This is a genomic window from Halalkalibacter nanhaiisediminis (assembly GCF_007830185.1).
GTDB classification, from domain to species: domain Bacteria; phylum Bacillota; class Bacilli; order Bacillales; family Bacillaceae_D; genus Halalkalibacter; species Halalkalibacter nanhaiisediminis.
Genome location: NZ_VLKZ01000001.1, coordinates 288,356 through 403,698, shown reverse-complemented (window position 1 = coordinate 403,698; position 115,343 = coordinate 288,356). Strand labels below are relative to the sequence as shown.

General features: G+C 38.2%; 101 protein-coding genes, 8 pseudogenes and 1 riboswitch (2 of these 110 running past the window's edge). Of the genes and pseudogenes, 23 read left to right on the top strand and 86 right to left on the bottom strand.

Going from position 1 to position 115,343, the window contains the following annotated elements:
* A protein-coding gene (locus tag IQ10_RS01750; protein ID WP_144448756.1) for a YigZ family protein crosses the window boundary here: on the top strand, positions 1-213 show its end. The gene continues 423 nt to the left of window position 1, outside the view; 213 of the gene's 636 nt are visible here — the last part of the coding sequence; the start codon falls outside the window, past its left edge; its stop codon occupies positions 211-213.
* Between the two features lie 335 nt (positions 214-548).
* Positions 549-1,502, top strand: coding sequence for an LCP family glycopolymer transferase (locus tag IQ10_RS01745; protein ID WP_242009660.1), 954 nt, complete (start codon positions 549-551; stop codon positions 1,500-1,502).
* Positions 1,503-1,679: 177 nt separating this feature from the next.
* On the opposite strand, the gene IQ10_RS01740 is transcribed toward IQ10_RS01745, so the two are convergent.
* The 5 genes from IQ10_RS01740 to IQ10_RS01720 form a co-directional block, all read right to left on the bottom strand.
* A complete protein-coding gene (locus IQ10_RS01740) occupies positions 1,680-2,738 on the bottom strand; it encodes a glycosyltransferase family 4 protein (protein WP_144448754.1) in 1,059 nt (352 codons plus the stop codon).
* A 677-nt stretch (positions 2,739-3,415) separates the two neighbouring features.
* Positions 3,416-4,474: a polysaccharide pyruvyl transferase CsaB gene (csaB, locus tag IQ10_RS01735; protein ID WP_144448753.1), complete on the bottom strand. Its 1,059-nt coding sequence runs from the start codon at positions 4,472-4,474 to the stop codon at positions 3,416-3,418.
* On the bottom strand, positions 4,471-6,429 hold the full coding sequence (locus IQ10_RS01730; RefSeq protein WP_144448752.1) for a DUF5693 family protein: 1,959 nt from the start codon (positions 6,427-6,429) through the stop codon (positions 4,471-4,473). The genes csaB and IQ10_RS01730 overlap by 4 nt, the downstream gene beginning before the upstream one ends.
* Positions 6,430-6,431: 2 nt before the next feature.
* The gene (locus IQ10_RS01725; RefSeq protein WP_144448751.1) at positions 6,432-8,012 is read right to left on the bottom strand and encodes a putative polysaccharide biosynthesis protein; all 1,581 of its coding nucleotides are present in this window, start codon (positions 8,010-8,012) and stop codon (positions 6,432-6,434) included.
* Entirely contained in the window at positions 8,005-8,745 is a 741-nt protein-coding gene (locus IQ10_RS01720) for a WecB/TagA/CpsF family glycosyltransferase (RefSeq protein ID WP_144448750.1), read from the bottom strand. The genes IQ10_RS01725 and IQ10_RS01720 overlap by 8 nt, the downstream gene beginning before the upstream one ends.
* A gap of 393 nt (positions 8,746-9,138) precedes the next feature.
* Here IQ10_RS01720 and IQ10_RS01715 point away from each other — a divergent pair, with 393 nt between their 5' ends.
* Positions 9,139-10,668 (top strand): S-layer homology domain-containing protein, encoded by a 1,530-nt coding sequence (locus tag IQ10_RS01715; protein WP_144448749.1) that lies wholly within the window; start codon positions 9,139-9,141, stop codon positions 10,666-10,668.
* Between the two features lie 365 nt (positions 10,669-11,033).
* Here IQ10_RS01715 and IQ10_RS01710 read toward each other — a convergent pair whose 3' ends face one another.
* The 3 genes from IQ10_RS01710 to IQ10_RS01700 all read right to left on the bottom strand — a co-directional run bounded on the left by IQ10_RS01710 (position 11,034) and on the right by IQ10_RS01700 (position 17,157).
* Positions 11,034-12,776, bottom strand: coding sequence for an N-acetylmuramoyl-L-alanine amidase (locus tag IQ10_RS01710; protein ID WP_158639961.1), 1,743 nt, complete (start codon positions 12,774-12,776; stop codon positions 11,034-11,036).
* 76 nt (positions 12,777-12,852) lie between these two features.
* On the bottom strand, positions 12,853-14,754 hold the full coding sequence (locus tag IQ10_RS01705) for an S-layer homology domain-containing protein (protein WP_144448747.1): 1,902 nt from the start codon (positions 14,752-14,754) through the stop codon (positions 12,853-12,855).
* A 141-nt stretch (positions 14,755-14,895) separates the two neighbouring features.
* Positions 14,896-17,157 carry a phosphodiester glycosidase family protein gene (locus IQ10_RS01700; protein ID WP_144448746.1) on the bottom strand — a complete coding sequence of 754 codons (2,262 nt, stop codon included), beginning with the start codon at positions 17,155-17,157 and terminating at the stop codon, positions 14,896-14,898.
* A 284-nt stretch (positions 17,158-17,441) separates the two neighbouring features.
* On the opposite strand from IQ10_RS01700, the gene IQ10_RS01695 reads away from it, so the two are divergent.
* Positions 17,442-18,206 (top strand): S-layer homology domain-containing protein, encoded by a 765-nt coding sequence (locus IQ10_RS01695; RefSeq protein WP_144448745.1) that lies wholly within the window; start codon positions 17,442-17,444, stop codon positions 18,204-18,206.
* 204 nt (positions 18,207-18,410) lie between these two features.
* Here the strand turns inward: IQ10_RS01695 and IQ10_RS01690 are convergent, their stop codons facing one another.
* The 8 genes from IQ10_RS01690 to IQ10_RS17910 all read right to left on the bottom strand — a co-directional run bounded on the left by IQ10_RS01690 (position 18,411) and on the right by IQ10_RS17910 (position 28,572).
* Entirely contained in the window at positions 18,411-21,908 is a 3,498-nt protein-coding gene (locus tag IQ10_RS01690; protein ID WP_144448744.1) for a S8 family peptidase, read from the bottom strand.
* 261 nt (positions 21,909-22,169) lie between these two features.
* Positions 22,170-22,754 (bottom strand): TetR/AcrR family transcriptional regulator, encoded by a 585-nt coding sequence (locus tag IQ10_RS01685; protein WP_144448743.1) that lies wholly within the window; start codon positions 22,752-22,754, stop codon positions 22,170-22,172.
* 168 nt (positions 22,755-22,922) lie between these two features.
* Positions 22,923-23,636 (bottom strand): CpsD/CapB family tyrosine-protein kinase, encoded by a 714-nt coding sequence (locus IQ10_RS01680; protein WP_144448742.1) that lies wholly within the window; start codon positions 23,634-23,636, stop codon positions 22,923-22,925.
* Positions 23,614-24,366, bottom strand: a complete 753-nt coding sequence (locus IQ10_RS01675) for a YveK family protein (RefSeq protein WP_144448741.1) — start codon at positions 24,364-24,366, stop codon at positions 23,614-23,616. Before IQ10_RS01675 ends, IQ10_RS01680 begins: the two co-directional genes overlap by 23 nt.
* Positions 24,367-24,542: 176 nt before the next feature.
* The gene (locus IQ10_RS01670; protein WP_144448740.1) at positions 24,543-26,606 is read right to left on the bottom strand and encodes an S-layer homology domain-containing protein; all 2,064 of its coding nucleotides are present in this window, start codon (positions 26,604-26,606) and stop codon (positions 24,543-24,545) included.
* A 185-nt stretch (positions 26,607-26,791) separates the two neighbouring features.
* Positions 26,792-27,664 (bottom strand): hypothetical protein, encoded by an 873-nt coding sequence (locus IQ10_RS01665; protein ID WP_144448739.1) that lies wholly within the window; start codon positions 27,662-27,664, stop codon positions 26,792-26,794.
* A gap of 62 nt (positions 27,665-27,726) precedes the next feature.
* On the bottom strand, positions 27,727-28,260 hold the full coding sequence (locus tag IQ10_RS01660; RefSeq protein ID WP_144448738.1) for a VanZ family protein: 534 nt from the start codon (positions 28,258-28,260) through the stop codon (positions 27,727-27,729).
* Between the two features lie 141 nt (positions 28,261-28,401).
* Positions 28,402-28,572 carry a YwzD family small protein gene (locus IQ10_RS17910; protein ID WP_158639960.1) on the bottom strand — a complete coding sequence of 57 codons (171 nt, stop codon included), beginning with the start codon at positions 28,570-28,572 and terminating at the stop codon, positions 28,402-28,404.
* 198 nt (positions 28,573-28,770) lie between these two features.
* Here IQ10_RS17910 and IQ10_RS01655 point away from each other — a divergent pair, with 198 nt between their 5' ends.
* Positions 28,771-29,589, top strand: coding sequence for a hypothetical protein (locus tag IQ10_RS01655; RefSeq protein ID WP_144448737.1), 819 nt, complete (start codon positions 28,771-28,773; stop codon positions 29,587-29,589).
* Positions 29,590-29,784: 195 nt separating this feature from the next.
* On the top strand, positions 29,785-30,813 hold the full coding sequence (locus IQ10_RS18675) for an S-layer homology domain-containing protein (RefSeq protein ID WP_144448736.1): 1,029 nt from the start codon (positions 29,785-29,787) through the stop codon (positions 30,811-30,813).
* A gap of 331 nt (positions 30,814-31,144) precedes the next feature.
* Here the strand turns inward: IQ10_RS18675 and IQ10_RS01645 are convergent, their stop codons facing one another.
* Positions 31,145-32,383, bottom strand: a complete 1,239-nt coding sequence (locus IQ10_RS01645) for a benzoate/H(+) symporter BenE family transporter (RefSeq protein ID WP_144448735.1) — start codon at positions 32,381-32,383, stop codon at positions 31,145-31,147.
* Positions 32,384-32,648: 265 nt separating this feature from the next.
* On the opposite strand from IQ10_RS01645, the gene IQ10_RS01640 reads away from it, so the two are divergent.
* Complete coding sequence (locus IQ10_RS01640; RefSeq protein ID WP_144448734.1) at positions 32,649-32,879, top strand: DUF5683 domain-containing protein; 231 nt, start codon at positions 32,649-32,651, stop codon at positions 32,877-32,879.
* Positions 32,880-32,935: 56 nt separating this feature from the next.
* Here the strand turns inward: IQ10_RS01640 and IQ10_RS01635 are convergent, their stop codons facing one another.
* From IQ10_RS01635 to IQ10_RS01595, 9 genes are all read right to left on the bottom strand, one after another.
* Complete coding sequence (locus IQ10_RS01635) at positions 32,936-33,496, bottom strand: hypothetical protein (protein ID WP_144448733.1); 561 nt, start codon at positions 33,494-33,496, stop codon at positions 32,936-32,938.
* Between the two features lie 76 nt (positions 33,497-33,572).
* Complete coding sequence (locus tag IQ10_RS01630; RefSeq protein ID WP_144448732.1) at positions 33,573-34,400, bottom strand: glycosyltransferase family 2 protein; 828 nt, start codon at positions 34,398-34,400, stop codon at positions 33,573-33,575.
* Between the two features lie 211 nt (positions 34,401-34,611).
* Positions 34,612-34,866: a hypothetical protein gene (locus IQ10_RS01625; protein WP_144448731.1), complete on the bottom strand. Its 255-nt coding sequence runs from the start codon at positions 34,864-34,866 to the stop codon at positions 34,612-34,614.
* Between the two features lie 218 nt (positions 34,867-35,084).
* Entirely contained in the window at positions 35,085-36,230 is a 1,146-nt protein-coding gene (locus IQ10_RS01620) for an agarase (RefSeq protein ID WP_144448730.1), read from the bottom strand.
* 415 nt (positions 36,231-36,645) lie between these two features.
* Complete coding sequence (locus tag IQ10_RS01615) at positions 36,646-37,311, bottom strand: hypothetical protein (RefSeq protein ID WP_144448729.1); 666 nt, start codon at positions 37,309-37,311, stop codon at positions 36,646-36,648.
* Positions 37,312-37,754: 443 nt separating this feature from the next.
* The gene (gene pcp / locus IQ10_RS01610) at positions 37,755-38,384 is read right to left on the bottom strand and encodes a pyroglutamyl-peptidase I (protein ID WP_144448728.1); all 630 of its coding nucleotides are present in this window, start codon (positions 38,382-38,384) and stop codon (positions 37,755-37,757) included.
* 10 nt (positions 38,385-38,394) lie between these two features.
* Positions 38,395-38,589: a hypothetical protein gene (locus tag IQ10_RS01605; protein ID WP_144448727.1), complete on the bottom strand. Its 195-nt coding sequence runs from the start codon at positions 38,587-38,589 to the stop codon at positions 38,395-38,397.
* The gene (locus tag IQ10_RS01600) at positions 38,582-39,994 is read right to left on the bottom strand and encodes a sodium:solute symporter family protein (protein WP_242009680.1); all 1,413 of its coding nucleotides are present in this window, start codon (positions 39,992-39,994) and stop codon (positions 38,582-38,584) included. The genes IQ10_RS01605 and IQ10_RS01600 overlap by 8 nt, the downstream gene beginning before the upstream one ends.
* A gap of 34 nt (positions 39,995-40,028) precedes the next feature.
* On the bottom strand, positions 40,029-40,790 hold the full coding sequence (locus tag IQ10_RS01595; protein ID WP_144448725.1) for an IclR family transcriptional regulator: 762 nt from the start codon (positions 40,788-40,790) through the stop codon (positions 40,029-40,031).
* 720 nt (positions 40,791-41,510) lie between these two features.
* Between IQ10_RS01595 and IQ10_RS17905 the strand changes: the two genes are divergently transcribed.
* On the top strand, positions 41,511-41,672 hold the full coding sequence (locus IQ10_RS17905) for a hypothetical protein (RefSeq protein ID WP_158639959.1): 162 nt from the start codon (positions 41,511-41,513) through the stop codon (positions 41,670-41,672).
* Between the two features lie 74 nt (positions 41,673-41,746).
* Here the strand turns inward: IQ10_RS17905 and IQ10_RS01585 are convergent, their stop codons facing one another.
* Positions 41,747-41,938, bottom strand: coding sequence for a hypothetical protein (locus IQ10_RS01585; protein WP_144448724.1), 192 nt, complete (start codon positions 41,936-41,938; stop codon positions 41,747-41,749).
* Positions 41,939-42,089: 151 nt separating this feature from the next.
* Between IQ10_RS01585 and IQ10_RS01580 the strand changes: the two genes are divergently transcribed.
* Both IQ10_RS01580 and IQ10_RS18505 read left to right on the top strand, forming a co-directional pair.
* The gene (locus IQ10_RS01580) at positions 42,090-42,629 is read left to right on the top strand and encodes a CBO0543 family protein (protein WP_144448723.1); all 540 of its coding nucleotides are present in this window, start codon (positions 42,090-42,092) and stop codon (positions 42,627-42,629) included.
* 48 nt (positions 42,630-42,677) lie between these two features.
* The gene (locus IQ10_RS18505) at positions 42,678-42,812 is read left to right on the top strand and encodes a hypothetical protein (protein WP_277877923.1); all 135 of its coding nucleotides are present in this window, start codon (positions 42,678-42,680) and stop codon (positions 42,810-42,812) included.
* A gap of 29 nt (positions 42,813-42,841) precedes the next feature.
* On the opposite strand, the gene IQ10_RS01575 is transcribed toward IQ10_RS18505, so the two are convergent.
* Positions 42,842-43,483, bottom strand: coding sequence for an SGNH/GDSL hydrolase family protein (locus tag IQ10_RS01575; protein ID WP_144448722.1), 642 nt, complete (start codon positions 43,481-43,483; stop codon positions 42,842-42,844).
* 35 nt (positions 43,484-43,518) lie between these two features.
* Positions 43,519-44,667 (bottom strand): substrate-binding domain-containing protein, encoded by a 1,149-nt coding sequence (locus tag IQ10_RS01570; protein ID WP_144448721.1) that lies wholly within the window; start codon positions 44,665-44,667, stop codon positions 43,519-43,521.
* Positions 44,668-45,544: 877 nt separating this feature from the next.
* Between IQ10_RS01570 and IQ10_RS01565 the strand changes: the two genes are divergently transcribed.
* Both IQ10_RS01565 and IQ10_RS01560 read left to right on the top strand, forming a co-directional pair.
* Complete coding sequence (locus IQ10_RS01565) at positions 45,545-45,835, top strand: helix-turn-helix domain-containing protein (RefSeq protein ID WP_199757366.1); 291 nt, start codon at positions 45,545-45,547, stop codon at positions 45,833-45,835.
* Between the two features lie 157 nt (positions 45,836-45,992).
* Positions 45,993-46,484, top strand: a complete 492-nt coding sequence (locus IQ10_RS01560; protein WP_144448720.1) for a competence protein ComK — start codon at positions 45,993-45,995, stop codon at positions 46,482-46,484.
* Positions 46,485-46,795: 311 nt separating this feature from the next.
* Here the strand turns inward: IQ10_RS01560 and IQ10_RS01555 are convergent, their stop codons facing one another.
* The 40 genes and pseudogenes from IQ10_RS01555 to IQ10_RS01395 all read right to left on the bottom strand — a co-directional run bounded on the left by IQ10_RS01555 (position 46,796) and on the right by IQ10_RS01395 (position 83,538).
* Complete coding sequence (locus IQ10_RS01555) at positions 46,796-47,041, bottom strand: hypothetical protein (protein WP_144448719.1); 246 nt, start codon at positions 47,039-47,041, stop codon at positions 46,796-46,798.
* An 89-nt stretch (positions 47,042-47,130) separates the two neighbouring features.
* Positions 47,131-47,557, bottom strand: a pseudogene (locus IQ10_RS01550) (ATP-binding protein); the annotation flags it as partial.
* A gap of 222 nt (positions 47,558-47,779) precedes the next feature.
* Positions 47,780-49,141 (bottom strand): hypothetical protein, encoded by a 1,362-nt coding sequence (locus IQ10_RS01545; RefSeq protein WP_144448718.1) that lies wholly within the window; start codon positions 49,139-49,141, stop codon positions 47,780-47,782.
* A gap of 74 nt (positions 49,142-49,215) precedes the next feature.
* Complete coding sequence (locus IQ10_RS01540; protein WP_144448717.1) at positions 49,216-50,271, bottom strand: phospholipase D-like domain-containing protein; 1,056 nt, start codon at positions 50,269-50,271, stop codon at positions 49,216-49,218.
* Between the two features lie 178 nt (positions 50,272-50,449).
* The gene (locus tag IQ10_RS01535; RefSeq protein WP_144448716.1) at positions 50,450-54,814 is read right to left on the bottom strand and encodes a coiled-coil domain-containing protein; all 4,365 of its coding nucleotides are present in this window, start codon (positions 54,812-54,814) and stop codon (positions 50,450-50,452) included.
* The gene (locus tag IQ10_RS01530) at positions 54,801-55,571 is read right to left on the bottom strand and encodes a DUF6063 family protein (RefSeq protein WP_144448715.1); all 771 of its coding nucleotides are present in this window, start codon (positions 55,569-55,571) and stop codon (positions 54,801-54,803) included. Before IQ10_RS01530 ends, IQ10_RS01535 begins: the two co-directional genes overlap by 14 nt.
* 1 nt (position 55,572) lies before the next feature.
* On the bottom strand, positions 55,573-57,132 hold the full coding sequence (locus tag IQ10_RS01525; protein ID WP_144448714.1) for a hypothetical protein: 1,560 nt from the start codon (positions 57,130-57,132) through the stop codon (positions 55,573-55,575).
* A complete protein-coding gene (locus tag IQ10_RS01520) occupies positions 57,119-58,162 on the bottom strand; it encodes a Wadjet anti-phage system protein JetD domain-containing protein (protein ID WP_158639958.1) in 1,044 nt (347 codons plus the stop codon). Before IQ10_RS01520 ends, IQ10_RS01525 begins: the two co-directional genes overlap by 14 nt.
* Before the next feature lie 263 nt (positions 58,163-58,425).
* A complete protein-coding gene (locus IQ10_RS18285) occupies positions 58,426-58,659 on the bottom strand; it encodes an ATP-binding protein (protein ID WP_242009659.1) in 234 nt (77 codons plus the stop codon).
* A 157-nt stretch (positions 58,660-58,816) separates the two neighbouring features.
* Positions 58,817-58,914: pseudogene (locus IQ10_RS18840) on the bottom strand (transposase); the annotation flags it as partial.
* A gap of 44 nt (positions 58,915-58,958) precedes the next feature.
* Positions 58,959-59,192, bottom strand: a complete 234-nt coding sequence (locus tag IQ10_RS18275) for a magnesium chelatase subunit ChlI family protein (RefSeq protein ID WP_242009678.1) — start codon at positions 59,190-59,192, stop codon at positions 58,959-58,961.
* 160 nt (positions 59,193-59,352) lie between these two features.
* Positions 59,353-59,430 (bottom strand): hypothetical protein, encoded by a 78-nt coding sequence (locus tag IQ10_RS18270; RefSeq protein WP_242009677.1) that lies wholly within the window; start codon positions 59,428-59,430, stop codon positions 59,353-59,355.
* 490 nt (positions 59,431-59,920) lie between these two features.
* Positions 59,921-60,862 carry an Abi family protein gene (locus IQ10_RS01505; RefSeq protein ID WP_144448712.1) on the bottom strand — a complete coding sequence of 314 codons (942 nt, stop codon included), beginning with the start codon at positions 60,860-60,862 and terminating at the stop codon, positions 59,921-59,923.
* A 475-nt stretch (positions 60,863-61,337) separates the two neighbouring features.
* Positions 61,338-61,409 (bottom strand): annotated as a pseudogene (locus tag IQ10_RS18265) (hypothetical protein); the annotation flags it as partial.
* Positions 61,410-61,455: 46 nt separating this feature from the next.
* Positions 61,456-61,587: pseudogene (locus IQ10_RS18260) on the bottom strand (transposase); the annotation flags it as partial.
* Complete coding sequence (locus IQ10_RS01495) at positions 61,587-63,119, bottom strand: YifB family Mg chelatase-like AAA ATPase (protein ID WP_144448711.1); 1,533 nt, start codon at positions 63,117-63,119, stop codon at positions 61,587-61,589. The pseudogene IQ10_RS18260 and the gene IQ10_RS01495, both read right to left, overlap by 1 nt.
* 197 nt (positions 63,120-63,316) lie before the next feature.
* On the bottom strand, positions 63,317-63,850 hold the full coding sequence (locus IQ10_RS01490; RefSeq protein ID WP_144448710.1) for an REP-associated tyrosine transposase: 534 nt from the start codon (positions 63,848-63,850) through the stop codon (positions 63,317-63,319).
* Between the two features lie 326 nt (positions 63,851-64,176).
* Positions 64,177-64,344, bottom strand: coding sequence for a hypothetical protein (locus IQ10_RS17900; RefSeq protein ID WP_158639957.1), 168 nt, complete (start codon positions 64,342-64,344; stop codon positions 64,177-64,179).
* A 143-nt stretch (positions 64,345-64,487) separates the two neighbouring features.
* A pseudogene (locus tag IQ10_RS18835) lies at positions 64,488-64,742 on the bottom strand (DUF6431 domain-containing protein); the annotation flags it as partial.
* A gap of 484 nt (positions 64,743-65,226) precedes the next feature.
* Positions 65,227-65,760, bottom strand: coding sequence for an REP-associated tyrosine transposase (locus tag IQ10_RS01480; RefSeq protein ID WP_144448708.1), 534 nt, complete (start codon positions 65,758-65,760; stop codon positions 65,227-65,229).
* Positions 65,761-65,957: 197 nt separating this feature from the next.
* Positions 65,958-66,404: pseudogene (locus tag IQ10_RS01475) on the bottom strand (SDR family NAD(P)-dependent oxidoreductase); the annotation flags it as partial.
* A 60-nt stretch (positions 66,405-66,464) separates the two neighbouring features.
* Positions 66,465-66,866, bottom strand: coding sequence for a glycerol-3-phosphate cytidylyltransferase (gene tagD, locus IQ10_RS01470; RefSeq protein WP_144448706.1), 402 nt, complete (start codon positions 66,864-66,866; stop codon positions 66,465-66,467).
* Between the two features lie 79 nt (positions 66,867-66,945).
* Positions 66,946-67,773 (bottom strand): annotated as a pseudogene (locus IQ10_RS01465) (ISL3 family transposase).
* Positions 67,774-67,813: 40 nt separating this feature from the next.
* The gene (locus IQ10_RS18250; protein WP_242009673.1) at positions 67,814-68,032 is read right to left on the bottom strand and encodes a transposase family protein; all 219 of its coding nucleotides are present in this window, start codon (positions 68,030-68,032) and stop codon (positions 67,814-67,816) included.
* A gap of 256 nt (positions 68,033-68,288) precedes the next feature.
* Positions 68,289-69,803 (bottom strand): murein biosynthesis integral membrane protein MurJ, encoded by a 1,515-nt coding sequence (murJ, locus tag IQ10_RS01460; RefSeq protein ID WP_144448705.1) that lies wholly within the window; start codon positions 69,801-69,803, stop codon positions 68,289-68,291.
* Between the two features lie 118 nt (positions 69,804-69,921).
* On the bottom strand, positions 69,922-71,064 hold the full coding sequence (locus IQ10_RS01455) for a CDP-glycerol glycerophosphotransferase family protein (protein ID WP_144448704.1): 1,143 nt from the start codon (positions 71,062-71,064) through the stop codon (positions 69,922-69,924).
* A 114-nt stretch (positions 71,065-71,178) separates the two neighbouring features.
* Positions 71,179-72,465: an O-antigen polymerase gene (locus tag IQ10_RS01450; protein WP_144448703.1), complete on the bottom strand. Its 1,287-nt coding sequence runs from the start codon at positions 72,463-72,465 to the stop codon at positions 71,179-71,181.
* A complete protein-coding gene (locus IQ10_RS01445) occupies positions 72,462-73,568 on the bottom strand; it encodes a glycosyltransferase (RefSeq protein ID WP_158639956.1) in 1,107 nt (368 codons plus the stop codon). Before IQ10_RS01445 ends, IQ10_RS01450 begins: the two co-directional genes overlap by 4 nt.
* A gap of 68 nt (positions 73,569-73,636) precedes the next feature.
* Entirely contained in the window at positions 73,637-73,858 is a 222-nt protein-coding gene (locus IQ10_RS17895) for a hypothetical protein (protein WP_158639955.1), read from the bottom strand.
* A gap of 4 nt (positions 73,859-73,862) precedes the next feature.
* Positions 73,863-74,099 (bottom strand): hypothetical protein, encoded by a 237-nt coding sequence (locus tag IQ10_RS01440; RefSeq protein WP_242009658.1) that lies wholly within the window; start codon positions 74,097-74,099, stop codon positions 73,863-73,865.
* Positions 74,100-74,168, bottom strand: a pseudogene (locus IQ10_RS18670) (glycosyltransferase); the annotation flags it as partial.
* A complete protein-coding gene (locus tag IQ10_RS01435) occupies positions 74,165-75,331 on the bottom strand; it encodes a nucleotide sugar dehydrogenase (RefSeq protein WP_144448700.1) in 1,167 nt (388 codons plus the stop codon). The gene IQ10_RS01435 and the pseudogene IQ10_RS18670, both read right to left, overlap by 4 nt.
* Positions 75,332-75,355: 24 nt before the next feature.
* The gene (locus IQ10_RS01430; protein WP_144448699.1) at positions 75,356-76,522 is read right to left on the bottom strand and encodes a glycosyltransferase family 2 protein; all 1,167 of its coding nucleotides are present in this window, start codon (positions 76,520-76,522) and stop codon (positions 75,356-75,358) included.
* Positions 76,523-76,543: 21 nt separating this feature from the next.
* Complete coding sequence (locus tag IQ10_RS01425) at positions 76,544-77,167, bottom strand: acetyltransferase (RefSeq protein ID WP_144448698.1); 624 nt, start codon at positions 77,165-77,167, stop codon at positions 76,544-76,546.
* Positions 77,164-77,808 carry a sugar transferase gene (locus IQ10_RS01420; RefSeq protein ID WP_144448697.1) on the bottom strand — a complete coding sequence of 215 codons (645 nt, stop codon included), beginning with the start codon at positions 77,806-77,808 and terminating at the stop codon, positions 77,164-77,166. Before IQ10_RS01420 ends, IQ10_RS01425 begins: the two co-directional genes overlap by 4 nt.
* A complete protein-coding gene (locus IQ10_RS01415) occupies positions 77,808-78,923 on the bottom strand; it encodes a DegT/DnrJ/EryC1/StrS family aminotransferase (RefSeq protein WP_144448932.1) in 1,116 nt (371 codons plus the stop codon). The genes IQ10_RS01420 and IQ10_RS01415 overlap by 1 nt, the downstream gene beginning before the upstream one ends.
* A gap of 186 nt (positions 78,924-79,109) precedes the next feature.
* On the bottom strand, positions 79,110-79,235 hold the full coding sequence (locus IQ10_RS18665; protein ID WP_144448696.1) for a type II secretion system protein: 126 nt from the start codon (positions 79,233-79,235) through the stop codon (positions 79,110-79,112).
* 132 nt (positions 79,236-79,367) lie between these two features.
* On the bottom strand, positions 79,368-80,249 hold the full coding sequence (gene galU / locus IQ10_RS01405) for a UTP--glucose-1-phosphate uridylyltransferase GalU (protein WP_144448695.1): 882 nt from the start codon (positions 80,247-80,249) through the stop codon (positions 79,368-79,370).
* 142 nt (positions 80,250-80,391) lie between these two features.
* Positions 80,392-82,212, bottom strand: coding sequence for a polysaccharide biosynthesis protein (locus IQ10_RS01400; RefSeq protein ID WP_144448694.1), 1,821 nt, complete (start codon positions 82,210-82,212; stop codon positions 80,392-80,394).
* Positions 82,213-82,773: 561 nt separating this feature from the next.
* Entirely contained in the window at positions 82,774-83,538 is a 765-nt protein-coding gene (locus IQ10_RS01395; protein WP_144448693.1) for a tyrosine-protein phosphatase, read from the bottom strand.
* A 333-nt stretch (positions 83,539-83,871) separates the two neighbouring features.
* Here IQ10_RS01395 and IQ10_RS01390 point away from each other — a divergent pair, with 333 nt between their 5' ends.
* A complete protein-coding gene (locus IQ10_RS01390; RefSeq protein WP_144448692.1) occupies positions 83,872-84,402 on the top strand; it encodes a hypothetical protein in 531 nt (176 codons plus the stop codon).
* A gap of 295 nt (positions 84,403-84,697) precedes the next feature.
* Positions 84,698-84,787: riboswitch (cyclic di-GMP riboswitch) on the top strand.
* A 43-nt stretch (positions 84,788-84,830) separates the two neighbouring features.
* On the top strand, positions 84,831-84,959 hold the full coding sequence (locus IQ10_RS18490) for a hypothetical protein (RefSeq protein WP_277877921.1): 129 nt from the start codon (positions 84,831-84,833) through the stop codon (positions 84,957-84,959).
* Between the two features lie 281 nt (positions 84,960-85,240).
* Here IQ10_RS18490 and IQ10_RS01385 read toward each other — a convergent pair whose 3' ends face one another.
* Positions 85,241-86,353, bottom strand: coding sequence for an RNA-guided endonuclease TnpB family protein (locus IQ10_RS01385; protein WP_144448691.1), 1,113 nt, complete (start codon positions 86,351-86,353; stop codon positions 85,241-85,243).
* An 82-nt stretch (positions 86,354-86,435) separates the two neighbouring features.
* Here IQ10_RS01385 and IQ10_RS18115 point away from each other — a divergent pair, with 82 nt between their 5' ends.
* Positions 86,436-86,573, top strand: coding sequence for a ribbon-helix-helix domain-containing protein (locus IQ10_RS18115; RefSeq protein WP_199757365.1), 138 nt, complete (start codon positions 86,436-86,438; stop codon positions 86,571-86,573).
* A 481-nt stretch (positions 86,574-87,054) separates the two neighbouring features.
* On the opposite strand, the gene IQ10_RS01380 is transcribed toward IQ10_RS18115, so the two are convergent.
* Positions 87,055-88,455, bottom strand: coding sequence for a choice-of-anchor L domain-containing protein (locus IQ10_RS01380; RefSeq protein ID WP_242009671.1), 1,401 nt, complete (start codon positions 88,453-88,455; stop codon positions 87,055-87,057).
* Between the two features lie 487 nt (positions 88,456-88,942).
* Positions 88,943-90,025: an S-layer homology domain-containing protein gene (locus tag IQ10_RS01375; protein WP_144448689.1), complete on the bottom strand. Its 1,083-nt coding sequence runs from the start codon at positions 90,023-90,025 to the stop codon at positions 88,943-88,945.
* A 285-nt stretch (positions 90,026-90,310) separates the two neighbouring features.
* On the opposite strand from IQ10_RS01375, the gene IQ10_RS01370 reads away from it, so the two are divergent.
* Entirely contained in the window at positions 90,311-93,043 is a 2,733-nt protein-coding gene (locus IQ10_RS01370; RefSeq protein WP_158639954.1) for a sensor domain-containing protein, read from the top strand.
* Positions 93,044-93,523: 480 nt separating this feature from the next.
* On the opposite strand, the gene IQ10_RS01365 is transcribed toward IQ10_RS01370, so the two are convergent.
* Both IQ10_RS01365 and IQ10_RS01360 read right to left on the bottom strand, forming a co-directional pair.
* Positions 93,524-94,465: an agmatinase family protein gene (locus IQ10_RS01365; protein WP_144448687.1), complete on the bottom strand. Its 942-nt coding sequence runs from the start codon at positions 94,463-94,465 to the stop codon at positions 93,524-93,526.
* Positions 94,466-94,561: 96 nt separating this feature from the next.
* A complete protein-coding gene (locus IQ10_RS01360; RefSeq protein ID WP_144448686.1) occupies positions 94,562-94,756 on the bottom strand; it encodes a PLDc N-terminal domain-containing protein in 195 nt (64 codons plus the stop codon).
* Positions 94,757-95,014: 258 nt separating this feature from the next.
* Here IQ10_RS01360 and IQ10_RS01355 point away from each other — a divergent pair, with 258 nt between their 5' ends.
* Positions 95,015-95,521: a sigma-70 family RNA polymerase sigma factor gene (locus tag IQ10_RS01355; protein ID WP_144448685.1), complete on the top strand. Its 507-nt coding sequence runs from the start codon at positions 95,015-95,017 to the stop codon at positions 95,519-95,521.
* A 143-nt stretch (positions 95,522-95,664) separates the two neighbouring features.
* Here IQ10_RS01355 and IQ10_RS01350 read toward each other — a convergent pair whose 3' ends face one another.
* Positions 95,665-96,996, bottom strand: a complete 1,332-nt coding sequence (locus IQ10_RS01350; RefSeq protein WP_144448684.1) for a hemolysin family protein — start codon at positions 96,994-96,996, stop codon at positions 95,665-95,667.
* A gap of 45 nt (positions 96,997-97,041) precedes the next feature.
* On the bottom strand, positions 97,042-97,425 hold the full coding sequence (locus tag IQ10_RS01345; protein WP_242009657.1) for a MerR family transcriptional regulator: 384 nt from the start codon (positions 97,423-97,425) through the stop codon (positions 97,042-97,044).
* A 256-nt stretch (positions 97,426-97,681) separates the two neighbouring features.
* On the opposite strand from IQ10_RS01345, the gene rodA reads away from it, so the two are divergent.
* The gene (rodA, locus tag IQ10_RS01340) at positions 97,682-98,863 is read left to right on the top strand and encodes a rod shape-determining protein RodA (protein WP_144448682.1); all 1,182 of its coding nucleotides are present in this window, start codon (positions 97,682-97,684) and stop codon (positions 98,861-98,863) included.
* Between the two features lie 85 nt (positions 98,864-98,948).
* Here rodA and IQ10_RS01335 read toward each other — a convergent pair whose 3' ends face one another.
* Positions 98,949-99,188, bottom strand: coding sequence for a protein YuzH (locus IQ10_RS01335; protein WP_144448681.1), 240 nt, complete (start codon positions 99,186-99,188; stop codon positions 98,949-98,951).
* A gap of 481 nt (positions 99,189-99,669) precedes the next feature.
* Here IQ10_RS01335 and IQ10_RS01330 point away from each other — a divergent pair, with 481 nt between their 5' ends.
* On the top strand, positions 99,670-101,382 hold the full coding sequence (locus tag IQ10_RS01330; RefSeq protein WP_144448680.1) for a methyl-accepting chemotaxis protein: 1,713 nt from the start codon (positions 99,670-99,672) through the stop codon (positions 101,380-101,382).
* Positions 101,383-101,509: 127 nt separating this feature from the next.
* On the opposite strand, the gene IQ10_RS01325 is transcribed toward IQ10_RS01330, so the two are convergent.
* On the bottom strand, positions 101,510-101,872 hold the full coding sequence (locus IQ10_RS01325) for a group I truncated hemoglobin (protein ID WP_144448679.1): 363 nt from the start codon (positions 101,870-101,872) through the stop codon (positions 101,510-101,512).
* A 533-nt stretch (positions 101,873-102,405) separates the two neighbouring features.
* Here IQ10_RS01325 and IQ10_RS01320 point away from each other — a divergent pair.
* Positions 102,406-103,944, top strand: a complete 1,539-nt coding sequence (locus tag IQ10_RS01320) for an ATP-binding protein (RefSeq protein ID WP_144448678.1) — start codon at positions 102,406-102,408, stop codon at positions 103,942-103,944.
* Between the two features lie 46 nt (positions 103,945-103,990).
* Here the strand turns inward: IQ10_RS01320 and IQ10_RS01315 are convergent, their stop codons facing one another.
* Complete coding sequence (locus IQ10_RS01315; protein ID WP_144448677.1) at positions 103,991-104,563, bottom strand: phosphatase PAP2 family protein; 573 nt, start codon at positions 104,561-104,563, stop codon at positions 103,991-103,993.
* A 101-nt stretch (positions 104,564-104,664) separates the two neighbouring features.
* Complete coding sequence (locus tag IQ10_RS01310; protein ID WP_158639953.1) at positions 104,665-106,314, bottom strand: PAS domain S-box protein; 1,650 nt, start codon at positions 106,312-106,314, stop codon at positions 104,665-104,667.
* 353 nt (positions 106,315-106,667) lie between these two features.
* On the opposite strand from IQ10_RS01310, the gene IQ10_RS01305 reads away from it, so the two are divergent.
* Complete coding sequence (locus IQ10_RS01305; protein ID WP_144448675.1) at positions 106,668-106,973, top strand: PadR family transcriptional regulator; 306 nt, start codon at positions 106,668-106,670, stop codon at positions 106,971-106,973.
* Between the two features lie 18 nt (positions 106,974-106,991).
* Positions 106,992-108,176 (top strand): chromate transporter, encoded by a 1,185-nt coding sequence (locus IQ10_RS01300; RefSeq protein ID WP_144448674.1) that lies wholly within the window; start codon positions 106,992-106,994, stop codon positions 108,174-108,176.
* A gap of 274 nt (positions 108,177-108,450) precedes the next feature.
* Here IQ10_RS01300 and IQ10_RS01295 read toward each other — a convergent pair whose 3' ends face one another.
* The 6 genes from IQ10_RS01295 to IQ10_RS01270 all read right to left on the bottom strand — a co-directional run bounded on the left by IQ10_RS01295 (position 108,451) and on the right by IQ10_RS01270 (position 114,383).
* Entirely contained in the window at positions 108,451-109,434 is a 984-nt protein-coding gene (locus IQ10_RS01295; RefSeq protein WP_144448673.1) for a nuclease-related domain-containing protein, read from the bottom strand.
* A 648-nt stretch (positions 109,435-110,082) separates the two neighbouring features.
* Positions 110,083-110,343 (bottom strand): hypothetical protein, encoded by a 261-nt coding sequence (locus IQ10_RS01290; protein ID WP_144448672.1) that lies wholly within the window; start codon positions 110,341-110,343, stop codon positions 110,083-110,085.
* Between the two features lie 37 nt (positions 110,344-110,380).
* Entirely contained in the window at positions 110,381-111,289 is a 909-nt protein-coding gene (locus tag IQ10_RS01285; protein WP_144448671.1) for a TIGR01777 family oxidoreductase, read from the bottom strand.
* Positions 111,290-111,425: 136 nt separating this feature from the next.
* The gene (locus tag IQ10_RS01280; RefSeq protein WP_158639952.1) at positions 111,426-112,262 is read right to left on the bottom strand and encodes an STAS domain-containing protein; all 837 of its coding nucleotides are present in this window, start codon (positions 112,260-112,262) and stop codon (positions 111,426-111,428) included.
* Between the two features lie 404 nt (positions 112,263-112,666).
* The gene (locus IQ10_RS01275) at positions 112,667-113,233 is read right to left on the bottom strand and encodes an NUDIX domain-containing protein (protein WP_144448669.1); all 567 of its coding nucleotides are present in this window, start codon (positions 113,231-113,233) and stop codon (positions 112,667-112,669) included.
* A 97-nt stretch (positions 113,234-113,330) separates the two neighbouring features.
* The gene (locus IQ10_RS01270; RefSeq protein ID WP_144448668.1) at positions 113,331-114,383 is read right to left on the bottom strand and encodes an FUSC family protein; all 1,053 of its coding nucleotides are present in this window, start codon (positions 114,381-114,383) and stop codon (positions 113,331-113,333) included.
* Between the two features lie 510 nt (positions 114,384-114,893).
* Here IQ10_RS01270 and IQ10_RS01265 point away from each other — a divergent pair.
* A protein-coding gene (locus IQ10_RS01265; RefSeq protein WP_144448667.1) for an S-layer homology domain-containing protein crosses the window boundary here: on the top strand, positions 114,894-115,343 show its start. The gene runs 861 nt beyond the window's last position; only the first 450 of its 1,311 coding nucleotides appear in the window; its start codon is at positions 114,894-114,896; the stop codon falls past the right edge of the window.

Genomic DNA, 115,343 nt, shown 5'->3' with positions numbered 1-115,343 from the left:
GAGATCGACTACCAATGGCTCGGAAAAGTGGAGCACGCTCTTAGAGAATCACCGTATCAAGTAAAAGGCATTGAATACCTTGAATTAGTTGACGTCCAAACTTACGTGGAAGCAGACCAACTCGACACATTCACTGATTGGATGACAAATCTTACGAACGGACAAGCCAAGATTGAAAAAGGTGAGGAAGTATACCTTGAGATGTTAGTCTAGCCAAAGCGGGGTAAGATCCCGCTTTTTTCTGTGTAAAAGTTGGTTCGTTTCTAGTTAGATAGAAAAAATCATGCTTTTTTATTCTAGGTTGAGAGTAGAAAATCATGAAAATTTTATTTCTCATTACGCTCTCTCTGTTCAAAAATCCGACATCTTTCACCATTCTACTAAATCTCCCTCAATCTTCTTCTTTACGAACCTATTCTTTTTCGCTATTATTGGGTGGATGCTTCTATATATCTTTGAAAGTTATACTTTATGAATAAAAGCGAGGTATTGCGATGGCGCAATCAAGGTTAAAAAGTCGAAAACGACGATCAAGAGGAATATTGAAGATGTTTATGATAATGGGAATATTTTCCTTTATTATATTTGGTGGTACCGTTATTTATTTTTTCTCCTCAATCTCTAATGTGACGACAAATGCCCAGCAAGAGCTTGAACGTGGCGAAATGTCAGAGAGACGAGATCAACCTGTCAGTCCAAGCAAGGATAATATTTCGATTTTATTCCTCGGGGTTGATGATCGTGAGGGTGACCTTTCTGGAAGAACAGATGCGATGATTCTGGCGACATTTAATAAAGAACTCGGGACAGTAAAGCTACTCAACATTCCACGAGATTCACTCGTTGATATACCAGGAAGAAGAAATCAAGATAAAATTAATCACGCTCATGCATTTGGAGGCGTTGATTTAGCTGTAGAAACAGTTGAAGAGCTTTTTGATATCCCTGTTGATTACTATTCAAAATTAAACTTCTATGCGTTTGTGGAAATTGTCGATGCACTTGGTGGTATCGACGTCAATGTACCTTTTACTTTTACTGAAATGGATAGTAGCGACCAACATGACGCGATTACGTTACAAGAAGGCTTACAAACATTAAATGGTGAAGAAGCACTTGCCTTTGCTCGAATGAGAAAATCAGATCCACGAGGCGACTTAGGCCGCGGAGAACGTCAACAAGAAATTATCAAAGCTGTCATTACAAAAGGCGCTTCTCTTTCTTCCATTACAAGTTATGGCGACGTCTTGAAAAGCATTGAAGATCATCTTTCCATGAATTTAACATTTGGAAACCTATTAGCATTACATTCGTACTCAAGTGCTTTAAATGATATTGAATCATTAACTTTAGAAGGAAGCGATACACGAATTAACGGAACGTATTACTATCAGCTTGACCCAGAATCCGTTCGTGAATTATCGGTTACCTTCCAAGTACACCTTGGCTTAATTAAACCTGAGGCATCACAAGATAGCGAAATCGAAAGCGAAATCAATTAATCCAAAAGCCGATTCCACTTACAGAGGAATCGGCTTTTTTCGTTTAGAATAATCGATCAAGAAATGATTCATACTAACGAAATCCTTTTAAAGTTGCTGACAACCTGACAAAAGCAAGACAAACAAAAAAGTGACTAGCCTCTTACTTTTAAGGCTAGTCACTTACTCATTTTTTCGTTATAGAGGCCGTCTTACATTGGCAAGGCGACGGAAAAAGTTCATCATTGGTCGATACTCAGCGCTAATAAGTCCTACACGCTCAACAAGCAATTCAATTGCAATGAGGATAAAAAAGATAATTGCAAGCGAAATCCATAGTGTCGACATTGTTAGCATAACGGCTGCTAGACCAAAGAATGCTGTCATCGCGTAAATGGCAAGAACCGTTTGCTTATGCGAAAGACCTAAACGTAGTAGACAATGATGCAAGTGTGATTTGTCAGGTGCAGATAAAGGTTTCTTTTGCACCAAACGACGAACAATCGCAAATAGCGTATCTGAGATTGGAATCGCTAAAATAATAATTGGAATTAATAACGAAAAAGCAGTAACATTCTTAAATCCAAGTAATGAAATAACTGAGATCATAAATCCGAGGAACAACGCCCCCGTATCACCCATAAATATTTTCGCAGGATTAAAGTTATGAACAAGAAATCCAAGCGTACTACCTAATAGAATCATCCCAAATGAAGCAACAAAGATATTTCCGTCCATAATCGCAAGTCCTGAAATCGTCAGTAAAACAATCGACGAAACACCTGCAGCAAGACCGTCAAGACCGTCAATTAAATTAATCGCGTTCGTTACTCCAATAATCCATAAAAGTGTTAACGGAATACTTAACCAGCCAAGGTAAAACTGATCCTCGAACAACGGCAAATTAATAAGCTCAACGCGAACGCCACCATAGATAACTACAGCAGCTGCTGCTAGTTGACCAAATAGCTTCCACTTTGCTGAAAGCTCAATCATATCATCAAGAAAACCAGTTACGATGATAATAAAGCTACCGATTAAAATCGGAACTGTATATCCACTATCAGGTTGTAAAATAATAAATCCGACTAAAAATCCAATATAAATAGCTAACCCACCAAGCCTTGCCATAACCTTTTGATGGACTTTACGATGATTGGGCTTGTCTGTGGCACCAATTTTAATTGCAAAACGCTTCACTAATGGAGTAATCAAAACTGTAACAATGAAGCAAATAACTAAAGCCAAAGCGAGCATGATGACCCTCCTTAATTCATACCTTTTCCACAAATACTTCTTTTTATTTACTATCTTTTTCGAGCAAATTCGGAATATTCTTTCAAATAATTAAGATTCAATAATCTTTTAATCTACTACATTTACGGATTATAGCACATTGTTTAAAACACGAACAGCCATTTTTAAACAAACCCTACCCATTCCGCAATTTCACATAAGTTAGAAAAACCCATGTCAACGCGAGGGTTTGAGCATTGAAACAGATGAAACTATCTATCTGATGTGATTCTCTTTGTTTTTACCCGAACAAACTCGTTTATAATCAGTTCCTTGAAATTTTACAAACATACTCATAATGAATCATAAACTTTTTCTTTGCGCTTAAAATAATACTTGTCTTGATGTTAACTGAACATGTCGAATATTGGTGATAATTGTTGATAGACTGATAAATGCTTAACCTAGACCGAAAGACCTTTGAGTTAGACCGAAAAATGCTTAACCTAGACCGAAAAACCTTTGAGTTAGACCGAAAAATGCTTAACCTAGACCAGAAAACCTTTGAGTTAGACCGAAAAATGCTTAACCTAGACCGAAAATCCCACTAAAGCTCATATCTTATCAAAAAAACACTTACTATCTTCACAATAAAAAAGAGTTTGCCGAGTGACATTACTCGTGCAAACTCTCTAATATTATAAATGTTTTAACACATCAACAGCTGTTTGCTTGGCTTTTTGCTTTGCTTCCTTTGTATAAATAAGCATCTGCTCAACTGCCTCTTCTTTGTTCGCTAGTTGCTCTTTCGTCATTTGAACAAGCTTATTTTCATCCCATTCAACATTCACATGACCCGCGACAGGCTGCTTGCAAAGCTTCGCAAACGAATCGATCTTTGGGTCATAGGATAGTGCCACAAACGGTGTATCACCAACAGCAGCAAAAATGAGCGCGTGTAGCCTCATCCCGATTAGTAGCTCACTTTCAGCAATCCATTTTACCTTCTGCATAATCGATCCGTCATGAGGAGCAATAATAGCCTTCTCCTTCATGAGATCTGCCGTTTCAGCTGATGACTTTGCATCATGCTCACCGTGCATCGGAATAAAGACAATTGCATAGCCATCTCTCGCAATTTCATCTAAGCTGCTAGCCAGTTTCTTTTTATAATCAATTTCACTTGGCCAATCGCGAACGGAGACGGCTACATAAGGAGAGGATACAATACGCTCGCCTTTATCATCTGCTCGTAGAACAAAGCCAAGGACAGGATCTGGAACAAGCTCAGCCGTCTTTTTAATCCCAATCTGCTCTAGCAGCTCCTTTGACTCTTGATCGCGAACAGTAAGTAATTTACTTCCTTCAAGAGTGCGTCTCACGATCTGCTGATTTCGGCTCCCGCTTAAAGGACCGATCCCTTGGGCATAAACAAAATAAGGCTTACGAAACAGCTTTGCAATCCACATAATGCCTGAATAATAGATCACACTTCGATTTCCCGTCTTGTCCTGCAAAAGACTGCCCCCGCCACTTATCACACCATCAGCTGAGCGAATGACACGTGCTACCTCTTTAAGCTTCCAACGATTCACAGCTTCTACACCATACTCTTTTGCTGTCTTTTCTGGATCATTCGATAAAACAGTGATATGCACAGCTGAATTGGCTTCTCTCAATGCTGAAATGATCGAATAAAGGATCGCTTCATCTCCAACATTATTAAAACCGTAGTAGCCTGATAAGACGAGTCTCATTGCATCCACCTCTTTCGCACTTCAGGAAAGATGTAGCGTTCAAGTAGACGATACACCCCAATCACCATAAGTCCGATGATAAATCCAAGAATAATCGCATAAACGGTTCGTAGGATTGAAATCAGTAAAGCCGTATGCAAATGAGTAAACGTCCCAACCATTGAAGCAAAACCGAGCATACCCAATGTAATAAAAATAGGTGCCGCCTTATGTTTAACCATTCTTAGATATAGACCTAACATAAACAATGGGAAGCCGATGAGAAACTCCGATGTTCTTGGACGAGCATATAGTATTGACTCTAACCAAGCACGGAACTCAAGCTCATAAGGTAGAGCTAGGCCTGCATTGCCTGATCTCCAGACGTAAAATGCGAGCACCCCTGCCAACAGCACCATAATCGCTAAATGCCAATAACGAACTGGCTCGACCATCAGCTTCTTTAAGAACGAAGCAAACAAGATGAAACCAACAATGAGCACTGGTAACGCCGCAAGAATTTTAACCCCTCTAAATTGATCGACCTTTACTAAGAATGTTGGACCATACATTATCGCAATGACTAGCCATGCAGCTATTAAGCCAATCGCAATAGAAATCAAATATTGTAATATTAACTGCTTCCATCCTTTGATTTCGCCAACAGATAAGCCTGCATAAACCGCACCACTAATGGCCGTTAAAAGGGCTAATCCACTCCACGCCAGACTCACATTCATTAGCGCTAAAGCAACAAGACCAAGTCCGCCTAATCCAGCAATCACTCCAATATAGCGATGAAGCTTAAGGCCTGTCAAACTTAGAAATGCAGTAGCTCCGAGAAGAACTAAAATCGTTACAATAAATGGTTGTGAAAAAGATCGAAACGGTTCAGCCTGAGTGTTATACTCTTTACCTAGCTTCGTTGTTAGTGAATCGATCATGTTAAGCGTATATTGATAACCTTGCAGGGCCTCACCTGGATGATGGTACGCTTGTGGGCCTGATGGGTGATTCACAACTGGGTTCACATACATCATACGAATGTTTCGTTCCTTGTAGCCACGAAGCCCTTTTTCAACCTCAGCCTCATACTCTTTTTCATTTCCTTTGCCAAGCGTCATACTAAACAGACGAATGACATCTTCCTCTAAATCACCAACTCTAAGAAGTGAATTCATTCCACGCTGGTCATTGAAATCAATTGACACAACCGAAAAGCCGAGCTCGTTTATCTTTTGCGCAAATGTCTTTAATTGCTCAGGCTCTCCTGCACCAATCACATCTGTACCCGTAAACGATAACGTATGCGCATCGAAATCATGCGCTAACACGTCTAGCATGTCATAGACATAATGATCTTCATTTTGAATGTTCGAGAAGCGATTTGGTAGACGAGGAATCACATTCAAATCTGCATCACGAATAAGCTGAAGGGCGTCATGATCAAAGCCAATTGGCATTGTATTTAGATTCACTTCGTATGGAAGAAACAGGTATGTGTCATCTCCATAAGCATGAAACGAGACCTTTAATCTTTTTGGGAGAATCTCTTCTTCCTCCATGATCATATAATGGTTGTTATATGCCTCTTCAACAGTGGTAATATACTCACTACCAGGTTCTAAAATTTTAATAAATTGTCCATTAATCTCTGGAAGCTCACCTTCCGCCTCAGGATGCTCATGTTCAATTTCATTTTTTTTAATCCGGTCAAATATCCCATCCGTCACTAAATCAGATACCGTAATCGGTACAATACTTATCGACGTTAAGCCATGCTCCTTAAGTTCTTCTAAGGCATGTTCTGCAGTAAAGCTTCCATTTAACATTTCTGGCCACTGCACAAATTGTTCATATGGCAACACTACTTCATAAGATGGGTTTTCCTGTTCAACTTGAACGCGCTCGATTAATGAAGGTATCGATGCAAGAAGTGCAATAATAACAACGGCCCAAAGCCCTTTTTTAAACAACGTTATGACATCCTTTCAGGTTTGTTTACAGGTTTTATAAATTTAGACACGAACGGAAGTGATTGTAGCATGTCACGATCAATTCCTTTTAATAATATAATCAACCCACCATAAATAATGGCTCCAACACCAATTAAGAAAGTGAGGTAAATACTTGTTAATCCTCTAGACCAACCCTCAGTACCAAAAAGCCATTGAATAAGCACAAGTACGCTACCCATCACAAGGCTCGATCCAGCAAAAACAAAATGAGCACGCTTCACCCATCCGAATGGGATCGTTTGGTTCAAAACGACCATATTAGCGATCGTAATCAAAATATACGTAATAAGTGTTGAAACCGCTGCGCCCATAATGCCGTATTGACCAACAAGAATAATATTTAAAACAACTTTCACAATTGAGAATACAAGAACAACGATAGCTGCTGCCCGCTCACGATTGGCTCCTTGCAAGACCCCTGTCGTCAGTACGGAAAACGACGTGAAGAGAGCACTTAATGATAAAATAAAAATAACATCACTACCTAAAGTATCTCCAAACAAAACGTAATTAACTGGTAGCGTAACAACTGCCAACCCAATAGCAACTGGCCATGACGTAATATGGGTAAATGTCGTTGCCTTATCAATAATCGTGGCTGCCTGCTCAGGTTTGCGTTCAGCAAGCGCCTTTGTAATCGCTGGGATAAGCGGAAGAATGAGCGCACTCGCAAAGACAACCGCAATTTGAACAAGCGCTTGTCCACGTCCGTAAATACCATATAACGCCGTGAGCTCTTGTTCTGTATTGCCAATAGCTGCAAGCTGACGCGGAACCGTGAGTGAATCCACAACGTTTAATAGCGCCATCGTAAGCGCACCAAAACAGATCGGTAAGGAGACAATCAGGATTCTCTTTGTCCAAACTTTAAATTGCTGAAGATTGTAACGCGGTCGTTGGGCTAGAAGCTTACGTTTAGCAAAAATGATTCGTAAGTAAATTAATGAGATGATAACCCCTACAACAGAGCCAATCATCACCCCACCAGCTACGATATCAGTAGAATAAGCTTGATTTGTTAAATAAACCGCCGCAGCCAAAATAATAATCACTCGCACAAATTGTTCAAGCACTTGTGAAATAGCGGTTGGAATCATATCGTCAAATCCTTGGAAAAAACCTCGAAATACAGCCATATAAGGGGCAAATATAAGTGTAAACGAAACGACTATAACAGAATAAGTGACGAGTGATCCCCCAAGCTGTCCAGCAACCTTTTCAGCAAAAACAAACATAAGAATGAAACTCAAAAGCCCCGTAAAGATCCCAAGAATCGTCGAGGTTCGGTAAATAAAATAAATATCATCCGTCCGACCCTCTGCTCTTGCTGTTGAGATTAACTTGGAGATCGCAAGAGGAATCCCCGCAACGGTGATAATCAAAATCGTCATATATACAGGGTATACGACACTAAATATCCCGAGCACTTCATCCCCTGCAATATTTTGTAGTGGAATACGGAACGCACTGCCCAACAGCTTTGATAAAAAAGTAGCGATTGTTAGCCAGATTGCTCCCTTTAAAAAGGTTGACTTACTCATGACGTTGCTTCCGTTTCTCCCGCAGCACTCGTCCAGCAAAAATCGGCAGGGCCAGCATTCTCCGCCAACGCGACGGCTGCTTTAGTAAGCGGTAGAACCATTCAAGATGGATCTTTTGCCAAAATATTGGCGCACGCTTCACTTCACCTGCAAGAACATCGAAGCTACCACCAATCCCCATGAAAAGCCCCTTTGAAAACTTGTCATAGCGCTCAGCAATCCACTTTTCTTGTCGTGGAAACCCTAACGCTAAAAAGACCATATCTGGCTGAAGTGAGTGGATCTCATCTTCTATTTCAGTCGAATCCCAATCAAAAAAACCATGATGGGAACCAGCAATCCTCACGTTTGGAAACTGCTTATTGATTTCAGCTATCGTTTTTTCAAGAACTTCATTTTTTGCGCCAAGTAAGTAGATGCTGTACTTACGTTCATTTGCAATATCAAGCAGCGCCATAAACATGTCAAAGCCTGTCACGCGTTCAGGAAGAGGTTGTCCAAGCATTCCAGCCGCTTTGACGACACCAATCCCATCAGCTGTTACGTACGTCGCTTTTTCAAGATACGAACGATACGCCACGTCATCCTGGGCATGCAAGACAATTTCTGGGTTTGCTGTTACAACAAATGTCTTGTCTCCTCGCTCAAGATGAGCCTTTAATCGTTCAATCATACCAGCCATTGTTGTATGTAAAAAGTCAACACCAAGCACTGAAACTTTGCGGTCTGACATCGTTCATCACCAACTCATTTCATATATTTCATACCATAGCCGATCATATCAAAAATCGACAACGATGGGAATTGATTTTTAAGATATCAACACAATCGCCTCATTTTTCCAATTGCACTTCACTATCCCTTAAAAATTTCATAATCCGATGCTTAGAACTTAGATTAGAAAAGCCTTATTCTTTTTTTTACAACAAGGAACGAATGAAGTTTGACAGAGGATTCGTTCAGAACATTTTCACCAAAGCTACTCCTTTTTACGCATTGACTTCACGTAAAAGAAGTATGATAGACTGATAGATAGATGATTTCATAAAATGTTAATTTTTTGTAATCCTACTACCCTTTCATTCGCCTAATAGAAAGAGAGAAAAATAATAAGGAGGAGACTCAATTGTACCAAACGTTCAAATTTAGAATGATCCCTATCCTCATGATGAGTTTACTAATATTTGTCACCCTAGGAACCCAGACAAGTTATGCAGCCGAAAATGTAGCTGAGAAATGTGGGTATGAACCCCGACCAGGTGTGAATCCTTCCTATCAAATGACGAACTGCTTATTAACGGAAATGGCCCTTACCTACGATATTCCACCTGAGGTTGTCAAAGGTGTTGCTCATATGGAAAATTCAAGTTGGGCTCAATTCAATGCAAATGGTGAGGCTATTGAATCCTTTGATGGTGGGATTGGTTTAATGCAAGTAACCTTGTATCAACATTATGATATCAATCGCCTAAAAAATGATCTCGTCTACAATATCCAAGCAGGAGTCGAAATTCTTAATAGCATGTTTACTAGAGGGGACCTGCCAAAAATCAATGATCATGAACGAAACATCATCGAGCATTGGTACTTTGCAATGATGGCTTATAACGGAACGATGCCGATAAATAGCCCCGTCATCCAAAGCTCAGGCGAACGTAACTCAGAGGCGTATCAAGAAAGAGTATTTGATCTGATCAACGAGTATCATCTGCTATCGTTAGCGAGAATCCCGTTTGAGCCGAGCGATTTTCAATATGACCCTGAAGCTCGCGAACCAATTCAATTTGTGACAAAGCATGTTGAAACAAACCAGGCACTCACAAAGAGTAGCTATTATTTCGAACCAAACGAATATGTACAATCAACGACAACCCGTTTACAGCTACGCGAAAACCCTACTAGTTCAAGCAAAAGCTTAAGCACAATAAATGAAGGTGAAGTCATTACGATTACTGGCGATTTTACTTATGATTCGAATCCACAAAGTAGAAACCATTTTGTTTGGTACCCTGCAACAAAATGGGACGGAACGAGTGGTTATGTCGCGTCAAGCTACCTAGAAGCTAGTGATTATGTAGAATCACCAGAAAAACCAGTTATTGTCGAACCATTCCCTGATGTGCCCTTAAGCCATTGGGGGGCAGAAGCGATTTATTTTTTAACCGAGCAAGGGATTATTAAAGGGTATCCAAACGGTTACTACGGTGTCAGTGATTCGATTACACGAGCACAAGCAGCTACACTACTAGTTCGATCAGAAAATCTATCAATGGACAATCGTCCAAACCCGAACTTTCAAGATGTACCAACGAATCACCCTTATTACGATGCGATTGCAGCAGCTGTAGATGAAGGGATTTTTTCAGGAGTAACAGCAACCCAGTTTCAGCCAAATGAACAGTTAACACGAGCGCAAATGGCTGTCTTATTAAATAGACTATATACATTTGAAGAACCTACGATCGATCACCCATTCACCGATGTGCCAGCAGGAGCATGGTATGAGGACGATGTTCATACTCTATATAGTAATCGCATCGTTGCAGGTAAGACCCAAACGACATATGCACCTAATTCAGACGTGACCAGAGCTGAATTTGCTGTATTTATGCATCGTGTCATGACAGGAAATAATGAAATTGTGACTCCAGCTTAGCTGGGGTCACTTTCTTTGATCATAGCTAAGCCGATAAGCAGGCGAATTCGACTAATAAACTCCTCTTTTCGGAAAAATAAATACCTACATTTGGCTAATATCCTTTCCACTATCCTATTGAACTTAACCTCCCAATTTTGCCCTTATTAGCTCGACCTTCACTTCATCCCTTTGCTAAAACTTATGTCCTCCTTGCAACAGCCAAGTGTCCTCTCCCCGCACAAATCTTTCATGAGTCGATGCTCTCAACTTGGATAAAAAAACATCATTCTTTTCTTTTCCTGTCCAACTAAGAACGAACCAACTCTCAAAAAAAAAACTGCCCCCATCACTTAGCGCGATTGAGGCAGCTTCATTTCTATCTTTTACTTATAATAATCGACTAATCCATCATAGATTGCTTGAGCGGAGTTCTTGCGGAATGAATCTTTTTTCATTAATTCTGCATCAGATGGATTTGAAATAAATGCTAGCTCGAGTAAAACACTTGGCATTTTTGATTGGCGGATAACTTGGAAGTTCCCTTCTTTCACACCACGGTCGCGAGTGCCAAGCTTCGCAATCATTTGCTTATGAATGGCATTCGCAAGGCGTTCGCTTTCTTTTGACGAATATGTGGCATTCCAGAATGTTTCCGTTCCATTTGCTGAAGTAGACTGTGCAGCATTCGCATGAACACTAATAAAAATATCAGCACTCACGTCATTTGCTACCTTTACTCGATCAGTAAGGGTTGGGTAAACATCATTATCGCGCGTCATAATCACATGCGCGCCCGCTTCACGTAATAGCTTTTCCGCGCGTAAGCTGACATCTAACACGATATCCTTCTCATTTAATCCATTTCCTACTGCCCCTGGATCGGTTCCACCATGACCTGGATCAATCACAATTTTCTTACCTGATAATGGCTTGCCTGTCGCTTTAGGGCTCACATTCACAATTAATTCGCCAACTGTATGGCTAACGGATACTTGATAATCACTAGCAACAGTAAATGTCATCGTTTGTCCTGTTTTATTTTCTGAATACGAGATATTTGATAATCCCGTCACTGAACGAGCAAGTCGCTCAAAGTCTTTTGCATCTGTTTGAATCGTTATTTGATTACCAGATTGCGTATGAGTCGTAGAGACGGTCCCGCCAAGTTTTGGCCAGGTAATAGAAGTCGTATTTCCTGCATTTGCTATTGCTGGCTGACCAAGCATTTTTAATTGCTTGTTGTCGGAATACAAATCTAGATAATAGGAATGCACATAGGCATCTTTCCCATTGTATTTAATCTTTGCCCAGCGATCAGAAAACCCTAGCACTTGTACCCGCTCTCCTTTTGCTAATCGTCCTAAAGAAGAATGATCTGTGCTTGGTCCTGTGCGTACATTTAATGTTTCCGCACGGTTTACCTGACCAAGATACGCCCCCTTCACATTACTATCAGGCTGTGGGATAACAGGTGCAGGTGCTGAGGCTCTACGATTAATCCGAACTTCCTTTTTCGCTTCGATCCAGGAAACATCTGCCCCAAATGTTTCAGCAAAAAAGCGCAATGGAATCACTGTACTTGCACCTGCAATACGCGGAGCAGGCCTAACATTTTCGAAACGATCATTCACAGCTGTTCGTTCTTGATTAAGAGTAAATAAAATTTCTGTCCCGCCATCCTTGGCCCATACTTGACGAGTTTGCTCTCTCCACCGAACGTCAATTCCGAGCGCCTCACCTATCGCCCGAAACGGAACCAACAACTGGTTATTTTCCAACGGTAAATTGGAAATCGGCAGCGTGAGCTTTTCATTATTCACATAAATCGCTATTTCATTTGAAGAGGATGAGGAAGATCCTACCCTCACATAATTTTTATGTACATATGCTTTTTTTCCTTGATACAAAATTTCATGCCATTCTCCCGTTGTCCTTACAATCGAGATAACATCCCCTAACCGGAGGAAACCTAATCTCTCACTTGTGGCAGATGCATCAGCCCGGACATTTAATGTTTGGGATGTCACAGTTCCTTGCTGTGCGGCTGCTTCTACACTCGTTCCAGAGAAAAGGACACAGACCAATACAAAAGCCATCAATGACAATAATCGACTTCTTTTACCCATCGCTATTTCCTCTCCTTTCATGTGAAAAGAAGGACGGCAAACACAATCAATTTGTTCACCTATCCTTCTCTTTTTATTAAGGCTTCATTAACGGAACACGTTCAACATAGTTTCCATGGACATAGCCAAACTCTTGATTTTTATCGTCTGAGAAGACTTTATACCAAGTTCCATCGTTTTGCTTCGATTCTTCAAGTAATGCAACGTAGTAATTAGCATTAGGATAACGATACTGGGCAGCTAATTGCGTATTTGGTTGATAACGGACGTTTAATGCTTCTGTCGTTCGGGCAATAGTATAGTAACCATAATCTTTCTTACCAAGGAACGTATCAGCTCTATACATATGACTAGCTATTTTTTGTCCCCATAAAGGATCAGAGGCATAGTTTACGTTCATTCCATGACTCTTGTTACCAAGTACAGCACCACGGTAGTTGACGCCTTCTGGTGTTAAATACCGCTCATTCATGGCTTGGGCCACAAACATAATCGATTCTTCAAAACTAGCAAATGGTTTGGCATTGCCTAATGGATCACGATCATAAGCTTGATAGCCAAATAGATTTTTACGTTGATTGGCAATTTCACTTAAACCATAGCTACTTTCATGAATCGCTTTAGCAAATAAGTAAAGAGCGTTAATGCCATATTCTTCTTCTGCACGCTTAAAGACATGTCCTAAATTACGTAATGGACTTTCATTCGCGACAACTTTTCCGTTAATAGTCGAAGTGACCGAACGGATATAGCTATTTAATTCTTCTGCTGTGTAATTCGATTTCGTACGTAGTGGCAAGTAGGTAAAGTACTGATAACCCTCTCCTACCTTTTGGCCCGATGCACTGTAGAAATCACGTCCGTTAAGACTATAGTAGCGCTCACTTTCCTTCATAAAGGATGGAGCATCACCGAACGGATACATGCCATATGAATTCGTCAACGGATTGTACACGTAATGTCTAAGAACACCATTTACAGGCTGGTAATACGATCTCCCTTGTTCAAGGGCGGTCGGAATCAGCTTCGCATCCTTTTGACTAACAAATCCAGTACCATCGGCATAGCGAACTTCAATCCAATTCTCATCAGCATTCAGATACCTTAATTCAGCCCCTGCCATCACGTAGGTTAACTGCGTTTGCTTGTTAGAAGCGAATATTCTTGTCGTTGATTGACCTGTTGATGGAGTCGCAACGACTGCTCCACTGTTCATTTTCAATACATCTTCACCTTGGATAATCACTTCTGCACCTGATTGATTGGCGTCACGAAAGCTCATATACGGTTGTGGCTGCAAACGAATTTGTCCACTTGCATCAATTGTGCCCACATGATAAAGATCCGTTCTACCCGCACCTGATTCAGCCGCTTTCAACATGCGAATAATAAAGGCTGCACCATGAGCTCGTGTTGCATCATCCTTCGGTCCAAAGCGAAACGTTTGGTTTCCGTTTGGCATCCCACCAATAATCCCAAGGTAGACATTGTTTGCAACAGCATTACGGAAAGATGGATGAATCCGCTCTGTATCTGTAAAAGTCAGGATGATAGGTGTACGATTGACACCCTTATAAGCAAGGGCACGATCAATCATGACCGCCATTTGCTCACGAGAAATATACTCTGATGGTTTGAAAACATTCCCAGGATAACCACCAACAATACCAGCTGCTGATGCTCTTCCAATCCCTGTAGCCAATGGGTGCGTGACTGGAACATCATTAAATGATGCTTCTCCTGGAGGCAATTCTAGTGCGCGTGATAGAAATGTCGCAAATTGAGCTCGTGTTACCTTATCATTAGGACCATAACGTCCTGGACCATATCCACCAAGAATGCCTCGCTTAACAGCCTCACGCATTTCTCCCTCAAGTGAATGTCCTGTTAAATCATCTGTATTCGCAGCTGCTTTGTTCGATTGAAGCGGAAAAAGGACCGCACTCGCCACAAGAAGCAGAATAAGAAGATGTTTCAAGAAAAAAAGCCCCTTTCTTAAGCCTCAAATCCCGTCTACTCTTTCCTACTTGTGAGATCTGAGGCTTTCTTCATTTTACGTTCTTCTCATTTCTTTCATCCTATCTTTCTGTTAACCAGATTAATAGAAGAAAAGAACAAGTTAATTCATCTTACTAACACGATCTAAGAATACAGAGAATTCCGCTCTAGTCGTTGGTAGTGATGGACCATATCCTCCGCTTGGTTGACCTGCTGCAATATTTCTTGCTTTCATAGCATCAATTGCTCCAAAAGCCCAGTGCGAACGATCAACATCAGGAAACGGCTGGGATGACGAGCTACGAATGTCATAAGCACGCTGCAGAATAACAGCCATTTCAGCACGTGTTAATGTGTCCTTCGGGTTGAAGCTTCTTGCTGTCTTCCCGCTCATAATACCTGCTTGGTCGACGGCCGCAATCGCATCATAGTAGAAGGAACTACTAGCAACGTCGTTAAACGATGGCTTATGAGTACCTGCAAAAAGATTCAATGCTCGTGCAATCATCACAGCTGTTTGTTCACGTGTAATCGATTCCCCTGGACGGAATGTACCATCACTAAATCCACTGATCACATTACGATTATTTAATTCAAGGATCGATTGACGAGCCCAATAGGTAGGTGTCACATCTTTAAATCTCTCTACTTGATAAGAAGATTGGTAGATTGCTTCGAGCTGATCGAAGTATACTGCGCCTTTTCCTTGCTTAGCCGTATTCGCTTGAGCGATATATACTTGCTCTAGCTTGATTGGTTGCGTGACATTCCCTGGCACGTCAGCCCTTACATAACGCCAGCCTGACCAGTTGAACTGATTTTCCGCTGTGAAGTTAATCGTATGTCTTTGACCAGCACCATCGATGATCGTTCCACGAAGCCAGTGTTCAGCCCCGTCACCAAATGCCCACATACCAAGCTCTACAGGTCTTCCTTTAAGCGAAATAGCCGTTTTCGCCTTCACATAAGCCGCAGAAATGCCACTTTCACCTTTTGTATAATCATAATTTAATTTCAGCGCACGTGCGCCAACGCGTACTGGCTCATATTGATTTGTTGCAGCAATCGACGCTTCAGCACGAGCACTACTTGCTTGCCAAGCAGAAATTTGATCAAGCGTATCAATCGTTAGCTTCGGCTCTGTTACTTGCTTCGGCCCTTCTGTGGAAATGACCTGCAATGTATTTGGTACAGAACGCTCGCGATTATCAGATGGACGGTTGACAACAGTTGCCTGCTCAAAAGATGGCAATCTCGCTACCATTGTCGTGGAACCTCCACCATCTAAATTAATCGCTTGATAAGCGCCGATTGAACGCATATACTCCGCTAACTCACGCATTGTCGCTCCTTGACTGTAACCGGATTGTCTGCCATCAATTGTGACAAGAAATAATCTCGTACCATCGCTTGAAATCCCTACCGCAGAACGAGGATGTCTAGATGTCGCAAACGATCCCGTTTCATTCATTGAAATAGAAACTTGACCATTGCGTAGCAAGGTCGGTCCCGTTGCCATCATAAATTCAGCATCTTTCCATGTGTCATTGATCGTCGCTTCCACCACAATCTCATCACCCACAGCAACTCCTGCTAACGACTCAGCTAATGCACCACCGTTAGCTGAAATAACAAAGCCATCCGCTGGAATGGTCGCATTCGCTCCTTCGCCTAATCGACGAATTTCCGATACTGTTCCAACAATACGATCGCTAAAAGAAAATTTCTTTGCACTCTTGTTCGTATTTGTCACGACAATTTCAGTTGCATAAGGACTTGCTCCAGTTGTAGTCGATAAATGTCCTCCTGTATAGAGAACAGCCTCACCACTTCTTCTTTCACTATTTACTGCTGTTAGCGGAATCGACCTTCCCTTATGTTGAAAACTCATCGACGGTTCATAATCAGCAATTGTTAGTGCACCATTTCGGTTCACCCCAAATGCAAACGGAGCATTTACTGGACCATCATCATTTGATAGGATCCCGTAGTTAATAATTTCATTGTTTTTCACAAGCATATTAACGGGTATTCCGTTAGCCAAATTATAAAAAGAAGCATTTACTGCCCCAACGACATAATGACCTTCTGATGTGTTCGCAATTGCATGCTGTGATGTCGGCAGAACACGACCAAGAGGTGAAAGTTGATAGAGTTCGAGATCGACAGCTGGATTACGATAAACAACATCTAGTACTTGGACAGCTCTTGGCGTAATTCCGTTTATGTAATGCTCACGAATCAAGGAAACACCACTTGCTAATTCTTCTTTTGTTGACGACTGTTTTGTTCCAAATCCACTATAGGCATCCACATGGAGAGGTGTTGCCACTAAGACAATCCCCATCGTACAAGCTACTAATTTCCTTTTTATACTATTCAAACGATTCACTCCAAACTAAGTCTTAGTACCATTGACTTCCTCTGTAATTGAAGGTTTCCCACATTCTTGAGAAACTCCTACATATACGACTACAATCTTACAAGATTTCCTAACTAATGAAAAGGTAGATTGTCAAACTTTGAGAGCTTTCAAGAGAATTGATACTTTTTACTCAGTAATGCAAAAAATTTTATGCTAATTAGAAAATACTATTCATATTTAGTAAAATCTAGTATATTAAGAGTTAGTGAATACTGTTAAAATTTACATATCAGGAGGTTCTTATGAAGTTCCAAAAACGAATTCCATACGCTGTTCTATCAACTACTTTTGCCAGTCTCTTACTCGTATCCGCTGTATCCGCTGAAGAGACAATTGACGCTCAACCGATTTCAGAAGAGTTCTCTGAAAAAGAAGTAACGGAGGAAGTACCGATCGGAGAGGAAACTGACGAAGAGGTCGAGGAAGTCATTGACGAAGAAGCTGAGGATGAGATCGTAGAGGAAGAAGAGGTAGTACCGAGCTTTGCTGATGTTCCTAAAGATCATTTTGCCTTTGCCGCAATTGAATATCTGTACCTTCAAGGTTTAATTAATGGAAAAAGTGAAGGACAATTTGCACCAACTGATTCGATTTCACGTGCAGAAGCCGCTACAATGGTTGCAAATGCCTTACAATTAACGGCATCAACGAACTACCAACTGAAAGCTTCCGACGTCAAAAGAACACACTGGGCTTTTGATTCATTACGCGCTCTTGAAGAACAAGGTATTTTAACAGGCTATAATGGAGACATTCGTCCAAATGACACAATGTCCCGCGCTGAGGTAAGTGCCATTTTGGACAGAGCATTCAACTACGCTAGTCCAACTCGCTTTTTTTCATTTAGCGATCTTAATCGTTCACACTGGGCTTATGAGTCAGTAAACGTGCTTGCAGCGAATGGGATTACATCACAAGCAGGTGGAGCATATCGTCCTCTGGCTAATACATCACGTGCAGAGTTTGCTGCTTTCCTAGCACGCTCACTTGATGATCGTTTTAAATAAAAGCAGAAAAGCTGTTGAGAGGATTCTCTCAAGAGCTTTTTCCTTGCTATCTCATGTCTCACCTGGACCTTCTTACACCTGATGGGTCATTTTATCAACGAAATTTTGGATTTATCAACGAATTTCCAGCTTCAATAAAAACATCCATACCCCACCCCACAAAAAAGCGATGACCCTCTGGCCACCGCTCTTTCTCTCATCGCATTATCGCTTCACTACTTTTACACGATAGGCATGCAAGCTAGAATTTCCATTTGCATCTTGAACACCAATTGTGTATTTTCCTACTTTCAAATTAAGAGACATCATCTCACTATCACCTTGACCATAATGATCAACCTTTGTTACTACATTCCCTTTTTCATTGTAGACAGTAAGAACCCCGTCTACATCCTCTGGTAATGTAAGCGTGATATCATACGTTCCAGCCTCTTGGACATTTAAGCTATGCTTTGTCTCCGTTTTCCCTGCTTCTGCAGCTACTGGTAAGAAGCCAGCTGTCTCCCATTTTCCACTTCCTCGCCCGTAAAACGGGCTATCCTCAGCACGACTACTATCAATACTAGAAACCGTTAATTGATAAGGAGCCAACGTCGTTTGCACACCATTGTAGAAGGAGTCATTTGTGATAATCACAAAATAACCAGCATCCTTTTTTGCTTGGAACGATCCTTTTATTTCCGTATCTGTAATGTACATCGGTAAAAAGGCTGTTACATTTTCTTTTTCACGATCTGATAATTCACCATCGCCATTTGTATCTTCTACAACAATGGCAAACGGAAGAATTTGTTTAAATAATTCATCAGGCAGCCCTTGCTTTTGAGCAGCTGTTGCTTTTAAGCTTGCAAAATGTAGACCAACTAATTCGTCCTGCTCCGCTTCATAATAGAACATAGCTGGACTTCCTGTCATAGCCATATTTCCATTAATCGTATAATTAGGCACAGGCTTCGCGTATTCATAATCATTGTTCTTCCAATAAGAATCCTGAACATTCTCTTTTACTAATTCTAATTCAAGCTCATATTGATCAAGAGACGCTTGCCCATAACCAAATTGATTGGTCATAATGAAGATATATGTTTCGCCTTCTTCAAGACCGACATGAACATTAGTCGGAGGCTCTTTCACTGATGAGTCAAAGATACCAAGCATATTACTATACGCAATATGAGTTAATTGCGTCTTCTCTTCCTCTTCATCAACACGAAGTACTTCGACAACTGGTTGAAGCGTTTCTGTCTTATTCCAGCTTAATTCATAAAGCCCATTTGCTTCAGGCGTAAAGGTAAACACGTCTTGATCATAACCTGTTTGGAAATAACCATTCGCCGCTTCTTCTAACGAAATCGGAAGAGCTGCATTTATAATTTCTTCAATATAGCTCTCATCTGGGAACCATATGAACCCTCCAAGTAACCAATCAAGGATCATTTCTTTTTGTTGCTCTTTCGATTGATGATATTGCTCAATGAACTCTTCCTCAACAATCACTTCTTCCGTCCAAGTCATCCCACCCATCATTGGAAATCCATCTTCATCTGGCGGTAACACCTCACCCTTCACTTCAATCGTATAAGGAAGGTGCGACGAATATTGTGGCTCTTGTAATGTCTCTTCCATTCCCATGAACATCATAAAAAATGGATCATTAAAGTATAGTGGAAGACTCGTTACTTCGATGACATATTCCATTTCAGGGAAAGTCTCAAATGTAAGGGTCTTATCCTCGCCCACTCCATACATTTGATCCGTATACATTGGGTAAGGCCCCATACCTTCGTCGAGCATTTCTTCATCGAACGGACTATCGTCTCCGTAATACATATCGAATTCTTCGGCCATATAAACACGAATTCCTACTTCAACACCAGGTACACCTGATACATCAACTTGGACCATTTCTCCTTCTTCAGACGTAAATCGGAAGAAATCACGATCTCCATCTTCACCAGCTAAATAAAGCGGACCATCCCCTTCGCTTGCAGAAGAGTACGGAAGGGATTTCAGCTCCAATGGATCTGTTGCAGACAACCCATCTTCCTTATATTCAGTTGCTTTTTCAGCCGTGAATTCAAATTGGTGCGTACCATCTTGACTGTACTTCCCATTTGCATCCTTCACTGTTACCGTTAGCGTTCCTGCACGCTCTGCTTCATACAATCTTGCTTCTGTTCCACCCGCTACGGTTTCATCTACTTCAATCGGATCAGCATCACCTCTAGCTGAGCTTTCTTGAATAGTAAAAGCGAGATCATAGAGGTCTGTTCCTTCTAACACAAATTGAACCAGATCACCTTCTTCGACTGCCATCTGGTATCGATACTCTTTTTTAGGCGCATCAAAGTGACCATTTAACACAACTTTATTCTCATCCTGTAACGTCACTTGAGCCTCTTGCATCGCTGGCTCTGTAGGAATCGATGTCACATCAAATTGAAGAGCAGCCACTGGATCGATCATTCCATAGCCATATGTTAAATCATAGCCAGCCTCACCAATATCCTGTGCCGTTTGTTCAAGAATATATTTCACTTGATAAGGCGTTAAGTCTGGATGCTTGGATAAAAGAAGGGATGCCACCCCTGCCACGATTGGACTCGACATCGACGTACCTGACAGCTTATCAAATGTAGAGTGCTTATCTACATCAAAAGCAGGACCATATACATCTTCACCAGGCGCAACAACATCAATGACAGCACCGTAATTAGTGAAAAATGCACGTTCATTGGCATCATTTGTAGCCCCTACACTAATCACACCTGGGAAGCCTGCTGGGTATGGCTTCATTTGATCCGTGTTCTCGTTTCCAGCCGCTGCGACAACCACAATCCCTGCGTCAATCGCTTTTTCAACAGCATCCTTTAACACAGGTGACGGATAATAAGTTCCTAAACTTAGGTTAATCACATCAACCTCTTGTTCAACAGCATAAAGAATCCCTTCAGCGATGTCATAATCAAAGCCATAATAGCGATTAAATACATCAATTGAAAGTATTTTCGCATCAGGGTTCACGCCATAGCCGCCAATTCCATTTCCTGCTTCAGCCGCAATAATACCTGATACGTGAGTTCCATGAAGATCAGCAAGTGGACGTTTCATTGGATCATGCGAATTATATTCACCAATTAACTGGTTTTTTAACTCAGGATGATTACGGTCTAACCCCGTATCAACAACCCCAACAACGACTTCATGATCACCAGCAAGCTTCCATGCTTCCTCGATGTTCAATGTATCTAAATGATACATATCGGCGCTTTTCGGATCCCTTTGACTAAATAATTCGACAGGGACACTCGGCTGAACGGAGCGAACCTGACTCATAGACGCATAACGCTTAATCACATCTTCCATCTTCGCGTTGCCTTGAATCTTGACAACATCATATCCAAGCGAAGAAATACGCTTTTGTAAAGTCGTTCCTGCCTGACTATGAGCCTGAGTCGATAGTGGAGAGGAATAGCGAACAACAAGTGTATCCTCACTCAGCTTTCGTTCCTCCATTTGCGCTTGAACGCCTTCCCCTTCAGGCTTGAGCTCAAGTCGTTCAAGGATGCGGTTTAATCCCTCTTGTCTTTGCTCTTGAAAGCTCGTACTAGCAGTGCTAGCATATCCAGTCTGAGCAAAAGTAGTACCCACAAGCAGCGCAGACATGGCGAGAGCTGAAATCATTCGTATGTACTTTTTCATCAAGTGAACCCCCTTAATAACCTTCCTACATTTCTAATAATTGCTAATAATTTCATTGTAATAGAAATAGGAATGTTTTGGTAGAATTATTTTTTCATAGAAGGTTTAAGTCCGCACACACCCTTTTCAAGCAAAAACGTTCATGAGCCTATACTCTCAACCTAGGAATAGCCTTATTCTTTTCCTGTCCAACTAGGTACTAATCAACTTTTAGACAGAAAATAGAAGCAAGACACATCCGCCCTGCTTCTACTTGTTTTTTTATATTCTATTAACATTATTTCGAACTCCGCCAAAGAAGATATCAATTTGTGCTTCTGTTAATTTCTCTAGTGTTTCTCCGTCTTTTAATGGATAAAAGTAGACAACCCTTAAACTATGAAGCATCGTACTCGCGGCTATTCGCGGATGGACATGACGTAGCTCTCCTGATTCAATTCCATCATGAACAATCTCCTCTAGTTGATTAATCATAGCTTGTTCCTGCTCAATCAGCCAGACTTGAAGCTCCTCTGATATTTTCCCGAAATCATTCATCATTAAATCGCGAAAACGCGTCTCCGTCCGAAAAATCTGGTGGTGACGCTCGTACATGCGAACCATCTTCTCATAGACCGTCCCCTCCCCAGAAATCGCATTACTCAGCTCCGTAAAAAAATAACGAAAGCCTTTTTGCATCACATCATAAAACAACGCTTCCTTACTTGGAAAATACTCATACGTTGTCCCTTTGCCAACCCCAGCCGTTTTAGCAATCTCCTTCATCGTCGCGCGATCATACCCCTCTTTTAAAAAAATATCCATCGCCGCATTCAGAATACGCTCACGCTTCCCATCCTTACTCACTTATCATCAACCGCCTTTTCCGTCTCACTTATATTACTTGAGCATGACATAATTTGAGGAAGAGGACAAGCACAAAGTTACTGGTGTAGAGGCTTTATCCTTAACCTTCATCAATACAAAAAAGCCCTTGTAGCTGCATTACTAGTGCAACCGCAAGGGCTCGTTACTTTATTCTTTCTCATTGGAAGTACCATAATAATAATAGTACTGACTTTCATGCTTTGGTTTTCCATTTAATACAGCGCCAAGCAGCTTTGCTCGTGCTTGCAAAAGTTGGTCCTTTGCCTTGATCGCACCTTGACGATCGGTTTTACCACTACTGACAACGAGAATCGAGCCATCACAAAGATTAGCAAGAACCTGCGCATCAGCCACAGCTAAAAATGGTGGTGTATCAAATAAGACATAATCATAATCGGTCATCAACTCTTCAATTAGCTGACTCATCCGACGTGAACCAAGTAATTCAGATGGATTAGGTGGAATCGGCCCGCATGTGAGCACCGACAAATTGGGTACTTTAGTCGAAGAAATCGCAGCCTCTCTCTCCACCTGTCCAGTCAAAACATTCGTCAGTCCAACAAGGTTCTCGACCTGAAACGTATAATGAACCGTTGGCTTTCTCATATCCCCATCAACAAGAAGAACACGTTTCCCCTGCTGCGCGATTACAACCGCTAAATTAGCTGCTGTTGTCGACTTGCCCTCACCAGGTCCAGCAGAGGTAACCAAAATTGTCTGCAAACCCGTTTCCGTTGTCGATAATTGTATATTCGTTCGTAATGTCCGATATTGCTCAGCAATAGGTGATTTTGGAGCAAAATGACTAACTATTTTCCTTATTTCACTCTGACGTTGATTAGCTCGCTGATTTTTCGTCATTGCCTTCACGTCCTAACCGTTTGGACCGCGAATTGGCCGGTCCATCATTCTCATCCATCTGAGCAACGGCCCCAATCACTGGAAGCCCTAAGTACTGCTCAATATCTTCTTCTGTTCTCAATGTTTGATCAAGGTATTCAAGTAAGAATGCTAGCCCTACCGCCGTCATTAATCCTACAACAAAGGCAATCGCCATATTTAGTCCAGGATTCGGGCTAACAGGTGCTGGATTTTCTAATAGCTCTGCTTCTGCTAATACGACAACATTATCAACTCGAAGCAAATTGGAAATTTCACGTTGAAATACCGCTGCAGTTGTATTCGCTATATCAACTGCCAGCTGTGGACTCGGATCTTGTACCTGAATCGTCACAACTTGAGATTGACCCTCTTGCGTAACATTCAATTGTCCATTTAACTGACGATGCGAAGCAGGTAAATTAAGCTCATTAATAACTTCATCCAAAATATAAGGACTCTTCAAAATGACATTGTACGTTTCGATGTATTTAGAATCCACATCAAAACCGACAGCCTGCAAAGCTGAACTCGCTGCCCCAGAAGCTTGCTGACTTACAAGAATTTGAGTGGAAGCCTGATAAATCGGCGTTAGCATCAAATAACTAACAGCTCCACTCGCCCCAACCGCGAGCAACGTAATAAGGACAATCATAACGATTCTCTTTTTTAACGTGTCGACAATTTCGCGAAGACTTATAGTTTCTTCCATTCTGTTTAATCCTCCAAGATGGTCCATTTCATTATTTCACAGAAAGTATATCACATTTTTTGACAAAGTGTGTCGATTTTTCTAAAACAGCTTTAATATGTATCACTTTTACGCCAATAGCAACTTTCCAAGACTAATGAAGAAGCAAGCCCTCAAGCTGAGGACTTGCTCTACTATTATAGTAAGCTACCCTTCTTTAATAAACGCTCGATCATCGCAGCAACCTGTCCACGTTGTGTAGCGCCTCTTGCTTCGAATGTACCGTTCGCATGTCCTTCAATAATACCCGCTTGTACAGCACGCTTAACATCTGCTTCAGCCCAAGGTGCAATACTTGCTACATCCGTGAATGAACCAACAGATTTACCAGCATCTAAAGCATCATCACTTACATTTAAGAAGCTTAGGGCACGAGAAACAACTGCTGCTGCTTCTTGACGAGTGATTGGATCATTTGCTCCAAAAGTACCGTTTGCTCGACCTTCAAGTAAGCCTGCCTCTACAGCTGGAATTAGACTTTTAACATACCATTCATTTCCCTTAACATCAGAGAAACGTCCATTATAGTTACCTGCTTCAGGAAGAGCTAAACTACGTGTTAACATCGCTGCAAATTCTGCACGAGTTGTCACACGTTTAGGCTTCACTTCACCATCAGCAAAACCAACGATAACATCACGAATTGTTAGGCGATCAATTGATTTCTTTGCCCAGTGAGTGTTCGTTAAATCACTGAATGTTACTGGCTGACGCTCAACTACAACATACTTACTGAATGCTAGTGACGCAAAACGAACACGTTCTGTACCTACTTGAGTCGGTACCGCTACTGGCTCAGCATCAACATTATAAGCAACCGCATTGTCTACGTTGACAAGACCACTTACTGGAATTTCACGGAAAATATAGCTATCGAAGTTCGTGATTGCAACCTCACGATCACCTGAACGAACTGTCATTGAAAAATCGATAACGGCAGATCTTGCTTGTAAATTCCTCGCATCAGCTGCAAGACGTTCAGTAACTACTGCTGCTACGGCTGCAGATGCTTGACTAATAGAAATAGATACCTCAAAGTCTGCATCACCTGATAGGCCAAGAGCTGCACGTAACTTCTCCTCAGCTAACTCACTTACAGGAATACTTACACTTCCATCCGCTGAATCGATATCAACAACAAGATTCGTATTTGTTGCACCAAGTAATGCTTCTACTGCTGCTTTTGGAAGACGTAGTTCAGCAACCTCACCTTCAGCACGCTCTAATGTGAATCCAATACGATCCGCATTTGGATTAGCAGCTACAACACTAGCTAAGCTCCCACCATTAACAATTGTGACTGCTTTCGTTTGACCAGTAGTAGTTTGTTCACGCTCAACTGTTGTCGTATTCGTTGCATCAATTAATTGACCCGGACGTTCTGGAACCGTTGGTGTTTCTGGAGTTGGTGTTGGAGCTGGTGCAGCACCACCGCCGCCACCACCGCCTGGGACTGCAGGAGGAATAACACCCTCGCCTGGATCAGCAAGATATGCCTTTGTTACAGCATTTACAAAAGCAGCTCTTAATTCAGTTCTTTGTGTATCTGTTAGACCAACTTGGCTATCTAATCGAGACTTCATATCAAACAAATCACTAAATGTTAGACCAGTGCTTGCTTTAATCTCGTTTTGAAGTGTTAAATATTTAGCATCCTTTGCTACAACCTCTTGGATGTTATTTTTCATAAATGTTGAATAATTAAAATTAGCTTTACTAAAATCGGAAATCAAATCACTTATATTTTTCCCTTTAAGATGCGCTTCAAAAGCTACGAAGAAATCAAGAAAATCATCAACAGTAACTTTTCCACCGAATATTGCTTGAAAATCAGCACTATGTTCCGTTCTGAAATTATTCACTACTGTCTTCAATTCATTTTTATTAGTAGTGTAAACAATTTCAGCAACCTTTTTTGCTATCTCGGGGTTAATTTTTGCTTCTAATTCACTACCTAAAACAACCGACCAATTTACACCAGCTAGTTTGCTCTTTAATGAATTAATTGTGCTCGTATGCTCAGAGTCCATTTCATCATAGACAGCTACTATACTATCTACAAAAGTATCAACAGTTGCCACAGACGCCGCCTGCACAACAGTATTTCCACCAATCGGCACCAAAGTCGCAGCTGGAGTCACAACAAGAGCTGTTGCGAGCAATAGACTCATTGCTTTTTTACTAAACGGATATTTCCTCATCAAATATTTCCTCCTTGTTATAAAAACTGGTAATTAAATACGATGATGTATATAGATATTATGTATCATCTTCCATACTAATAGACTTTCTTAGTAGTTTCAACAAATTTTTACAGGTATTCTACAATCTTTTTATTTTTCTAGCAATATAATAAAAAAACCAAACCTTTGAAATCAGGCTTGGTTTAAAATCCTTCGACCAATTCTCTTAGCTCACGTTCTCTAGATGCTTTCTTTGATTCATAGGATTGTTTAAAGTTTGCTGCAGCTTGTCTACTATGACCATTTGCAACAAGCTCATCTTGCATTTTGCCATATTTGCTGTAAAAAGCTGAGTCTGCCGATGACTGTAGAGCACTTGCTTGAGATCGATATTTTCCTGCATCAAAATGACCTCGTTCGCTTGTTATATAGTCTTCAAAGGCTCTTTGAGCAAGTGCTTCTAGCTTTCCATTTTGCTCCCACTCAAGCTGCTGAAATTGCGGGAAGTAACGATTTTTGATTGATGTGACTGATTCAGTTTTGCCTGATGAGTTCTGCTCACTTGTACCTGAACCACCCTGGCTACTATTACTTGGTGACGCGCTCTGTGTTCCGCTACTTATTTCCCTACCATTTGACTGTGTGCTACCTTGACTCGAAGTACTTTGGCCTTGATTCGCCATAGCACTCGAACTACTTCCAGCACCTTTTTCTGCTTGAAGACCGTCTCCACCTTGCCCAGATGATCCACTTGTTAGCTGTGCATCTAAATCTTTACTTGCAGCAAACACCGTTCCATTGCTTTGACCATCTGTAGACAAATTTCCCTGCACAAGCGGGTCTCCACTTTCATCTACAGTAATAGGATTTCCATTCTCATCTATCGTTACAACATTTCCATCCTCATCTACCGTTATAACATTTCCATTTTCGTCAACTGTAACAGTTTCTTCTTCATGGACCTCGCTCAAATCATCACCACTTGTCTTCTCTACCCGTTCCTTAAACAGCATATTTCCAACGATGAGCAGAATCGCAACAAGTCCAATACTTGAGATCAGCCAAACTTTCTTCATATTGATACTCTCCTTTTCTTCCTCTTTCTTTCATCCTACCCTAAATATAGACAATTTTCCAACTACTTTCGATGTTTTATTTTATAAAAAATCACATAAACGCCCATTCCAATAAGTCCACCGACTGTATCAAGAACAACATCCTCAAAAAGCCCCGTACGTCCTGGATGAAGAAAATGTCGATACTCATCAATCGCAGCGACTGTCATAACAATAAATAACGTGATTGCAGCTCTTATGACCATCTTCATCGACCAAGCAGTTAAAAGACGTATGCATAAAAAGCCAAGCGTTGCAAACACCGCCACATGTGCTCCCTTGCGAATAAAAAACTCCAAGAACGCTGCTGGACCACGATACGCCACACTAATCTCACTTGACGCGTAGGTGAAATTCACCCATCCTAACCACCGTTCAACCCACGATAAGTCAAACCCTCTAAGCATCGGCCGTAAATCCTGCTCAGTATACGGCTGTGCCGACATATACGCCATCATTCCCGCCCAAGCGAGCAGTAGCAACAGCGTCACGATCAATTTTCTTCGTTTCTTCCTTTGCAAAAAATCACCTATCTCTAGATCAACTTCATCATTCATTTTTCTATTATCCTATTGCATCATAAATTGTACCATATTTCATTCCTAAAAAAACCATTTCTGTTCATTTTACGTACAAAGGGTAGTCATGATCAAAAGAGATTCTCTTTTGATCATGACTACCCTTTTGGATCTTTTACTTCAAACCTTTTCAGTCGTCGCATTAGTCATTACATATGGCTGCAAGTTTTTAGCAATCTCTAAAACAAGCTCTTTTGCATCAACTGTCGCCGATTCATTCATCCCTTTTTCATAGACGCCTTGCAAGATTTCTAACAGCTCCTGCTCTGTAAAATTTCCAACTTTTTTCATCGTAATATCCCCCTATTTTCTCTCTAAAAACGCCCTCATTTTGTCTTAGTTTTATTCCTCTCATTCCATACCCATCTACTAACAGTTACAAACCACTAACATATGTCTTCTCCACATTTTTTTCATTCCCCTCACCTATTTTTCGTGAACTGATCTATTTGTAAAGTGACGGGACGTAAAATAAGGAGGTAAAAACCTATGAAATCAGGACATATTGAACAATTCGCTCACTTAAGTAACTTCTCATCTGTAAAAGAATTCAACCAATCCATTGCCATCGCCTTAGACTTACACGGGTATCGCTTTACTAAAGGAGAACGAATGGCCTTTGAAAAGCTTGTTCAGTATAGTGTTAAGAAACTCGGTGTGTGCAATGCTCGTATTTGTAAGCTCGTCCAAGCAACTCAACAACAATCAGGTGGCATTTCCCGCTCGACATTCGAACGCATGATTAGAAAAGCAAAAAAGCTAGGTATTCTGACCATTCACCGCACACTTAGAGAAACAGGCGGCTACTCACACAACGTCTATGTCTTTAACCGTTTTGACAAACCGAACAGCGAACAATTGACTAAACGCCCATCAGCTAAAAATCCAGACGAGACAAGCCCTAAGCACGATAAAAAGAACACCGAAGCTACTTTGTTTAAAACTACTCAAAATCAAAACCACCGTATAAAAACGTTAGACTCCCTTGACGCAACATTCACTCCAGGCTATGTTCCACAACCATTTGTCAAAGCTGTTAAACCCTTTTTCAACTGCGCACAAGAAATAAGCCATCTTTGGGGCCGAGCAGCAATCGCTTATCACGCTAAAAAATTCGATTCGCCAATCGAGTCATTTTTACCGACGATCATTCAGGCATTCAAGGAAACCATCTACCGTTATAAACAAAAACAGATCCAAAAGAGCTTCACCCAATACTTCTACGGCACCGTCGCCAAGATGCTCTCCTTAATCAAGCAGGAAAGCCTCGCAAAGGAACAACCCTTCATGCAATGGCTGATGAACTAAGATCGACCAGAAGTGACAAACCTTTTTAAATATACTATACACCACTGGATATATGCACCATATATCTAATTCTTTTTCCTTATTATATGAACATTTACAGGTTTGTTATTTTCCCTCTCTCATAATCAGTAAATTAGAACCACCATTGGCAATGATATAATAGATGACAACTAGATTAAGAGGAGGGAAAACAAGATGAGATTACTCAGCTTCATGCTTAGTTTCATAATCGCTCTGACAGTTACCGTCACACCAGCAAATGCCAGCAGCCAATTTCCTGATGTAACAGGTAATCATTGGGCAATAGAGGAAATAAACTTTTTATCTAATCAAGAGATTATTAAAGGATTTGAGGACAACACATTTAGACCAAGTCAGACAGTCACTCGCGCAGATGCCGCGATTATGATTGCTAGGACACTAGAATTAGATCCAACTGAGGCAACCACTGCCACCTTTCAAGATGTGAGCGAAGATTTTTATGCTTATGGTGCCATCAATGCAGTTGCAGCACAAGGCATTATCGAAGGCTTTGGTGGCAATTATTCGCCACGAAGCCCGTTAACTCGCGGACAAATGGCAGCGATTCTTGAGAGGGCATTTGATCTTTCTGGTACGTCAGATCATGAGTTCAGAGATATTCAGCCAAATCACCTATTTTATGCAGACATTCAAGCTTTAGTCGCTAACAAGATTACAGCTGGCTACCCTGATGGTACGTTTAAAGCTGGCAATGCGATGAAAAGAGCCGAATTCTCTGCTTTTTTAGCAAGAGCATTAGATGAGAGATTTCGAGAATCTGTTCAAATCAAGCCTGTCACCCCTGAACTTGAGGAGATCACTCAATTTGAACAACAAGTTCTCGATTTAACAAACGCCGAAAGAGAAAAACGCGGATTGAGTTCGCTCCAATTAGATGAAGAAACGCAAAAAGTCGCTCGCTCGAAATCCGAAGACATGCGCGACCAACACTATTTCGCTCACACATCTCCAACATATGGTTCGCCGTTCGAGATGATGAGCGAGTTCGGGATCACCTATCGTACTGCTGGTGAAAATATCGCAGCTGGTCAAACATCTGCAAGTGAGGTCGTAGAAGACTGGATGAATAGCGAAGGACACAGAAAAAATATCCTTAATCCCGACTATACGCATTTAGGTGTAGGCTACGCAAAGGGCGGCAGCATGCAGCATTACTGGACACAAATGTTTATTGGGCGATAATTATTAGAAATAGTCACCTGACTTGGTTGGGCAGGGGGCTATTTTTTTTGAGTGAGATTCTGGCTGCTGACTAACTAGCTATCAAACTCATATCGAAAAATGTCATAATATGTTGTTAGACCGATAAATCCTCACATTAGACCGAATAATACCTGAGTTAGACCGATAAAACACCACATTCGACCGATAAATACCTCCATTAGACCGAAATAACTAATCCAACAACACCACATGACTGTATCTACCTAAAATAACGAGAAAAAAGCTGTTGAAAACCCTTTTTCAACAGCCTCCCTTGACTCCTTATCATGTTTTTTACCAAAACAGCACCCTAAGCCGTTCGTTTCTTCTCTTGCTCATTCACTTTCACCTGCTGATTCTCAATATACTTGGCAATGAACGTACCAATTAACACAGCCCAGACTGGTGCACTAATATTAAAAACAGTCGTTCCAGATACTGCAATGATAAATGTAAAAGCCACACTCAACTTCATTGCCGGATTTGAAAAGCTAACCTGCAAGCTATTGCCGAACACTCCAAGCAGTGCAAATCCGAGAAGCATTGCCACAAACGCCTCTGGCAAGCCTTGAATAAACGGCACAACCTTCCATGAAAAAATACCAAAGAACAGAATAATGACCCCTGATACAACAGCACCCATATACCTTTTTTCCCTTGGACCTGACACTTCATCTGAACAAATCGCCGTCATCATGCCTGCAATATTAGCTGATTGCCCTCCAAAGAAGCTTGCCATAACCGAAAAGATCCCACTACTAGAAATGATTCGATTGATTGGAGGACGATAATGATTTTGTTCCAATGCCCCAATCCCAACAGCCGCGTCATTACTTAAAATGAGCAGCACCAAAGGAATGGAAACGGAAACAAAGCTAATTAAATTAAATTCGGGCATTTGCATCTGCGGAAGAACAAAAGACGTTGCCAGCCCACTAGAATTCAGCGGCTCTATGATAAGCAAGACAACAAACCCAGTTATAATCGCCGCAACCATCGGCGGAATTCGAGTTTTCCATTTACTAAAAACAAAAAAAACAATTAGTGCTACACCACCAACCAAGATCATTTGATTAATCGACACAATAAAATTAACCATATATTTCATGATCATGCCTGCTAGCATCGCGGCAATAATTTCTCTCGGAACATAATGAATTAATTTTGAAAAAGCCCCTAAATAACCAACAAGAAAGATCAACAATCCTGACACAATATAGGCACCGATTAGCTGATGAAACGTAAATTGAGTGGTGACTGTCGCTAAAAATGCAACCCCAGTAATCGAATGGCACGCAACAATCGGCATTCTGTAATAGAGAGGCAAAAGAATACTTAAAATCCCCCCAAACACATGAACAGCAAACACCCACATAATCGTCTGCGTCATCGTGAAATCACCATTCGCTGCCGCAGCTAAAATAAGAACTGGTGCGCCCACCATTGCAAGTAATCCTGAAACAAATCCTGCTGCTATATTTTTTGAATTCAAATCTCGAATAGGATTGGTATTTCCCCTCCTACCTAGAAGCGCTCCTAACTTAGCCATTTCGATTCCCCTCTTTAGTTGTAAAATTTTAGCTGATCTCATTATACAGCTTTTCGAAAATTTCGGAAGGGGAAATATTGATCTCCTAAAAACTCACGGCAAAAAAAGAGCTTAACAGTTTAAATGATAGGCTCTTTTTTCTACTTTATGATGTCTTCATCTTTAGACACCCCCCTCCGTTTCAATATAATTTTCAACGGGAATAATATATAATAGTAAAATCCTTTTTTAAAAAGTTGAATATCCTATATCAAGGGGGAAGTGTATGAAAAGCGCAGGACTCGCAGCCGTTCTTTCATTTTTCATTACTGGCTTAGGTCAGATTTACAACGGTCAATTCTTAAAAGGAATCATGTTTATCATTGCTTATGCTATTTCGTGGTTACTTATTTATGTACTTATCGGCTTTATCACGACGCCAATTATCTGGCTATGGGGCATGATTGATGCCTACCGTTCAGCCGAACGCATCAATCGGCGACATGCCAGGTACTGAAGCAATCGATCACAAAACAGCCCTTCTCTGAGCTTCCATTCTCATAGAAGGGTTTATTAATTTGCGATGGACTCCATTTGAATATTTTGACCAAGCAGCAACAACGCTTGGATAAACGTATGGGTTGTTACCTCAAGAATCAGCTCATGCTCAAATTCAAAATCAAATGCATCCTCGCGCCAGTAACCATTCTCAACCAATTCGAGCTGAAGCTGTTCATATTCACGCCAAAACGTTTCAGACCATTCTGTTTGCGCTTCAAAAAACGCCTGCTGATAGGCATCGACCAATTCCTGATGGCTTTGTTCACCAGTAAGAACGACCTCAACATATTCCTGTTCAGCCTCTAGCATAAGCTGAGAGATCGTTGCCTCGTATGCTGTATTAGCCTCCTGAAAACTTGTCGCAAACTCCGCTTTTATCTCTCCCATTGGTCTCTCTGATTGATTTGGCTCATCTACTGCTTGCGGCAGATATTCCTCTTTAGCATTTCTTTCATTCTCAAGCTCAATATTCACTTGTTTCGCTGTTTCATTGATTTGATTTTGCCAATGCCATTGCCCAATTCCGATGACAGCAATAACTAAAATGATACTAATGACAACTGCTCTTTTCATGTATATGGCTCCTACATTAAGTCAAAAATTCATTCATCCCCCTTTATCATAACACAAGACAAAACCCAATTCTTTCTTATATGATGCTGTCACACACTCCTTGCTCCAACCGTGAAACAACAGCCTCTCCGTCCCACACTCGCAATGATTCTGCCTTTCGACTCACCAACTCAGGTTCTTCTAGCAACATGAGAAAATTCCTCGACGGCAGCGGACCTAAATGATGTTTTGTACAAAAGTGCCGAAAACGGGCTTTTCTCTCTTTTGAAGCCACATTTTTAGATAAGTTATCTCCCATATTCGAAAAAGCATAGAGCACACTCGCTACTGGCACACGCCTCACCAACCCCACTTCACTGACCCGCAAGAAAAAATCCCAATCCCAGTAGTTATACACTTCAGCATCAAAATAGCCGATTTTTTGATGAATGTCCTTTCGATACAAACTACCAGATGATAAATAAGTCGAAAAGGTTCTCATTCCTGCTAGATCATTATCGTACGCAAATAAAAGTCGCTGAGTAGGAATGCGACTTTTATCCTCGGTTACATAATCAAAAATCTCTGCATCTGTATAAACGAGATCCACATCTTCAAGCTCACCCACCATGCGCTCAAGATGACAAGGTGTAATCATATCGTCGTCATCAAGCAGCATAATGTATTCTCCCTTAGCCACTTGGACCCCTCTATTTCGTGCCTTTACTGGATGATTTTCTTCAAATGGAAGAATCGTTATACCCAACTCAGGATACAGCTCAACGACATAATCAATATCCTCATCACCATTGTTGATGATAACGACTTCTAAGTCTTTACATGTTTGACGATGGATAGATTCTAAAGCTTCACACAAATAAATTGGACGATGATAAGTCGGAATAATAACAGAAACTAAAGGCATACACTAACCCCCAATATTTTACATTACACCTATAGTACTATATTCCAACTGAGAAAAATGTCACAATCTATCAGACGAAAAAAGCATCTTTTTCACTCATTTGATCGATAACACACAAAAACCCTCAGAATAAAAGACGACTCATCAGTCCATTATTCTGGGGGTATTGTCTGCTTTAGCTAGTAAAAACACCTTCATCAACCAGTACATATTATGAACACTTTGGCATTTGCTGCTCACACATATCCATCATTTCTTCAAGCAAATCTTGTCCTGCAAGCGGTGTCCAAGGAATCTCGATCCCCTTACCAGGAGCTAATGCCTTACCATGATATTCTTCCTTCTCATTAGCTGCAATATAGATATCCCAGCTCCACTTATTTTTATACTCTCTTTCACCGATATAATCAATTTCTGCTAAATAATGATTCTTCACTGTCAACCCTTTAGTATGCTCTCTTCTCATATGATCCACTCCTATCTCATTTGTATTGTTTGGTCAGCTCTTCCTGTTAGTTATTATAATAGTCTGAAAAAGGTGATTTGAAAAGCAATTTGTAAGATAATCGAACAGAGAAAAGTGAAATGCTCTTATTTGATGTTAGAAAGTGATGAGTCGATCTTTACAATTAACAAAATAATAACTAGTCCCCTAAAAAAGAGGGACTAGTTATTATTGTTAAACTAAATGGTTTCATAGATTTTTTTGTTAAATTCTTTAACAGGATCGATAAAATCGCTATATGGGTTATCATATGGATCTTTAATTCCCCAACCTCTAGCCTTATTCTCGACGTGAGCGCACCAATGCCAACCAATAAACCATGGTTCATTTAAAAGTTCATTAATGGAAGCAATGTAATCCTCAGCACGATCAGTCTGAGTTTTTAAATCACTTACTCGGTTAGGATTCATCTTTGTTTGGCACCAGTTACCGATATCAGCATTGATTACTGGCTTATCGACAATTTTCTGCCATTTCGCAAAGTCGTTGCGCATTTGCTCATATCCTTCTTTGTTGTTGCTTGTAAAGTATTGAATAGACAGCACATCTACGAAAGGCTTCATTGCTTCAAGAACTGGTTCTGGAATGCCTTTGTTTCCGTTATATCGGTCCCCTAAAATAAGGTGGTTTGGATCATATTGACGAATATGTTTTGTCATCGTCTCGTAATATTTAGTTGCTACATCAAATAGCTTTTTATTATGCTCTTCCTCGCTAAGTCCTTCAAAGCCTTTGAAAAATCTTCCGCTAGCATGAGGAATCCAACCAGGAATATCTACTAAGAAGTAACCAATCAGGTTTTTACTGTCTGCATGATCTGCACAAATGCTACGAGCAAGATAGCCGCAATACTTATCAAATTCATCCGAATAAACATCTGGATAAGCTGGCTGTCCATTCCAGTCTTCAATTTCTGAAACTCGAATTTGTAAAACATATGGCATATCAGCCACTTTATAATCAGCCGCAGCCCAACCAGTGGAATGTCCTAGATTGATAGGGTCCCCGTACCAATCAAGTGCTTTACCCCAGTCTCCACTAATATAATCTCCTGTCCAACCAATCGTATTAAATCCCCAATCTTTAAGATCCTTAGATAAACCTTTCAGCCAGTTTTCCCTAGATCCATACTTTTCTTTCCAAATATCAAAATTATGCTCATACTTCAAATTCGTTTCATCTGTGTGATTCACACCAATTGTGACGAAGGCATTTCCGTCAGGATCAACCATCCACCAACGATCATCCGCTTTTTCTACTCTAAAGAAGCCAGTTGCCTTAAACTTTCTGTTCTGATCTCCACCGTAAGAACTGATGTTTGACATTCTTTTCACTCCTTATCTTTTTAATGTAATCGATTACATTTTCGTTAAAAAAGAGATTGTTAGAACTCTATTTCCCTTTCATTTGAACAAGTTTTATCGATGACAATTAGTCATATAGTGTGTAAAGCGAAAGTGTAAGCCCTTTCACTTAATATTTTAAATGATATGATCAATTAAATCAATGTTGATACTCGTTAGACTGAATTATCTTCTAATTAGACCGAATTATCTTCTAATTAGACCGAATTAAGGCCGAGTTAGACCGAATTATCTGCTACTCGACTGAATTATGCTCTAGCTTCGGATAATAAATGTTAATAAATACTCATGTTTGACACACACGCTCTCAAATACAAAAAATCAACCACCAGCAATAACTGGTGGCTCTTCTCTCCTTCATTCAATTAATCTCACATCATGCTCTTTTTGCAAAATCATAAAATACTCCTGTTGCTTTAGCACAAGCTAACTCGAGTTCTTTTTTCTTCGCATCTATTTCTTTACAGGACTCATCCGATAAATTCAAATAGGTACTGACTTCCTTTCCTTCTTTCAAAACATCTCTTAACACCACTTCTTTTATCCATTCATTAAAGCCATATTCAATGATATCGATAATTTGCCACAAATCATATTTATACATAGGCTCCCACTCGCTTTGAGCATTTTTTTGTTCTATAGAGGGTTGCACACGATACTTATTATTCACTTGGAAAAATGGGATATCTAATGCTTTGTCCTCCCATACTGTTATATGATAAAAGTCTTCTCTTTGACTATCTTTGTATTCTATGGCCAAGCTCTCTTTCTCCAATTCAACTGTCATCCCGTCTAAATTCCCGTTTTGTTTGTTATTCGCATACACTTGTAAAACTCGAATAATAGGATCATCTACGAAGCATCCAAAATGACGAAACCACACCGTTGCCCTAGATTGATCTTCTAAATAGACAATGACACCACTATCCATTGGCTTTAATTCAATCAATCCATTTTTTATTGAGTTCGTAACTACGACTCTATCTCCCACTTGCATACTTCTATTTTTTGATTTGACTGCCCATTGTTGTGTTGGCATCATTATTCCTACCTCTCATGCTCATATACAAACACTTTTAAACTAGACCTTTTATACTGTATACAGTCAAAAAATAAAACTTTTTTAGTTTATCAAGTTTTATTCATAAAAAGGTTTAACTTCATATTTTTTACAAAAATAAGTGTTTTGCGAAAAAACTAGCTTTGTTCATTTATTAGTGGTAGCCAAAGATTCACATCCTAATAATTGAGATATCATTCTAAAAAACGGAATCACAGTATCTTATTATAAGAGATCATTTTTGAAATTTCAAACTCTTTCAAATAAATTTTTTTAAAAATAATGTTATAAAATCTCACATTCCTGAAACCTTACGTTGAGCTAGTTCAGGTGATAATTCCTCCCATTCCACTAAAACACTTAACACTCGCTCCCAAACGCACAAAAAAGCCACCAGTAACAACGACTGGCGACTCTCTCATTCCTTATGCAGAAAATTCATCAATACATGTTTTCACAGTAATTTCAAGCGCCTTCACCATAAGGTCAAGCGGCATCGTAGGCATAGTCGGTTTTTCCACTGCCATTTCCACTGATGCTGGAAAATGAACAAACCCTGCTTTTATGTCTAAATCATTTTTCTTAATGTGATTTAACACTCCGTAAAGTGTGTTATTACAAATATAGGTCCCTGCTGTATTCGAAATGAAGGAAGGAATATTCTCTTTTACTAGATTGTTGACAATTTGCCTATTTGGAAGGGTTGAAAATAATCCGTCCTCCCCTGCTGGGTCGATAAGTTCATCCATTGGTTTCTTCCCTCTGTTGTCTGCGATCGGTTCTTCGGCCATTGTATCTTTTACATTGATTCCAATTCTTTCTGGAGTAATAGCCGTTCTTCCACCGTAAAGGCCACAAGAAATAACAACATCAGGTTTCACCTCATCAATATAATTCGTCATTTTTTCTAAACACTCGTCGTAATGAACTGGAAGCAACACAGTCTTTATCTCTGCTCCATCAAACTGAATGCCTGATACTCTCTCAACAATGGCTTGCGTTGGGTTTACCTTCATCTCACCAAAAGGTTCAAAACCTGAAATTAATATTTTCATTAGTAGCACCTCATTTTCTCGTTTTTAAAATAACTAATGGTAGAACAACAACCATCCCAAAACAACCGATGATGGCATACATAAGCAATAAGTAGATAATACTACCAGGAATTTCCCACACAATAGTAGGAAATAAGGTTGCTACTAAATAAAATAGACAATAAATCACGACTGCCAAAATGGTTCCTTTGACTACTTTAGGCACTGTACTTCCCTCCCTGCTGTAAATCTGTGTGTGCATCTTTTGAAATGTAGGAAACGACGATAATAACAGCTGTTGAGATGACAAGCGAAGCAAGGTTTGCCAAAGGGCCTAAATTAAGCACGAGCATCGTTCCACCTATCCCGATGCTAAGTACCATAGACCAAAACGCACCACTCGAGCTTGTCCCCTTCCAAACAAGACCTAAGTATAAAGGTAAAATCAAAGCGATATTAACAGCACTATTAATGACAAGCAGTCCTAAAATACTTGTAAAACCTAATGCACCAGCAATACTAATAACTCCCAAAACAATTTGTAACGCAAAGCCAATATATAAATTTTGTTTCTTTGTTAAAGGCTTCTTCACAATTTTTTTAATGATGTCAAACTGGACGATCGATGCGATGTTATTTACCGTTGCATCACCAGATGAGAAGACGAGTGCCAATCCACCTAATAAAAATAAAATAGCAGCCCAGTTAGGGAACAATTCCATGACAAAACGAGTTGAAGCAGAAGCTGGAGCAATATCAGGCATGAGCATAAATGCAGCCATTCCCATGATCCCAGCCCCTACAGCAAATGGAGCCCAAATTGGACCAAACCACCAGATTGCTTTTGATGCTGACTTACTATCTTTTGCCGAAAAGATTCTCTGCCAAATAACTGGAGAAGCAATGGTTAATGCAGTTAAGACAAGAAAGAAGTCGACCATTTGAAGTGGTCCCCAAGCAAAGAAATTCAAATTTTCAGAAGGAATCCCATCAACAAATTGTGTAAAGCCCACATTTTGTATCGTTAAAATTAATGCAACAATAACAGAAAGCCCAGCAAGCACAAGTTGATATACATGAGTCCAAACAACCGCTTCAAATCCACCTAACGCAGTATATAAAACAAGAACGGCTCCACCTATAATTGTAGCAGTACTAATATCAATATTTAATAATGAGGACAACACAATTCCAACTGCCATGACGACGGAGATCAAATACAAAATGTTCGATACTAACACGATAATTAATGAAGCAAGTCGTGATTTTTCATCGTAACGCTTTCCCACATATTCAACGATCGTGACGCCATTCGGCATGGCTTCTCGTATTTTTGCGACAATATTAACTGGCCAAACAAAGAAAAGAATTGGTAAAGCGACCCCTAATGCGTACCAAATCGGTCCAGATATCCCATTACGAAACCCACTTTCTGCTGCTGCCAGCAACGTATAGTTACTTGCCCATGAAGCTACTAGAGTGGCTAAAAGAGGCCACGTTCCAAATGAACGATCACCAATGTATTGACTTTCCAGAGAGACATCTGTTCGTTTATTGCTTTTAATGAAATTGAACAGGCCCCATCCAATTAAGATCACAAAATAAATTCCAACAACAATTGCCACATCCACTCTCAAAAGCCATTCCTCCTAAGTTAAAAACTATTTATCTAAAGCCCATTTGGGACGAAATCGAATTGGCACACTCTTTTGCTTGACGAACAAATTGCTCAATATTTTCTTGATTAAATCTTTGGATCGGACCTGCGATACTTAACCCAGCAATAACAGTCCCAGAATGACCCCTTATTGGCACAGCCACTGCTGCAGAATCCGTTTCAAGCTCACCGTAGCTAACCGTAAATCCACTTAATCGGCACTCCTCAATTGCTTTGTATAATTCTTCTTTGTCTTGAATCGTGCCATTTCCAATTTTTTTAAGATCAAGATTGGAAAAATACTCTTCAATCTCCTGATCAGACAGATTGGAAAGCAAAACCCTCGGGCACGCCCCCGCATATAACGGAGCACTCCTCCCTACCTTTGTGTAAACTCTAACAGGGTGCGAGGTATCAACTTTTTCAATATAAATGGCTTCATCTTTCTCTCTTATCACTAGATTTACTGCCTCATTCACACTATTTCTTAGCTCTTCCATATATGGAAGAGCTACCTTCCTAATTTCCAAATGACTAGAAACGAGATTTCCTAATTCTAATAAAGTTAGCCCTAATTCAAATCGAGGCTTAGCAGCGTCACTATCACGCTTTAAAAAGCCTTGATGCTCTAGCGTCAACACAATTCTATGTAAGGTACTTTTAGGTAACTGGGACAGCTCCTCTAATTCCTTTAAAGAAAGCTGAGGTTTCATTTTGAAATACTGTAAGATTTCTAAGCTTTTTAAAACAGTCTTATTTAAATAATTCATTTCCAAAGCTCCCTTTTCGCTTATTCAAAAGAACTAATCCCTATATTTGAGACAATATTCTGAAAAACGGGATTTATAGTAGCTTTATTATAAGAGAGTTATTTATAAAGTTCAAACTATTTTAAATAAAGCCACTATAAAATATTGTCAGAAAATCTTACAACTCTGTTACTTCGGTTGATTCTTATACCAATTCTACGCATGAGTGACAATTGTGTTGAGATCAGAAAATGTCGGATCCCAGCCTAACTCTTTACGTGCCTTTTCTGAAGAAGCAATACGAAAACTGAATGCTTACGTGCAGCTGGACATAACTGATCGACTTCATGCCTTGGAACCGTAATGTAAACAGAGGTGTGGTGACGGGCTACTAATCAACTTATAAAGCGTTAGACCGAATTATGCTCGAGTTAGACCGAATAAGACTGAGTTAGACCGAATTATTCCCTAATTAGACCGAATAAACAGCCTATTGGACCAGATTATGTTGGTGTTTGGCTAATAACGTGTCTCTTTCCGCTAATAAACCACCTCACTCAGCCAAAAAACACGCAATTCTCGCTCCAAAACCAAAAAACAAGCCACCAGCTACAATAACTGGTGGCCAATTCCTACTTACTCTTCTTCATCTTGTGATTGTGACGAGGTATTTCTCTCACTTTCATGTCCATTAATCCATTCAATAAATTAGTAATAATATCTGACATAGAAAGTAGAAGAATGAAAGAAGCAATGTCAATCAAAGAATCAACTTGTCGAAGATCATCTAATATTAAGTTAGACCGAATTAAGTCTGAGTTAGACCGAATAAAGCGTGGATTAGACCGAATTATCTCCAAGTTAGACCGAAATAAGCCTGAATTAGACCGAATTACCACCTAATTAGACCGAATAATGCTAGCGTTCGGATAAAAAACGGCCTAATTCCGCTAATAAACCGCTCACTCAGGAGGTATTCACCCTACTCTGTCAATTTTCCGATTAATCCGCCATATTAAATACTCCGTTTGCAGCTGTGACCATAAAAAACCAGTTACCATTAAAGCTATATATAACGTGCGATTTCGTTTATTTTCACTTTTTTTCATCCATGTAATTGTAAATAATGCAGCAATAGCATGGGTTACGATTGTCGATAAGAGGTTCAACATGACATCACCTATTCCGTATTTTTTTGTAGTGTGTACATGTAAACGGTCATTTTATTCCTATTTTTGTTTTCACCAGTTATCTCTCAAGAAGTGCATATTTCACGGGAAAGGAAAGAAAATAAGAAAAATAAGTCAAAGAGGTCTTCGTATGCACATCGCACTCATTTTGTTTCTTATTTATTTAAATATTAAATCGCAAACGTGGAAGGAAATACGAAAGCATGCGTGGGGGATTGTATACGTTGTTTTTATCAATTCTCTCTACTACTATCTTTTTAAGGAGAAAAAACTCTGGGATCTAAAAGATAAACGCATGAAACGAAACACATTAAGAGCGCTGCATTTATTCATCATCATGCCATTATTAATTTTGGTCTTTTTATCAAATATGCCACAATCACTATTTAAAAAAGCATTTCATTTAATGAAGTGGATTTTCATCTCTCTCACTTTTGAATTCGTTGGTTTGAAAAAGGCCCACGCCATTTCCTTTTATCATGGCTGGAATCTCAAGTGGTCCTCGATCATTTATGTCTTAATGTATACATTTAGCTATTTAGTCACAAGAATGCCTATTTTCACATCGGTCTTGTCTCTTGGATTTATTGTTTTTTTGCTTATTACATTTAAGATTCCTATACGAAAGGAATTATTATATGGACCATTCGTACGTCGACCAACTAAATAAAAGCATCTTAACATTCACATAGGAGGAATGGACACGAGGAGGGGTTTAATGCAATTAACTCTTAAACAATTAAAAGCTTTCAACAACATGCCAAAGAGAACAGAAGGCTTTGAAGAACTTTCTCAATTACACCAAAAGAAAGTTCTAGCCTTTGTTCTCTGCAACCAATCATTTCTTAATTAAGGAATGGAAAAAGAGTTATCCCTTTAGATTCACCCAAGAATCTCCTTCACTTTTTCCGCTATTGCCACACCTAGCTTCTGATGTCCGTCTGCGTCTAAATGAATTTGATCTAAAGGAGTTGCTTGTGCGAACTCGGCAGCATCCATAAATTCGCAGCCGTATTTTTCTGCCACACGTTTAAACTGTTTGGCAAATTCCTTTGAAGTAGTCAGGCTCTTTTCAAAGTTAAACATGTCAGCGAATTCAGCCTCTTTAATTCCTTCTCCTACTTGAATAGGAGAAATGAGTAAAATTTTTGGTGTACCACCATTGTAGCCAGAACCGCTTTTTAATACGATATCAGCTAGTACCCCAGCACCTTCAGCAATATCATAAGCAGAATAGCCAAATATACTCTTAAGATCGTTCGTCCCTAACATAATAATGACAAGATCAAGCGGGCGATGCGTTTCTAAGCACGGGGCGAGATAGTCTCTTCCATTTCTTTTTTCCATGAACGGATCATCCCACAATGTTGTTCTTCCATTAAGACCTTCTTCGATAATATAATAGTCATCCCCTACTATCTTCTTCAGCACACCTGTCCATCTTACATCTGCCGCAAATCGATCCGTTGTTTCCGCGTTATAGCCCCATGTATTGGAATCTCCATAACAAAGTACATTTTTCATCGTCAAATTCCTCCCCACTTTATTCCTAAAATCGTTTATTGTTTAGCTGCTTCTTGCAGTTCAACTGGAGGTTCTGTTTGATAAACCGTTTCCCAAGCTTCCAGAACATTTTCCTGTGTAACACTCATCGCAGGAACAGCCACATATGGTGGAGCTTCTTTTCCTAATAATGAATACCCACCTAATATCGCTTCGGCCACTCCCTGATCATATGGCAATTGAGCACCTAACCCTTTCGTCATTCCACCTTGGGCAATACTAATCGCAGCATTTATCCCTAAATCAATAGTCGAAATTGCTAAATCTTCTCTACCTGCTGTTCGTGCTGCAGACATGACCCCATCTCCAAGTAGGTCCCATACAGAAAACATTCCATCTAAATCAGGATGTCTTGTCAAAAGAGCTGAAGCTACTGCATCTGCCTCATTTGGATCTGCAACTCCCGCACTCGCCACAATCTCGATATCTGGATACTGTTCTTTGATCGTCTTTTCAAATGCTTCCTTTCTTTGATTCGTTACAAAGAAGTCGATATCAAGAAATAAGACCCCAATTTTCCCTTTTTCCCCTAGTGACTTAGCTAAAAGATGTGCCGCTTCGACACCATTACCATAGTTATCAGCAGACACCACACTAACATAATCTTCTCCAGCGACAAAATCTTGTGGAGGATTGTCCATAAAGACTAATTTCACTCCCGCATCAAGTGCTTGCTTATAGGACGGAGCCATTGAGACAGGATCAACTGGAAAACTAACAAGGATATCTGGATTTCTAGCTAGGATCGTTTCAATGTCCGCTACCTGCTTTTCAGGTCTAAATTGCGCATCCGTTACAGAGATCACTTCTATACCCATCTTTTCAAACGTTTCCGTGATCCCCTTCACCTGAGCATTAGACCAGTCATTCCCTGCATAATGGAGAGAAATGGCCGCTGTGAAATTTCCTTCTTTAATCTTTGCTACTTCTTCTGCTGTCAGTTGTAACGTCTTAGCTGAAATGGCACTTTCCCCGTAAGGCCCAGTACTAATCACTTCATTATCTGGAATGTCTTGATTGATCGTAATAGCCTCAGAGTTATTTGTTTTTGGTTCAGAGGAAGCCTGTGACGCTTCTTCAGTGCCACATGCCGATAAGACGAGAATTAAAATAAAAACGAATAATCCAGCATACATTTTTTTCATGTCATTTCCCCCTAGGATCGTAACCTGTTATGTAATTCTTTTTGTTAATGTGTTTTTCTTAATCTCACCGCAATGTCAAAAACCCTCCAAATTTGAAAACCCTTATTTTATTGGAAAGCTCCCTCCTTCATTCGTTCGTAATCTATCAAACAATTTGATACTCCATAAATGTAAACGTTTACATTTTGACGATGTGAAATGAACCTGAGATTTGGAATGACAGAATCTACATTTACGATGTATCAATGAAAACAATCATTTTGATACTCGAATTCCCCCAGCCATCTCATAATAAATGATATCACCTTGTAATCGTTTACATTAAATAAGGAAAGTTCTATTTATTGTTTATATAGTTACTATTGATTATAGTCAAAATTCCAAAAAGTTCAAATGTTTTTCACGATAATATTATTTGAGGAGTAACAGATGTATTTTAAAGTAAACAATGGACCTTTGATCGTTTTAGGCAAACGATCAAAGGTTTGTATGTAATGGCTTAGTATAATGAATCAATCTAAATCTCCAATCCACCGTCACCTCTCAAATCACAATTTAACTAAATAACTGATGCACTTCCAATCTAGTATAGATCCCAAAATTCCCTATTAGACTATTCTTCTACTCATTAACCACTTGTTCCTGCTATTTCGCCATACTCACAGATTCAAGCAAGACAGATGATAAAAGGCCTTAGATCAACTCACTAGCAAACGATCTCAGAGCTAAACATTGAAATCCCGCCCTAATATAAGCAGCCATTCTCTTGCTCAAAATTTTTTTTGTAAATTTACTAATATAATCCTTTTTGATGCTTATCATCCGTCGATCACTTCCTTCTAATGACTAGATAATAGTTTAAGAAGGAGGTGGAATTTTGGAGAAAGAATACAAAGAGGAAGAAAAAAAGCTAGAAAAGCTATTAAATAAAAACACTGGTAGTCACATTAGAGCTTTACGCCAAAACCTAGACATGACAATTGAGGAATTGGCTCATGAAATTAAGATGGACCGTTCACATCTTGGAAGGATTGAACGAGGTGAAGTGACGATGTCATACATTATCTTATTAAAGATTAGCTATGGTCTCGGAGTAAAAGATCCTAGAGTCCTTTATTTAGAAGCAAAAGACGAAATTTATCGCTTCCTTAGAGAAAAAGAGCAATAAGAATGGGTTTTCCCCTAAGTCTTATCCTACTAAATACATATGCAAATAAACAATTTGATAGGAAGAGCAGCAGCCTCCTTCACCCCTAGCCCCTTAAGTCTTAAACATTTTGTAAACGCTCTAAAAAAAGAAAATAACCCCAAAAGGAGTCTCCGTCATGACAAAAACGATCCTACATACCTACGAAATTAACAAAGATACGATTTCTCTATCCCCTGCCAATCATATGGACTACGACACAATCGTTCAAGAACGAAACCAAAAATACTACGTGAAAAAGACACCGATCCAACTCATTGAACAAGCCTGTCTGGAAGGCGGAGCTACTTACGACGGAAGGCGGGTAGCCGTTACCTATCAAACGGGTGCACAGAGCAAAGTACCCATTCCCATTCATCCACTCGAGCAAATCTTCGCCTTCCCTACCCACTCACCCAAACTACAGGAATGCAGCTGGATTTTCTACCACCACATCAAGGCCATCAAACCCAACCCAAAAGCACCCAACCAAACCATTATCACCTTTAGAAACTACAAAGAAATCACCGTAGATGTCTCTTATAATGCCCTGGAAAGACAAATACACCGCACCGCTTATTGCATCGTGAGGTTTACGAATCGATATGATGAGCCACCTATGTTTGGGTAAGAGGATGCTTTTAACGAACTGACGCAATTGTTCTATCATCAAACGAATAGGTTGTCTTATTTCCTTATTCAGTTGCGTATTCAACACAACTCCCAAAAGAAGTCACGACCATTCTATTAGAAAACAAGCAGCTTACTCTTGAATAAGTAAGCGCCTTCAACAAAATTCCAAAGAGAACAAAAGGGTAGAAAGAACTTTATGAAAGACAACAAAAGAACGTTCTATCCTTTGTTCTCTGCAACTAAGCCTTCATCATCATGGAATGTATTGCTTCATTATTAAATATCAGACTTGCGCCATTTACTCAGTGATCACTCGAACGTTCCATTTAGCCAACCTAAAACGCCGTATTTATCTAATGCGACGATATATACATCCTCTAAAACCCTGTCATCATATCCATAATAATCTATAGTCAAATAACTTTGTACAAACCCAATTTCTACTTGAGACATACTATTTGCTATAAGCGCACACAATTCTTCAAAGGACTTTACCTCTATTGCTGTTCTCAAGCTTTCTTCTACAGATCCTCTTTGCCAACCGAATTGAACCATCCTTAATCCTCCTAATGAATATATGTTCACACTATGCTCCATACACTATATCATATATGGTTATGATATCTTCATCAACGAATCAGTATAAAAGGAACCTTGGCGTTCGAAATGTGTTCTTGGTAACGTTCATATTGCCTTTCCCGAGCTTTTTCTACTCACTCTGAAGCGAAACTCTGCGGATGGTTGTCGTGTATGCGAAGGCTCCTCCAAATTGACCGACTCTAAAGAAAGCAGGATATCAATTCGATCATAGACAGGGCCTGAAATTCTGCTTTGATACGATTGGATTTGTTTTGGCGTACAAGTACAATAAAGATTGTTCGAACCAAGAAAACCACACGGACAAGGATTCATGGCTGCCATGAGGATAAAAGAGGCAGGATACGTAACCGTTGATTGGGCACGGCTGATGGTAACCTTCCCCGCTTCAAGTGGCTGCCTTAACATATCTAATGTTTTTCTCGGGAATTCTGCCATTTCGTCTAGGAATATAATCCCAAGAGTCGAGATAGAAAAAAATCTATATACGTTATTTTATCTATTTAAAAACACTAGATATTGTATCTACTTCGTATTTTTTATCTTTATATAATGATGTTTTTGTAATTTTGAATACTATGTAGGATAGATAGCAAAAAAGCCCTCCACCGGTTAAAGTGATGAGCTCAATAAGGAGTTTCTGGTCTAAACTGTAAAGCGTTAACACCATTACTTTATAAAAAAATTCATTTCCGCTTATCTTGATGCTAAATTGTAATTTAAAATTACCTTTTCAGAAACCTTTTTGATTAAGTTGATGTACTGCTTTAGCTCAACATTCGTATTATTGAAAGTAGTTTTGAAAGGATACGTTCTATTAGAATGCGTACATTGGCATCTGAAATCATATAATATAGAGGATAAGTTTTGTAGATCCTTTAAGTCTTTATCTTGATTAATCTTTTTAAGTTCGTTTTTTAAGATCTCAATAATATCTCTATTTGCTAAAATAAAAGCTTGGTCATGGACTTCTCCCTTAAAATATCTCTCTAGAACTAACTTCAATTTTTCTCTATCGTTTTTTCCTTTATTATATTTTTCTACTGTCTCAATAATCTCTGTAATATCTTTATCCTTATGTGATGAGAACCAACTAGAGTTCATTATTTGCTTTACATCTTGTACAGTTTCATGCAAGTACACTTCATCAAATATACATTCTAACACCTGATAGTAGGCCAAATATTTAAATTCACTATCTGACATTTCTAGAGCCCTATGATAATAATCAATTAAATCCGAATCATATTCCTTTTTAAAATAGGGTGCTTTTATTTCATTTAATTCTTCTGTGATATGCTCATAATCGCCCTCATCCTCATCATCTTCTGGTAGCTCCTCAAATGTAATTTCCGCTGAAAATTTATAGGATAAATCAAACAATATGCATCTTGCATAATAAAATTGTTTTTCTTCGATATTCTCATTTTCAATGGGAATATTTGATACTTTATTGATATTATAGATTTTTAAAGTTGTAAAATTGTCCTCAACTTCAAGATGCCTGTAAGATTGTTCATTTTCTATTACTGTTGAGAATTCTTTAGAAATAGGGCCAATTTCATAATAAATTCTGTCTTGTGAGCGATTTTCATCTTCGACAGTAAAAGAAATATGAGATAAACCGTCACCCCATACCATTTGAGTGTGATTAATTAATACCTCAAAATAATCTTCTCTATAACAAGCCTTAACAGGAATATATTTCAACGTAAAAAAATTTTTCACTATCTCATAAACTACTGGAAAATCATGTTTTTCAAGTGTTACATTATATTCATTTTGCCATTCTTCGTGAAAAATAGTTAGCTCTTCATTTTTAAACCATATCTCTACATTGTCTTCTTCTACAATGGCCTCAATTTCATATAAATTATTTATGTATTCACTAAGAAGCATAATAGTTTGGTCTAAATCATCTTCGTCAAGAACAAACCGAAAACTAACTCTCCAACTTTCCTTTGTCAAACTAACATTATTATAATAGTTATCATAATCAAATGTTATAGTAATCTGACTATCAATATTACCTACTAACTGTTTTATTTTTTCTTCCATTATTATACTCCTAGCGCGAAATGTATTTTATATAATTTGAGTAGTCCCTCTCTTTCTTTTTCATAAATATAGGGTTACTCCAAAGAAATAGAAATTATTTTTTCATTTTTGTTAAAATGGTTTTTTGTATTTGTAACTCTTAGTTCATCTTGTTCCAACTTTACTTTGGTACCTATTCTAAACTCACCGGGGTAGTATCCTAAAAACTTGGCTAGCTCGATATCATCTCCTCGAAATATCTCTTCCCCTTCATAACCTTTTATAAGACAATACACTGTTTTATAGGATTGACACGACTCTGATAAGACATCCTTTATTAATTCTTCCATTACTGGGAGAACAGGAAAAGCAGTTAAAGCCTTTTCTTGCTTTATTTTTGTAAAACAGGTTGGACAAAAATACCTTTCTTCCCCGTCCCCAAAATGATCCGCAAATCCTACCGAGTACATCTGTTCTCTGCTAAATGTAGAATTACACTTATTGCATACTATATTAGGATAAAGATGACCTCTGTTGCAAATAAATGTATACCTTTCTAATCCTTCCATATTGTAATCAAAAGCATTAAACTCGACTAGGAAATGCTTGACTACATCATTTATTTCTTCAGTACAATCTTTACAAAATAACTTACCCGCTTTGTATGAAATCTTTTTATTAAGTTCCGAACTTAAGTAGGCTCCAGTGTTCCACATATGATAAAACTCTTCTTCATATGATTTGACTAATTCATCTGAACCTTTTATACAAGTCATGTTTTCCCAGTTCCGCTCTTTAGCTGCATTAGTAAAATTATACGAACCAACCCAAATACAGTTATCCAATATTACAAATTTATGATGCATCGTACTATAGTATCCCTCGTCTGAACCTAGCACTTTTGTTATTTTATCAAAAAGCCCCTTAAAATGTGATTCATAGTTTTCAAGATTGTTCTTCACATGAGCTAAATTCAATATAACCCTTTTATCTGATACTTTACTTTCGATAATTTGTGAAATAATTTCTTCGTCATCTATATATGCCATAGAAAGATAGATCTTATCATTTGCTGCCTTTATACCTTCAAATAACGCTTCCCTAATCTCACATGTATTTCCTGGTCTTGAAAAGAAAGGCCTGATCTCCATTAGGCTAGACTTTCCCCTTTCATGAATTATTAGTTACCTTACACAAGGATAGTTTTTTACATAATTTTACTATACTACTAATTTAATAACATTGTATACATTAATAAAAACAAGAACCACCGAGAAGCTATTTCAACAATCGGTGGGTTGTTTTCTAACTAATCCTTTTCTTACGCTATTAAAAATTAAGTTTAAGTTGTTGAGAATAAAACAAACTATCCATCTCTAATTGTTCTTTCGTTTCAGTCTCAGAGTGTAAGAACAACCTCCCACGCTGTTCGACGTATTGATTACTAATCACTGTATCAAACTCCATCTGAATCCTTTTATCTTCAATTCCTGTTAAACAAAATAATTGTGTGTTGGTTTTCCTTGCTAACACAACCATCGGTTTTACAACATGATCGGCACTCGCTTCACCAAATGGATTATCAGCAATCAGGAATTTCCACGTTTCACCTTGAGAGAATCTCTTCTTTCGAATGAAGGTATTTAAGGTAATGAACATTGCCATTCGAGAAGCGTGTTTTTCTCCGTTACTCCAGCCAGACACCTCATCCCAAAGGAAATACTCTTTCATTTCAGCAAGTTGGGCATTTCTTGGCTTTAATGCTTTTAGTACACAGCGATCAATATCGGCATAACAATTTAAGATATTTATATCATTAACCTTTTCTTGGAAGAGTTGATCCAGTACTTCTTGGGAAGCTCCCTTTTCTTGATACTCTGTCAACTCAGTTAAAACCTCATCAACAAACATCCGTAATTTATGTTTGCAATCTAAAATATCATGCTTCGGCCACCGAATTGTAAAGAGGGAAATATTTAATCCTTTTTCTTCTATTTGAGAATACTTAGGTAGCTCACAAGTATTTTTATATAACAGTTCGCCTCTTTCAAACATCATCTCTATTAATTCATCTCTGCCTTCTTCTGATTGAGCTCGTTGGAGTTCAAGGCTCTCCTTAAACTTATCCATAGCTTTTAATACAGAATAGAAGTTTCCAATCATAACTTCATAATTCCCTTTCGAAGACTCTAGAACATTGGTGAAATCCCTACTCATTCCTAATAAATGTGGGTTACCAGTTTGCTCAATCTCAAGATACATAGCCTGGATGTTTTCTCTTATTAACCTATCCTGTTCACGTAGGTTTTCTCTCTTTTCATCAAACGTCTTTCTCATACGATGAAAGTCTTTCATTGGATTATCCTTTATCCATTGGCCTTCTGCTAATAGCTTATTATCTTCAGGGACTGTGACCAAAAACTCTTGGTAAGTTTTTAATTCTGTCAAAGTATTTTCATATTTGAAGGAAAGTTGTTGAGCGTTTTTTTCTTCCTCTTGTTTAGCCACTTCTTTACTTTCAATAGCTTTATTCTCTTGAACCAACAACTGATACTCACTTTGATGGTCCGTAGTGTACTCATAAGGGTTATTTTCATAGACTTCAATTATTCTTTCTTCTTCAGTACTATATCGTTCTTTCTTTTTTATCAATGCCTCGTTTAGTTGTTCATAGCTAGATTGTATATCTGAATATATCTGTCTTTTCTCTTTAAGTTCTTCTTTAAATTGTTCTAAAAGTGCTGGCTGAAAAGTGACATTTCCTTTTTTAAAGAACTCTAGGGAGTAAGACAACTCTTCGATTAAATTTATTGCTTTTTCCTTTAAATCTTCATATTCACTTTTACTATTGCGAAATACGTCCAGTTGTTGCTTTTCAGAGGAATATTTCATATTTAACTCTTTCAAAAGATATTTCTCTTTTTCATACTCCTCAAAGCTTAACTCCTCTGGTTCTATATTGGCTTCAAAATCATATTCTTTAAAGTCACGTTTGAATTCCTGAATTCTAGATTCAATATTCCTAAGAGCCGAACTTTCTTTCTCTTTTTCTCTTTCATAATCATCAATTACTGTCTGATGATCATTCTCAATATCTTTTAATTTCTCTAATGCATTATTAATCTTTACAAATTCTTCTCTCTTCTTAACTATATTAACGTAGCGCTTAATAAAATCTTCGACACGGTAGAGGATTTTTCCGGTATCAGAAATACTTCCTTGTAGGGTTTCACATTCTATTTTCTTCTTCTCTTTTTCTTCTTCTGTATGATCCCTGGTTTCTAACAACTTCTGTATTTCTTCTTGAAGATTACTTATGTTTTTATTAAGAGTATCAATTTTTGAACTGTACATTTGTCGTGAATCATAGGAGTATTCAGACCAGAATTGTTTTATTTGATTTTCAAAGCCTTGTAGTTCTTGCTCTTTTACCTGTAGTTCTTTTCGTTGTTCTTGGTAGGAAACACATTCTTCTTCTATCTGTACTGCCCATCTTTCCCAATCTTCTTTTGTAAAGCGGACATTAAATTGATGGAATACATACATGTTTTGTAGTAAAGCGATAAAATTCCCTTTTATTAATCCGTCCTCTAATCCCTGTTTGCTTATGAAAATAAGTGGAACCGTCAATTCTTCCTTAAAGGTGGATAGCGCCCTTGCTGCTTCTTTAACTTCGCTTTCTTCAATTAAAAGTGAGAACGGCAACAATGGATTTTTTTCTACAATCTCTTCTTTCCTCTCCTGTGGAAGGGTAGAATGTAAAAGCCATTCTATCCCAGATAAAACGTATAACTCTTTTGATACTAAAAACTGTTTAATTGACTGAATTTCAGAATGGATGTGAAAACCTACTTGCACAATACTCTTTTTAATTTGCTCCACTTGCTCTATCTTTACAGACAGCCTAATAATTTCCTTATTTAATTCTTCTTTGTTCCGGTGCAGTTTATTACGTATATGTTCTTGTTGTTCGAATAAGTTTTCTCTAGCATATATAGACAAAAGCCTATTAAGATTATTTTTTAATTCGTGTTCAACATTACTAAACTTCTCGAATGATTGCTCTGCCTCTTCTTTATTTCTTTGTGTATCAATTTTTTCATGTTTTTTTTCATTTACCTCTATATTCAGTGATGAGTATTTATCTTCAAGTTCTTTCACAACTGATTTTCTTTCTAATAAGGTTGCGTTAAGGTTTGTTATTCGTTCTTGGACAGCTTTATACGAATCCTCAATTGTTTCTTTCTTAAATTCGCCTATAGCTTGAGTAACTTCAACACTCTCTTTCTCATACTGATTTATAAATTCCTCTAATTGACCCTTTTTCACTTCTGCTTCTGTGATTAAGTCCTTCACTTTCTTAAGTAACTGACTTTCTTCTTTGGCATTCTTTTTTAAATTTTTTATCTTTTCAATAACTATCAGTTCTTTTTGTTTTTGTTGCTCAAGTAGAAACTTATAGCCCCCAGATACACGTTTACGTGATTGTTCTAGTTCTTGCAGCTGTTCCCCCACTTCCAATCCAGCTGCATGGAGCTTTCCATCTAGCTCTAACACTTTTCTATGATAATCCTTATAGTCTTCAAAATGACTAGCCGCCTTTTGTTCTTTTACATTTATTTCTAATTTTTGAATAATACTGTGTGACTCATCTCTTTCTAAACTCACTTGGTTAAAGAGCCGAGTTGCTTCGTTTAGTTGAAGTTTTGCGAGGTGAACTTTATAAGATTCTATCTTCCATTGCAAGTTTTTCTTTAGTTCTTCAATCTCAGATAGTTCTTGTCTTATTTTTAATATCAAATCTTGGTTTTGTTCTTTTTCATTTTGGACTGTATGAAACAACTTGCTTAAGTACACTTGAGTGGATTCAAGCTCATTTTTTATATTTATATAATTTTGAGTAGCGTCAATAATTCCGTCTGCATTTTTCGTTACAACTTCGAAATCAGTTAGGTTCTTTTCTAATAATGGCAATTCGAGCAACCTATCTTTGTAAACTCTAAATGCATTAATAATAGCGTTCTTTTCCTCTTCATTAGGAAATAGGTTATCTAAGAATGCAGGAATTAAAAGTCGCTCTATTAACGTTTGTGTCTTATCAGCTTTATCAAAAAACGCTGTAACACCCGCTTCAGCCCCATTTACTTTAGAGATATTTCGCCACTCAGATGCTAAAATTCCATATTGCTCAAGAGCGTCTTGATATGTATGATTACTTGCAAACACTTGGGTATTTACGTCTTCCTTTAAGAAAGTGTGTAGTGTTGAGTACGGTGCAATTTTTCCATTATCAACAAATGGAAGTGTTTCAAGAGTTAATGTTTCCGTTGTATCTCGCTCAACTATGTAATTAAAATAATCATATGTTGTATTCGATTTCCCTTGTTTTACTCCGTAATTATGAAAACTAAAACCTGTAATAAACATCGGTTGACTATTATTGTCAGGAATCCATTCAACTGCAACATTAATCGTATTTCCTTTTGGGACTATACTTTTTAACTTTCTTCCTTGGATGTCGTGATTAGGAAGAATAACTTGGTGAAGAAGTTGAATCACACTCGTCTTTCCACCACCGTTTTCCAATAAGAAAAGAGTGCTTAGACCATTGGGCTCCCATATCTTATCTCCAATAATTTTCTTTCCCCCATCTAATTTAACATTCGACACACGGAATCGATTAATCCTTGGCATTCAATTCACCCCTAGCCTTTGCCGTTACTAAACCTTCAACCGAATTTAGTAGCTCCTTTATACGATTTATTCTTTCTTCATGATGGTAATAATGAGCTGCGATATTTTTCGTTTTTTCTGTTAATACAATTTCTTCATTGTTGTGGATAATTAATAATTTTTCATTTTCCCAAAAGCCCAGTACCTTTAACAGAAAACCATAATCTCGTTTTGTGGCAAGTCGAAAATTAGTTAAGTCCTCAGTCATTGCACGTAGTCCACCCCAAACTTCAATCATCCCCTCCAAATCCATATCATAATTTATTGCCAAATCGGCTAGCTCTTCCTCATCTATTTCTTTAAACTGCATTACATACTCTTCAACATTTCTTAAAATTTCTTCTACTTTGACATAAGTTCTAGGTTCATTTGTATATTGAAACTGATCGCCATAAAATTCACTTAGGACATTTATCCATACAAATTGAGCCATATACAGTTCTTTATTCGTGCTTAATTTCATTGCATCTCGAAGTTCTTCGTTTGTATAAGTGATCACTTCGTTATCAAATTCAGGAACTAAATATATAGTTTCATCTATATGAAAAATTCTCACTTTAGCATCAGGTTGAATAACATTTTGAATTACTTCTCTGACCTTTGGTGAAAAATACGAACGATAAATTTCCGGGTATCTTTTCTTATCGATCTTTTTGTATTTAATCAGCGCTTGATATAGAATAAACGCTTCACTAAATACTCCTTCTTCATAGTTCATATTAGTTAATCTTCCTTTCTATGATGTAATCCGTAACGATTACACCTTTATCAAATTCGACTACACGTTCAGTCGAGATCACTTCAAACCCTTCTAATTCTTCTAACTCTGGGTGCTGACGCCCAAGAGTAGCCATCATTCTATTTTCGTCTGGTTCAAAAGGAAGTTCTTCAGGTGGAATCGGATCAAATGCTTTATAAGGACTTCGATGTATCTTTATGCTAATATTTAAAAAATGCTTTAATAGAACTTCTTGAAGATGGGTATAACGTTCAGGCTGTTCTGCCTTTAGTTCTTTTATAGTGTCTGATAGGAAATACCGACTTTTCTCTTTTAATGGCGACAAAATAATACTTAATGCTTCCATTTCCTTTTTGTAGACATCCTCTTTTTCTTGCTCCAACATCTCTCGATGGTTAGCAAGAGTTGAGTCATCTAATGTATCTTCTACTTGATCCTCTTCGTGACGTTTCTTCTTCACATATTGTGAATCATATGCAGAAAAAGGATTATAAAATTTATTAACTTTTATTGGTGTAACTGCCTTTAAGATATCTCTTGCCTTAGATTGGTTAATTTTTTTCTCAACCCATGATTCAAGAATTTCTTGTTTAAAATGTAAGTGTTTAGAAAATGCATTTTCAATTAACAATTGCAATGAACTAGTTAGCGTTTTTAGTAATTCAAATTTTCTAATGAACAAGAGTTCGTGTTTAGCAATACATGAGGTTAATTCTTTCTCAATTTGTAAGACTTGATCATATGCTTTTCTTTCCTTTCGACTAAGTTGTCCTGCAATATAATTAGCTTTTACTTCATCAACATTTAATCGCAAATCATTTAACTGGCCCTTTTCCTGTTTGGTTTGTTCATAAGAATCCTTGTACTTCTTCTCCAGTTCATTTCTTTTAAACATCGTTAGAGCGTTGGAGCGAATATCATTTTCATATTTAACAATAGTGTTTATTTGTGTTTGAATTTGAAGCTTTAACTCCTCAACAGCCGCTAAGGCTTGCGTGAACATTCCTTTATCAAGTTGTTGCTTGAAATAAAGCATTGTAATACTGATTTGCATTTCTGCAAACATTTCTTTTGTCTTGAACAGTAACTCTATTCCTTCTTGAGTCAACTTAAGGTACAGATTTTTTTCTTTCAAGTTTTTATATGAAAAATCATCATATGTTATTAAATCAAATGAGTGAACTTTTTCTTCACCAGTTGCAAGATCTATATAATGATTGATAAACTTTCTACCACTATTTCTGAGTTTGTCATCAATGAGATAACTTCTAAACTCGTTAACTTCAGAAGAATTCATTTGTATATCATAACGTTCTTTTAGCAATTTTTGTAAAAAGAGATTAATATGCTCAGGAGATATTTTACTTTGACCTGTTAGCATTCTTTCCAACATCATTAGTAGTACCGCAATTCCAATTTCCATAAGGTTTAGATGGGTATATTTCGGGTCTTTACTTTGGGATAATTGAAAGATTGGTTGAAAAAGAATAATATTTTTATAGCGTTCTGAAAAGCCCTCAAACAGCTTAGAGAGTTCCATCCGATAACCCCCTTAACATCTTTAAGTGAACACCTTCTTGTGGAACGCACCCTTTATTATCAAAGAATAATCTTATTTTTTCTGACCAAGTTGACGGAAAATAACTAAAAAAATCATTGTAAGCTTCTTCGCTACACCGATGATTTTCCCATTTTCGCAGCTGGTTCCTTCTTTCCCACAACGCTTCATAAAACAAAGTAAATGGCTGGATATCTCTAGTTGTTTTAGCCTTGGTTCGATAATAAATGCTGATACCTTCTGGATCTAAATCTCCATAGTAATAAATTCGGACGTTGTGATTAATATCGAGTTCCTCTATATAATCAATACTCTTAGTAATTTTTCCGCCTTCACCATAGATTAAAAAAGATATATTCTTATTGCCCCATGTTGTAATACCTTCTAGCATTAAGCGTTTCATGCTAAAAAACGTATCTTTATTTTCAATAATTAATATATTTTCTATCTGCATATTTGGTTTTTGATAGTAAAAAAATGGCTCGTAGGTTTCAAAGGATAAGAGATCTTCAGAGGTAACAGCTATATCCTTCAGAAGTTTTTTTCCCTCGTTTGAGGCTAAGAACTTTTCATCACCAAATAAATCATATGAGCGCTCGTTTATACTGATCCAATCCGTACTTTTATTCTTTTGATTGAGAAAGGTGCTGATCTCTTTTATATAAGGAAGATCATTTTTTAATTTCTTAGGATTCTTTAAATAAATGCTAGTCTTAATACTAGGATGGAACTCGGTGAACAAAGTTGTGACTAATTTTTCGTCTACTTCTTCTTGTTTCTCTATACGTTGATATTTATTAAACAAGTCACTATTAGAAGGGTACTTTTTCGAATTCATAATCCTTTTTATCGTCCCTTCGGACTCCAACTCTAGGATGGCTTGACCGAAATTTCGGTAAAAGAAGATACCTCTATTTTCCCCGAGTAACTTTTTCATTTCTTTTTCCAAATCTACTGTGCTAAATCTTTTTGTTTTCTTTGATTGTAGTACATCTAAAATTTGCTCTTTCAACTTATACACCATCCAACATAGATTTGTAACACTATTACTAATTATAGCATTTTATGTATTTTAAGTGGATAATAATCCTTTTTATTACTAATTTCGCACTAAAATTCTTCTATTTAACTCCAATAAAAAACCACCAAGCAGTAATATGGAAAACTCCATACGCTAACTCGGTGGGATTCTATTTATTTTCCTCATTTATAAAAACTTCGAATAAGTCTCTTTAAGACGATAGCTTTCTTCGTTTACCTTATGAGTCACTCGATCTAACAAGGCGCAGTCAACTGCTCATCATGAAATACTTCTACCCATCGGCCTAATTCACGATTGCTTGTGATGATCATACTTCCTCTCTCATAACAGGCAGAGAAAAATTGAAATAATAGTTCAGCTGCTCTTTGATGATAGGGGATATATCCAAGTTCATCCACTATCATGATATCGGCGCCTAACCATTGCTTTTCTAGCTGAAGAAGTTTTTTCTCATCTTGTGCCTCCATTAATTCATTAGACAGGCGGGCAGCTGTATATTACTTAACTTTCTAGCCTTGATTAATCGCCTTTTCACCTAATGCAATAGAAAGATGCAATTTTCCCGTCTCTGAATTCCCTTAAGCAATAGGAAGCCAGTTCAAACGGAACCTTCTCATGGAGTTAATGGGAAATATGGAAGAAGCATAAAAATCGGCTTGTGTACGAAAAAGCGGATCGCATCGATTGCCTCGGCAAACAACATGATAAAAACGTTGAGGAATCTAGGCTCTTTTTTTGTACGGCATTATCTTTCCCCCACCTTCATCTATTTCTTAAGGTGATTTACACGCCTTAATGTAATAGCTTTCCAAATGGATTCATCCGTGATTTCTTCACTACCTGCTAAATCAGCTATTGTTCTTGCCAAGCGAATAATTTTAATTTGAACACGCTTGCTCCATTGGTGTTTGGACGACAATTGTCTGATCATATTATACTGATTTTCTTTTAGTGGACTCGTTGCCGATAATTGATCAAAAGGAACCTTGGCGTTCGAAATGTGTTCTTGGTAACGTTCATATTGCCTTTCCCAAGCATTTTCTACTCTGGCGAAACTCTGTGGATGATTGTCGTGTATGCGAAGGCTCCTCCAAATTGACCGACTCTAAAGAAAGCAGGATATCAATTCGGTCATAGACAGGGCCTGAAATTCTGCTTTGTTAAGATTGGATTTGCTTTGGCGTACAAGTATAATAACAATTGTTCGAACCAAGAAAACCACACGGACAAGGATTCATGGCTGCTACGAGCATAAAAGAGGCAGGATACGTAACGGCTGATGGTAACCTTTCCCGCTTCAAGTCGCTGCCTTACATATCTAATGTTCCCCTCGGAAATTCTGCCATTTCACCCAGGAATAAAACCCCATGATTCGATAAAGATAAAAACTATATCAGAATTATCACCAGTCTAAAAACACTAAATTGTATCTAAGTCATCTTTTTTATCTTTATATAATGATGTTTTTGCAAAAATAGATACTATGCGGTTTAGATGGTATTAAAATGAGCTAATAAAAAAGCCCACCACCTAATTAAGTGTAAGTGATGAGCTAAAAACGAGTTTCTTTTATAATATAAGACAACGATGATTTCGTACCTCTTTAAATCATAATAAAAAGCACCCGCCAAAATGACAGGTGCTAGCACGATAAACTTAAGCGAAGTATGACCCCGCTATTGCAAACCGGGCGAACCGATTTTTTCCTTAGATAAAATAATACACTAATTAACTTACGAAGTCAATCAGTTTTTTAAAGTATTTATACACTGCAATTAAGGAATCTTGATTATTATATGCATCTTCTAACCGTTTTGTACGTTCCAATAATTCCCTCAATTCCCTATATCGTGCATTTTTTATACCTTCACTATTAATATAAGTATAATGAACATAAATAAGTGCAGTCAAGTCATGTACCTTTCGATTAGATAGCCTTTTTTTCCTCGCTTGAGGTGACAATCCTGCAATCTTCTTAGTAAAACTGGTAATCGGTTTTATAACCTTTTGAGGATCAATCTGCCCATTTTTAGTTATGTCCATCAAAATAGGACTGTTGTGAGCAGCTGTGTTACGTATGTTTTTCACATACCTTAATACTTGCTGAATTTCTTTGTATGCAGGTGGCTTGTTTTTTCGACGATAATAAAACTCCACAAACTTCACAAAGCCCCCGAAGGTCATAACTTCAAATAGGACCCAAATAGGAGGGTTTTCATGGTGTTTTACATATAACCCATAATTGTAGTGACTCTCTTTACTCAAGGCATTCATGTAGTAATCTATAGATTTTTCATCATGATCTAAAAAATCAGTAACAATACTATAGCCATCTTCAGTTGAATCATTAGTTATATCCATTAAAATTTTCGTTTTAATCACATGTTCTATGTCTAGACTCATATGTAAAACTAAATAACGAAGCCTCATATCAATAGTGGCAAGGTCTTGCAAGAATTTAAAATCTAAATTGACATACTTATCATTTTTATTTTTTTCAAAGTTCTTTCTATAAGCTGTAATTTTGTAAAAGTAATTTGATGTTTGGAGAATGTTTTTGGCTTCGTCTTTCGTTATTAATTCAAATTTAACATTCTTTTGATCTAGGTGTTCAATCATCTCATCGAAGCTTAATTTCTTTTTTAAAACTTTCTGTGTGCTTTGTTCCATCCAGCTCACCTCCCCCTTTAAATATGAGGTATTTTATAACTATCATATCTTAAGGAGTTGGAATTGGAAAGGCTTGTATTATTTGCTTTATAATAATAAATAATATGCATTCATCTAGATTTTTATTCTTTGATATGACTGTTCAACAAATTATTGGAAAGCTAAATGAAATTCTGATTCTAAACCTTCAATTGCTTTTTTACTAAAGTTAATCATATGTTCAAAAAAATCATTATAAGAACGTACATCTTCTAAATGATGAATTTTTATCAACAAATGAATAACACTATCAATATGGTCCTTGAATTTAATGCCGTCAGGTGGCTCGTACAAGAGTTTGGAAGTATATAATGCTATATTACTCAATTCTTTACAACTGGAATTAAATCTTTCTTTGTACTTATGATTAACTTGTTTAAAGTATCATTCAGAAAGTAAGTCTGTATACTCTCTTAATGGAAAACCCTCATGTATATTACTTAACTTTATAGCCTTGATTAATCGCCTCTTCACCTAATGCAATAGAAAGATGCGATTTTCCCGTCCCTGAATTCCCTTAAGCAATAGGAAGCCAGTTCAAACGGAACCTTCTAATGGAGTCGATGGAGAATATGGAAGAAGGCATAGAAATCGGCTTGTGTACGAAAAAGCGGATGGCGTCGATTGCCTCGGCAAACAACATGATAAAAACGTTGAGGAATCCAGACTCTTTTTTTGTACGGCATTATCTTTCTCCCACCTTCATCTGTTCCTTAAGGTGATTTACACGCCTTAATGTAATAGCTTTCCAAATGGATTCATCCGTGATTTCTTCACTACCTGCTAAATCAGCTATTGTTCTTGCCAAGCGAATAATTTTAATTTGAACACGATTGCTCCATTGATGTTTGGACGACACTTGTCTGATCATATTGTGCTGATTTTCTTTTAGTGGACTCGTTGCCGATAATTGGTCAAAAGGAACCTTGGCGTTCGAAATTTGTTCTTGGTAACGTTCATATTGCCTTTCCCGAGCATTTTCTACCCTGAAGCGAAACTCTGCGGATGATTGTCGTGTATGCGAAGGCTCCTCCAAATTGACCGACTCTAAAGAAAGCAGGATATCAACTCGGTCATAGACAGGGCCTGAAATTCTGCTTTGATACGATTGGATTTGTTTTGGCGTACAAGTACAATAACGATTGTTCGAACCAAGAAAACCACACGGACAAGGATTCATGGCTGCCATGAGGATAAAAGAGGCAGGATACGTAACCGTTGATTGGGCACGGCTGATGGTAACCTTCCCCGCTTCAAGTGGCTGCCTTAACATATCTAATGTTTTTCTCGGGAATTCTGCCATTTCGTCCAGGAATAACACACCTCGATGAGCCAACGATATTTCTCCTGGCTTTGGATTCGAGCCTCCTCCGATAATAGCAACAGAGGAAGCGGAATGATGAGGGTTTCGAAAGGGGGTGATCTGTGGAGAAAGGAGATTTTCTTGGGCCAGCTGATATAAGCTGAGCACTTCCAGTTGAGCTTCTTTGGTCAAACGAGGAAAAATAGAAGGAAATGCTTCAGCCAACATGCTTTTGCCGCAACCAGGAGGACCGCTCATTAATACATTGTGTTCACCGGCAGCAGCAATTTCTAATGCTTCTTTTGCTCGCTCATGGCCAATCACATGGCAAAAATCCTTTTCATGTTTATAAGTTTGGGTGTCGATAGGTTCTGCTTTTGGGGGCATATGAAGTGGGAGCAATACTTGTCCAGCCAGATGCTGCAGGACATCATTGATATGCTGAACGACAATGTATTCTAAACCTTCTAGCATATCTAATGGGAGCAGTGGATCATAGGGCAGATACACTCTTTTGAATCCAAGCGTCTTGGCTGCGATCAGGGCAGGAAGCATGCCTTCTACTTTCACGACTGTTCCATCGAGTGACAGTGCTCCAATAAACACCGCATCTTCCGGAATCTTTTCTTTCAACTCACCCGCTTCTTTTAGTACCCCGATGGCCATAGCCAGGTCAAAAAACGGACCATTTTTCTTTTGTTCTGACGGCGACAAGTTCACGACGACCTTTTTGTCTGTTACATCACATTTTAGTGTCCGTATCGCAGACAATACTCTTTCCTTTGACTCTTTCAGGGAAGCATCTGGTAGCCCTACAATCACCATTGATTCCGTTCCCGATGAGATCTGGACTTCTACCTGTACTCGGTATCCTTCGAGCCCTTTTAGACCAATACTTGAAATTTTTACGGTCATAGAAAAAACCTCCTGGCTTGAACTATTCATTTTTGAAAAGAAAAAATAAGATGGGTTTTGAAATGTTTTTGTGTGGATAAACAGAAGAGTTAAATGAGATAGGATTGGGGTATGACTATGTTGTATATTCCACATCTATGATAAAAGTCCTGCACGCAGACCCTCACTTAGAAACTGACAATAACGTTACCCCCTTATCATTTTTGCTCAACGTATTTTTGATAGTGGTATTTTTGTGGAGAAGGAAAATAAGCTAATATTCTCTCTGTCACAACATGAGGATTACTATTCGGAGAGATGTAAGCAGAATAACTACTCCAACGATAGCTCCCTGGCCGAGCAACCATTCTAGCTTCTACGGGATTAAGATGAATATATTTGCTAACTTCTAAAAAATAAGGATCATTATCAATTAATTCAGCATGATAACGCCCTTGAAACAAATGACCACTAATTCGATGGCGCTTATTGAAATATATTGCATACAGAGAATGGAGTTTTTTGATAATATCTTTGGTAGGAGTATCAATCGTTTCTAGGAGAAGATGAATATGATTTGTCATTAAACAGTAGGCATGAAGGTGAAAAGGATACTGAAGGCGGGTTTCCTCCAGTAGGGATAAGTACATCAACCGATCATCTTGATCGTAAAAAATAGAAGCACGTCGATTTCCACGACTTGTAATATGAAACGCAGCCCCTGGAAACCAAACTCGAGGCTTACGGGCCAAACGCACCACACCTTTCTATTCCAATATTCCACATACATAATTCTACATCATTCATCCTATTCCTGCTTAACGTTTAAAAATTAATCAAGATTATACAAATACAGGTATAAGTATATGGACCGCAGAAGGTACTGCCTATATTAATCACTTTAACATATTAACGTAGTGGGGGTCAGACCCCTGAATCATAATTTTACCATTAAATTAGTAGATTTACATTTAGGGATTTTGTCATCGAAATAAAAAAAGAGCCCACCACCAATTAAGGTAATGGGCAAGAGTAGTAAAATATAAGATTAATAGATTGCTAGATTATCAAACAACATTTATTCCTCTGTTTCTTTCACATAATACAAATACTCACTAAAATTCTCTCTTTTTCTCAAGAAGCGCTCAAACGTACCTTCTTCCAACAGCGGCTTAACCACTCGATCAACAAGTTTTGTTTTCCCTATTTGTACTCTTTCCTGCATAAATGCTAACATCTCTTTCACCGTTCTTGGCTCCTGGCAGTACACAAGGAGAGCTGCCACTTCTGGCCCTCTTAGAAATGTTTCATGTTTTTCTCTTAACTTCGCCCACCGCTGTGCTTCGCATTGTTCCTGAAAAGTAGAGTACACCTCGTCAGTCGTCCATTATAGGAAGCCAGTTCAAACGGAACCTTCTCATGGAGTTGATGGGAAATATGGAAGAAGGCATAGAAATCGGCTTGTGTACGAAAAAGCGGATCGCGTCGATTGCCTCGGTCCGGCAATTCATGGTGGATGGTACCACAATTGGTACACTTCAACCTCCGAATGTTGTATGTCTTACTTTGTCCCGTATGATCCTTGGCTTTTCGATTCTTAGTTCCTCTAACCAGCATGTCTTTCCCGCAACATGGAGAAGGGATCCTCTCTGCACCCCTAACTAAAAACTCCAGTAAGTATGTTTTCAATCAGCTGATAATCTGATACAATAACCATATACTTTTTTGGTGAGACGTCTCCCGTATAACTGTTGGCGCAGTTATACGTTATGGGAGATGTCTTTTTCCTTTCCCCAGAATTATAAATGTCGAAATGTTTCGAATTATATAAGGACATTATAATCGACTAATTCTGGATAGGCAATACCGTCAACTTTCGGTAATTTAAAGGTGTCAAAAACAACCAATACTTGAAATTTTTACCGTCATAGAAAGAACCTCCTGGCTTGAACTATTCATTTTTGAAAAGAAAAAATAAGATGGGTTTAGAAATGTTTTTGTGTGGATAAACAGAAGAGTTAAATGAGATAGGATTGGGGAGTATTATGTTGTATATTCCACATCTATGATAAAAGTCCTGCTGCGCAGACTCTTACTTATAGAAACTGACAATAACGTTACCCCCTTATCATTTTTGCTCAACGTATTTTTGATAGTGGTGTTTTTGTGGAGAAGGAAAATAAGCTAATATTCTCTCTGTCACAACATGAGGATTATTATTCTGTAAGATGTAAGCATTATAACTACTCCAACGATAGCTCCCTGGCCGAGCAACCATTCTAGCTTCTACGGGATTAAGATGAATATATTTGCTAACTTCTAAAAAATAAGGATTATTATCAATTAATTCAGCATGATAACGCCCTTGAAACAAATGACCACTAATTCGATGGCGCCTATTAAAATAGATTGCATACAGAGAATGGAGTTTTTTGATAATATCTTTGGTAGGAGTATCAATTGTTTCTAGGAGAAGATGAATATGATTTGTCATTAAACAGTAGGCATGTAGGTGAAAAGGATACTGAAGGCGGGTTTCCTCCAGTAGTGATAAGTACATCAACCGATCATCTTGATCATAAAAAATAGAAGCACGTCGATTTCCACGACTTGTAATATGAAACGAAGCCCCTGGAAACCAAACTCGAGGCTTACGAGCCAAACGCACCACACCTTTCTATTCCAATATTCCACATAACATAATTCTACATCATTCATCCTATTCCTGCTTAACGTTTTAAAAATTTATCAAGATTACACCGATACTGGAATAGGTATATGTATATAGACCACAGAAGGTACTGCCATATTAATCACTTTAACATATTAACGTAGTGGGGGTCAGACCCCTGAATTTCCTCCGTATGGGTTAGTTGTTGGTAAGAGATCCATAGTCTCTATGAATGGAACCTTGTTGTCTCCATATACTGTTGCCGATGAACTAAACACAAATTTATTTACATTATATTTTTCACAAGCCTTTGTTAGAACCATTGTACTAACAATGTTATTGTAGTAATAATCCAGTGGTTTTTCTACTGACTCGCCAACCGCTTTAAGACCAGCAAAATGTATAACTCCATCAATCCTATAATTCCTGTAAATAATATCAATAGTTTCTTCATCCGTTACATCAATCTCGTAAAAAGTAACTTCTTTATCAGCTATATCCATGATCTTCATAACAGTCTCACTCTTACTATTAGAAAGATTATCAGCAATAATAACTGAATGTCCTGCTTCCAAAAGAGCAATACAGGTATGTGAACCTATATATCCAGCACCACCAGTTACTAGTATGTTCATTTAACAAACCACCCAATTTCCTGTAAATTTCCCATGGTAATTCCCGCAATTAAACCACAATTAAATTTTAATTGCACTTAATCTCAATTCATTTTTAATTTTTGTAGTTGATATTTCTGGAGTTCTATTTAAATATACCACTTCACAATAATCATTTAAGGAATCAAATTCACCTTTCCAATCGTCACCTATTACAAAGGTATCTACCCTATATTCTTGAATGTCATCAACTTTTTGTTCCCAACTATTTTCAGGTATAACCAAATCCACGTAACGAATTGCTTCTACAAGTTTTTTTCTTTCCTCATAAGAAAAGTAACACTTTTTTCCCTTTACCTCATTGAATTCATTTGTTGACACTGCAACAATTAGATAATCGCCTTGTTCTTTAGCTCTTTTTAATAAATTTATATGACCATAATGAAGTAAATCAAATGTTCCATAAGTTATAACTTTTTTCACGAGATTTCAACCCCCAATATCCTTTTTAATAAACTAATCCAAGATTAATTTATGGCTCTATACCAAAACATATTCTTGACTAAGAGCCATACTGAATCCATTCTTCATTGCATTCTAATAAAATATGTTGTTTATAGCACTCCCAGTTACGCGTGAAATAGTGACGACGTTGAAGCGCCTTGATTTTATTGTTTTTCCCTTCAACGGCCGCATTCGTAAAGCGTAATTGATGGTAATTACAGATTTCCTCTTGCCAATTAAGCATTGTTTTTAAACAGAATTCTACAATTGGATGCCCAATTGCTTTCCCTTGTGCCAACCATCTTTTGTAGCTTTTTTGGGCAATGGCATAGGATAGACTACAGTCATACCAAGCAATGAAGGCTTCTTTCCATTCATACACTTGGCGAAGTAATTTCGCATAACCAAGCAGTCATTTTAAAATCACCATTTCGTCTCTTGTGAGCTGGTCATGACGTTTACCAAGAATACGGAAGTGTTGTTTTAAATCGGCTTTCGCAAAGGGAGAAAGGCTCTTTTGAACCTGTTTTCGCATAGTTTGTAAGGTATCCGTTACGTAACGATTGACGTGAAAACGATCGGCAATTCGAATGGCATTTGGGTACGTTTCTTTGGCGAATGTATGATAACCTTGTGCTAAATCCATGACGACAGCGACGGGGTTAAGTGTCTGCCAAATCGGCTGTGCTTGATAATAGTCCTGTAGTTCTGCAATTGTACGACCTGGGATGACATCTAAAAACGTGCCACCACGTAAGTCGTGTAAGCCTGTGTTATAGCGATGTCCTTTACGAATCGCAAAGTCATCGATGCCAAGTACAAGCCCCGTACTCACTTTTGCCTGTTGTTCACACTGACTTTGAACGCGAACCGATTCCGTGGCCATCCATTGACGCACAATACGGTGAACGGTTGTTGGCGGTGTTTCACAAAGGCGTGCTGCATGCGTAATCGTCGCCCCTACCGCTTGTTTCGGTAATTGCCTTTGTATAGCGCTTTTTGGGTGAAACACAGTCGTAGTGCCACACAAAATGGGCGTGACAATCCTTGCATGTTAAACGAATAGCGGGCAGCAGTAAATACACCCGTTTCCCAAACGCAGGGAGGTGACGTACTTTTCGTTGATAAGCCGTGCCACGACGAATCGTTTGCGCCGATGCACAAACAGGACAGGGTTATATAGAATCAATCGGTGTCACCTCAATGAGCACTTGATCCTTTTCTTTTTTAAAAGAACAGACATTTAACTCTGGTAAATCGAGTAAAACCTTGATAGAATGGGAATGCATCTGTATACCTCGCTCTGTTGTTTGGTCGTACTCTCAACATTAGCGGATACAGATGTTTTTTTGTACTCTTTTTTAAGCAAGAACAGATTTTGGCGTAGAGCCCTTTTTCTATTTATTTTTTAAATTTTCTTCTAAATGCATATAAAATATTTCTTACATCTTCAATATTCATAAAATATATAATAATTAAATAAACCAATACACAACATCCTATTGATATAAAAATTGCTAAAATATCAATGAACACACTATTCATCGCTTGGTAAAAAAGGATTAATACCCCTCCCATTACAAGGGATGCACTAAGTATTTTGCTAAATGTAACTACTATATTTTTAATTCCAAAATCACCTATTCTTTTCCTCAAACTAATAAATAATAATATAGTACAAAACACTGCTGATATGCTTGTCGCAAGAGCTAGCCCCCCTATCCCTAAGTATTTTGATAGAGTTAAACTTAATATTATATTTAATATTACTGCAACAGCGGCATTTACCATGGGCGTCCTAGTATCTTGAAACGAATAAAAAACTCTTGATATAACTTCACGTAGTGCAATTCCTATCATACCTATTGAATAGAAAAACAAAGCATTGGACGTCAGTAAAATTGCCTCATGGTTAAATGCACCTCTTCCAAATAATAATCCTACTATCTGTTCTGCAAAAACCATAGTTATTACTGTAGCTGGAACTACAAGCAAGTTAATACCAGCAATAGATTCATTTACAGTTTTCTTTATACCTTCTATATTTTTCTTTACTGCCATTTTTGAAATTATAGGGTACATTACCGTCGTTATAGATAATACAAATATCCCCTGCACAAAGGCGTTTATTCGATCAGCATAACTAAGGGCTGATATTCCTCCTACTGTTATTTGTGAGGCAATAGTTCTATCAACTAATATGTTAATTTGATTTACAGAAACACCAATAATAATCGGCAATGCAATAATTGCCATATTTCTTATATGCTTGTCTTTGATATCCAATACTAATTTGTACTTATACCCTAATCTATAACTGGATGGAATGAGTAAAATCCATTGAGAAGCCAATGCAATAACAGTTCCTATAGAAAGGATTATTATATTTGTCGTAGGACTTAAAAAGATAGCAAATATTATAATTATGTTTAATGGAAGACCTATTAGTGCTGGAATAAAAAAGTTACCTTTAACTTCTAGAAAAGCCTTAAATATAAAAACAAATCCAGTAAAATATATACCTACTAAACTTATTTTTGTAAACTGAATAGCTAATGCGAGAGTATCCCCTTCAAAGCCTAGTGCAAATACCTTAACAATTTGTTCAGTAAATACTAGCCCAAGAATGATGATTAATGTGCATATTATAAATAGAATATTAATAAGGTTATTTGTAAATCGGTTTCCCGCTTCAGTTCCAGAGGTACTTTCTATCTTATTAAACATTGGTATATATCCCGTTTTTATACCAACTCCAATTATTGAAAACAGTACTGTTGGAATAGTTAGTGATATTAAATATGCATCACTAATATTAGATGCTCCATAAAAGTAAGAAAGTGTAATATCCCTTGCAAAACCAAATAATTTAGATAGTATAGTAATTAACATTATTATAATGACTGTTCTTTTCATACGATTCTCCAAAGCCCTGTTTATGTTTCCTAATAAAACCAATAAACATAGGCAAACATTTTAGAATTCTAAACCCCAAAAGAAAAGTAATCTGTTTTTGCAACAAATTTCATTTAATTTATTTATTCATTATGTTATTAATCAAATTTATAACTCTATCAGTTGAATTACCATCCTGGTATTCGTGTACTATATCTCGAATAATTTTCCTTTCACCTTTATAATACTCTTTATTATTCAAACTTTGTTTTATCTCGTCTTGAAGGGTACTTTGATCTAAACATTTCGGGCCTGGCGTCCAAAAATCATAAGGATCTAATAAAAAACCACGATTTTCTCTATATTCTATTAAGTCTTTAGGAGTAAAAATGATAGGCCTATCTAATAATAAATAATCAAAATATATCGATGAATAATCCGTTATTAATAAATCTACAGCATTTAAAATTTTATAAAAATCCATTTTTTGCTGCTCTAAATCCTCTTCTTTTATTAGTATTATGTTTTTACTACTGTATTTTTTATATTTCTCACTAAAAAGTGTCTCTTCATTAGGATGCAATTTGAGTAATAAAACTAGACTATTCCTTTCTAAAAAACTATTAAACTTTTGAAAATCAAAAGATGTAAAACCAAACATATTATTCTCACGTTCATTTTGGCCTTTTGACTCTGAACTACTTACATCCCGATATGTTGGCATAAAAAGTAATACATTTCCTTCAGGTCTTACTTTAATAAGTTTCTCCAAATTTCCTTTTCCCTCTTGATTAAATAAATAGTCATTTCTAGGGTACCCAGCTATACAATATTTTTCTACAGTTAAACCTATACAAGAGTTCATTATCGTATTATAGAAGTTTGAAGTTGACAAAAAATAATCATCCTTGATTTCTTCACTATTGTCTGTTTTCATTTTATTCATATATCCCATTGATTTAATAGGAATACCATGCCAAAGGTTTAATAATTGATTATCACTTCTTAATTTGTAAAAGCCATGTGTTGAAATCACAAGTTGACTTTTTAATGCATATTTATATTTATGGTATTTGTCTTTTAAAATGGCCATCTTACTATTTCTTTTTTTATCAACTCTTAATACTTTGATTTTATAATTTTTTAAATTTGAATTTTCTAAACGCTCAATTAATGGTGAAACATTTGAACCTGAATAACCTCTAAAGAAAATTGTAATTAACTTCTTATCTTTTTTGATTACTCTAGAAAAAATATTTATTATTTTTATTATTATTCTCATTCAAACTAAACCCTTTCTTTTTTGAAGGAATTTAACAGCAACAATTTTATTCGATTCGTGGCATTCTTAACCTTTTGAGTTCTAACCTAGAACTGTAGTAGTATACACTCAAAATTATCGTAATCTTACCTTTGACATTATATAAAATGACCCTATGATTATAGTTCCTACAAACCCAATAAAAAGACCATTATAAACAGAACCTCTTGCAATAATAATATAAACTGTACAAAGTAAAACCATTAATGTAATTTTTATTACTACGTTTCTTCTATTTATTAATTTGTCTAATATATAGGTAAAAACAGCCCAAAAGGCACCAAATAAAATTCCAAACCACCAAAAGTTTGCAAATACATCTCCATACAATGTTGGGTGCATTGAGAAATTAGGATTTATATGATCACTGATATAAGCACTTCCCATTGATACAGCAAAGTCAGGTGGTTTAATACCACCAGTTATTCCGGTTGGTATAGGCATCAATAGTAGTCTAATATAAGTATGTCCCTGATTAAAATTCTCGAAGTAATTGTTAAAGTAAATAAAATGGTAAAAAGCGTTTCGCAAACCTAATTCACCATCACCAGTCAAAATCATTGTAAGAATTTGATTATTTACCTCTGTAAAATTGAAATCACTAATAAAGTTATAAACACCACCATAAATTCTCAATAACCTCAATGAATAAACTGTATAAATTGTTATACATGCTAAAGAACCGTATAAAACTACCTGTTTAAATGATATGCTTCTTTTCTTATTGAAAACTAAAGGAATTAATACGGCCATAATAGCAGGAAGAATAATAATTCTATTTCCTGTAAGTAAGGAATAAAATACTATCATACCGATTGATATATAGAATAAAAGGTGTTTGTTGTAATACCTAAACACTAGTGCAACTCCTGCAGAAGCAAATAGTAAAAAGTTAGCATATCTTAATGGACTCCTAAATCCCAATTCTCCATTTAAGGTATATAAATTACCCCACGAACTATTCATTAAGCTACCTAAATGTCTGATAATGAAGCCTAATAATATTATTAAAGATAAAGTAAGTAATATAAATAAAAAAGAAGTTAAAACTTTATCTTTCATTGAAGGTTTATCTAGATTACTATTTTTAATTACAAAGGGTTTATAATTAGGAAAAACTTTTATAATAATCAATTTAGTAATAAAGTATACTAAGTTAAAACAAATGACAAAAAATGAGGCTTTTATCATAACCTCACTACCATAAGGTGTTATACCAAGTAAAACTGAAAGAAAGTGCGGTATTCCAAACATCACTAATAGTGCTGCCCACAAAAAAACGGATGTATACTTTCTTTTGTACTCATATATACATATTAAAAGTATTGTTAGAAGTTGGATAATAGATAAAAAAACACTCATGCTTTTTGACTACCTCTTAACTTATAAAATAATTTAACTTCTTCTTCTATTGTATTTTTCGAAAAATACTTTTCGTTTTTATTTTGATTAGGTTTGTTTAGTTTCTTATATATTGGCTCTATATCTATTTCTTCTTTTTGGTTATCTATAAACCCTACATTTTCGAATTCGGAAAAAATCTCTTCACAGACATCAATTCTAGAAGTAATTACAGGGATTCCGAACGTTGCCATTTCACAAGCCATTACTCCTTGTGCATCTGCCCTTGTAGGTATAAGCGCACAACGAGACTCATTAAGCATTTCAATAACTTCCTTATGCGTTAAATTCTTATCTATCCATATTAAATTATCTGGCTTTTTATTATACTCATAAAATTTCCCTTTACCTACAACACAAAATGTATATTCAGGGTTATTTTTAGCAACCCGCGTAACTATATCTATTGAATATTTTGAGCCATCTAACATATTTCTTATGGTTATAAAGTCATATTTTTTTTCTTTAGTTGTATCATAAGTAACTTTTTCAAAATTTTCACCTACGCTATTATATATGATACTTTTTTTAGGATTTATTAAGTTTCGGTCAACTTTTACAAACTTAATAAACATGTTAAACATCCAGTGACTTACAAAAACAAAATGTGATTTATATGCCATCTTACTAAAATAGCTCCTCCAAATTCTCAGTTTGAATAGATCATATAACTCCCTACTAACAACTGATACTATTGGAGACTTTTTTACAAAACTATATGGTTTAGGATAAATTTCTGAACAACGTAATACTTCATGACCATGGAAAAAGAAAACAACATTATTGAAATTCTCACCATATTTTTTTAAAAACCTATAATGATTTCTAAGATTAGGTGCATGGGATATTAATAAGTCAAAACTAACATTTTTTAGTTGTTTTTCATATGTTTTTAATGTGTATACTTTTACTCCTTCTAAAGTATAATCACTCTTTGCGTTAAATGAAACCACTGAGACATCTATCCCTTTTTGAAGGTACCACCTGTTCCTTGTGTGAATATAGTGTAATGATACTATCCCATCGGGTCTAGAATAGTCTGTTGCCAAAACCAATATTTTCAAAATGATCCCGTCCTTTAGATATCGTTCAAGTATTAAATTATTAAACTTATTATTTGAAAAATAGTGTCCTAAAAATAATGTTTCTTTAGAGCATTTATTCCATAAAAGAAAAAGTAATAGAGACATTTTGCTAAGGATAACTGCTCAATATTTCTGCAATTATTCCAATGAGTTTTTGCAGCTTTAAATTTATTATTAGAAATTGATCCTTCTACTTTTCTATAAAATGCTAAGTTTTCATTTAATCCATAAGCAAAATTCCCTTCTCTAAGAAGCTTTGCCCATGTCATTGAATCATGATCTTTTTTTTACATTTACTAACCTTACTTCTCCAACTATATCGGTGTTTATCATAACAGTTAGTGTACCAATAATAGTATTTTTCATAAATTGACTATAATTTAGTTTTTGCGGTACTTGTATGACCTTGTTTTCAGTTCCCTTTAATATTTCATATGCTGTAAATGAAAAACCAATTTTATCTTGAACCATAAATTCCAATTGCTTTTCTAGTTTATGAGGCTTCCACATATCATCTGCATCCAGAAATGCGACATATTTTCCTTGTGCTTTTTCAAGTGCTTTGTTTCTTATTCTCAATCTCTACTAAACAAATCTCTAGTATATACCTTATCCTCTACATCACGTAAATCATCAGATAATCGATTTGCAACAATTACATGCGAAACTCTCTTAAACTCTTCAAAGTCATTGATTACTTTTGAATTAAAGAACGTTTCTTCATGGAGTGCTGGTTCATATACAACAATTTCAATACCCTTAGCTTTAATCCGTTTCATTACACCTTGAATTGCAGATTGTCTAAAGTTATCTGAATCCATTTTCATGGTAAGCCTATATATACCAACAATTTTAGGATTCTTCTTAATAATCATATCTGCAATATGGTCTTTTCTTGTTCTGTTGGCATCAACAATGGCTGTCATTATGTTATTTGGAACATCTTCATAATTGGCTAATAGCTGCTTTGTATCCTTAGGTAGGCAGTAACCACCATAACCAAAAGATGGGTTATTATAATGATTACCAATACGTGGATCCAATCCAACTCCATCAATTATTTGCTTACTGTCTAATCCTCTAACCTCAGCATAAGAATCGAGCTCATTAAAAAACGCGACTCTCATCGCAAGGTATGTGTTAGCAAAGAGTTTAATAGCTTCAGCTTCTGTTGAATTAGTAAATAATACAGGAATATCCTCCTTAATCGCTCCTTGAACTAACAAATTAGCAAAAACTTGTGCTCTATCAGATTGTTCACCAACGATTACACGTGAAGGGTATAAATTATCATGCAAAGCCTTACCTTCACGTAAAAATTCAGGTGAGAAAATAATATTATCTGTTTCAAATTTCTCTTTTATTTTTTCTGTATAACCAACTGGAACTGTTGATTTGATTACCATTACAGCATCAGGATTAATAGATAATACATTTGCGATAACCGCTTCAACAGTTCTAGTATTAAAGTAGTTTTTCTCTGGATCATAATTTGTTGGCGTAGAAATGATTACATAATCTGCATCCTTATAAGCTTTATAATTATCTGTAGTAGCAGTCAGATTTAGTTCTTTAGTTGATAAATATTCTTCAATCTCATTATCAATAATCGGAGATCTTTTATCATTGATCATATCTACCTTTTCTTGGATTATATCAAAAGCTATTACATCATTATGTTGAGCTAATAAAATAGCGTTGGATAAGCCAACATAACCTGTTCCAGCAATGGTTATTTTCATAATTTATTTCTCCTTAATTTTATCTTACCTTGTACTCTCAGCTTTCTCCCAAAACGGCTTTGCCTTCCCAGTCAATATATTATAGACTCCTGCCCATTGCGCAAGTATTGTTACGCAGTAGTAATAAACTAAAGTCAAATACTTATTATTAGATTTAGTAATTACTCTCGCCAATGCCAAAAGGTAAAACAATACCTGTCCTAGAAATGTTATTTTATAAAACAATGACTCTGGTAGTAGTAAGCCATTAGATATAAATACTAATAGATGAGAAATCCATAATAAATATCTACATGTTCTATGTCCAAAATAAAAATATGAAAACCATTTATATTTAAATACGTTCAGAATTCTTACATCAGGTAATATATGCTTAAGGATAATTCGGTTCATCCTTACTTTGCGACCGAATTCATCTTCTATAACTTCTCCAGCTTTCTCGTAAGCTATAGCATCATGGTTTGCAATGGCCCTTTTACCCTGTAAAGCATATAAAGGTGGCATTGCACTATCGTGGCATTGAATGGGATCAAAGTCATAATAGTCCTTTGTTCTACAAGCATATAATGCACCATTACCTGCAGTTATCGTCTGTATTCTACCTTCGATCTCACGAGTAGCTAGATCACTGTCCCAGTAGCTCGATTCAGCATTACTCACATCGCTAGATTCCTGATTGACAATTGATAGTCTTCCTGATACATAAGCAATATCTTCTGAAGTAAAAGCTGCCATGAGTTCTTTTACAGAGTCTCTATCCATAATAGAATTGGCATCAGTCATGACTAAATACTCTGTAGTTACAGTTTTTTGCGCTTCATTTTGAGCATTTGTTTTTCCTTTCCTTGCCTTAACCTCATAGAGTCTTATATTTATATTTTGATGTTCTTTTATGAACTGTTTTGTTATTTCATTTGTGTTATCAGTACTATTATCAGATGCAATTAAGAATTCTATTTTTTCCTTAGGATAGTTTAACTCTATAATATTGTTTAGTTTTTCTAAAATTACTTTCTCTTCATTGTGTGCAACCACCATTACCGTTACTGTAGGTTGATGAGAATAATCCTTTTTGAGAGTTCTATTTTTAAATAGCTTTCCAATAAACTTCAAAGATACTGGATACCCGACCATTGCCCACACAATAATAAATCCACTTATATAAAATAATATTTTATATAATAAATCCATGTGATTTCTCCCTTACTATATTTAGTAGTCTAACTTTTTTGCAGGTGCCCCAACATAAACTCCGGGTTCTGATATGTCCTTAACCACAACAGAACCAGCACCTACCTTGCATCCGTTAGTGATGTTTATATTATTACTTACTACACTGCCGATACCTAACCAAGTTCCTTTTCCAACTTTGACCGTGCCTGCTAAATGTGATCCTGGTGATATATGCACAAAATCCTCGATGAAATTATCATGGTCTATTGTAGAACCTGTATTAACGATGCAGCCCTTTCCTATTATGGTACAGCAGTTAATAATTGCTCCCGCCATAACAGCTGTGCCGATTCCTATATCTACTTGTGATCCTATAACTGCGTTTGGGTGAATTAAAACTGGAATACTAGCCTCAAATGTTTCAAGCATCTCGTGAATCTTTTGTCTCGTAGTATTACTTCCAATACCTACAAATATTTCGTACTCATCTAAATGAGTAAAAACATCATCTGAAGTCCCAATGACTTCTAAATCCATTGATGATTTGATGCTTTTGTCGTCATCTAAAAAAGCAATACTGTGCCATTTATTCATTTTTATTGCAATATCCGCAACTACTTTTCCGTGGCCGCTAGCACCAATTATTAAAAGTTTGTTATTCATATTTCCATTCTTTCCTTCTTGGTTCCCTTAAAAGGCTCAATTGTTGCAGCAGTTTCTGAATTTATACCCTCTCTAGCGAAAACCTTTTTTACGGTCAAAAATATTATCTTCCAATCCTCAATGAAACTTACATTATCCACATACTCAACATCAAGATTAAATTTATCTTCCCAGCTGATTGCATTTCTACCACTAACCTGTGCTAACCCCGATAACCCTGGCCTCACTTCATGACGGCGCTTTTGATGTTCATTATAAAGAGGCAGGTACTGTACTAATAATGGTCTAGGGCCAATAATAGACATATCCCCCCTCAAAATATTAAAAAGTTCCGGAAGTTCATCAAGAGATGTAGAACGTAGCAACCTACCAAACTTCGTTAACCTAACACTATCAGGTAATAACTCCCCTTTATCATCTTTCTCATCAGTCATAGTCCTAAACTTATACATCATAAAAATCTCTTCATTAAGCCCAGGTCTCTTTTGCTTGAAAAGAACAGGGCTACCTAATTTCGTTCTCACAAGAATTGCAACTACTAGAAGTACCGGACTAAGAACAATAATGGCGATTAATGATAGCATGAAATCCATCGGTCTTTTTACAAATCTTCTATAAATACCACCTTTGGAATTATTCATTACCTAAACCACAACCCCTTAATAGTCTCTACAACTCTTTCTAAGTCCTCATCCGTCATCTTCGTATCAGACGGCAAACATACACCATTCTCAAACAATTTCTCCGATACACTTTCACCAATAAAGTCGTATTTCTCAAAGAAAGGTTGCAAATGCATCGGTTTCCAAACGGGTCTTGACTCAATATTCTCAGCTTCCAATGCATCGAATATATCTAAAGGTCTAACTTTACCGGACAAAGTTATCGAGCTTAACCAATAGTTCGGTTCATTCCATTCATTACTAGGCATAAATTCAATACCTTCTAGCCCACCAAGTTCCCTCTTATAAAACTCAAAAATGTAGTTCTTTTTGTCAACTCTTTGATCTAACACTTTAAGCTGTCCTCTACCAATCCCAGCAACAACATTACTCATCCGGTAATTAAACCCTAATTCACTATGTTGATAATGCCTTGCTTGATCTCTAGATTGAGTTGCCCAAAATCTAGCCTTTGCTATGCGCTCTTCATTATTTGAAACAAGCATCCCACCACCAGAAGTAGTGATAATCTTATTTCCATTAAAAGAGAAGATACCATAGTCACCGAAAGTTCCAGTATGCTTACCTTTATAGTAAGTACCCAGTGACTCAGCAGCATCTTCTATAACCGCTACATTATGCTTCTTACAAATCTCCATGATCTTATCCATATCAGCGGATAAACCATATAGATGAACAACAATGACTGCCTTTACTTCTGGATACTTCTCAAAGGCCTCTTCCAAAGCTTTTGGACTCATATTCCATGTTTCATAATCACTATCGATAAAAACAGGGATCGCATTTTGATAGATAATTGGATTAGCAGTTGCTGAGAAAGTAAGCGTTGGACAGAATACAATATCCCCTTCACCGACTCCTGCAGCTCTTAATGCTAAGTGAATAGCTGCCGTTCCTGAAGAAAGTGCTGCTGCTGCTTTAGATCCAACTTTTTCTGCTAGTTCTCTTTCAAATCCATTTACGTTCTCCCCAAGAGGAGCGATCCAGTTTGTATCAAATGCTTCCTTTACATATTCCATTTCATAACCTTCATCACTCATATGCGGTGAAGAGAGGAATATTCTTTCTTTCACTTTTGTCGACTCCATCATCTAGACTTCCTTCCATTATTAGTCGTTAGTTGGTTAGTGCTTAGTTGGTTAGGAATTATAAATCATTTTCTGACCACCTAACTACTAGCCAACTAAATACTCTTTATCCTTTTCCTATTCCCTCTCGTAATATCTATTCAATCTACCAATCAAATACGAAATAGATTTTCACTTCATAACCACCCAAAACCGAGTTTCTAGTATTCCTAAAATAGTAAGAACTGCAATCACTTCGATTAAGGTGATACCTCTATTATGTAATTTTCTAAAGCAAGTTAGCTTGTATTTGCACATTAAAAATTACCGCCTTATAGATGGGAGGAAGCTGCTATTAGTTGGTTAGGGGGATAGTTGGGTAGTTGGGTAGCTACTAGGTGGGTAGGACGATCTTAAACCTATCCAACTAACTAACCAACCAACTACCCCCTACTTTACCTTCTCCCTATTCATAACTTCCTCAAGATAACGAAGTACATCTGCTCTCAACTCATTATTTTGTAGGGCAAAGTCTATTGTTGTTTTTACATATCCTAGTTTCTCTCCAACATCGTATCTGTCCCCTTTATAATCGTAGGCGAATACGCGTTGGATTTCGTTTAGTTTTGAAATAGCGTCGGTGAGTTGAATTTCTCCACCAGCTCCTACTTCTTGTTGTTCGAGGAACATAAAGATTTCTGGCGTTAAAATGTAACGTCCCATAATAGCAAGATTAGACGGGGCTGTGCCTTGTGGTGGTTTTTCAACGAATTGATTGACACTGTATCGTCTTCCTACTTTCGTGATTGGATCGACAATTCCGTATCGATGTGTTTCTTCGTCTGGTACGGAAGTGACACCGATCACCGATGATAACGTTTCGTCGTACTGCTCGATCAGTTGCTTTAAACAAGGCTTCTCCGCTTTGACGATATCATCGCCTAGTAATACAGCAAACGGTTCATCTCCAATAAATTTACGTGCACACCATACGGCATGTCCTAATCCTTTAGGTTCCTTTTGACGGATGTAATGAATATCGACCATGTTAGAAGCATATTGAACTTTCTCCAATAAATCGATTTTCCCTTTTTCGAGTAAGTTGTGCTCTAATTCAAAGGCATGGTCAAAGTGATCTTCAATCGCACGTTTTCCTTTACCTGTCACAATGATAATATCTTCAATTCCAGATTGGACCGCTTCTTCGACAATATATTGAATCGTTGGTTTGTCCACGATCGGCAGCATTTCTTTTGGCATGGCTTTCGTTGCTGGAAGAAATCTTGTTCCAAGGCCCGCTGCTGGAATAATGGCTTTTCTTACCTTTTTCATGCGCTTAGTCTCCTTTTTTCTAGTTGGTTAGGTGGGTAGAGGTTGACTTTCCTATCCAACTAACCCCTAATGACCAAATAAGAAAAGCCATTCCCTGCTTTTATCACAAAGGAAATGGCTCTGTTTTTTACTACTTTGACTACTACTCCACCCGACCAAGCACCACCAATTCCCTCACTCGGAAATTAGCAATATCTAATAGGTGCTTCCGTAATTCTTCTTTTGATTGATCTTGAAATCTTTCAACTAAATCATACGTCACATTGATGTTTACTTCTGGTGTCTTGCCGCGATAAATCTTCGGATAGACTTGTTCATCATGGACTTCGTTTTTGCCAAGCAGTTCTTCAAACATCTTTTCCCCTGGGCGGATTCCGCTAAACTCGATTGGAATTTCGTCTTCTGTATAGCCTGATAGTTTAATTAGGTTACGTGCCAAGTCGACGATCTTCACTGGCTCGCCCATATCAAGGACAAATACTTCACCACCATCAGCAAGCGCCCCAGCTTGAAGGACGAGTCTTGATGCTTCAGGAATGGTCATAAAATAGCGAACCATATCAGGGTGCGTCACCGTTACGGGTCCACCGTTCTTAATTTGTTGCTTAAATAATGGGATCACACTTCCGCGACTGCCAAGCACATTTCCAAAGCGAACCGCTACGAATCGGGTGTCGCTAATCATGTCCATATGCTGGACGACCATTTCAGCAATTCGCTTTGTTGCGCCCATGACACTTGTTGGATTAACAGCCTTATCCGTCGATACCATCACAAATGTGTTTACCTTGGCTCTACTAGCTGCTTCGGCAACATTTTTTGTTCCGATGACGTTGTTCTTAACGGCTTCTTCTGGGTTCCGTTCCATTAGTGGGACATGCTTATGAGCCGCTGCATGGAAGACAACGTGCGGCTGTCTCGCTGCCATAATGGAGAACATTTTTTCTCGGTCTTGTACGTCGGCGATTTCTGTGACGATGTTCAAGTCAGGCAATTTTCGGCTTAGTTCCATCTCGATTGAATAGATGCTATTTTCACCGTGACCGAGTAACACAAGCTGTTTCGGTGTAAAGCGTGCAAGCTGGCGACAGATTTCCGATCCAATCGAACCTCCTGCACCTGTGACGAGAACGGTTTTATCGGTAATGTATTCAGCAATGCCATTTATATCAAGCTGAATCGGCTCGCGTCCTAGCAAATCCTCTACTTCCACGTCACGGAATTGATGGACCTCAACGTTTCCAAGCATAAGGTCCTCCATCCGTGGGAGAATCTGCGTCTTTGCTTTTGTTTTCGAGCATTCTTGAAAGATTTGATTCAAGCCCTCTTTATTTAATGAAGGAATGGCAATGATAATCTGTTCAATATTGTTGCTCTGAACAATGTCTGCCATTTCATTTGTACCACCTAGAACAGGAACATCCATAATTTCAAGGCGATGCTTTCTAACATCATCGTCAACAAAGGCAACTGGCTCAAGCTCAGCATCGGAATTATTTTTCAAATCACGTACGACCATAATCCCAGCTGCACCCGCACCAACCATGAGTGTTCTTTTACGGTCTTCACGTGGCTTTATATACTGACTTCGATACATTCGCCAAGCAAAACGAGAACCACCAATGAAAAGAATATGCATCATCCATGTAATCGCTAAGGTGCGGGAATAGGTGTCTTGAATCACGATCATTTGAACAATCGCTGTCAGGATGACTGAAAACGTCACGGCTTTCACAATCGATGATAGTTCACTTATACTCGCATATTGCCAAACACGCTTGTAGAGCTTGTACTTATGGGCAAAGACATGGTGACCAATCAGAAGAGTCACCGCACTGACGAATAAGGCAGAAGAAAAAACATTTCCTGTTGGTAATAGAATAAAGTTACTTATGTATATGGAGAATATCACAATCATTGAATCAACAAAAACAAGAACAGCTAATCTTTTATTATAGGTCATGGTGGTGCCTCCCTTCTGTTGTTAGTTGCTAGTTACTAGGTGCTTCAAAACATTAAAATGTAGTGCAATCTGTCACTTTAACGACCATTCCCTACCTACCATTAGGAAGAAATGCTGGTTAAAGCCTTACCTTGTAAGTATCAGATTATCCTTTATCTACTACTATTCTTGGGGATCTCTCCCCTGAGGCATTTAACCTCCCCTCACATCATCCCACTGGCAACACAGCGCCTAAGGTGGAATGATTTCATTCCACCCACAGGATTATCGAGTGCCTCCAACAATACCGGGTAGGAGACATAACCGTAAATAATGAGAAAAACTTGAGTAGACACATCTATTCAATATAATAAACAGATGCACATGACCTCTCCTCATCTCAACATATTTAGTCGATAACAAACTTTTCTCATTTCAAAAAAACTAGCTATCTAGCTAGTAATTATCCTGTTTTTCTGTGTAAAAGTTGGTTACTAGTTACTAGTCGCTAGTTGTTAGTTGGTTAGAAAAAGGATAAAGCTTTTGCATCCTCGGGTGAGAGCTTGGGCTCATAAAGTTTTCTTAAAAGATTCCGAGAAATTTCTTTTTCTTAATTCTGCTTGGAGGCTCTGCATATACCGTGTCTCCATATAAAAGAGTCTCGGCATTTTCTTGAATATAGTAGACCGTATCCATACCAAACGTCTTTTCCATTGTTTGATAAGCGGCTTGTAAGTCATTTGGTCGTGATGTTGTGTTATGTGTGTCGGATGCTAGAAAGTGTACGAGCTGATGATCGATGAGTTGCTCAGATAGTTTCTTGATGTTCTTACCGAAGCGGCCTGTCAGGCTTGATGCAGTCAGCTGTGCTAGAGCTCCTTGTTCAACTAGTTCATAGAGCTTATTTGTGTTGGCAGCTATTTCACGATTGCGTTCAGGGTGAGCAATAATGGGCTTCACTCCCGCTAGCTGCAAATCATAAAAGATTTTCGCTGTATAGGCAGGAACATGGTCTGACGGCAGTTCGACAAGTACATATCGTGAATGATTAATTGTGAGAATGTCGCCTTTTTTGTAGTCATCAACGATTTCGCCGTAAAGACGTACTTCTTGTCCTGCCACGATATTTAGATCAATGCTATGTTCGTTTAGCACTTGATTTAGTTCTTTTATGTATTGTTCGATGTCTTCTTTTACGTTCGTGAAGCTACCGTTCATATGATGTGGAGTGGCTGCCATGGCGTAAATACCTTGGGCTTGGGCTTGCTTGGCCATTTCAATTGCTTGCTGGATCGAATTCGCTCCATCATCTAGCGATGGGAGGATATGGCTGTGAATATCAATCATCGCTATCACTCTTTCTTTCTTTATTTAGCATCATTTGAATTATTCAGTTAAAATTATAGGTCTTTTGATATAATATCTTCTAATAATCTACCATGTTTTCAGATGGAATTCGAGCATTTTTAAGTTAATATTTCATTTATTTCTCAATTTTTCTATCCATTCTCCATAATGATAGTCATTTCTACACTATTCGACATTTTAGGTTAGTTGGTTAGGGGGTAGGTAGTTGCTAACTACCAACTACTAACTAGGTGGTAAGAGATTAAGGACTTTGCCTATGACTTTTCATTTGATTGATCTCTGTGTATATTTATGATGGAAGGAGTTGTCAATATGAGGAAAAATAAGAAGTTACTTATTCCTTTTTCGATTGGTGGCTTGATGATCATTGCTATCTTTGTATTTGGAAGCATGAGTGTTGAGGAAAATATTCAACTTACTTCTGATAAGGAAGAAACGAATCAACTAGAAACGCATGAAGATACTTCTGTAGTAGTTAATGAAGAAGCTGATACATCTGAGAATAAACATCGTGATCAGGAAGAAATCGTTCAAGGTCAAGAAGCGGGTACGCACCCACAACAAGAGACGACTCCAAAGACAGAAACAACTCATGAAATGGAAGAAGATCTGGTACATGATGCCAAACAATCGCAGGAGCAACCTTCTGGGCTACACTTTTCTTCAAGAGAAGAGGCAATACAATTTGGGTTGAGTCGATTCACTGAAGAAGAGATTGCAATGTATCATCGCGTTGCAGCAAATGGCCTGACACCTGAACAAAAAGCTACAGCCATTCAAATCGCTTATTCGAGATTTACTGCTGAAGAAATAGCCGCACTAGAAGCAGCATTAGGACGATAGCTAGTGCTAATTGGTATAAAGATACTGTTACCGCCCCATAATGACAGGTAAGGGAGTGGTGATAGTGAATCATCAAGGTAACTTTATGTTAGGACTAGTATGGGGCACGATACTAAGTATTCCACTATGGTTATCGATAGTTGGTTGGATCAAATTTTTTCTGATAGTGGTGTTGAATGTAGGGCTCTAGGTGTGAAGCTTGGGGTCTTTTTCGTTTGGATGTAGGCCTTAAGACTTAAATTCTTCATCATTTTAAACACTTTTTTATTTATGACCGATACATAAGATGTAAATCATACGATAAGGGCAAAATTTGCGAAAGTTGATGACGCAAAGCTATAGGGGCTAAAGTGACGACCTGTCATCATGCCAGCCAGCTACCGCATATGGGCCTCCGTGTGATGATAATCAATGTTGGAGGAGATTTCATGTTTTTAACACCTGAAGAAGTACATAAGAAAAAGCAGCGCAAGAAGTTTATGATGACATTTATTCTTTTTCCGCTCATTGCAGTAGCAGTCGGAGCCATTGTCGCTTTTTTAGGAAACACGCTTTAATGTGATGTTCTTCTTAAAATGGTGACGTGAGAGCCTTTTTGTTTTCGTTGTTGCCTCCTTATTTTTATTTCAAATGCAGGGAAAATAGCCAAGCAATTTGAGTGCTAGGATTTGGACGGGGTGCAACAATATTTCGTTATGGGTAGTGATGTTTAGTTGGTGTGAACTACCCACCACTTAAATCCTTCGGATTTTGAAGTGGGGGCTTCTTGGGTAGTCGCCACTTTTACTAGCTGATGAAATCGACCAAGCTAACCCTCTTGTTCCAAGAGTTTATTTTGTTAGGCAATCGCTAATAAGCGTATGCCTTCTTTCTTAATGTTGATTGCAGAGTTATAATCTCTATCAAGTTTTAGACCACAAGAGCATTGGTAAGTACGTTCTGATAATTTGATATCTTTTACTGAACCACATTTCGAACACGTTTTCGTAGAGGGAAACCATTTATCTATTTTGACAAGTTGCTTCCCTTGTTCGTTTAGTTTGTACTGTAAAAAAGAAGTAAACATTCCCCAACCATTATCAGCTACACTTTTCCCGAATTTGAGTGCTTGTGACATTCCTTTCATATCTAAGTCCTCAATGATAACGGCATCATAATAAGTAACGAATTCTTTTGATTTGTGATGCAAGAAGTTTTTGCGTTGATTCGCGACTTTCTCTTGGATTTTAGCGACTCGAATGCGTTGTTTATTCCAATTCGAAGAACCTTTCTTTTTACGAGAAAGTTTACGCTGTTCTTGTGCTAACTTATTGAGCATCTGTCGATAAAACTTCGGATAATTGGCTTTCTTACCCTCACTATCGACAAATAGCCCATTCATCGCAAAGTCCAACCCAACCACTTTTTCTATTTCCTTTTTGACTATTTGCTTCTCGTACTCTGTAAGAATGGAAATGTAGTATTTTCCCGATGCAGTCATGGATATTGTACAAGACTTGATTGTATGTTCAGCAGGAATCGTTCTGTGTTGTTTGACTTTTACCTTTTTCAATTTAGGTAATTTGATATGACCATCTAGTAATTCAATGTTTCTGTTCACGACATTCGTTGTATAGCTCTGTTTGTGTCGTCTACTCTTGAATGTTGGAAACTTGGCATTGCCTTTAAAAAAAGCTTTGTACGCTTTATCTAAATTTAGTTGTGCATTTGCCAAAGCCAAAGAGTCTACTTCCTTTAACCACGAGAACTCTTTTTTATAGTTGGCAGGAGTTGGATATTTCATCTTCTTTCGTGCTTCTTTATCAGCTTTAAAAGTTTCATAGGTTTCTTTCCGCTCTCCTAGCATTTTGTTATAGACAAAGCGAACACACCCAAAGGTTTTACGTATGATCAATGCTTGTTCTTCTGTTGGATACAGTCGAAACTTATATGCTTTATTTTGTTTAGCCATATCAAATCACCTCCTATTTGCGATCATTATAGGTTGATTATATCGTAAAAATACCGTACAATCAAGTGTGAGGTGAATAGCGATGTCAGATAAAGAACGTGTAGAAATCCGTATGCCTAAACCTATTTTAGAAAAAGTTGACGAATACCAAAAAGAAAACAGCATATCTACAAGAACAGCGACTATTCTTGAATTGTTGCGAAGAGGATTAGAAAAATAGCTTTGGCTTACGCCAACCGACATTCATCTCCCCCTTAGCGTTGGGCTTTGCCCGTTACACGCTTGAAGAGGGAGACTTCTTTCGGAAGTTCGTTAAAGGTGGTTTTAAAATTGGGGCTCTAAGTATTATGCTTAGGGTCTTTTCTTTTTTTCCTTTCGGTAGCGTAATTTGTCGGAGAGAACTTGGCTCTCGGCGACAAGGTTCACCTTACTTCTTCTTTTGAATACCGTACAATTGGTTGTAAGTTGAGATTTATCTGGGAGGGATTAAGGTTGCCTTTGATTCAGCTTCAATCAATTTGGACGCCTTTGAGTTTAATAGGGATTAAAGTGTATAAGGATGAGGACAAGCATTACTACATGGGCTTTGGGAGAAAGAGACCGAAGCGAATACGATAAAGCCGCGCCTTAAAAGGAACGGCTCTCTCTATCTAATCCAACTCGATCAGGATGAACCACATATGAATTCAACTAGAAGCGTTTTACTTAACAGGAAGTAATATTCCGCTACCGCCTTCAGGAACTGAAGCTGGAAGAACTTCAATCTCAGCCTCGGCTATTTTTCCATTGTATCTTACTGTAATGACAGCTATTCCCTCCTGATGCGCTGTAATCTCGCCTTCCTCATTAACTGTGACGATCGCTTCCTTAGAGCTAGTATATGTAGCCTTGCTTGTCACATTTTCGGTATGGTTATCAAGGTAATACGCTCCCACCGTGATCCTTGTGGCTTCTCCTTCTCTTATCTTATAAAAATCTCGATTTAGTGAAATCTTTCCTAATGGACGCCAAGGATTCACTTTGCCCTGACCTTGATTACTGCGAACTTGTACGCTAACTTCTACCGTTTGTCCTCGATACGTTGCGCTAATTACAGCCGTTCCACTTGCAACACCTGTCAGGATGCCCGTTTCACTAACAGTAACAATTTCCTCATTGGAGCTTTGATAAATGGCCTCACTAGTAACATCCTTTGTCATTCCATTCGAATATTTTCCTGTCACAACAAGCTGTTCGGTCTCTCCAATTCGAAGCTTGGAAGCAGATGAATTCAATGTAAGTGCTTCGAGCACAGGTCGTTCGTCAGTCATACTTCCACTTTTGATTAAAATATTAGAATCCAAAATAGAATCTTTATAGTCTGCAATCGCAAGCTTGATATGATTCCATTGACCTACATTAACAGAAGACTCTGCTGTTAAGACGACAGTCATTCCATTCATTGATGTGTTATAGATAGGATTATCCTCTGGATTATCAAGATAGTATTCCGAGTTACTTACATGATTGATATTGGTAATGGTCACAGGGATTTCTTTACCTGGCAGCCAGGCAATGTTTTGACCATTTACAAAGAAACCAAATACATCACTAAAACTAAGGCTATCCGGGTATTCTTCTGATGTGAGGACATATTGAATCGATATTGTGTCACTTTGTGGCAAAAAGTCGAATTCCAAAATCGTTGCGTCATAAGTCGTACTTCCATTCACTAAGGCGGAAAGATCCGCATCTCCAGGCTTCCCTAATTCCGTTGACTTCGGTTCATTTAAACGATTTGGACCGATAATATCTTTTGCCTGTCCAGTACTAAGAACAATTCCACTGTCGACCCCAAACGTCTCCAAGCCTTCATTAAATGTCCCAACAGCTAGTTCAGAGCCTGTAAATGTTACGTTTCTTACATCGAGACTATTTTCACCGATGATTTTCGCAACGAGTTCCTCCGCAGTAAGTCCTTCATTTAAATTTGTCACAACTACATCAGGACCTAATGCAGCCGCTTTTTCTGTATAAGTCATTTGAACCAAAAGCAGGCAGGTTATCAAGAAAAACTGCCATGTATATTGAGACCCTTTCCTTTTATTCTTATTTGTCATCACGCGTAACAATGAACTTCCCCCTTTTTAACCTTACTTAGCAATAAGACTAAGTGCCCATTTCTATATATACTGAATTATGGATCAAACTGTTAATCTTGTAAAGGGAAGGTTTAAATAATGATTAGTTGTAAATAAACTAGTTCTAATTATCTGGTTTTCACTATGTATATATGATGTAATGTTCAGGCCATAATCACCGAGTAAACTAGTTGAAAAATACCAACTGCTGTCGTTTGACCGATATATTACCTACTTAAACCGAATTAGCATCTCCTTAGACTGAAAAAGCTCTGACTTAGACCGAATTAGCATCTAGTTCGGCTAATAAACCAATAAGATACGATCAAACTGACTCATACACCCTCTCAATAAGAGCAACTTCAAGCTCATAGTTGCCGTTTTGGCCAAGGAAAGAGCTTTCCAAACAAAAAACCGCCCTTCATAAAAAAAGGAACGGTTCTCTCTTATTCACTCTATACTTCTATAATTACTCTCCCGCTAGTAGCTGTTCCATTTCTTCTTCATCTAAGTCTAGTGCTACATCAGTATGATAAATCTTCCATTTACCATCTATCTTTTTCATATAGTAAGTGGCATCATATGGCATTGTTGTTTTAAATGATGTTGTGTCGTCTTCAAAGCTGATATTGATATCAGCCGTTAGTGAGACTTGGGCATAGCGGTTGCTTCTTTTTTCTACTTTGATGACAGGTTCATTCAAAAAGGATATTGTTTGAGACACGCCGCCTTCATTAGACCATGTGACTAATTCATCTGAGCTTACTTTTTGATAACCTGTAAAATAAGTTTCATTATGTGCGAGAAGGCCATCGATATCGTTTGCTTCAAATAATGGGAAGCTTGCTGTTTCGCTTTGTGCTGCAATTGTTTTTAGCTCGTCTTCATTTGGTAGAGTGCTTTGTTCTTTTTGCAGGGCACGGTGTAGCATCACTCCCGCTTCGGCCCGTGTTGCTTTTTTGTTTAGGCCAAATTGTGTGTCATTGATGCCTTTTACGATTTCGGTTCCACTTGCCTTAGCAATGTCATCCTTCGCCCAATATTCAGCTGGAACATCTGAGAATGCCTTGGCACTACTGCTGTTAAAATCAATTGTACCTTCAAATGCACGGACGATTATCGCTGCCATTTGTTCGCGAAGGACAGGCTCATTTGGAGCGAACTTTCCTGTGTCCACACCAAAAATAATGCCATGATCACTCGCAATGGCAATTTCGTTTTTTAAACTATGATTTGCTGGTATGTCGGTAAAGGTTTCGCCTTCTCCAGTTGGTTTTAATTCAAGAGCACGGACAATAATCGCTGCAAATTCAGCTCTTGTCATGCTGTTATTTGGTTTGAAAACATACTCATCTTCTCCGATAGGAAACCCTTTGAAAATATCAGCGTTCACAAGATCATCTAGCTCTTCTGATGCCCAATGCTCCCAAATATCAGTGAGCATATAACTATCGCTTGTACGTTCACTTTCTGCAGCAGAGGCTGTTTGGAAAGAGGCAAACGACGACATGATGACTGCACCTGATAATAGAATGGATGCAAGCTTTTTCACGAAACTACCCTTCTTTCAGATAAAATATTACGACATGATTATGTAAGTATTTGTCGCTATTAATCATAATATTGCACGGGAAATGATTTTGCATTAGGGGATTAATGGGTATTAACATGCTTTGTTTTCATGTTAAAAAAATATTTTGATATAGTTAATTAATTTTGTTGCAATTTGTCGAATTTCCCCTTATGATGTTTTCAATAATAGAAAGATATCTTTTTTTATCTCATCAATTGGTAATTTATGTATATGAAAAAAGAAGGATATATGGGGATATTTGACATGTCACAGTCGTTAAGGAACATTATTGGCGCGGTATTAGAGTCGATTCCAGACGTTGCGATTCTTTTTGAAGTAAAGGATGGGCAATTTACCTTTTTAAAAGCAAACAAAGCAGCACGTATTGCTGGTTTTAGAGGAGAGCGAAAATGTGTTCTGAATTTTAAAAATGTTCTGAATCAAGTATACCTTTCAGGCTCTTCTATTAGCTATGAAGGGAATACTATTTTCACCCCTATTTTTGATGACGAGGGTACATGCACTCATATCATCGGAATGGCCAGAGACAGGCCCGAACAAAAAGAGGAATTAATTCGTACAAATACATTTCTAGAATCTCTTTTATCTAGCACAACAGACGGTATACTCGTGACTGATGTGGACCAAAAAATCATTCGTATCAATCAAGGCTTTACATCGTTATTCGGCTGGGACGAAAAAGACCTGATTGGCGAGCCAGGTGGTCATATCGATTTTATTCCTGAAGGCTATGAAGAAGAGAATAAAGATTTATATATGGAATTACTCCGAGGCAGAAATAGACCATTTTACCGGACGATACGGAAGAAAAAAGACGGCCGTTTACTTCATGTGAATGCCTCTTACTCTGCTATTTTAGGAACAGATGGTGAGATTACTGGCTTGATTGCGACATACCGGGATATTTCAGAACAAATCGAAAAAGAGCAACAATTAGAGATAAGCAGACAACGCTATGAATCTCTCTTTAAGCATCATCCAGATGTTGTGTTTCAATTCGATTTGCAAGGTCTCTTTGAAAATGCGAATCATGCACTAGAAGAAATAACCGGTTACGCATTAAATGAATTGATTGGTCGCTCTTTTATACCTTTAATAACTCCCGAATCGTTGGATCTCGCACGGGAAAATTTCCAAGCGGTTGTTCACGGGGAAACAAGAAATTACGAATGTTCTATTTTTAATAAACAGGGGGAGTGTGTCGACCTCGACATAACAAGTATCCCTATAATTGTAAACGAAAGCATCACGGGTGTATTTGGAATTGCTAGGAATACCAGCGAGAAGAAAATCCAAGAAAGACGGATTGAAGAGAGTGAAGAAAGATATCGCTTAATCGCAGAAAACATGACTGATCTAGTTGCGCTCATTGATGCCAACTCTACCGTTTTATATGCGTCTCCTTCTTATCAAACAGTGGTCGGTATTCAAATCAAAGAGGGCGATTCACTCCTTTCTGAACGGATTCATGAAGGTGATTTTCAAAGAGTGACCGATTGTATCAAAAATGTGCTTGAGACTCATCAAGATGAAGCACTGGAGTATCGTTTTATGCACGGTGACGGTCATTTTATTTGGCTAGATAAAAAGCTGACAGCGGTGTTCGATAATAATGGCGAATTCCAGCATGTTCTTTGCGTCTCACGAGAGGTAACAGAACGTAAACAGCAAGAGAAAGAGCTTGAGAAAATGGCGTTTTATGATTTCCTTACAGGAGCATCGAATCGCCGTTTATTTATGGATCGTCTCACTGAAACGATGGAGGAAGCAAAACGTAATCAGAAAGCATTTGCCGTGATGTGCTTTGATTTTGATCGCTTTAAATGGGTTAATGATACGCTAGGGCATGATGTAGGCGATGAATTATTGATTCAGTTCGCCAAGCGGCTTAGAACCTGTATTCGCAAAGGCGATACGCTGGCACGACTGGGTGGGGATGAGTTTGCCGTTTTGTTACCAGGGGTATCTTCAAAAGGCGAGATTGAGGAGATGGCTAAGCGATTTTTAACAACGCTACAGGATACTTGGCACATTAAAGGGCATGAGTTTATGACGACTTCATCAATCGGCATTGGTACGTATCCGCAATGCGGCAGTGATGTGTTGGCGTTAATGAAGCATGTCGATCAAGCTTTATACAAAGCGAAGCAATTTGGAAGAAATAATTATCAATTCTGTAGTCATAACGTCAAATTAGATAAAGCGGAGGCCTTTGTATCATTTGAAGATAATGTTCAACGGGCGATTCGCAATAATGAATTTTATTTGGTTTATCAGCCGAAATTTAATCTTTCGACAAAGCGGGTTGAAGCGGCTGAAGCGTTAATTCGGTGGGCGCACCCTACGAAGGGCTTGGTTGTTCCAAATGACTTTATTGCTCGCGCTGAGGAAAACGACCTGATTATTCCGATTACACAATGGGTCCTTGAACAAGTAGGCAAGCAAATAAAGGAATGGCAGGTAGCTGGATTTAAGGACATTCCCATTTCGGTTAATATTTCGCCAAATCATTTTGAAAAAGGCACCTTGGTTGAAGATGTGCTTACGATGATTGAAAAGACTGGCATCAATCCAAAGTCTCTCATTATCGAAATGACAGAACGGACAATGGTTCATGATGTCGAGAAGACAATTGAAACGATTAAACAGCTAAAAGAGATCGGCCTGAAGATGGCGATCGATGATTTTGGTACAGGTTACTCCTCCCTGTCCTATTTAATGAAATTACAAGTTGATATACTGAAGCTTGATAAATCATTTGTCCAAGAATTAACCGATCAAAAAAATGCCTCACTTGTCCATTCAATTGTGTCTCTCGCTCATCATTTGAATTTATGTGTCGTCGCAGAAGGCATTGAAACAGAGGATCAATACAACATCCTAAAACAATACGGCTGTGATAGCGGACAAGGCTACTTTTTTAGTAAGCCTTTGATGAGTGACCAGCTTGAGCGAGTGTTTTTAAGTAAAATATAGAATGGTGAAAATAACGGAGCTGTTTAAAAGGGATTTTTCAGCCGTTTTTTTGGTGTTGGGAGTAGGGTTAAGGTGGAATTTGGGACTTTTTCGGTCGAAATAAGTGGTTTTTCGGTCGAAACTGATCATAATTCGGTCTAAGCAGGACATTATTCGGTCTAATTAAACGTTTTTCGGTCTAAGTAGGTGACTTTTCGGTCCAAGCTTGGGTTAGCTTAAAACCTCTAGCGCACTGCACCACCCCTCCTCTAATCCTAGGTCTTTAAGCTGTGATTTCGTCCTTTATTAGCATATTTATGAGCTTTTTTCCTCTTATCAAATTTAGACGAATAATTTGTTTTGAATGTGGGTAGAGTAGTATAAGTCTACGGTAAGACTTAGGTTGATAAGGACAATGCTCGTTTCAGGGTCGAACATTGTCCTTAGTGGGTTTTATAGCGTCAAAGTAAACACCGCACCTCTAAACGGGTGCGGTGTTGTTTATTTTTTCTGATGCTGCACAACGCCAGCAAGTGCATACAGGGCAAGTGTGGAGGCGAAGTGGGATGATACATCGGTTGGATCTTGCTGCGGATAGACCTCGACGAAATCCATACCGACAATGCCGCGCTTTGTAAATTCATACACGAGTGTTAGAAGCTCATAGGAAGTTAAGCCATTCGCATCGACTGGTCCTCCAGGATTGAAAGCGAAATCGAGTACGTCACTACAAATGCTCAGATAGACAACCTCAGCGCCTTCGCTTGCTTGCTCATAAATAGATGCTGCGAGGGCGCGCAGGTCTTTTGTTTCGCGGATATCATTGATTGTTAAGGTTTTCGCTCCTGCATCGCGGGCAAAACGGCCGCTTTCTGGCTTATTACGTGGGCCGTGAATACCTGCATGAATCAAACTCTCATTGCGCACGCCGTCTAGCTCATAAATCCGTGCAAATGGCGTTGAGCGTGCATATTTATCACCTTCATGATGGGGCATATTATCGTAATGCGCATCGAGATGAATAATGCCGACCTTGCCTTCTGTTCGCTCTGTCAGCGCCTTAACAATTGGGTACGTAATGCCATGGTCTCCGCCGAGCGCAATTGGGAATTTACCTGTATCCCAAATCTTACCCGAGAAATCCTCAATTCGGTTCATCGTCTCAGTGACATCAGCAGGGACCACATCGACATCCCCCATGTCCGCAAGCTGCAAATGCTCAAACACATCGATATGATCAAGCTCTGGCAAATAGCCACTGTACCGTCCTGAACAGAGTCGCATCACCTTAGGCCCAAGCTCACAGCCTGTATAATCTCCCCACGTCACGGCTCCTTCCCACGGCACACCATAAATCAGTACATCTGCTTCATCTATGCTATCTGTCGTTCCATTGATTGCCCCGAGAAAAGGGGGCGTATTCCCGTATAACATCTCACTCATCCTCTGACACTCCTCATTTTTTCTTTATTATGTATCCTATACCCGATACAGGAAGAGATAATCATGAGAAGGACCAGACCGCGTAGCATGAGAAAGTTACTTGCGAATAACGAGATAAATAATAAACCCTGCGATCGGGAAGAAAAGTGTAGCCACTAATATGATCAGGCTATATTCTTTGCTATTTCCCTGCCTAAGTGAATCACGGTAACACCAAATACTCGTTACGACATTAAGAATGAATCCGCCAACGACAAATAAGAGCGCAATGGGTAAAAAGATCAGATCCATGCAAATTCACTCCTCTCTATGTTTCATTTACGTCTTCCTATTCATTAAAGTTTCAGTTTTCAAAAATAAGACTGTTTCTTTAAAACGACCTTCGATTTAGGGGTCGTTTTGGCAAAACGCCCTAGCGATTTTTGATTTTTTCCCTATAGTAAGGGGGCGATTTCGTCTTTTTTCAAAGATGCAGGATAACGATAAGTCGCGTACGCTAAGGCTACCGCGGAATACGATTAGGAGTGCTCCTAAAAAAGGAATGCACGCATGCACAGTCAATCATTTGAACAAGTTCTTTGTGATTTTGAAGGATTGATTAAAAATCAGATCAAAAAACTCCGTCTCACTAGCTATTTCGATGAATATTATCAAGTTGGTGTAGTCGCTCTGTGGGAGGCATATCGAAACTTCGATCCAGAAAGAGGCTCATTTGCTGCCTTTGCTCTCCATACTGTTCGCGGACATATGCTTACGATGCTACGTAAAGAGAAACGGTTTGGCGACCATCATGTTCTTCACGATGAACAGCAAACGACTGCCTATATCGATGAACAGCATAGTTATCACCTAGATTCGAGCTTATTTTCTTCCCTAACCCCGTATCTTTCCCACTTAACTGAGCGTGAGCAGCTTTGGGTCGTCGAGGCCATTATTCATGATAAAAAGCTTGGTGAGATTGCTAGAGAATACGGTGTCTCAACAAACACTGTATCCTCCTGGCGCAAACAAGCGATTCGCAAGCTAAGAGCCGTCCACTTGCCTGTTGGGGTCTGATGATAGTTGGCTAGTGGTTAGGAAAAGAATATGGTTTTTTGTTCTGAATTGAGAGCCTTGGCTGATGGAAGGTTTGTGTTTATGGTATGTATTGAAAAAAGCTTGTGAAAGAGTACATCTCTTCACAAGCCTTTTATTTAATCTTACGTTATCGCTTCAGTCGTTTCTTCTTGCGGTACTGCTCTTAGCTGTAAGGCTACCTGAAGGATTTGATGATTTTCCATCTCTAAAACGGTCCAGAGATGTCCATCTTGTTCAATGGAATCGTTCGGCATCGTTTCTGTGTTCTGTAATTGAAACCAGCCACCGATTGTATCAACATCTTCACTATCTTTAAATGTAAGTCCGAATTGTTTTTCAAGGTCAACTAGTAAAACACGACCGTTAATATGATAAAGCTCTTCACTTTTTTGTTGAATATCTGGTACCTCATCGCTATCAAATTCGTCACGAATCTCACCAACGATTTCTTCCAAAATATCTTCCATCGTGATAATTCCCGCTGTACCACCATATTCGTCCATAACAAGGGCAATATGAACTCTCTTTGATTGCATTTTAAGTAGCGCGTCTTGCAAAGGAGTACCCTCATGTATCATGATTAGCTCATGCAGACTGTCAACAAGACGACTTTCTTGCCCCACCGCATAATTGGTTAGCATTTCTTTCACATTGACAAAACCAATGATACGGTCTTTATCGCCCTCTTCAGTCACAGGGTAACGTGTATATTTATGCTCATTGAGAATATCAATAATTTCTTCACGTGTCATCGTCTGTTCCAACGTAATAATCTGCGTCCGCGGTACCATAATGTCCTTTGCGACTCTTTCATCAAAAGAAAAAATGTTCTCCATGTACGAGAGCTCAATTTGATTAATTTCACCACTTTTAAAGCTTTGCGCCATAATGATTTTCAGCTCTTCTTCCGAGTGGGCTTGTTCATGACCTGCAGGCTGAACACCAAACGTACGAAGCAGAACACGTGCTGACCCGTTCAAGCTCCAGATAAGCGGGTACATAATCTTACCAAACCAGTAAAGTGGGCCCGCTAATAGCAATGTCATCTTTTCAGCAAACTGAATCGCTAGCGACTTAGGGGCAAGCTCACCGACTACAACGTGAAGAAACGTTACAACCGAAAAGGCCACTGCAATCGAAACGACCGTAGCAACAGCCTGGGCAACCCCCCAACTTTCAAACAAGGGGTACAAAAGCCTTTCGACCGTTGGCTTTCCTAAGAAACCAAGTCCCAGGGCCGTCACCGTAATACCAAGCTGACAAGCAGATAGATAGTAGTCTAGATCATTGGCTACTTTTTTAGCGAGAATGGCTTTCTTATTACCTTCTGAAATTAATTGATCAATTCGAGACATACGTACTTTTACAACTGCAAATTCAGCACCAACGAAGAAAGCTGTTAGTCCAATGAGAAGCGCTATTAAAAATAAATTCAATAAAGTTATACTGTCCAATTATTTCCCTCAATAGAGGGATTCACCTCCGAAAATTCTTCATATTTAAATAAATCGTTGCATAACTACTTTGAGTTTCTCTGTTATATCTTTATATATGAGCTCTTTTTCTTTTTGAGAAGTATTTTTCATCGCATCCTCTAATGTTGTTAACTTTTGCTGCAGGACATGAATTTCCTCTTGTACCTCAAATACAAAAGGTTCTACTTCTTCATCACTCGGTACTTGCATCGTTTCAGCAATTTCATCGAGCGACATCCGTTGTTCCTGAAGCCATTTAATTCTTTCCAATGACTGAAGGACATTCTGAGGATACAGTCGATAGTTCGCATTTGAACGCTTGAATGCAAGTAATCCTTTTTTAGTATAGTAATCAATCGTTCTTGCCGATAACCCACTTAATTCTGCTACTTGACCAATACGAAGCAACGACTCCCCAAGGTAAATCCCTCCCTTATAAAAAAAGTTGTCACTCTATTAAGATATCATATTTTTTATGAAACCGTACAGTAGAACGTTTTGGTTAACCAATTTTCATACAAAATATAAGACTACATTTGTCTCACAATTCCTGCAATTTTCGTTTTTTTATGGTATACTTTTGTTTCTTAATTAGTTATATTATCTACTTGCTGCTGGCCTTTAGGGGATAAACTAAAAATTTATTTCGTGTTTGGAGGCGTAAATGGAAGAAACGAAAAAGAATATACAACAGATTGATTACACCCTTCTCTTTTTATTATTTATACTCATGTGCTTCAGCCTACTATCCATTTATAGTGGATCTGGTCAATATTTCACTGAAGACCCTACGCACTTTGTCAAACGACAACTCATTTGGTTCGTTGTTGGAATCGTCATTATGTTTGGAGTGACGGTTATTGACTATGACTTTTTTAAAAATTTATCTTTTCTACTTTATGGAACTGGGATGGCCTTAATCCTTCTTGTCGCATACTCGCCACTTGGCGTTTTTCGAAATGGTTCACAGCGGTGGTTAGATCTTGGTTTTACGGAGATTCAACCGTCAGAATTCATGAAAATTTTCTTAATATTTGCCCTCGCTCATTTGCTTTATAAAATCACAACTGAGCGCAAAGACTTCGATATAAAATCAGATATCATCATTGTTGCAAAGGTTCTAGCAGTCGGTTTACCGCCATTTTTCCTTATTTTGCAACAGCCAGATCTAGGGACAGCGCTTGTTATCGCAAGCATTATGGCTACTATGCTGCTGATGTCTGGAATTTCATGGAAAATTCTGCTCATTCTGAGTGCAGGAACTATACTAGGGATTGTGATGCTTGTTTGGTTATACTTCAATCATTTTGATCTGTTTACGCTATTTATTAAAGATCATCAGCTTGATCGTTTTTATGGGTGGTTAAGCCCCTATGAACATTCAGCGGGATACGGATACCAGCTTGTACAAGCAATGAGAGGAATTGGCTCAGGTCAACTCTATGGTAGTGGTTTCTTACAAGGTGTACAGACTCAAAGTGATCGAATTCCTGAAATCCATACTGACTTTATTTTTACGGTCATTGGAGAAGAGTTTGGTTTTATGGGCGCGACCATTCTCATCGTCACCTATTTCCTGCTTTTTTATCGCATGATTGTGATTGCTTTAACTTGTAACAACCTGTTTGGAACGTATCTTGTTTCAGGTATTATTGGGTTACTTGTGTTTCAAGTGTTTCAAAACATTGCGATGACAATAGGTTTAATGCCGATTACAGGCCTTGCTCTACCTTTTCTTAGTTATGGTGGCAGCGCCTTATTAACCAATATGGTTGCCATTGGAGTTGTACTGAATGTCAATATGCGTACTAGGCATTACATGTTCCAAACAGAAGAATCAGGCTAAATTTTGTTAATAAATCTGTTAGAAAGGTGTTCTTCTCACAAAAGAACACCTTCCTAATGACTATCATCTCTCATTCCTATATACTCTACCTACTTAACGACCTTCGATTCAAATAATCTTCCAGTAAGCCAAGCTCCTTATTGACGAGCACTTCCATTTTCCATAAATCCGCATTCCCCACTATTGGATCAGACTCATCCCAATAGATGTGTCTGACAAAGTAATAGTGGTTAATTTGTGCTAGTATAACAGGCGAAGATGGATGTGTATCAAAAAGAGCCTTGATCCGATATCTCCGCATATAACCCCATTTGATTAACTTCAACCTAATCACTCCTCTCATCAGAAAAAGCACTCGATCTGACAATAAAAAAGGACTACTCCTTTTTGGAAGTAATCCCCGCATAAATTGGTTGGCAAACCTTTTAGTATCTTGAAACCGTCCTTAAGTTAAAGTAGTGCTAGAAATGAGATCCACTCATCTTCTTCCACGGATAAGTAGTAAATACCTCTCGACCTCCAAATGAAAACAATGGTGATAATTTCAAAAGATTGTTTAGCCAGTTTTCATTCCCTTAGCCTGCAGCTCCCATTAATCTCACACGATTGCATTCCTCTTTATGTATACATTGGAAATATATCAATAAAACATCATTTTTATGTAAATATATGTCATTAAATTCCTTCCATTTAGCTAGTCACTTTTTAATGAAAAAGATATATATTTAGTATGTTATTTTTCTTATATAGTAATGAAGAAAATAATGATAAAGAAAAACAAACGCTGAATCGTAGAGGGGAAAACAATGAAAGTACTTCAACAATTAAAAATTGGTCGAAAATTAACTGTCCTTATCCTAATCTTTTTATTTGGTTTATTTGCTGTCGGTTTTATGGGAGTTTATCAACAGTTTTCGATGCAAGATAAGCTAGAGAACATGTACGAGGGTAAGTTGCTTCCGATTACATATTTACAAATGATGGAAGCGAATCAGGAAATGATTAAAGCTCATTTATTAGAGCTTATGTTAACAGAAAATGTCGATGAAAATAACCGAATACTTGAAGAAATTGATAGATTAGCAAAAGAGAACGCTGAATTAAGAGAGCAATATAAAACTCAAACAGATGACCCCTTTGAGTTAGAAAAGATGCAGGAAATGGAGCAAACTGTGGAGGGTTATATTGCAACACGTGATCAAGCGATGGATTACGCCATGTCGAATCGAAATGAGGAGGCCTACGCTCTATATAGAGAACAGGTTGCACCAATTGTAAGTGAACTAGAGAGCATTATTACAGAACTTGTTGATTACAATATTCAAGATGCACAGCAGGTCAATCAGACGAATAGAGAAGACATCCAACAATCATTTATGTTGGTCATAACTGTCCTTATTGCAGGAAGTATTGTGTTAATCATGATTGGTTGGATGATGACACGAACTATTACGAAACCAGTGAAAGAAATGGAAGAATTAATGGCAAAAGCAGCAGATGGTGATTTAATGATAAAAGGAACATATCAATCAAAAGACGAGCTTGGTTCATTAACTGCTTCTTTTAATAAGATGATTGAAGGCTTACGCGGGATCATGGCAACGGTTCATGAAACGTCTCAACAAGTAGCAGCTTCTGCAGAGGAGTTAAATGCAAGTGCAGAACAGAGTAGTAAAGCAACGGAGCATATTAGCTATACAATACAAGAGTTAGCTGTTGGAGCAGAAAACCAAGTGCACAGTGTCCAAGATAGCTCGATGATTATCAATGAAATGTCAAAAAATGCACAGCAAATTGCTGACCATGCAGAGGAAGTCTCACATACTGCATCAAACGCATCAACCCAATCCGAAGAAGGAAGCCTTGTGATTAAAGAAACGATCGATCAGATGAATGAGATCAATCAAAAAGTAGACCGTTTATCAACTTCTATTAATGGTCTTGGTGAACGTTCAAAAGAAATTGAACAAATTACACAATCGATTACGGCAATATCTGATCAAACAAATTTACTCGCTCTTAACGCCGCAATTGAAGCTGCACGGGCTGGCGAGTATGGACGCGGATTTGCCGTAGTAGCTGATGAAGTTAGAAAATTAGCGGAACAGTCATCAAAATCAGCCAAGCAAATATCAGGTTTAATTACCCTTATTCAACAAGACACAAATAATGTCATTGAGTCCATGGAATCAACCACCGCTGAAGTCGCAAATGGAATCCAGCTTGTCAACTCAGCCGGCGATAATTTTACCCTTATTGCAGATGGAGTAACAATCGTTACAAGCCAGATTACAAAGATTACAGCAGCCGTTTTGCAACTGTCTGCTGGATCAGAACAGGTCATCCAGGCGATCCGAACCGTTTCGAGCGTAGCTGAACAGTCTGCAGCAGGAACACAAAATGTCTCCGCCGCAACAGAGGAACAGCTGGCTTCAATGGAAGAAATCAATTCATCCGCTACAACACTAGCTTCCATGGCTGAGCAATTACAAAGCCTCGTCGGACGATTTAAAGTATAAAAACAAAAGACCAGACTCCTCGCGTTGGGGAGACTGGTTATTTTGTATATGAAAGTTGGGTAGAAAAAGAATACGGCTTATTCCATACTGAGTTGAGGGATAGTGATATCCCGCTTGTCGAGTGGCATTACTTATACAAGATATCGTCCTTAAGTGACGCAACTTTTTCAAGAGCCTGTTCAATATCTGCTTCACCCACACCAAAGTGCGCCAGTGCATCATGTAAGTGTTTGGCAATCGCGTTAAAGTGCTCTGGCTGCACATTCAATCCTTTATGAGCTTTTGCCATTGATTTTCCTGAGTATTGTTTTGGGCCACCTAATGCAAAGCTAATGAATTTTGTCTGATGACGGAGTTGTTTTTCCATGTCTGTGTTTTTGAAGAAATGATTTACCGTTTCGTCTTTTAACACTAATTCATTGTAAAAATACTCAACGACTTTTTCGATTGCTTCTTCTCCGCCGACTTTGTCATAAAGCGTCTGTGCCATGTTGATCATTCCTTTTTCAAAAGATGGACTTACTTTTTCCCTTTTGATGTGTATTTATCCTTTTTCACCTTATCATTTTTTTAATGCAGAAGTAAGTACCCACAGAACCGAATAAGTTCCTCTCATTTTGTCGTTTTCCTTTATAATTAAGGTATTTTTCAGCTAAATGGAGGCAGGCATAACCGAATTCAAACAGTTTTCGGTCTAACATAGGATGATTTCGGTCGAATCCAGATTTTTTCGGTCTAACGCAGCACTTTTTCAGTCTAATCCAAACATTTTTCGGTCTAACGCAGCACTTTTTCGGTCTAAACCAAACATTTTTCGGTCTAACGACAAGTTTCGTCATATTTCGTCACAAAGAGTATCTTTGAATCTCACTACAAACTTAGCTATTTTTTTACAAAAAAAACAATTATTTTTACCTTTTTATAAAGGAGATTTCATAAGATGCATGGAAATAATTAAGCATATGTCAAATCTTATTTTACAAAACTATTTCTTCTTGCATCTTAGAATGAGGAGCGATTGTATTGAATAATCATAAACGTTCATTAAAGGAGTTCAAGCAACCACCTTCATCAATAGTCGAGTCAATCATTCATCATACGGTTGATGCCACAGCCGTTATTGATAATGAATTCAACCTTTTAAAAGTAAATAAAGCCTTTGAGCAGCTATTTGGTTGGACCGAGCAAGAAGTGATGGATGGTAAGTTCTCTCTATTTGCAGATCTCAAACAAGAGTTCGAACATAGTTATCTCACGACTTATGAAACGGCTAAACAACATAAAAATGGGAGTCTACTCGATCTCAGTCTTATTATTTCTCCTATCTTTCATCCAAAAGGACATATTATTTTGCGAACTTGTACAATCAAAAACATTACTGAAAGCAAGCGGAGAGAGGCAGAATTAATTGAAAGGGAAAGACAATTACAAGTCTTGATCAATAAAATTCCTGATACAATAGATTTTCATTTTTTACCAGAAAAAGTAATGGAAAACGAAAGACAAATACACACTGTCATGAACAGTATCCCTTATATTATTTACTTCAAGGACAGTGAAAGTCGTTGGATTGAAGCAAATGACCTCGGTATTTCTATTTTTCAGCTTGAGGATGTTCCTTATAAAGGAATGGTGAATGCTGATCTTTATGCTTTAAATGACTTTTTTCGTGATCCACTACAAAATTGTGAAAAAACCGACTTGCAGGCTTGGGAAAGTAAGAAACCCGTTCGCTATGAACAGATTATTCCTCAGCTAAATAGCCAACCGAAAATTTTCGATATTGTGAAAGTACCTTTGTTTCATCCTAATGGAGAGCGACGAAGTATTGTGATTATGGGACGAGATATTACTGAATTTAAGAAAACAGAGGAATTATTACGTAAGACAGAAAAATTACATGTTATCGGGCAGCTGGCGGCAGGTGTCGCTCATGAAATCCGTAACCCTTTAACAACGATCAGAGGCTTTCTTCAATTGTCGAAAGAAGGGGGTTTAAAACCAGAGTATATTGATACGATGCTCTTGGAATTAAAACAAATTGAAGAGATGTCAAATGAATTTATTACGCTTGCAAAACCGACATTAACATTCAAATTAAACGATCCTTTAATGCTATTAGAACAAGTCAAAAAATTCTTTACGACAAGCGCTACTTTAAATAATATACAAATTGTCACAAAGTTTAATGTCAACACTCCCTTTATCTACTGCGATGAGCGTCAATTGAAAAAGGCTTTTGTAAACGTCATCAAAAATGCCATTGAGGCTGGACCAGCTGGGAGTAAAATTACCATTCAAGTGCAACTAGAATCCAGTAAAGACGTGTTAATTCGGATTATCGATCAAGGCTCTGGTATTCCGCATGAACGCTTAAAAAAATTAGGCGAACCGTTCTATTCAAACAAAGAAAAAGGCATTGGGCTAGGTCTAACCGTTTGTTATAAAATTGTTGAAGCGCACCAGGGCAGTATCCAAATTAACAGTCAAAAAGGAATGGGCACAACAGTCGATATCCTCTTACCAACGTTTTATCAGGACAATAGGTATGACCAGTACTAAGTCTCAACAGGCTCTAATCTGTTGAGACTATTCATATCCATACAAGTTATAGGTTTAAGTTCGGATATCTTTTTTGTAGCTTTGTTAGTAAGGATGCAAGTGGCAATTTAATCGTAAGGAACCCAACCATCATTCCTACTAATGCTCCTACTATGCTGTCTGTCGGATAATGAACCCCAACGTACAGGCGCGAATACGCAAATACAATTGCAAGTAGAGGCAACCAATATTTCGTCTTAGGAAAAAAGTAAACAAGAATGAACATAGCCGCAAAAGATGTAACGGCATGTCCAGATGGAAACGAACTAGATAAAGGTAAGTCAACCAATTGACGGACCCCTTCCTCTACCTCTGGAGGACGCGGCCTTCCTACTACCGCATTAATGACTTCATCGATAATCAGTGCTAGAATGATGCCGATGAACAACGTAAAGCTTGATAGCGCCCCTCCAATTCTCTTCCTCTTAACAAAAAGAATAACAGCAACAACAAACCAAATAATAGCTAAATTACTGATCGTTGTTAAAAACAGCATAATCGGATCTAAGAAGCTCATATGCAACTCCTGATTGATCCAGTGAAACAAATCTCGATCTATTTGGATAATGTAATCGATCATTTGCGCTTCCTTTCAAATGAATGTTTTCTTCTCTATTCCCTTTATAGCCCTTACGAAAACCAGCGTTTTATTGAACATCAAAAGCAAGGCTTAAGTTTGGATCAAGCATTGCTTTCGATAATCTTAAACGTATTCTTCCCATCATTTTTCGCCATATATAACGCTTCATCTGCTTGCATTAGTAATTCTCGCTTTTGCACACCATGATCTGGGTACATCGCAATACCGATGCTAAGGGTCGTCTGAATTTCATGCCCCGCTATAGTCATTGGTTCTTGTAGTGACTGAATAATGCTTTTCGCAAGCGCTTTTGGTCCTGTTGAATGGTCCACTTTCGGCATTAAAATGAGAAATTCATCTCCTCCTAATCTAGCGATGATATTTTTTTCAGAGACAATGTCTTTTACTTTTAAGGAAAATTGAACGAGCAGCTCGTCGCCAATCAAATGCCCCTTCGAATCATTGATTTCTTTGAAATGATCTAAATCAATATAAAGCAAAGCTAACGAATGGTTGTTTTGGCTAGCCTCGATTAAAGCAGCATCAATTTCTTCATTGATCGCTCGCCGATTCGGTAAATCTGTTAGCGTATCGCATAGCGCAAGTTTTTTCAGCTTTTCCTCTGCTTGCTTTTGTAAAGTAATGTCTTGCCCTACCTCATATACCCCTTTAATTTCACCATTTTTTTTTATCGGAATCGATTTAATTTTCAAGTCAACCCGGTTGCCTTTTTTATTGTATACACTCAATTCGTATGCCTGTGTTTCTCCTTGCAGTGTTTTGTTGACATATCTGATTCTTTCTTTTATTTGATCCTCTTTATATCCCATCAGGACATTGATAAAATCGTCTGTAATGTCTTCTTCTGTGTATCCTAACACCGTTTGCACAGCAGAATTGACATTTGTAATGTTGCCATTTTGATCTGTTGCCACGATGAGATCAGGGTTATGTACAAACAAGGACTTGAACTGTTCTTCACTCTCGCGCAACTTCTGTTGAACGACCTGAATATTTGTGACCTCCTTATACATCGCCACCGCATAGTTTTTCTCTTCTAAAATGATTGGCCTGTATGAGGCGAGCACATCAATAATTTTCCCATTCTTACACACGCGCTTTCTTTCAATATTATTGAAATTTTCACCTGAAAAGAGACGCCGTAAAAATGCTTCATGCTTTGCTTGATTATGGCCCCAAAAAATAGGCGGGATGGGCTCCTTTGAGATCTCTTCTTCCGTCCATCCAAGCATTTCTTCAAATGCAGGATTCACTTTATAAATCGAGCCATCCTCCTTCATAATGAAAATTGCATCTGATGTATAATTCCAAACAAGCTCAAGCTCATTCGTTTTTTGAGTGATCGCTTCTTTCATTTTGTTATTTTCTTTTAAATCCTGTGTGACCGAGAAAATATATTCTACATGGCCATCATCATCAAAAATAGGAGTTAATGTTGTTTGACCAATCCAACCATTGCTTTCATAGCGTTCAAATGTAACAGGCTCTTTGTGCTGCAGCACTTTCAAGAAATTTCCTTGAATATAGGTCGCTTTCTGATCTGGAAAGATATCCGCAAACGTTTTTCCAAAAACATCTTCTCTGACCCCGATGATTTCTTGTGCCTTCTTATTCATAAAACGATAAACAAAATCGCTTCCATCCACGACTTCTATCACCATCACCAAATCTACAATACCATCCATCATCATCTGAAACTGACGTGAATTTATCTCAAACATTTTTCCCATGTAACTGCCCCTTTTGGAAGATCGATTTTGCTTTTTAGATGAACAAATGTAATCCATTACAAATGGGTACTTACTACAATACTGCTTTTACCCCTTTAAATGTCATATTGTTTAGAATCATTCTATTTTATTCCATATAAAATTATGAATCTCCTTTTTATTATAAGAGATCTCTTTCATTTTTATTGTCGAATGTTGAACGATTGAAGAATTATTAAAAGTGAATGCGAATGTTAAGACTATGTAAAAATACTCACGAGAACTTGGATCGAGCAAATATTCATGTTATCCTCTTTATATAGATAATCGATATCGTCTTTCGATATTGATTTCCGATAAGGGGAGGTGAAAGCTTGGAGGATAAAGTATTACGAAAACTTTTTCTTGGATTTATTCACATACACATCTTACACCATGCTAGTGAACACCCGATATTTGGTGCGTGGATGCTTGAGGAGCTTAAGGAACATGGCTACAACATAAGCGCTGGTACGCTCTATCCGATTTTACACACAATGGAATCAGACGGACTATTAACAAAAGAATCACGCAACGTTGAAGGGAAAATTAGAAAATATTATACGACTACAGAAAAGGGAAACATCGTGCTCATTGAAGCGAGAAAAAAAGCCTATGAGCTTTTCAAAGAAATCAAATAGTAGCATAAGGAGTTACAAATGGATCAAAAAAGAAGTTTAAAATCATTACTAGAAATCCTGATCGTTTCAACGAGACTAGGATTAACCTCGTTTGGCGGACCGATTGCTCATCTGGGTTATTTTCACGAAGAATATGTACGCAGACGTAAATGGATGGATGAAAAAAGTTATGCAGATTTAGTTGCGCTCTGTCAGTTCTTACCTGGTCCTGCTAGTAGCCAGGTCGGTATTGGGATCGGAGTCATGCGCGCAGGTGTGTTAGGTGGGATCGTTTCCTTTATTGGATTCACTCTTCCCTCTGTCATTGCCCTTATTTTATTTGCCATCCTTCTTAACGGTTTTGACGTAAGTACTGCTGGTTGGATTCATGGCTTAAAAATCGTCGCTGTCGTTGTCGTTGCTCATGCGATTTTAGGAATGGCACAGAATCTCACTCCTGACTTGCAACGAAGAACCATTGCCTTGTTTGCTTTAATTGTAACCCTCTTGTGGCAAACGGCTTTTACGCAAGTCGGCGCTATCATACTTGCTGGATTCGTTGGTTACTTGATCTATCGCAAGCATCAAGAAAGCGATCAAACGAGAATGCAATTTCCGATTAGTCGCCGCTTTGCTGTTCTATGTTTGGGACTGTTTTTCGGTTTGCTTATTTTTTTGCCTATTTTACGGGAAATGACGTCGTTAAACTGGGTCGCAATGTTTGATAGCTTTTACCGCGCTGGTTCATTAGTTTTTGGTGGCGGGCATGTTGTTTTACCATTACTAGAACGCGAATTTGTGCCAACTGGTTGGTTAAGCGAAGAAGCCTTTTTAGCGGGTTACGGAGCAACACAAGCCGTACCTGGGCCATTATTTACATTCGCTGCTTACCTCGGGACCGCCATAAGTGGCTGGCAAGGCGGACTTTTGGCAACGGTGGCGATTTTCTTACCAGCGTTCCTGCTTATCCTCGGTACATTACCGTTTTGGGACACATTACGCAGAAATCCGAAGATCAAAGGGGCCTTAATGGGCGTCAATGCAGCCGTTGTCGGGATCTTAATTTCAGCGTTTTACAATCCAATTTTCACAAGCGCTATTTTAGCACCAATTGATTTCGCCTTTGCAGCATTATTGTTCAGTATGCTGGTGTACTGGAAGCTTCCACCTTGGGTCATTGTACTATCTGGGGCTGTGGGAGGCGCACTTTTGGGTATGATTTAGGGAGATTTAGGGAGATTTAGGGAGATTTAGTGAGTTGAAGCCGTTGAACATCGCGTTCAACGGCCTTTTTTCGTGTGTAGGAAGCTGAGGCGCGGGGGTGGAGGAGTTTTTTCGGTCTAGTTGAATGGTTTTTCGGTCTAATTCTGCATAATTCGGTCTAAGTCTGCATTATTCGGTCTAAGTGCTAAGTTATTCGGTCTAACTACTATATAATTCGGTCTAACCCAGTTAGCTCATCTGAATCCGATGTTAGGCGATCATCGACCGAACTCCATCATTTATGATTCAGAAGAGTCTCTAGCTCATAGGTTCTCCCTTTTGTCACTCCAGATTGTTTCAGATCCAATGAGACTAATAATTTTTTTGCAATGGTTGCGGAGGAAATCTGAAGGAAATCTCTTAATTGTTGATTGGAGATAGTAGGACCAATGAGAAGAAAATAATCTTGCAGCGAGGATACATGCGCGTCTTTCGAGGAAGATTCACAATATGGGCAATACCAGGATCCTCTTTTTCTGACGAGTGGACGCCGCATACACGTTGGGCAAATAACACCACGAAGGAGCTCTGATTTATCGATTTGGAATTGGTGCAGAAGATCAGGATTAGAAGGGGTGTGCTGTTTTTGGATGAGGGTCGCGAGTCTTTTTAATGGTTTCATGGGGAGGATCTCTTTTGTGTGAAATCGTTTGAGATGTTCGATTGTCAGCGGAATCATGGGAGGGCGAATCACTTTTTCAAAAGCTTCCTTGTGATTAGGTGATGATTTGATGATTGTTGAAGGATGACTAATGACAATGAAGGATTCGATTGGGGGTAGCGGCAGATTTTTTCGTTGCGCGAGCCATGTTTCCAGCTGCATGTGCTGTCGTTTTATTTGTAGTAAAGGATCTAAAAATCCCTCTTCCTTGCCATCCAATATACGAATGAGCTGTTGAAATGCTTGATCAAAGTATAATGTGCCTGCGATATTTTTCACTTCAAGGATGACGAGGAAGCGAGTAGATAAAATGAGTGTATCGAGCTGAAAGTAACTGTTTTCATCGTAAGGGAATCTGATATCGTGGAGGATGAGGAATTCGTTTGAGGGAAGAAATGAGAGATAATAATCAAGGGACTGCTCTCCTCTGAAACCAGCGATGCTTTTGGCTAATGCTTCTTTTATCATCTCATATTTTGGGTGATGAGATGGCAGTCTGCGGAGTAATGCTTCAAGTTTTTGTATTTTTAGTGGTCGTTTTCGTTCTTTTGTTATCAATCGATCACTCCTCTATCTATTATTTTAAAACCATTCGACTTGAAATGTATGAATTCCTCCTTATTGTGTATGAAAATTGAGTTTTGAGTGTCGTTTATTAGCAGCATAAAGCATTTGGGCGCTCTTTTCGGTCTAACTGCCGCTTAATTCGGTCTAACTCTGCATTATTCAGTCTAACTGCTACTTAATTCGGTCTAACTCCGCATCATTCGGTCGATCTGCTGCTCAATTCAGTCTAACTGCCGCATCATTCAGTCTAACTGCTACTTAATTCGGTCTAACTCCGCATCATTCGGTCGATCTGCTACTCAATTCGGTCTAACTCCGCATTATTCAGTCTAACTGCTACTTAATTCGGTCTAACTCCGCTTAATTCAGTCTAACAACCGCATTTATCGACTAATCGACAAATTTCGCCACACGTCGCTCTCTCCACAAAAAAGCTACCTCGTCATTATAAGGTAGCTTCTTCTTGCCAGATTACTTGCTAGGAAACAGCTTTTGTAAATCTTTCACGAACTCGGGATGGATGTCCAGCCCCGGGCGTATGTTTGCAACCATTTGCGTCGCTTGCTCAAGCGAGTCAGCAGCATCAAGAGCTAGTAATGCTCCGATTGCCACGCTACCTGCGCGGCTTTGTCCGCCTTTTCAGTGGAGGACGACTCGTTTTCCTTCTTGATACGCATTGACGACATGACCAATCGCCTCAGATAGAAGCTGCGATTGGTTTGGTTCTCCATTCACTAAAGGAACATGGACCCGATCAACCTGGTCACCGACAACGCCTTCACTTGCTTCTGCACGCAGATCTACGACAAGCTTCACGTCTTCTTTGGTGACGACAGTTGGAACGGCAAGCTCGCCACAAATGAACATCCCTGCTAGAAATGATTGATAATCAGTATTCATTTAATAGACTCCTTTCATAAATATAACATTTTCATAATTATACCAAATCCTTCAACGTTTCCTCTAGATTTGTATATTGAAAGGTGAACCCGTGATCCTGCAGGCGTCTTGGTATGCAATTTCGTCCTGTTAAAGCTAAGCTCGGCTCCGTTTTCATGACGGCATATGCGCCTAACCAGACAAATGGCGTTGGCGCTGGAGGCGCCCAGCCTTTGCCGAGTACCTTTCTTAACGTACTCATAAATTCCTTATTCGTGACGGGATTGACCCCCGTTGCATGATAGATTCCTTCAAATCGATTATCTTCAATTGATTGAAGGAACATTTCATTTAAATCATCGATATGTAGCCAACTAATATATTGTTTCCCTGACCCGACCGTCCCACCAAGGTTCAGCCGAGTTAATTTGACAAGGGGTTCAAGGGCACCTCCGTCTTTGCCTAATGCAAAGCCGATTCGAAGTAACACTTGCCGCGTTTTTGCGAATGACACCTTAAAAAAGGCCTCTTCCCACTGTTCACATACATCAACAGAGAATCCACTTCCATGAGGGGAGCTTTCATCGCACACTTCTCGTGTATCACCAAATATCGCTAGAGAGCCTGCTTGGACAAAGGCTTGAGGTGGATTTATACAAGTTCGGATTGCCTCTTGTAAAACACGTACAGAGTCTAGCCTTGATGAGACGATTTCTTCGCGATTTGATTTTGTATAGATGCAGTTGACACTTTTCCCTGTAAAATTAACAACGGCATAGCTGTCTTCTATTTCAGCTGCCCATTCGCCTAGCTTGCTCCCGTCCCATTGTACATATGTGACACCATCACTTGATCCTGATTTTCCTCTCGTCAAAATGACTACCTGATAGCCTTTATTCGTTAGAAATGTAGCTAATGATTTCCCTAAAAAACCCGAGCCGCCCGCAAGGACAATTTTTTTGCTCATCGAATCAAGCCTTTCTTTCTAAAGTGTGGTCTAGAAGTTTTATGACCTTAGCATATCATCCTTTTGCGTCAATAGGTACTAGATGGTCGCTTTTAGTAAGACAAAACAAACCCAACTCTTTTTGCGTGTTTGTTTATTAAAACTCACCTTTTGATTGTAACTCTACTATTGCATGTTTCAGACTACTTTTAATCGTGACCCCTTTAAAATTAAGACCTAGCTTCACAATTGATTGCGCGATTTCAGGACGTACTCCTGTTAAAATGGTTTGTACCCCAATCAATTTTAGTGAACTAACGACCTGAAAAATTTCATTGGCAACCATCGTATCAACAATTGGGACACCAGATAAATCAATGATCAAAATCGAATTACCTAATTCTACACAATTGTATAATGCGTTTTCTTTTAGTAATCTTGCTCGGTTCGTATCAAGCTCTCCTATTAGGGGAAGAATCGCCACGGAATCTGATAGACCAACAACTGGAACCGAATATTCAAAAACCGCTTTTTGTGCTAAATCAACTGTATTACGATGATATTCTACAAAAGAAGTGCTGAACACACTTCCAGCATGATCCACGAGCGAGTCGATAATAAAACCAATGTCAATTAACTCCTCATTCGACAAACTCACTTCATTTAGCTTTTCTAAAATAGCATTCCAAATCACAATTCGATAAGATGTCAGCGTCGTTAATGATTCATCCAATGAAATCTCTCTCTCAACAGCTGATTCACCAGTCGTTCTAGCCCATTCCGTCACTTGATCCCAAGTTACTTCTTTATTCTTTTCCTTAATCGCTTCCCCAATATAACTGAGAAATTGAGCTCTCCACTCATTTAATTGTTCAAGCTCTTGTTGCGATATGATGGTTTGAATAAATTCTTTATCTAAGTCCTCATTCATTTTCTGCGAAAGCTCATAACTTACTTCAATAATATAATCGCCTATAATAGTCTGTGATTCCAATGTCATAGCCTCCTTGTATCGATCTAAAAAAATAGTAAGTAATAATTGGCCCAACACACAAATAACACCGTTGAACATCAAAACAGTGTTACTGGGTAAACAATTATTTGTTCATTAAGTATGTAATAACGTGCTCCAAATGCCCTTTTATATAGGAATACTCAACCATTTAACGCATAAAACAGCTCCTCCTAGTCCATTTAATTATCGTTCCTTACCCGTTCTTACCCTCATTGAAACTCGTTTTTTAAAAAAATTTTCTAGAGGCTTAGTTCAGATAATAAACAAGCTCCAGTTGGATAATAAATGCCTTATTTCGCTAATAAAATGCTTTTTCCTCTAACAAATCACCACAAGCACGAAAAAAGCTGTTGAAATCATGTTTTCAACAGCTTTTTGACATCTTATATACGTTCGATTCGGTACAATCCGTAGCCTGGTAATGATTCGACTGGATTTGGGTCAGGGATCAAGCCTTGTGAAGGGCTAGAAAAGGCGATGTCCGCAAGCCTGCGAGTCAGTCCTGCGACATTCATTGATTCCATTTCTTCTATACTATAAAATCCAGCGCCATCAACCTCGACGTTATCTGGCTTGGGCTCTCCCTCGACGTAATCCATTAAAAAGACAAGGTATACGTTATGGACGTTTCGCGGCATGTCTCCAGCTGCGACAATTCCTCTCACTTTAGCAGTGACGCCTGTTTCCTCGAATACTTCGCGAACAATACTTTTTTCGATTGGCTCATGCTGCTCGATATAGCCACCAGGATTCGTCCATAGCCCTTTGCCAGGCTCCTGCGAGCGGCGGACAAGGAGGATTTTATGATCCTTCATGATGAGCGCGCCGACACCGATACTATAATTCCCCCAAAAAACAAAGCTACAGCTAGGACAGGCCTTCCGATCCTCTCCACCCATATTGCGAATTTCTAAATGAGTCCCACAAGACAAACAATATTGAGCTTCCATTCTGTATCTCCTTTACTTTCCACCTGAAAAGATAATAGTAAACGTTTCAACCTCTTACTATTATCGCATAGGAGGACGAGATCTTCATCTTTCAAGCTCATGCCTTCTTTTTCTTCCCTTTTCGTTCAGCCACTTTATGATATTGGTCAATTAATTGATTTAATCGTCTTAAATGGAAGGTGTATTCTACAATCGAAGAAACAATGATCATCATCCGTAGTCTTTGGTCTTCATTCTCACTATAGATCTCAAGATTTCGCTTGAAAAATGCCTCGCTGTTCTTTAACACGTCGAATTCACTATAATAGTCGTTCTCTTTTACTTTTCCCTCATACTTCAAAAATAAGTATTCATGGTATTTAACTAAGTCTTCAAGATATTCGTCAAACCATTTATTCTCAAGATCATTGGTCTGACTTTGAAAATAATGTTCATCAATGTTTTCTAACAGCTGCTCTCCTTGCTGCAGGGTCTTGAGAATTTGTTTAAAGACAACAATTTCCCGAACATCTAGTGGATTGAGCTTCGACATCTTCCCTCTTTCTTCGTCGAATATTTTATACTGATCCTCTAGCTTTTGAATGTCTGTATTTAATTTATTGACGTGTGCTTGAAATGATTTTTCAGTCATCTCATTTGAAATCGCCGTTCTCATTAAGAGAGACATATTTTGAAAGACAGCATGCACTTTTTCAAGATACGTTTTTTTATATTTAGGTGGGAGAATAACGAGATTCACAACCATAGCAGAGCCTATCCCGACCAAAATAATTAAAAAGCGATTCAGCGTAAAAAGAATTTCTTCATTACCTGGTGCACTCATGATCGCAAGCACAGTGACAAGCGTAAGCGGGATTGTGCTTTCCATTTTCATTTTTAGATTAAGCGCAATCACAAGTATCATAACAAGACCAATGGTGATCGGGTTATCTCCTAAAAAGTGAATCGCAAATAGTGCTATCGCTGCACCCATCGTATTGGCAATCATTTGGTCTAACAGTTGTTTCCATGTGCGGTAAATCGAAGGCTGTATGGCAAATACAGCAGCAACACCCGCAAATACAGCAGGCTCTAACCCAAGCATCGAGCATATATATAAAGCGAGCGTCACAGCAATTCCTGTTTTTAAAACGCGTGGACCTAACGTCATCGTTTTCCTCCATTATTTCAAATACAATCTAGCAAGAAGAGCGAAAACAGCCTTGACCAGCCGCGACAAGCATTAAAAAGGCTGCTACTTGTGTTGCAAGCTTTTAGGCAACCCATTGCAGACTGAAATGACCTCGAGCGGCTAGGCGCTTTAGCTAGACATCATCGAATGTTATGCTTTCTCATTTGAAAAAAAGACCATCACCAGCGATTTGGCAAAGGTCTCGCTAACATCTCTTTTTGTTAAGAATACTTTAGCATAAGAAAAACGAAATAGAAAATGTAATTTTTCGGCATGTTTGCTTAAAACAATGGTTGTCACTTTTCCGTTTTTTTAAAGAGTTAGGACTCAAATGTATGACGTTTTTCCCTTCTTTCTATGGAATAATTGTGAGACAATGAATGGACTGACTACAAACTTTCACATTTTTTTATGTAATTAAAGGTTTTTTTTGGTATTTAGAGAATATATTAGATTGGTTATCATTATTGCGTTAAGGGAGTGAACGGTTTGAGGAGCAAGTATTTAAAGAAGTATATTGCTTTTTTCATTGCATTAGCTTTTTTCGTTGGAAGTATTGTTCCAGCTACTGCAGAAGCAGTATTGTCAAATGAGGTGCATTATGTGGCATTAGGCGATTCCTTAGCTGCTGGTCAAAGCCCCTATCAAGAAATTGATACAGGCTATACAGATTTGATTGCCTCTTATTTTGAGGAGCAACAGTTACTTGGAAGCTATACGAATCAATTTGCCGTTCCAGGCTATACTTCACAAAACGTACTTGATGATCTACTAAACAACCGTGAAGTTGCTGGCACAAAAATACAAGATGCGATTCGTAATGCGACATTGATTACGATCACTGTCGGCGCAAATGACATTTTGCGCGAAGCTAATGTCAACTTTGAAACAGGTACAATTACAGTTGACCAAAAGAAGGTTGTACAGACTCTAGCAAAG

Coding starts and splice junctions, on each gene's coding strand:
- IQ10_RS01555 (WP_144448719.1), bottom strand. CDS start 47,041: ATGGTTCAATTCGGTTGGCAAAGAGGATCTGTAGAAGAAAGCTTGAGA.
- IQ10_RS01670 (WP_144448740.1), bottom strand. CDS start 26,606: ATGAGGAAATATCCGTTTAGTAAAAAAGCAATGAGTCTATTGCTCGCA.
- IQ10_RS01680 (WP_144448742.1), bottom strand. CDS start 23,636: ATGACGAAAAATCAGCGAGCTAATCAACGTCAGAGTGAAATAAGGAAA.
- IQ10_RS01540 (WP_144448717.1), bottom strand. CDS start 50,271: ATGGAGATCAGGCCTTTCTTTTCAAGACCAGGAAATACATGTGAGATT.
- IQ10_RS01615 (WP_144448729.1), bottom strand. CDS start 37,311: ATGATGCCAACACAACAATGGGCAGTCAAATCAAAAAATAGAAGTATG.
- IQ10_RS01675 (WP_144448741.1), bottom strand. CDS start 24,366: ATGGAAGAAACTATAAGTCTTCGCGAAATTGTCGACACGTTAAAAAAG.
- IQ10_RS01580 (WP_144448723.1), top strand. CDS start 42,090: ATGCACATCGCACTCATTTTGTTTCTTATTTATTTAAATATTAAATCG.
- IQ10_RS01450 (WP_144448703.1), bottom strand. CDS start 72,465: ATGAGTGTTTTTTTATCTATTATCCAACTTCTAACAATACTTTTAATA.
- IQ10_RS01505 (WP_144448712.1), bottom strand. CDS start 60,862: ATGGAACAAAGCACACAGAAAGTTTTAAAAAAGAAATTAAGCTTCGAT.
- IQ10_RS01355 (WP_144448685.1), top strand. CDS start 95,015: ATGCACAGTCAATCATTTGAACAAGTTCTTTGTGATTTTGAAGGATTG.
- murJ (WP_144448705.1), bottom strand. CDS start 69,803: ATGAAAAGAACAGTCATTATAATAATGTTAATTACTATACTATCTAAA.
- rodA (WP_144448682.1), top strand. CDS start 97,682: ATGGAAGAAACGAAAAAGAATATACAACAGATTGATTACACCCTTCTC.
- csaB (WP_144448753.1), bottom strand. CDS start 4,474: ATGAGACTCGTCTTATCAGGCTACTACGGTTTTAATAATGTTGGAGAT.
- IQ10_RS01695 (WP_144448745.1), top strand. CDS start 17,442: ATGAAGTTCCAAAAACGAATTCCATACGCTGTTCTATCAACTACTTTT.
- IQ10_RS18675 (WP_144448736.1), top strand. CDS start 29,785: ATGAGATTACTCAGCTTCATGCTTAGTTTCATAATCGCTCTGACAGTT.
- IQ10_RS01560 (WP_144448720.1), top strand. CDS start 45,993: ATGACAAAAACGATCCTACATACCTACGAAATTAACAAAGATACGATT.
- IQ10_RS01640 (WP_144448734.1), top strand. CDS start 32,649: ATGAAAAGCGCAGGACTCGCAGCCGTTCTTTCATTTTTCATTACTGGC.
- IQ10_RS01330 (WP_144448680.1), top strand. CDS start 99,670: ATGAAAGTACTTCAACAATTAAAAATTGGTCGAAAATTAACTGTCCTT.
- IQ10_RS18490 (WP_277877921.1), top strand. CDS start 84,831: ATGTTTTTAACACCTGAAGAAGTACATAAGAAAAAGCAGCGCAAGAAG.
- IQ10_RS18505 (WP_277877923.1), top strand. CDS start 42,678: ATGCAATTAACTCTTAAACAATTAAAAGCTTTCAACAACATGCCAAAG.
- IQ10_RS01325 (WP_144448679.1), bottom strand. CDS start 101,872: ATGGCACAGACGCTTTATGACAAAGTCGGCGGAGAAGAAGCAATCGAA.
- galU (WP_144448695.1), bottom strand. CDS start 80,249: ATGAAAAAGGTAAGAAAAGCCATTATTCCAGCAGCGGGCCTTGGAACA.
- pcp (WP_144448728.1), bottom strand. CDS start 38,384: ATGAAAATATTAATTTCAGGTTTTGAACCTTTTGGTGAGATGAAGGTA.
- IQ10_RS01385 (WP_144448691.1), bottom strand. CDS start 86,353: ATGGCTAAACAAAATAAAGCATATAAGTTTCGACTGTATCCAACAGAA.
- IQ10_RS17910 (WP_158639960.1), bottom strand. CDS start 28,572: ATGAAAAAAGTTGGAAATTTTACAGAGCAGGAGCTGTTAGAAATCTTG.
- IQ10_RS01620 (WP_144448730.1), bottom strand. CDS start 36,230: ATGTCAAACATCAGTTCTTACGGTGGAGATCAGAACAGAAAGTTTAAG.
- IQ10_RS01400 (WP_144448694.1), bottom strand. CDS start 82,212: ATGACCTATAATAAAAGATTAGCTGTTCTTGTTTTTGTTGATTCAATG.
- IQ10_RS01435 (WP_144448700.1), bottom strand. CDS start 75,331: ATGAAAATAACCATTGCTGGAACAGGTTATGTTGGCTTATCCAACGCT.
- IQ10_RS01740 (WP_144448754.1), bottom strand. CDS start 2,738: ATGCTCGCTTTGGCTTTAGTTATTTGCTTCATTGTTACAGTTTTGATT.
- IQ10_RS01425 (WP_144448698.1), bottom strand. CDS start 77,167: ATGAATAACAAACTTTTAATAATTGGTGCTAGCGGCCACGGAAAAGTA.
- IQ10_RS18270 (WP_242009677.1), bottom strand. CDS start 59,430: ATGAATCCTTGTCCGTGTGGTTTTCTTGGTTCGAACAATTGTTATTAT.
- IQ10_RS01660 (WP_144448738.1), bottom strand. CDS start 28,260: ATGAATGATGAAGTTGATCTAGAGATAGGTGATTTTTTGCAAAGGAAG.
- IQ10_RS01545 (WP_144448718.1), bottom strand. CDS start 49,141: ATGGAAGAAAAAATAAAACAGTTAGTAGGTAATATTGATAGTCAGATT.
- IQ10_RS01635 (WP_144448733.1), bottom strand. CDS start 33,496: ATGAAAAGAGCAGTTGTCATTAGTATCATTTTAGTTATTGCTGTCATC.
- IQ10_RS01630 (WP_144448732.1), bottom strand. CDS start 34,400: ATGCCTTTAGTTTCTGTTATTATTCCGACTTATCATCGTCCAATTTAT.
- IQ10_RS01270 (WP_144448668.1), bottom strand. CDS start 114,383: ATGACGTTAGGTCCACGCGTTTTAAAAACAGGAATTGCTGTGACGCTC.
- IQ10_RS01625 (WP_144448731.1), bottom strand. CDS start 34,866: ATGAGAAGAGAGCATACTAAAGGGTTGACAGTGAAGAATCATTATTTA.
- IQ10_RS18285 (WP_242009659.1), bottom strand. CDS start 58,659: ATGGAGGCACAAGATGAGAAAAAACTTCTTCAGCTAGAAAAGCAATGG.
- IQ10_RS18115 (WP_199757365.1), top strand. CDS start 86,436: ATGTCAGATAAAGAACGTGTAGAAATCCGTATGCCTAAACCTATTTTA.
- IQ10_RS01745 (WP_242009660.1), top strand. CDS start 549: ATGTTTATGATAATGGGAATATTTTCCTTTATTATATTTGGTGGTACC.
- IQ10_RS01430 (WP_144448699.1), bottom strand. CDS start 76,522: ATGGATTTATTATATAAAATATTATTTTATATAAGTGGATTTATTATT.
- IQ10_RS01360 (WP_144448686.1), bottom strand. CDS start 94,756: ATGGATCTGATCTTTTTACCCATTGCGCTCTTATTTGTCGTTGGCGGA.
- IQ10_RS01300 (WP_144448674.1), top strand. CDS start 106,992: ATGGATCAAAAAAGAAGTTTAAAATCATTACTAGAAATCCTGATCGTT.
- IQ10_RS01420 (WP_144448697.1), bottom strand. CDS start 77,808: ATGAATAATTCCAAAGGTGGTATTTATAGAAGATTTGTAAAAAGACCG.
- IQ10_RS01285 (WP_144448671.1), bottom strand. CDS start 111,289: ATGAGCAAAAAAATTGTCCTTGCGGGCGGCTCGGGTTTTTTAGGGAAA.
- IQ10_RS01570 (WP_144448721.1), bottom strand. CDS start 44,667: ATGAAAAAAATGTATGCTGGATTATTCGTTTTTATTTTAATTCTCGTC.
- IQ10_RS01655 (WP_144448737.1), top strand. CDS start 28,771: ATGAAATCAGGACATATTGAACAATTCGCTCACTTAAGTAACTTCTCA.
- IQ10_RS01690 (WP_144448744.1), bottom strand. CDS start 21,908: ATGAAAAAGTACATACGAATGATTTCAGCTCTCGCCATGTCTGCGCTG.
- IQ10_RS01365 (WP_144448687.1), bottom strand. CDS start 94,465: ATGAGTGAGATGTTATACGGGAATACGCCCCCTTTTCTCGGGGCAATC.
- IQ10_RS01720 (WP_144448750.1), bottom strand. CDS start 8,745: ATGTCAGACCGCAAAGTTTCAGTGCTTGGTGTTGACTTTTTACATACA.
- IQ10_RS01275 (WP_144448669.1), bottom strand. CDS start 113,233: ATGGAAGCTCAATATTGTTTGTCTTGTGGGACTCATTTAGAAATTCGC.
- IQ10_RS01665 (WP_144448739.1), bottom strand. CDS start 27,664: ATGAAGAAAGTTTGGCTGATCTCAAGTATTGGACTTGTTGCGATTCTG.
- IQ10_RS01535 (WP_144448716.1), bottom strand. CDS start 54,814: ATGCCAAGGATTAATCGATTCCGTGTGTCGAATGTTAAATTAGATGGG.
- IQ10_RS01575 (WP_144448722.1), bottom strand. CDS start 43,483: ATGAAAAATGTACTTTGTTATGGAGATTCCAATACATGGGGCTATAAC.
- IQ10_RS01530 (WP_144448715.1), bottom strand. CDS start 55,571: ATGAACTATGAAGAAGGAGTATTTAGTGAAGCGTTTATTCTATATCAA.
- IQ10_RS01645 (WP_144448735.1), bottom strand. CDS start 32,383: ATGGCTAAGTTAGGAGCGCTTCTAGGTAGGAGGGGAAATACCAATCCT.
- IQ10_RS01370 (WP_158639954.1), top strand. CDS start 90,311: ATGTCACAGTCGTTAAGGAACATTATTGGCGCGGTATTAGAGTCGATT.
- IQ10_RS01710 (WP_158639961.1), bottom strand. CDS start 12,776: ATGGGTAAAAGAAGTCGATTATTGTCATTGATGGCTTTTGTATTGGTC.
- IQ10_RS01595 (WP_144448725.1), bottom strand. CDS start 40,790: ATGAATTATTTAAATAAGACTGTTTTAAAAAGCTTAGAAATCTTACAG.
- IQ10_RS18665 (WP_144448696.1), bottom strand. CDS start 79,235: ATGTGCAAATACAAGCTAACTTGCTTTAGAAAATTACATAATAGAGGT.
- IQ10_RS01455 (WP_144448704.1), bottom strand. CDS start 71,064: ATGAGAATAATAATAAAAATAATAAATATTTTTTCTAGAGTAATCAAA.
- IQ10_RS01290 (WP_144448672.1), bottom strand. CDS start 110,343: ATGAATACTGATTATCAATCATTTCTAGCAGGGATGTTCATTTGTGGC.
- IQ10_RS01525 (WP_144448714.1), bottom strand. CDS start 57,132: ATGGAACTCTCTAAGCTGTTTGAGGGCTTTTCAGAACGCTATAAAAAT.
- IQ10_RS01495 (WP_144448711.1), bottom strand. CDS start 63,119: ATGACCGTAAAAATTTCAAGTATTGGTCTAAAAGGGCTCGAAGGATAC.
- IQ10_RS17905 (WP_158639959.1), top strand. CDS start 41,511: ATGAAAGAAGCAATGTCAATCAAAGAATCAACTTGTCGAAGATCATCT.
- IQ10_RS01395 (WP_144448693.1), bottom strand. CDS start 83,538: ATGATTGATATTCACAGCCATATCCTCCCATCGCTAGATGATGGAGCG.
- IQ10_RS01390 (WP_144448692.1), top strand. CDS start 83,872: ATGAGGAAAAATAAGAAGTTACTTATTCCTTTTTCGATTGGTGGCTTG.
- IQ10_RS01440 (WP_242009658.1), bottom strand. CDS start 74,099: ATGTGGAAGCCTCATAAACTAGAAAAGCAATTGGAATTTATGGTTCAA.
- IQ10_RS17895 (WP_158639955.1), bottom strand. CDS start 73,858: ATGACATGGGCAAAGCTTCTTAGAGAAGGGAATTTTGCTTATGGATTA.
- IQ10_RS01315 (WP_144448677.1), bottom strand. CDS start 104,563: ATGATCGATTACATTATCCAAATAGATCGAGATTTGTTTCACTGGATC.
- IQ10_RS01725 (WP_144448751.1), bottom strand. CDS start 8,012: ATGAGTAAGTCAACCTTTTTAAAGGGAGCAATCTGGCTAACAATCGCT.
- IQ10_RS01310 (WP_158639953.1), bottom strand. CDS start 106,314: ATGGGAAAAATGTTTGAGATAAATTCACGTCAGTTTCAGATGATGATG.